The 115,343-nt window shown below is 50.1% G+C and carries 93 protein-coding genes, 2 tRNA genes, 1 other RNA gene and 1 pseudogene (1 of these 97 running past the window's edge); 52 read left to right on the forward strand and 45 right to left on the reverse strand.

The features are described 5' to 3' along the window. From AC07OI_RS27860 to AC07OI_RS27885, 6 genes are all read left to right on the forward strand, one after another. A partial coding sequence (locus AC07OI_RS27860) for a hypothetical protein (protein ID WP_495259416.1) occupies positions 1–282 on the forward strand: 282 nt, incomplete at its 5' end. Positions 283–1,021: 739 nt separating this feature from the next. Beyond that, a complete protein-coding gene (locus tag AC07OI_RS27865) occupies positions 1,022–3,757 on the forward strand; it encodes a TonB-dependent receptor (RefSeq protein WP_492708234.1) in 2,736 nt (911 codons plus the stop codon). A 191-nt stretch (positions 3,758–3,948) separates the two neighbouring features. Beyond that, the gene (locus tag AC07OI_RS27870) at positions 3,949–5,463 is read left to right on the forward strand and encodes a tryptophan halogenase family protein (protein ID WP_495259417.1); all 1,515 of its coding nucleotides are present in this window, start codon (positions 3,949–3,951) and stop codon (positions 5,461–5,463) included. A 139-nt stretch (positions 5,464–5,602) separates the two neighbouring features. Then, positions 5,603–6,340 (forward strand): YoaK family protein, encoded by a 738-nt coding sequence (locus AC07OI_RS27875; RefSeq protein ID WP_492708238.1) that lies wholly within the window; start codon positions 5,603–5,605, stop codon positions 6,338–6,340. A gap of 67 nt (positions 6,341–6,407) precedes the next feature. Further along, on the forward strand, positions 6,408–8,516 hold the full coding sequence (locus AC07OI_RS27880) for a hypothetical protein (protein ID WP_492708240.1): 2,109 nt from the start codon (positions 6,408–6,410) through the stop codon (positions 8,514–8,516). A 7-nt stretch (positions 8,517–8,523) separates the two neighbouring features. After that, positions 8,524–9,981 (forward strand): M48 family metallopeptidase, encoded by a 1,458-nt coding sequence (locus AC07OI_RS27885; protein WP_495259418.1) that lies wholly within the window; start codon positions 8,524–8,526, stop codon positions 9,979–9,981. Between the two features lie 12 nt (positions 9,982–9,993). On the opposite strand, the gene AC07OI_RS27890 is transcribed toward AC07OI_RS27885, so the two are convergent. The 4 genes from AC07OI_RS27890 to AC07OI_RS27905 all read right to left on the reverse strand — a co-directional run bounded on the left by AC07OI_RS27890 (position 9,994) and on the right by AC07OI_RS27905 (position 14,108). Continuing rightward, positions 9,994–10,653, reverse strand: a complete 660-nt coding sequence (locus AC07OI_RS27890) for an amino acid ABC transporter permease (RefSeq protein ID WP_492708244.1) — start codon at positions 10,651–10,653, stop codon at positions 9,994–9,996. Positions 10,654–10,783: 130 nt separating this feature from the next. After that, positions 10,784–11,590, reverse strand: a complete 807-nt coding sequence (locus tag AC07OI_RS27895) for a cystine ABC transporter substrate-binding protein (RefSeq protein WP_492708407.1) — start codon at positions 11,588–11,590, stop codon at positions 10,784–10,786. 233 nt (positions 11,591–11,823) lie between these two features. Further along, positions 11,824–12,138 carry a hypothetical protein gene (locus tag AC07OI_RS27900; RefSeq protein ID WP_492708245.1) on the reverse strand — a complete coding sequence of 105 codons (315 nt, stop codon included), beginning with the start codon at positions 12,136–12,138 and terminating at the stop codon, positions 11,824–11,826. Positions 12,139–12,431: 293 nt separating this feature from the next. Further along, positions 12,432–14,108 (reverse strand): peptide chain release factor 3, encoded by a 1,677-nt coding sequence (locus AC07OI_RS27905; RefSeq protein ID WP_495259419.1) that lies wholly within the window; start codon positions 14,106–14,108, stop codon positions 12,432–12,434. Positions 14,109–14,368: 260 nt separating this feature from the next. Here AC07OI_RS27905 and AC07OI_RS27910 point away from each other — a divergent pair, with 260 nt between their 5' ends. The 11 genes from AC07OI_RS27910 to AC07OI_RS27960 all read left to right on the forward strand — a co-directional run bounded on the left by AC07OI_RS27910 (position 14,369) and on the right by AC07OI_RS27960 (position 28,102). Beyond that, on the forward strand, positions 14,369–15,070 hold the full coding sequence (locus AC07OI_RS27910) for a hypothetical protein (RefSeq protein ID WP_495259420.1): 702 nt from the start codon (positions 14,369–14,371) through the stop codon (positions 15,068–15,070). 143 nt (positions 15,071–15,213) lie between these two features. Beyond that, positions 15,214–16,227, forward strand: coding sequence for a S1/P1 nuclease (locus AC07OI_RS27915; protein ID WP_495259421.1), 1,014 nt, complete (start codon positions 15,214–15,216; stop codon positions 16,225–16,227). A 33-nt stretch (positions 16,228–16,260) separates the two neighbouring features. After that, positions 16,261–18,117 (forward strand): signal peptide peptidase SppA, encoded by a 1,857-nt coding sequence (gene sppA, locus AC07OI_RS27920; RefSeq protein WP_495259422.1) that lies wholly within the window; start codon positions 16,261–16,263, stop codon positions 18,115–18,117. 186 nt (positions 18,118–18,303) lie between these two features. Further along, the gene (locus tag AC07OI_RS27925; protein ID WP_495259423.1) at positions 18,304–20,124 is read left to right on the forward strand and encodes a CIA30 family protein; all 1,821 of its coding nucleotides are present in this window, start codon (positions 18,304–18,306) and stop codon (positions 20,122–20,124) included. Positions 20,125–20,159: 35 nt separating this feature from the next. Next, the gene (locus AC07OI_RS27930) at positions 20,160–21,275 is read left to right on the forward strand and encodes a sensor histidine kinase (RefSeq protein ID WP_492708252.1); all 1,116 of its coding nucleotides are present in this window, start codon (positions 20,160–20,162) and stop codon (positions 21,273–21,275) included. Further along, on the forward strand, positions 21,272–21,877 hold the full coding sequence (locus AC07OI_RS27935; RefSeq protein ID WP_492708254.1) for a response regulator transcription factor: 606 nt from the start codon (positions 21,272–21,274) through the stop codon (positions 21,875–21,877). The genes AC07OI_RS27930 and AC07OI_RS27935 overlap by 4 nt, the downstream gene beginning before the upstream one ends. A 376-nt stretch (positions 21,878–22,253) precedes the next feature. Then, positions 22,254–24,770, forward strand: a complete 2,517-nt coding sequence (locus AC07OI_RS27940; protein WP_495259424.1) for a diguanylate cyclase domain-containing protein — start codon at positions 22,254–22,256, stop codon at positions 24,768–24,770. A 145-nt stretch (positions 24,771–24,915) separates the two neighbouring features. Then, positions 24,916–25,524: a hypothetical protein gene (locus tag AC07OI_RS27945; RefSeq protein ID WP_495259425.1), complete on the forward strand. Its 609-nt coding sequence runs from the start codon at positions 24,916–24,918 to the stop codon at positions 25,522–25,524. A gap of 75 nt (positions 25,525–25,599) precedes the next feature. Next, on the forward strand, positions 25,600–26,481 hold the full coding sequence (locus AC07OI_RS27950; RefSeq protein WP_492708260.1) for a helix-turn-helix domain-containing protein: 882 nt from the start codon (positions 25,600–25,602) through the stop codon (positions 26,479–26,481). 38 nt (positions 26,482–26,519) lie between these two features. Beyond that, positions 26,520–26,999: a NuoB/complex I 20 kDa subunit family protein gene (locus tag AC07OI_RS27955; protein ID WP_492708261.1), complete on the forward strand. Its 480-nt coding sequence runs from the start codon at positions 26,520–26,522 to the stop codon at positions 26,997–26,999. Between the two features lie 287 nt (positions 27,000–27,286). Next, positions 27,287–28,102 (forward strand): alpha/beta hydrolase, encoded by an 816-nt coding sequence (locus AC07OI_RS27960; protein WP_495259426.1) that lies wholly within the window; start codon positions 27,287–27,289, stop codon positions 28,100–28,102. Between the two features lie 89 nt (positions 28,103–28,191). Here the strand turns inward: AC07OI_RS27960 and AC07OI_RS27965 are convergent, their stop codons facing one another. Then, entirely contained in the window at positions 28,192–29,049 is an 858-nt protein-coding gene (locus AC07OI_RS27965; RefSeq protein WP_495259427.1) for an SDR family oxidoreductase, read from the reverse strand. A 49-nt stretch (positions 29,050–29,098) separates the two neighbouring features. After that, positions 29,099–29,644: a nuclear transport factor 2 family protein gene (locus tag AC07OI_RS27970; protein WP_495259428.1), complete on the reverse strand. Its 546-nt coding sequence runs from the start codon at positions 29,642–29,644 to the stop codon at positions 29,099–29,101. 140 nt (positions 29,645–29,784) lie between these two features. Between AC07OI_RS27970 and AC07OI_RS27975 the strand changes: the two genes are divergently transcribed. Next, positions 29,785–30,150: a winged helix-turn-helix transcriptional regulator gene (locus AC07OI_RS27975; RefSeq protein ID WP_495259429.1), complete on the forward strand. Its 366-nt coding sequence runs from the start codon at positions 29,785–29,787 to the stop codon at positions 30,148–30,150. Between the two features lie 60 nt (positions 30,151–30,210). Here AC07OI_RS27975 and AC07OI_RS27980 read toward each other — a convergent pair whose 3' ends face one another. From AC07OI_RS27980 to AC07OI_RS28000, 5 genes are all read right to left on the reverse strand, one after another. Continuing rightward, on the reverse strand, positions 30,211–30,552 hold the full coding sequence (locus AC07OI_RS27980; protein ID WP_492708271.1) for an NIPSNAP family protein: 342 nt from the start codon (positions 30,550–30,552) through the stop codon (positions 30,211–30,213). 100 nt (positions 30,553–30,652) lie between these two features. Beyond that, positions 30,653–31,489 carry a serine hydrolase gene (locus AC07OI_RS27985; RefSeq protein WP_492708273.1) on the reverse strand — a complete coding sequence of 279 codons (837 nt, stop codon included), beginning with the start codon at positions 31,487–31,489 and terminating at the stop codon, positions 30,653–30,655. A 178-nt stretch (positions 31,490–31,667) separates the two neighbouring features. Continuing rightward, entirely contained in the window at positions 31,668–32,195 is a 528-nt protein-coding gene (gene pal / locus AC07OI_RS27990; RefSeq protein WP_492708408.1) for a peptidoglycan-associated lipoprotein Pal, read from the reverse strand. A 178-nt stretch (positions 32,196–32,373) separates the two neighbouring features. Further along, the gene (locus AC07OI_RS27995) at positions 32,374–33,699 is read right to left on the reverse strand and encodes an ATP-binding protein (RefSeq protein ID WP_492708275.1); all 1,326 of its coding nucleotides are present in this window, start codon (positions 33,697–33,699) and stop codon (positions 32,374–32,376) included. Then, a complete protein-coding gene (locus AC07OI_RS28000; protein WP_492708276.1) occupies positions 33,696–34,358 on the reverse strand; it encodes a response regulator in 663 nt (220 codons plus the stop codon). Before AC07OI_RS28000 ends, AC07OI_RS27995 begins: the two co-directional genes overlap by 4 nt. Positions 34,359–34,509: 151 nt before the next feature. On the opposite strand from AC07OI_RS28000, the gene AC07OI_RS28005 reads away from it, so the two are divergent. The 4 genes from AC07OI_RS28005 to AC07OI_RS28020 all read left to right on the forward strand — a co-directional run bounded on the left by AC07OI_RS28005 (position 34,510) and on the right by AC07OI_RS28020 (position 37,808). Further along, on the forward strand, positions 34,510–34,974 hold the full coding sequence (locus AC07OI_RS28005) for a cell division protein (protein ID WP_495259430.1): 465 nt from the start codon (positions 34,510–34,512) through the stop codon (positions 34,972–34,974). After that, positions 34,971–35,618: a DUF4166 domain-containing protein gene (locus AC07OI_RS28010; protein WP_495259431.1), complete on the forward strand. Its 648-nt coding sequence runs from the start codon at positions 34,971–34,973 to the stop codon at positions 35,616–35,618. The genes AC07OI_RS28005 and AC07OI_RS28010 overlap by 4 nt, the downstream gene beginning before the upstream one ends. Next, positions 35,615–37,075 carry a TIGR01777 family oxidoreductase gene (locus AC07OI_RS28015; protein ID WP_495259432.1) on the forward strand — a complete coding sequence of 487 codons (1,461 nt, stop codon included), beginning with the start codon at positions 35,615–35,617 and terminating at the stop codon, positions 37,073–37,075. Before AC07OI_RS28010 ends, AC07OI_RS28015 begins: the two co-directional genes overlap by 4 nt. Before the next feature lie 556 nt (positions 37,076–37,631). Next, positions 37,632–37,808, forward strand: a complete 177-nt coding sequence (locus AC07OI_RS28020) for a hypothetical protein (RefSeq protein ID WP_495259433.1) — start codon at positions 37,632–37,634, stop codon at positions 37,806–37,808. 82 nt (positions 37,809–37,890) lie between these two features. Here AC07OI_RS28020 and AC07OI_RS28025 read toward each other — a convergent pair whose 3' ends face one another. The 5 genes from AC07OI_RS28025 to AC07OI_RS28045 form a co-directional block, all read right to left on the reverse strand. Next, positions 37,891–39,591 (reverse strand): long-chain-fatty-acid--CoA ligase, encoded by a 1,701-nt coding sequence (locus AC07OI_RS28025; RefSeq protein WP_495259434.1) that lies wholly within the window; start codon positions 39,589–39,591, stop codon positions 37,891–37,893. A gap of 154 nt (positions 39,592–39,745) precedes the next feature. Next, complete coding sequence (locus tag AC07OI_RS28030) at positions 39,746–40,972, reverse strand: acyl-CoA dehydrogenase (protein WP_492708410.1); 1,227 nt, start codon at positions 40,970–40,972, stop codon at positions 39,746–39,748. A gap of 49 nt (positions 40,973–41,021) precedes the next feature. Continuing rightward, positions 41,022–41,471 carry a PaaI family thioesterase gene (locus tag AC07OI_RS28035; RefSeq protein ID WP_492708288.1) on the reverse strand — a complete coding sequence of 150 codons (450 nt, stop codon included), beginning with the start codon at positions 41,469–41,471 and terminating at the stop codon, positions 41,022–41,024. Positions 41,472–41,501: 30 nt separating this feature from the next. After that, positions 41,502–42,266 carry an SDR family oxidoreductase gene (locus AC07OI_RS28040; RefSeq protein ID WP_495259435.1) on the reverse strand — a complete coding sequence of 255 codons (765 nt, stop codon included), beginning with the start codon at positions 42,264–42,266 and terminating at the stop codon, positions 41,502–41,504. Positions 42,267–42,295: 29 nt separating this feature from the next. Then, positions 42,296–43,027 (reverse strand): histidine phosphatase family protein, encoded by a 732-nt coding sequence (locus tag AC07OI_RS28045; RefSeq protein ID WP_495259436.1) that lies wholly within the window; start codon positions 43,025–43,027, stop codon positions 42,296–42,298. 102 nt (positions 43,028–43,129) lie between these two features. On the opposite strand from AC07OI_RS28045, the gene AC07OI_RS28050 reads away from it, so the two are divergent. Beyond that, complete coding sequence (locus AC07OI_RS28050; RefSeq protein ID WP_492708294.1) at positions 43,130–44,041, forward strand: LysR family transcriptional regulator; 912 nt, start codon at positions 43,130–43,132, stop codon at positions 44,039–44,041. A gap of 57 nt (positions 44,042–44,098) precedes the next feature. On the opposite strand, the gene AC07OI_RS28055 is transcribed toward AC07OI_RS28050, so the two are convergent. Then, on the reverse strand, positions 44,099–44,431 hold the full coding sequence (locus tag AC07OI_RS28055) for a DUF3579 domain-containing protein (RefSeq protein WP_492708296.1): 333 nt from the start codon (positions 44,429–44,431) through the stop codon (positions 44,099–44,101). Positions 44,432–44,857: 426 nt separating this feature from the next. On the opposite strand from AC07OI_RS28055, the gene lhpI reads away from it, so the two are divergent. Beyond that, positions 44,858–45,802: a bifunctional Delta(1)-pyrroline-2-carboxylate/Delta(1)-piperideine-2-carboxylate reductase gene (lhpI, locus tag AC07OI_RS28060; RefSeq protein WP_495259437.1), complete on the forward strand. Its 945-nt coding sequence runs from the start codon at positions 44,858–44,860 to the stop codon at positions 45,800–45,802. Between the two features lie 153 nt (positions 45,803–45,955). Here the strand turns inward: lhpI and AC07OI_RS28065 are convergent, their stop codons facing one another. From AC07OI_RS28065 to AC07OI_RS28100, 8 genes are all read right to left on the reverse strand, one after another. After that, positions 45,956–47,443, reverse strand: coding sequence for a DEAD/DEAH box helicase (locus tag AC07OI_RS28065; protein WP_492708300.1), 1,488 nt, complete (start codon positions 47,441–47,443; stop codon positions 45,956–45,958). A gap of 6 nt (positions 47,444–47,449) precedes the next feature. Then, a tRNA-Ile gene (locus AC07OI_RS28070) sits at positions 47,450–47,527 on the reverse strand. A 180-nt stretch (positions 47,528–47,707) separates the two neighbouring features. After that, complete coding sequence (gene rpoD, locus AC07OI_RS28075; RefSeq protein ID WP_492708302.1) at positions 47,708–50,467, reverse strand: RNA polymerase sigma factor RpoD; 2,760 nt, start codon at positions 50,465–50,467, stop codon at positions 47,708–47,710. Positions 50,468–51,018: 551 nt separating this feature from the next. After that, positions 51,019–52,812, reverse strand: coding sequence for a DNA primase (gene dnaG, locus AC07OI_RS28080; protein WP_492708304.1), 1,794 nt, complete (start codon positions 52,810–52,812; stop codon positions 51,019–51,021). Between the two features lie 43 nt (positions 52,813–52,855). Beyond that, positions 52,856–53,302: a GatB/YqeY domain-containing protein gene (locus AC07OI_RS28085; protein ID WP_110257242.1), complete on the reverse strand. Its 447-nt coding sequence runs from the start codon at positions 53,300–53,302 to the stop codon at positions 52,856–52,858. A gap of 216 nt (positions 53,303–53,518) precedes the next feature. Then, a complete protein-coding gene (gene rpsU / locus AC07OI_RS28090) occupies positions 53,519–53,731 on the reverse strand; it encodes a 30S ribosomal protein S21 (RefSeq protein ID WP_005877634.1) in 213 nt (70 codons plus the stop codon). Between the two features lie 271 nt (positions 53,732–54,002). After that, the gene (locus AC07OI_RS28095; RefSeq protein ID WP_495259438.1) at positions 54,003–55,202 is read right to left on the reverse strand and encodes a BaiN/RdsA family NAD(P)/FAD-dependent oxidoreductase; all 1,200 of its coding nucleotides are present in this window, start codon (positions 55,200–55,202) and stop codon (positions 54,003–54,005) included. Between the two features lie 78 nt (positions 55,203–55,280). Continuing rightward, positions 55,281–55,913, reverse strand: a complete 633-nt coding sequence (locus AC07OI_RS28100; protein ID WP_495259439.1) for a TetR/AcrR family transcriptional regulator — start codon at positions 55,911–55,913, stop codon at positions 55,281–55,283. Positions 55,914–56,326: 413 nt separating this feature from the next. Between AC07OI_RS28100 and AC07OI_RS28105 the strand changes: the two genes are divergently transcribed. From AC07OI_RS28105 to AC07OI_RS28120, 4 genes are all read left to right on the forward strand, one after another. Then, positions 56,327–56,986 (forward strand): O-methyltransferase, encoded by a 660-nt coding sequence (locus AC07OI_RS28105; RefSeq protein ID WP_495259440.1) that lies wholly within the window; start codon positions 56,327–56,329, stop codon positions 56,984–56,986. A gap of 37 nt (positions 56,987–57,023) precedes the next feature. Then, positions 57,024–57,890: an SDR family oxidoreductase gene (locus tag AC07OI_RS28110; protein ID WP_495259441.1), complete on the forward strand. Its 867-nt coding sequence runs from the start codon at positions 57,024–57,026 to the stop codon at positions 57,888–57,890. A gap of 518 nt (positions 57,891–58,408) precedes the next feature. After that, positions 58,409–60,679 (forward strand): TonB-dependent receptor, encoded by a 2,271-nt coding sequence (locus AC07OI_RS28115; RefSeq protein ID WP_495259442.1) that lies wholly within the window; start codon positions 58,409–58,411, stop codon positions 60,677–60,679. Positions 60,680–60,769: 90 nt separating this feature from the next. After that, positions 60,770–61,069, forward strand: coding sequence for a hypothetical protein (locus AC07OI_RS28120; RefSeq protein ID WP_495259443.1), 300 nt, complete (start codon positions 60,770–60,772; stop codon positions 61,067–61,069). 118 nt (positions 61,070–61,187) lie between these two features. Here AC07OI_RS28120 and AC07OI_RS28125 read toward each other — a convergent pair whose 3' ends face one another. From AC07OI_RS28125 to AC07OI_RS28160, 8 genes are all read right to left on the reverse strand, one after another. Beyond that, positions 61,188–61,724: a hypothetical protein gene (locus AC07OI_RS28125; protein ID WP_495259444.1), complete on the reverse strand. Its 537-nt coding sequence runs from the start codon at positions 61,722–61,724 to the stop codon at positions 61,188–61,190. A 10-nt stretch (positions 61,725–61,734) separates the two neighbouring features. After that, positions 61,735–62,736, reverse strand: a complete 1,002-nt coding sequence (gene ybiB, locus AC07OI_RS28130; protein WP_495259445.1) for a DNA-binding protein YbiB — start codon at positions 62,734–62,736, stop codon at positions 61,735–61,737. Next, a complete protein-coding gene (locus AC07OI_RS28135) occupies positions 62,733–63,194 on the reverse strand; it encodes an EVE domain-containing protein (protein WP_492708320.1) in 462 nt (153 codons plus the stop codon). The genes ybiB and AC07OI_RS28135 overlap by 4 nt, the downstream gene beginning before the upstream one ends. A 136-nt stretch (positions 63,195–63,330) precedes the next feature. Then, positions 63,331–63,511: non-coding RNA, 6S RNA (ssrS, locus tag AC07OI_RS28140), on the reverse strand. Between the two features lie 67 nt (positions 63,512–63,578). Continuing rightward, on the reverse strand, positions 63,579–63,905 hold the full coding sequence (locus AC07OI_RS28145; protein WP_423010778.1) for a cell division protein ZapA: 327 nt from the start codon (positions 63,903–63,905) through the stop codon (positions 63,579–63,581). After that, entirely contained in the window at positions 63,902–64,123 is a 222-nt protein-coding gene (locus tag AC07OI_RS28150) for a DUF904 domain-containing protein (RefSeq protein ID WP_492708322.1), read from the reverse strand. Before AC07OI_RS28150 ends, AC07OI_RS28145 begins: the two co-directional genes overlap by 4 nt. Before the next feature lie 114 nt (positions 64,124–64,237). After that, positions 64,238–67,555 carry a UvrD-helicase domain-containing protein gene (locus AC07OI_RS28155; protein ID WP_495259446.1) on the reverse strand — a complete coding sequence of 1,106 codons (3,318 nt, stop codon included), beginning with the start codon at positions 67,553–67,555 and terminating at the stop codon, positions 64,238–64,240. After that, positions 67,555–70,305 (reverse strand): PD-(D/E)XK nuclease family protein, encoded by a 2,751-nt coding sequence (locus AC07OI_RS28160; protein WP_495259447.1) that lies wholly within the window; start codon positions 70,303–70,305, stop codon positions 67,555–67,557. Before AC07OI_RS28160 ends, AC07OI_RS28155 begins: the two co-directional genes overlap by 1 nt. 275 nt (positions 70,306–70,580) lie before the next feature. On the opposite strand from AC07OI_RS28160, the gene trxA reads away from it, so the two are divergent. Next, the gene (gene trxA / locus AC07OI_RS28165) at positions 70,581–70,907 is read left to right on the forward strand and encodes a thioredoxin TrxA (RefSeq protein WP_423031160.1); all 327 of its coding nucleotides are present in this window, start codon (positions 70,581–70,583) and stop codon (positions 70,905–70,907) included. 241 nt (positions 70,908–71,148) lie between these two features. Then, complete coding sequence (gene rho / locus AC07OI_RS28170; protein WP_110257254.1) at positions 71,149–72,411, forward strand: transcription termination factor Rho; 1,263 nt, start codon at positions 71,149–71,151, stop codon at positions 72,409–72,411. An 80-nt stretch (positions 72,412–72,491) separates the two neighbouring features. On the opposite strand, the gene AC07OI_RS28175 is transcribed toward rho, so the two are convergent. From AC07OI_RS28175 to AC07OI_RS28185, 3 genes are all read right to left on the reverse strand, one after another. Beyond that, the gene (locus AC07OI_RS28175; RefSeq protein WP_495259448.1) at positions 72,492–72,830 is read right to left on the reverse strand and encodes a cupin domain-containing protein; all 339 of its coding nucleotides are present in this window, start codon (positions 72,828–72,830) and stop codon (positions 72,492–72,494) included. A gap of 51 nt (positions 72,831–72,881) precedes the next feature. Continuing rightward, positions 72,882–73,145, reverse strand: a complete 264-nt coding sequence (locus AC07OI_RS28180) for a DUF2249 domain-containing protein (RefSeq protein ID WP_492708329.1) — start codon at positions 73,143–73,145, stop codon at positions 72,882–72,884. A gap of 90 nt (positions 73,146–73,235) precedes the next feature. Further along, positions 73,236–75,524 carry a nitric-oxide reductase large subunit gene (locus tag AC07OI_RS28185; RefSeq protein WP_495259449.1) on the reverse strand — a complete coding sequence of 763 codons (2,289 nt, stop codon included), beginning with the start codon at positions 75,522–75,524 and terminating at the stop codon, positions 73,236–73,238. A 298-nt stretch (positions 75,525–75,822) separates the two neighbouring features. Between AC07OI_RS28185 and AC07OI_RS28190 the strand changes: the two genes are divergently transcribed. The 4 genes from AC07OI_RS28190 (at position 75,823) to AC07OI_RS28205 (ending at position 79,447) form a co-directional block, all read left to right on the forward strand. Continuing rightward, positions 75,823–76,290 carry an RrF2 family transcriptional regulator gene (locus AC07OI_RS28190; RefSeq protein ID WP_495259450.1) on the forward strand — a complete coding sequence of 156 codons (468 nt, stop codon included), beginning with the start codon at positions 75,823–75,825 and terminating at the stop codon, positions 76,288–76,290. Positions 76,291–76,458: 168 nt separating this feature from the next. Next, complete coding sequence (gene nirK / locus AC07OI_RS28195) at positions 76,459–77,958, forward strand: copper-containing nitrite reductase (RefSeq protein ID WP_495259451.1); 1,500 nt, start codon at positions 76,459–76,461, stop codon at positions 77,956–77,958. Positions 77,959–78,071: 113 nt separating this feature from the next. Then, positions 78,072–78,812: a formylglycine-generating enzyme family protein gene (locus tag AC07OI_RS28200; RefSeq protein WP_495259452.1), complete on the forward strand. Its 741-nt coding sequence runs from the start codon at positions 78,072–78,074 to the stop codon at positions 78,810–78,812. 2 nt (positions 78,813–78,814) lie between these two features. Then, positions 78,815–79,447, forward strand: coding sequence for an SCO family protein (locus AC07OI_RS28205; protein WP_495259453.1), 633 nt, complete (start codon positions 78,815–78,817; stop codon positions 79,445–79,447). Positions 79,448–79,511: 64 nt separating this feature from the next. On the opposite strand, the gene AC07OI_RS28210 is transcribed toward AC07OI_RS28205, so the two are convergent. From AC07OI_RS28210 to AC07OI_RS28220, 3 genes are all read right to left on the reverse strand, one after another. Beyond that, positions 79,512–80,957: an efflux transporter outer membrane subunit gene (locus AC07OI_RS28210; RefSeq protein ID WP_495259454.1), complete on the reverse strand. Its 1,446-nt coding sequence runs from the start codon at positions 80,955–80,957 to the stop codon at positions 79,512–79,514. Then, a complete protein-coding gene (locus tag AC07OI_RS28215) occupies positions 80,957–84,112 on the reverse strand; it encodes an efflux RND transporter permease subunit (protein WP_495259455.1) in 3,156 nt (1,051 codons plus the stop codon). Before AC07OI_RS28215 ends, AC07OI_RS28210 begins: the two co-directional genes overlap by 1 nt. 106 nt (positions 84,113–84,218) lie before the next feature. After that, positions 84,219–85,514: an efflux RND transporter periplasmic adaptor subunit gene (locus AC07OI_RS28220; protein WP_495259456.1), complete on the reverse strand. Its 1,296-nt coding sequence runs from the start codon at positions 85,512–85,514 to the stop codon at positions 84,219–84,221. Between the two features lie 719 nt (positions 85,515–86,233). On the opposite strand from AC07OI_RS28220, the gene AC07OI_RS28225 reads away from it, so the two are divergent. Then, positions 86,234–86,917, forward strand: a complete 684-nt coding sequence (locus AC07OI_RS28225) for a TetR family transcriptional regulator (RefSeq protein WP_492708346.1) — start codon at positions 86,234–86,236, stop codon at positions 86,915–86,917. Positions 86,918–86,938: 21 nt separating this feature from the next. Here AC07OI_RS28225 and AC07OI_RS28230 read toward each other — a convergent pair whose 3' ends face one another. Next, positions 86,939–87,568, reverse strand: coding sequence for a trimeric intracellular cation channel family protein (locus AC07OI_RS28230; protein ID WP_492708348.1), 630 nt, complete (start codon positions 87,566–87,568; stop codon positions 86,939–86,941). A gap of 599 nt (positions 87,569–88,167) precedes the next feature. On the opposite strand from AC07OI_RS28230, the gene AC07OI_RS28235 reads away from it, so the two are divergent. From AC07OI_RS28235 to AC07OI_RS28250, 4 genes are all read left to right on the forward strand, one after another. Beyond that, positions 88,168–88,434 (forward strand): type B 50S ribosomal protein L31, encoded by a 267-nt coding sequence (locus tag AC07OI_RS28235; protein WP_186955279.1) that lies wholly within the window; start codon positions 88,168–88,170, stop codon positions 88,432–88,434. A gap of 183 nt (positions 88,435–88,617) precedes the next feature. Beyond that, positions 88,618–90,342, forward strand: a complete 1,725-nt coding sequence (locus AC07OI_RS28240; RefSeq protein ID WP_495259457.1) for an ArnT family glycosyltransferase — start codon at positions 88,618–88,620, stop codon at positions 90,340–90,342. Next, positions 90,339–91,763 carry an MATE family efflux transporter gene (locus AC07OI_RS28245; protein WP_423010814.1) on the forward strand — a complete coding sequence of 475 codons (1,425 nt, stop codon included), beginning with the start codon at positions 90,339–90,341 and terminating at the stop codon, positions 91,761–91,763. The genes AC07OI_RS28240 and AC07OI_RS28245 overlap by 4 nt, the downstream gene beginning before the upstream one ends. 93 nt (positions 91,764–91,856) lie before the next feature. Continuing rightward, positions 91,857–91,941 (forward strand) — tRNA-Leu (locus AC07OI_RS28250). 24 nt (positions 91,942–91,965) lie between these two features. Here the strand turns inward: AC07OI_RS28250 and AC07OI_RS28255 are convergent. Then, positions 91,966–92,202: a hypothetical protein gene (locus AC07OI_RS28255; RefSeq protein WP_492708352.1), complete on the reverse strand. Its 237-nt coding sequence runs from the start codon at positions 92,200–92,202 to the stop codon at positions 91,966–91,968. Here AC07OI_RS28255 and AC07OI_RS28260 point away from each other — a divergent pair. The 4 genes from AC07OI_RS28260 to AC07OI_RS28275 all read left to right on the forward strand — a co-directional run bounded on the left by AC07OI_RS28260 (position 92,201) and on the right by AC07OI_RS28275 (position 100,183). After that, positions 92,201–94,534 carry a type I restriction-modification system subunit M gene (locus tag AC07OI_RS28260; RefSeq protein WP_495259458.1) on the forward strand — a complete coding sequence of 778 codons (2,334 nt, stop codon included), beginning with the start codon at positions 92,201–92,203 and terminating at the stop codon, positions 94,532–94,534. The genes AC07OI_RS28255 and AC07OI_RS28260 overlap by 2 nt on opposite strands. Beyond that, entirely contained in the window at positions 94,531–95,550 is a 1,020-nt protein-coding gene (locus AC07OI_RS28265) for a PDDEXK nuclease domain-containing protein (protein ID WP_495259459.1), read from the forward strand. Before AC07OI_RS28260 ends, AC07OI_RS28265 begins: the two co-directional genes overlap by 4 nt. Before the next feature lie 77 nt (positions 95,551–95,627). After that, positions 95,628–96,824, forward strand: a complete 1,197-nt coding sequence (locus tag AC07OI_RS28270) for a restriction endonuclease subunit S (protein ID WP_495259460.1) — start codon at positions 95,628–95,630, stop codon at positions 96,822–96,824. Between the two features lie 41 nt (positions 96,825–96,865). Beyond that, positions 96,866–100,183, forward strand: coding sequence for a type I restriction endonuclease subunit R (locus AC07OI_RS28275; protein WP_495259461.1), 3,318 nt, complete (start codon positions 96,866–96,868; stop codon positions 100,181–100,183). Between the two features lie 50 nt (positions 100,184–100,233). On the opposite strand, the gene AC07OI_RS28280 is transcribed toward AC07OI_RS28275, so the two are convergent. Together AC07OI_RS28280 and AC07OI_RS28285 are read right to left on the reverse strand one after the other, a co-directional pair. After that, entirely contained in the window at positions 100,234–101,172 is a 939-nt protein-coding gene (locus AC07OI_RS28280; RefSeq protein ID WP_495259462.1) for a DUF5655 domain-containing protein, read from the reverse strand. A 60-nt stretch (positions 101,173–101,232) separates the two neighbouring features. Next, complete coding sequence (locus AC07OI_RS28285) at positions 101,233–101,598, reverse strand: hypothetical protein (RefSeq protein ID WP_110257271.1); 366 nt, start codon at positions 101,596–101,598, stop codon at positions 101,233–101,235. A 273-nt stretch (positions 101,599–101,871) separates the two neighbouring features. Here AC07OI_RS28285 and AC07OI_RS28290 point away from each other — a divergent pair, with 273 nt between their 5' ends. The 7 genes and pseudogenes from AC07OI_RS28290 (at position 101,872) to AC07OI_RS28320 (ending at position 110,004) form a co-directional block, all read left to right on the forward strand. Further along, positions 101,872–103,578 (forward strand): VRR-NUC domain-containing protein, encoded by a 1,707-nt coding sequence (locus AC07OI_RS28290; RefSeq protein ID WP_495259463.1) that lies wholly within the window; start codon positions 101,872–101,874, stop codon positions 103,576–103,578. 5 nt (positions 103,579–103,583) lie between these two features. Then, positions 103,584–105,832, forward strand: a pseudogene (locus tag AC07OI_RS28295) (ATP-dependent DNA helicase). A 275-nt stretch (positions 105,833–106,107) separates the two neighbouring features. After that, the gene (locus tag AC07OI_RS28300; protein WP_495259464.1) at positions 106,108–106,851 is read left to right on the forward strand and encodes a TetR/AcrR family transcriptional regulator; all 744 of its coding nucleotides are present in this window, start codon (positions 106,108–106,110) and stop codon (positions 106,849–106,851) included. After that, a complete protein-coding gene (locus AC07OI_RS28305; RefSeq protein ID WP_495259465.1) occupies positions 106,848–108,200 on the forward strand; it encodes an ABC1 kinase family protein in 1,353 nt (450 codons plus the stop codon). The genes AC07OI_RS28300 and AC07OI_RS28305 overlap by 4 nt, the downstream gene beginning before the upstream one ends. Then, entirely contained in the window at positions 108,184–108,573 is a 390-nt protein-coding gene (locus AC07OI_RS28310; RefSeq protein ID WP_495259466.1) for a DUF6463 family protein, read from the forward strand. Before AC07OI_RS28305 ends, AC07OI_RS28310 begins: the two co-directional genes overlap by 17 nt. After that, positions 108,570–109,079: a DUF2867 domain-containing protein gene (locus AC07OI_RS28315; protein WP_492708373.1), complete on the forward strand. Its 510-nt coding sequence runs from the start codon at positions 108,570–108,572 to the stop codon at positions 109,077–109,079. Before AC07OI_RS28310 ends, AC07OI_RS28315 begins: the two co-directional genes overlap by 4 nt. Before the next feature lie 130 nt (positions 109,080–109,209). Beyond that, on the forward strand, positions 109,210–110,004 hold the full coding sequence (locus tag AC07OI_RS28320) for a UCP032817 domain-containing protein (protein ID WP_492708375.1): 795 nt from the start codon (positions 109,210–109,212) through the stop codon (positions 110,002–110,004). A gap of 23 nt (positions 110,005–110,027) precedes the next feature. Here the strand turns inward: AC07OI_RS28320 and AC07OI_RS28325 are convergent, their stop codons facing one another. After that, positions 110,028–110,783 carry an ATP-grasp domain-containing protein gene (locus tag AC07OI_RS28325; RefSeq protein ID WP_492708377.1) on the reverse strand — a complete coding sequence of 252 codons (756 nt, stop codon included), beginning with the start codon at positions 110,781–110,783 and terminating at the stop codon, positions 110,028–110,030. Positions 110,784–110,968: 185 nt separating this feature from the next. Between AC07OI_RS28325 and AC07OI_RS28330 the strand changes: the two genes are divergently transcribed. Both AC07OI_RS28330 and AC07OI_RS28335 read left to right on the forward strand, forming a co-directional pair. Continuing rightward, the gene (locus tag AC07OI_RS28330) at positions 110,969–111,373 is read left to right on the forward strand and encodes a hypothetical protein (protein WP_495259467.1); all 405 of its coding nucleotides are present in this window, start codon (positions 110,969–110,971) and stop codon (positions 111,371–111,373) included. 128 nt (positions 111,374–111,501) lie between these two features. Continuing rightward, entirely contained in the window at positions 111,502–114,363 is a 2,862-nt protein-coding gene (locus tag AC07OI_RS28335; RefSeq protein WP_495259468.1) for a M16 family metallopeptidase, read from the forward strand. Between the two features lie 98 nt (positions 114,364–114,461). Here AC07OI_RS28335 and AC07OI_RS28340 read toward each other — a convergent pair whose 3' ends face one another. Then, positions 114,462–115,343 carry the final stretch of a translocation/assembly module TamB domain-containing protein gene (locus AC07OI_RS28340; RefSeq protein WP_495259469.1) on the reverse strand. The gene runs 3,273 nt beyond the window's last position, so only the last 882 of its 4,155 coding nucleotides appear in the window; the start codon falls outside the window, past its right edge; its stop codon occupies positions 114,462–114,464.

Raw genomic sequence — 115,343 nt, forward strand, 5'->3', positions numbered from 1 at the left:
AATGCGATAACCAGCCCTAAGCCTATAAACTTCTTCCCCGGCTCTTGCTGGCGATTTGAAAAATCCATTACTGCTCCCTTTATTATAGTGAAGGTATTTTCACCATCCGTTTTTCACGCATTGAATTCCACAGTCGCACTCAGCAAAAACAGACAGGTCAGGCGGCCACATAATTTTGCCTCTGCCGGAAAATACGCAAATACCACTCAAGTACATCTTGCTCTTCCCGTTCATGCAGTGCGGCGAGAGAGACCATCTGTCTTTGAATTCGGCTCACTTTAGTGTCCTCATAACTGGTTGTCAAGAGGTATCTATGTGGAATTAGTTTTACTGAGACAGTTATCGAATATCGACAGCAAATCAGCAGGCTTTATAGCTCCGATTCAGCAAAGCATTTATATCAAATGACCGTCATATTTTTACAACTGGTCTTAATCCTCCAAAATATAAACAAGCCCGATTACTGCAACTTAAAGCGTGTGGATATCCTATTTCCCGGTAGCGGATGGAAAATTTCAGCGGTGTTTTGCGCGCATCTGACTTACCCGTCCATATCGGATTTCAGACATATATAAATTAATTTAAAAAACTTAGTTCAAAGCCACTTCAAATCCACTTTCCTGTCTAAAAAAAGAACAATTGAAGGCCACATGTGGGAATAAAACATCAGTCCACTTCCACTCTTCCCAATTTGAAAAGAATAATTTATCCAATAAAAACAATTAGATAGCAATCATATAGATATCAAAATGAAAACCAATTAAACATCGCATAGATACCACTTAGATACCGATTGACAACCTGTTTAGTCACCACTAAAGTGCTTCACATCCGGTGTTGTTGTTTCGAGTGGTAGCTAACTTTGAATGACTTTTTACTGCAGCGGGTTGTACCGAAAATACTCACTGTCAAAACATCAAGTGTGTAAGGTATGGGGGAGGAAGCAATTTTTTGTCACGGATCTAAAGCTTTTCACAGGTCTTAACCGAAGGAGAAATAAATGCAAAATAAAATGAGTCCAATGAGGAACAATTTAACGCCCGTGGCGTCCGCTGTTGCGGTACTGATCATGAGCGTCGCCATGCAAGCGCAAGCACAAGAAGCAGCAAAACCGGCCGCAGCTCAAGAAGTGGTCGTAACTGGTATTCGCGCATCCCTGCAACAGTCTTTGAATCAAAAGCGTAACGCCGACAATTTCGTTGAAGTGATTACTGCTGAAGACATCGGCAAGATGCCTGACAAGAACGTTGCTGACTCCTTGCAACGTGTACCAGGTGTCAGCGTTGCTGCAGCTGGTGGTGGTGAAGGCAGCTTTGGTGAGAACGATCGTGTTGCCTTGCGCGGCACACCATTCGGCCTGACACTGACAACACTCAATGGTCATTCCGTATCAAGTGGCGACTGGTTTGCAGACAATATCGTCGGCGGTGGCCGCAGCGTCAGTTTCTCTTTGTTTCCATCTGAATTGATTGGCCGCGTTACAGTACATAAAGGTTCACAGGCTAATCTGATTGAAGGCGGCGCAGAAGGCGTTGTGGATATCGAAACACGCAAGCCACTGGATTTCAAGAAACAATTCAATGCACAGGCAAGTATCGGCCTGGTGAATTCTGCCAACTCTGGCAAATCTGATCCTCAATTGAGCGGTCTGATTGCCTGGAAAAATGACGCGTCAACTATGGGTGTCCTGGTTCAGGCTTTCCATCAAAAACGTACTCTGAGCCGCGCTGGTCAGGAAAATCAGATCTGGTGGGATAAGGTCGATGTCGGCAGCCCTATCGATAGCGCCATCAAGGGTGCAGGCACAGCCAACACAGCAACATCACCAGCTTCTGGCGCTGTCACCAACTATCTGGGTGGCACTGCATGGTTTGAACAACAACGTACCCGTGACGGTGGCTTGATTGATTTCCAGTTCAAACCATCCAAAGATGTGAGTATAGACGTCACTGCATTCCAGTCTCATCTGGACGCACCTAACGTCAATCACAACTTCATGCAATCCCTGGGGCGTTTCGTTGGACCATCATGGGCAACAACTGGCTACCCGACAAGTGCTGTGACTGGTACCTTGAACCAGGGTGTTATCACGCAGTTGTCAGTGACTAATCCTGCTGGCTGCGTACCTTGCAGTGGCATGTCCAGTTCTGTTCAGGAAATCTTCTCTCGTCCTGTTGCAGAAAGCCAGTCTCAGTTCTTTAACATCGATGGCTCTTTCCGCGTCAATGATCAACTGACACTTGCTGGTAAAGTCGGTACGACCAAAGGCCTGGGCAACACAGTCAGTGGCGCTATGGGTATCTGGATGCCATGGACAGGCGGCAGCTATACTGTCCAGGGTTCTGACAAGCCTGTCATTTACGTCACACCTGGTGCTGACAAGTTCTCTATCGGCGGCTTTAATAATGGCGCACCTGGCACACCTGGCGCACCATATACATATGGATCTCATGTCACTGCCAACGATAAAGAAAATTACGCACAGATCGATGGCACATTTAAAACTGATCTCGCCAGCATCCCTACTTTGCGCTTCGGTTTCCGTGCTGCCGAACACAAACGTGATCTGACTTCTATCGGTAATAATGCCTTGCCAGGTTTGAGCAATGCAGCAAATCTGCCTATGTCCGGTTTGACAGCTTTCCCGAATATCTTTAATGATCTGGGTGCAAATGGTGCAGGTTACTGGACTTTCTCTCAAGCTTCTGTGAATGCATGGTTGGCGCAGTACACAAACTACACTGGCCATTTGCTGCAAAATGAGTTCTCCATTAAAGAACCAACGCAATCTGCGTATGTAATGGCTGATTTTGCAGGTGAAGGCATCAGCGGCAATTTCGGTTTGCGTGTTGCCCGTACCAGCGAACAAGTCACACGTAATGAAATTGGTGCTTCCGGTAATTTTGAACCAAGAACCTATAACAACAGCTATGTCGATTTCCTGCCAAGTGCAAACTTCCGCATGGATCTGAACAAAGACATGGTTGCCCGTTTTAGTGTTTCCCGCACGATGGCCCGTCCTGAACTGGGTCAAATGGCTGGTCTGGATCTGCGTGACGTACAAGGTACAGGTAACGGTGGTAACCCTAACCTGAAACCTATCCGTGCAAATACGGTAGATCTGGGCGTGGAATGGTATTTCGCACCAAAATCCATGGTTTCTGCTGATGTGTTCTACTCTGCTCTGGATGGTTATGTTACTTATGGCGCAAGCACAGGTACGTTCTACAACCAGATCCAAAAGAAAAACACCGTATATGCAATGAGTACGCCTATCAATACCCAGGCTGAAGTAAAAGGTCTGGAACTGGCATACATCCAGGCATTGCCAGCTGGCTTTGGTATCAATGCTAACTACACTTACACACTGGGTAAAGAAACAGGTGCAGCTCCTGGTTCCAAGTGCGGCGATTTGCTGGCTCCTGACTGTACTCTGATTGGCACTTCCAAGAACGCATACAACATCGGTGCTTTCTATGAAGATGGTAAATTCAGTGCACGTCTGACATACAGCTATCGTTCCGGTTTCTTGAATGGCACCAGCCGTAACAGTGCTGCTTACCAAAATGATATCGGCACTTTGTCTGCAACATTGGCTTATCAGATCAGCGACAGCTTCTCCATCTCTCTGGATGGCAAAGATCTCAATAATCCATTGGTCAGCTCTGTGTGGAAAACTCCAGGTGCAGCAGATTTGCCAGCATCCCTGTATAAAAATGGCCGTCAAATCTTCCTGACTTTGCACGCCAAAATGTAATTATTACGCTTGCGGGAGGGTTTATCTGTGACACTGGATACACCTTTCCCGTTCTTGAGAGTGGTGGGACTACCTGGTCCCATCACTTTTTTTGTTTGAACTTCAGAAAAATTTGTTAATGTGATACGTGTCATCATTTAAGCAAAGAACGACATCGTAATCCAATTTAATCCTGACACTGGCCCCTGACTATGACTACGCAAAAACCAATTAAGAAAATCATGATCGTTGGCGGCGGTTCCGCAGGCTGGATGGCGGCGCTGATTATCGCTCACTCTGTAAAAGAAAAAAATATAGAAGTCACCGTCATAGAATCGCCCACAGTAGGGGTGATAGGCGTTGGTGAAGGTTCTACACCAGTCTTGAAAAAGTTTTTTGATAACCTGGGCATACAAGAATCTGAATGGATGCCTGAGTGCAATGCCACCTATAAATCCGGTATCACATTTGATGGCTGGTCTACCAAACCTGGTCATGAAAGTTATTTTCATCCGTTTGTGACAATGATAGATAACCTAACCCTGCCAGTATTTATCAACAATGTGAAAGCGCGCCTGAATGGCGAAGATGTATGCGCATTGCCTGATAAATTTTTCCTGTCCTCCAAATTGGCAAAGAGCCATCTGGCACCTATCGCATCTCACAATTTCCCGTTTTTTACAACATATGGCTATCATTTTGATGCCATGCTACTGGGAAAATTTCTGCATAAGAAGGCATTGGAAATGGGTATCCGCCATATCAGTGCACATATCACCGATACCAGGCTGGACGCCACAGGTAATATTGCATCAGTAGCCATCGAAGGTGGCGACAATCTGGAGGCGGATTTCTTTGTCGACTGCTCAGGCTTTGCTGCCCTCCTCATAGGCAAGGCATTAAAAACACCGTTTGTCAGTTACGCCGATCATCTCTTGAATGATTCTGCCATTGCCATGCCAACCGACATAGGTGCGGCCATCCCTACCCAAACTATTTCTACTGCGATGAAATACGGCTGGTCATGGAAGATACCGCTGCAAAATCGCTATGGCAATGGCTATGTGTATAGCTCTGCCTTTACCACGGCCGACCAGGCAGAAAAAGAATTGCGTGAAAAACTGGGTTTGCTGGAATCTGATACCCAGGCGCGCCATTTGAAGATGAAACTGGGGCGTGTAGAAAAACACTGGAACAAGAATTGTCTGGCTGTTGGTTTGTCCCAAGGGTTTTTAGAGCCACTGGAAGCAACCGCACTCTACCTGACGCAGATGACTGCTGCGATCTTTTGCCTGTTCCTGGAAAAAGGTGATCTGAGCGAACAAGCGCAAAATGTCTATAACCAGCAAATCAATGATTACTTTGACGGGCACCGCAACTACATCATCGCTCACTACAAAACCAATACCCGCACAGACACCGACTATTGGAAGGCCAATGCAGCAAATCTGCATACCATACCTGATTCACTGAAACAGGTATTTGCCACCTGGCTGGAAGGCCGCGACCTTGGGGACGAAATTCGCCGTCAGAAAATCGACACTTATTATCCCGTGGCGTCATGGTATTCATTGCTGGCTGGCATGGGCATATTCCCACAAGCAGACAAAGCAGCAACGGATGCGGTGCAAAACCAGGGGGAACCTCTGGGTGATTTTATCCAACGCTGCGCCCTGAATTTCCAGGATCACCGCAGTTTCTTATCCACTCACAGGCCAACTATGTAAGCCCCTTCTCATTGAAGAACAGGAAGCACAGTGAGGTAAAACAACATGCATCAAAATAGTAAATGCGAGCAGGTATGCTTTTTTGTCAGTTTTTCGGCTAAACTCAAGTCAGACTGGCAAAAAATATACCTTTTCGTGCATGCCCATCAATTATCTCGCCAAGCTGACCTCGCCCAAGCGCACTCCCCGGTCTAATCTGCATCTGGGAGTATGCCTGGCATGTGTGGCCGGAGCCTTGAATGCGGGCGGTTTTTTAGCCGTCGGGCAATACACTTCGCACATGACCGGCATGCTCTCTTCTGCCGCTGATGACCTGGTCCTGGGTAAGTTATTACCCGCATTTGCCGCGTTATTCATGTTGATTGCCTTTGCCTGGGGTGCGGCCTGCACGGCCCTCATAGTCAACTATGCCAAGCGCAACCAGTTTCGCTACATCTATACACCGGTCTTGCTGCTGGAAGCCGTGTTGTTGTTGGTGTTTGGTCTGGTTGGTACTGAGTTACAGGAACATGCAGTAATCACGGTCTCTTTCACTACAGTCTTGCTCTGCTATGTGATGGGCTTGCAAAATGCCCTGATTACCAAAATCTCCCATGCTGAAATACGCACTACCCATGTCACTGGCCTGGTCACGGACATAGGTATAGAACTGGGTAAGATGATTTATTGGAATAGAAATAAAGACGAAGTTCATCATGAGAACGAAGTGGGTGCCAATTTGCAAAAATTGCGCTTGCATGCTCTATTGGTATTCTGGTTTTTTTCTGGCGCTTTAACCGGCGCCTATGGTTTCAAACATTTTGGTTTCATTTCAACACTACCGATCGCAACTGCATTGGTAGTCTTGTCGCTGGCACCCCGGTTCAGGAAAGCCTGATTATTTGCTTTCAACAATCAGCACATCCGCATTACTATTCTTTTGGCTATTTAATAATTAAACCAGCATGTCCATATCTGATCCAGCCAATTTATTTCAACGTGTGCCAGAGTTGCGCACCTTTAGCGATGATCCGCAAATCAGCCGGGCCATAGAGTCCGGTGACCCATTCAAAGTCTATCGTTCTTTGGTTTTGGCCCGCCTGTTCCGCCGTCTGCCACAACACAGGAGTTTGCTCAAAGAACTGACCAGTGAACGCCGTCTGTTTGCCAAACCATTGAAAGGTACGCCATCATTGGGGACAATCAATTCTGTCGGCTTCAGCTTTGTCGGTGAATCGGAACGGGATACTGATGGCAGCCATATAGCCCTGCATGCGTTTGTCATCTTGTTCGGCATACCTCTCGTCCCCATGGGGTCGTATGTGGTGCGCAGCACTGGTGACAGGCAATGGCAAATCTATGCGCGTGCGCCCCTGGGCATCATGGGCTGGCTATATACGCGCGGACTGGCGCTGGCTTTGGTCATCATGGTCTTGACAGGTGCTGCAGCGAGTTATCATGAAGCCAGTAACCAGGATTTGACGATACTGAATGGCTTTGAAGTACCAGTAAAAGTAAAGATTGGTGAGCAGGTACTGACTGTGGCAGCACAAGGCCGTGCCACGTTAACTTTACCAGTGGGGCATTTAAAGGGTGAAGCCAGTGCCGACAAAACCGGCGTCATCGATACTTATGACCAGACGCTGGAAAGCAGTGACCGCTACAGTGTATGGAATATCGCCGGTGCCGCACCATTGGTAGAAAATACCGTCATCTACAGGAAAGTCAAACCGGCTACTCCTGATCAGGCAGGTACTCAGACTGTGTATTGCGGCAAACGCCTGATGGAATTTGCCAACATCAAATACCTGTTCACAGAACCACCGCAATCCATGAGCATGAGCAAGCACGAAAGCTCAGTCAGCGTAAAGCAATTAACCGTCATCAACCAGACAGGTACGCCAGGCGTGATGTCATGCCTGAATTACGCATTCGAGCATGGTCAGGAAAAAGACATGCTGGCCGCACTGGAGGCGTATGCCGCCACAAAAAACTGGGATTCACGTTCAACTGAAATTGCCTTGTATGTTGCGCGTAGCATATCCAATGCCGAAGCACTGCGGATAAGCCGCAAAGTCTTGAAGATATATCCAGATAATGTGATGCTTGAGCGTGGTGCCCAGGATTTGCGCGATGACATCGGTGAGCATGAAATGATGCTCAAGGAATATGCTCAGCGCGCTGCTCAGCATGCCGATTCCTCATCTGAACAATATCTGTATGCCTCATTACTGAGTGGCAGTGAGGGCTTGCAAGCCATGAAGTCGTTGAGGCAAAAATTCCCACAAGATGCAAATATCTTGCGCAGCCTGACCTGGCGTAAATTTATCCATGGTGACAACCGGGGCGCAGCACAGGATTTACAGCAACTGTCCATACTCTCACCCGAAAATGCCAGCTATTTATTTGATACACAAATCAAGCTGCTGCTTACGCAACAACGTGCAGGTGACGCCCTGAAGATATTGGATGTTGCAATCAACAACAGCAAGGGCCTGGAAAGAGCCGCCCGTGCGCTTGAATTCAGCGAAATTGCGCGACAAGTGAATAACAGCGATCCTGAAAAATATTTGCGCAGCATGCCTGAGGATGACAATGACAAAGTGCTGGACATTTACCGTGCCAAAGCTGGTCTGTACCCAAACAATATGGCAAACCGCGACCTGCCTATGGTCAAGCTTTCGCAAAGCCTGTGCAATTCTCCAGAACAGACACTGGATCTGGTGAAGCAGATCAACACGATACAGGTACGCAAGTATCTGGCTGCAGATCAACTGGCACTCTTATATGGCGAAGCCAGCCGTATCAATAACAAAGCCGTAAAAGACAAACTGCAACACATGATGCCTATGCGCAAAGCTGATCTTGCTGTCTTTGAGCAGTTCGTGCGTGGTGAAAATGTCAGTCTGGATGAGATGGATTTTGAAACTGATGTGCTTGCCGCTGCTTATTTTATCCGTTCGCGCAATTCACAATTACCAGTCCAAGAACGGCAAACTCTAAGACAATTGGCGGCAAAAACAGATGTGCTGCAAGGTATAGTCAGCACTGCAATCAAGCAATGGCAAAGCTGAGTCCATTATGAAAACTGAACATCAACGCAAACCGCAAAAAACCAATCTGACCCGCCGTGCTGGCCTGGTCGTTGCTCTGTGGCTGGGCTTCTGGATACTCGCTCTTGGGCTGGTCGTCATGCTGGCATGGGTGCCGATTACCCAGATGAATCACCGCTCTTCACTGCAGTTTTCTGGTGTGATTGCAGGTATCGCCGCATTGACGCTGGCATATTCGCTGCGTCCACGCAGTAAAGAGAAAAAAAGTGGCGATACCATTAAACCTTTGTCACGCCAGACTGCCGCGCCCTTGTATGCCCTGGTCGAACGCATCGCCAAAGAACTCAAGGTAGATGCACCGGTCAACATCCATTTGATAGGTGCGGCATCTGCCTTTATCAGTGGCAAGAAAAACTGGCGCGGCAAGGTAAAAGAGCTTGAAGTTGGCCTGGGCTTGCCCTTGCTGGGCACATTGTCTGAAGCTGAACTGGGTTCAGTCATCGCCCATGAATTTGGTCACTTTGTGGCTGGTGACTTGTCGCTGGGACCCTGGGTATACCGTACCCGGACTTCCATCGCCTATACCGTGACGGATCTGGATGACTCCATGTTTTTTCTGGATGTTTTGTTCCGCTATTACGGCAAATGGTTTTTGAAATTATCTGCCGCTGTGTCACGTGAACAGGAGTTTGCTGCCGATGCCCTGGCAGCAAAAAAATTTGGCCCGGTAGCTACCCGTAGCGCATTGGAGAAAGTCCATTTGATTTCACCGATGTGGTCCAGCTATCTTGACTATGAACTAGGCCCTGCATTGAATCGTGGTGCCCGCATGCCCATCTTTGAAGGCTTTCGCCGCTTTTGCAAACCCGGTGTAAAACGGGCGGATATCCAGGCGGCAATTACTTACGCAGAGTCGCATACCACCTCTGAGTTTGATACCCATCCCAGTATGGAGGAACGGGTAGCAGCGGTTGTCCCTGGTGCCAAACCCGGCTTCCCGCCCTTGTCTCAATGCCTGCATTTACTGGGGGGAGAAGAAGAAACCGAGAATGCCTGGTACGCCCTGTTTGAAAAAGAAAAATTGCAAACCTGCGACTGGGACCGCTATGCCACCGAAGTATTACAAGAACAGAATAAACAAAGATTTGCCGGTAGCTGGATGGACCCGCAAGCCCTGCCCTTGAATGAACTGATGAAAATGGCGATGGATCCGAATGAGTTATGGGGCCGGCTCAGACCAGAAGGCGTCAGCTTTTTATCGCCCATGGGCAAGCGTTTTTATGTGCTGGAAATCATGGAATCCTGGATCACGGCCTGCCTGACCCACTATGGCTACAAAGCCAGCCTGGTGCCCGGTCAGGCATTGACCATGACGCGTGCTGATGTCAGGGTCATGCCATCCGAATTATTACAGGCTGCCTTGCAATCGAAACTGACTGCAAGCTATCTGAATGGATTGCAGGCAGAGAGTGCAACGCCAGCTTAATTGATCAGAAAATCAAACTTGATGGGCTTTTTGCAATCGTTTCTCAAGCCGCCGTTGCACGACTTCAAAGCACAGACTGAGTACCCAGTAGACGCAAGCGGCAGCAATATACAGGGGCAAAGGACGAAAGCTGGTGGCAATGACTTCTTTGGTCGCCAGCATCAGTTCTGTCACAGTGATGACGGATACCAGCGAGGTGTCCTTGATCAGGCTGATCAGGGTATTGCTCATTGATGGTACGGCCACACGCATGGCTTGCGGCACGACGATGTAACGCAGCGTCTGTCCATAATTCAAACCCAGGCTGGAACTGGCAGCCCACTGACCACGACTGACACCCACTATCGCGCCGCGTATACTTTCTGAGAGATAGGCACCAGCATTCAGGCTGAGTGCCAGTATGCCTGCCGATGTCGCCGAAAACTCTATACCTATACTGGGCAGGCCGTAATAGATCACGAATATCTGTACCAGCAAGGGTGTGCCACGTATCAGGCTGACATATATGGCCGCTGGGGTGCTGATCAATTTGCTTGGCAAGATACGCGCAACCGCCAGCAAAAATCCCAGAATCAAACCACCGATCATGGCACCAATGGCAAACAACAAGGTATAGGCAACCCCTTTCAACATGACCGGGGCGGCCATTTGCAGCAATTCGAAAATTTCCATGGCGACTTTAAAAAGAAATATCCCCGCAGGACGGGGATAATGGTGACATCAAGTAGAGTGCATCTACTTAATCATACAGCGTATCTTGCTGACATTGCACGCTGCAAGGCAATATCAGCAAGTTTGTGGCTTACTGTGCTGAAGGTGCTTTGCTGACGTCCTTGCCAAACCATTTATTGGATACTTTAGCAAAGCTACCATCCTTGATGATGTCGGCCAGGGCCACATTCAAAGCTGCGGCAAATTTAGGATTACCTTTCTGGAAGGGAATACCATTTTTTGCAATTTCACCGATGGGGGCGCCAGCCTTGACTGGCAGATTGCTGGTCTTCAACAAATAGGCGACCATCAGGCTGTCATTCAATGCGGCATCAACACGGCCTGCGGCCAGGTCTTGCAGGTATTCTGGTGCACCAGGGTAGCTCTTGACTTCGATACCAGCCACGGCCTTGGCACGCTCTTCATAATTGCTGCCCTGCCCTACGCCCAGTTTTTTGCCTTTCAGGTCTTCCAGACTTTTAAACTCGCGCTTGTCATCTTTCTTGACGATGAGCTGGGCGCTCGACACTGTATAAGGGTCAGAGAAATCAAAAGTTTCCTGACGCTTGGCGGTCACACCAACCTGATTGACGATGACATCAAACTTGCCAGCCGACAGACCAGCGAGTATGCCACTCCATTCAGAAGTCACAAATTCAGGCTTGACGCCAAGTTTGGCTGCCAGCAATTTGGCGACGTCAACGTCAAAACCGGCCAGTTCGTTGGTTTTGGTATCTTTGAAATTGAAGGGAGGATAAGTACCTTCGAGTGCAATTTTCAAGGTACCGCGTGACTTGACCGTATCCAGCAAATCAGCCGCTGTAGCAGTCAGGGATGCGCCAGCCAGCACCACAGTGGCCAATAAAGTGGAGATTGTTTTTTTTGTAGAAATTTTCATCATATTCCCTGGAGGTTTTCTGTCCTTCATCACGTGCGAATGAAGGCATATACATTGAAACATGCCGGATGGAAAGATTATCCGGCGACCTGTGTATGATATGGAGTCAGGCTGGTGAAGGACAACGAAGTATTTCTTATTTGCATATACCAAGGCTGGCTATATGCGCAAAACAAGGAAGTGAACCAGAGCAAACAGAAACGCCACCGCAAGGCGATGGCGTACAGATGAAATCAGAAAGAAGGAAGGTCACTCAAGTTATGACCTGGGGCATCATTGCTGGCCGTGCTCAAGCCATGTGCGCCATCTTCATACAAGATGCCTACAACTTTTGGCCCCAGTATGATGCCGTTTTCACTCTGGAACTTGGGCAAGACTTCATCGCCATTAGCGATGGTATCCAATACCGCCTGCACATCTGCTTCCTCAGGATCATCCACCATGGCTGGCGGCATCACTTGCCCCCCCTTGCTCTTGCCCCAGCGTACCTTGGCGATACGCTGTCCACTGTCATCAAAACGGACGGCTTCAATAAAAAATAATGCCATGATCACGCTCCTCATCAAAGTTGCAAAGAAAATCGGGAAGGAAATTGAATAACTTATACAAACGGCCAGCGCTAATTTCTGGCTTACGAATACTTCGCGTACTTGCCTGATACCTTATCTTGCACCTTCAGTATGACAGCTATATGTCATGATGTCGTGCAAAAAAAGCACCTTAAATCAACATGTTAGCAAATTAAAGTCCGCATTCAAGTGAAATTTATTAGCCCCAATGGCAAAGCGGCTGACAGAAGCTTTTCGCTCTGTCAGCCGCTAGATTGCTCAATTTGACCTGTTTAACCCAGTTTCGCCGCATGTTCCCGCGTGGCATGGAAAGTTACACCTGGCCAACGTTCTTGCGTCAACTTCAGGTTCACACCCGACGTCGCCAGATAAGCCATGTTACCTGCGGCATCATATGCGATGTTGCCACCGGCGCTGGAGCGCTCAAAGTCGGCCAGCATCTTCTTGTCATCACAACTGATCCAGCGCGCACTGCTGATACTGGTGCCTTCAAACACGGCATCGACGCCATATTCATTTTTAAGACGGCTGGCGACGACTTCAAACTGCAAGACACCAACCGCACCAAGTACCAGGTCACTGCTGACGACGGGTTTGAATACCTGCACTGCCCCCTCCTCACCCAACTGCTGCAAGCCTTTTTGCAATTGCTTGATTTTGAGCGGGTTCAAAATACGTGCCGTACGGAAAAAATCAGGCGCAAAATAAGGGATGCCAGTAAATTGCAGCAATTCGCCTTCAGAAAAACTGTCACCTATCTGCATATTGCCATGGTTGGGCAGGCCAATGATATCGCCAGCGTATGCCTCTTCCACTTGCTCACGCGAAGACGCCATGAAGGTGACGACGGAAGACACCTTGATCTCGCGGTTCAGGCGTAAATGCTTAAGCTTCATGCCGCGTTCAAAACGGCCTGAACACACACGCAGGAAGGCAATACGGTCGCGGTGGGCTGGGTCCATATTTGCCTGGATTTTGAAAATAAATCCAGAGAATGGGGTTTCTTTCGGTTCAACAGAACGCACGGTCGCATCACGTTCACGTGGTGCCGGTGCCCAGTCCAGCAAGGCATTCAAAATCTCACGCACACCGAAGTTATTGATGGCTGAACCAAAGAATACCGGCGTTTGCACACCAGCCAAAAAGTCTTCCAGGCTGAACGGGTGAGATGCGCCATGCACCAGTTCAACTTCCATCTTCAGTTGCTCGATTTCGAGCGGGAACATTTCTACCAGACGCGGGTTATCGATGCCCTTGATGACTTCAAATTCCTGGTCGGCACGCTCGCTACCTGGGGTGAACAGCAAAATCTCATCTTTGAGTATGTGGTACACACCACGGAAAGTCTTGCCCATGCCTATCGGCCAGGTCACTGGTGCGCATTGTATCTTCAATACCGATTCCAGCTCGTCGAGCAATTCCAGCGGGTCGCGGGTTTCACGGTCCATCTTGTTGACGAAAGTGATGATGGGCGTATTGCGCATACGGCAAACGTTAAGCAGCTTGATGGTCTGTTCTTCCACACCCTTGGCAGCATCGATCACCATCAGGGCCGAATCGACTGCCGTCAACACGCGGTAGGTATCTTCAGAAAAGTCCTGGTGACCCGGTGTGTCGAGCAGGTTGACCACGTGGTCGCGGTATTCAAACTGCATGACAGATGAGGCGACAGAGATGCCGCGCTGCTTTTCTATCTCCATCCAGTCGGACGTCGCATGGCGACCGCTCTTGCGCGCCTTGACCGTACCCGCCAGTTGAATCGCGCCCGAGAACATCAACAGCTTTTCAGTCAGCGTGGTTTTACCCGCATCCGGATGGGAAATAATGCCGAAGGTGCGACGGCGTGCCACTTCGCGGCTGATCAGGTCTTTCGATGCTGCGCTGGATGTAGTCGACTCTGAGGCTGACTCGTGGCCGGATTCCAGGCTATCGTCTGGGGATGTATTCATGGTGTTCATGCTGATGCCGCAAAATAGAAGAAAAACACGCAAGTTTAGCTGGTATTGGGGTTGAAGTCGAATGCAAGCATTGCCAAGTTCAGGGCAATTTGCGGCTCACCTCCGGGAAAATGAAGGAAATAACAATTCCTCAGAGATTTTCTTGCACTTTCCCATGGCAATGCCATGATATGGGAATGCCGATACCTACCATAGTTTAGTTCACCATGAAGAAATTTGCTCTTACAGCAACATTCTCTCTTTGCGCATTTATGGCCATACCTGCACAGGCGGGTTCTGGCTATTATCTGGTCAGTATCTATGAAAATGAGGGGGAAAAGACCATAGACTTCAAATCCTGGTCTTCTTTTCCTGAAAACCGGGCAACTTCAACCGTGCCTGAACTGGGCATCAGCTATATGCCCAACAAGACCTGGTATACCGAGGTCTATGTCAGTTGGGCAAAGCGTGGCGCAAGTTCGTTGGCAAATAGCGCCTGGACCTGGCAAAACGACTTCCTTCTTACTCATGGGCAATATCCTGTTGATCTGGCTCTACATACCAGTTTAAACAAGAATACAGACAGCAGCCGTGGTGTGGACTTTGAATTTGGCCCTGCCATGCAGACTGAGTTTGGCCGGATGCAGGTGAATGCCAATGTGTTTCTGGAAAGGACTTACCGCGTCACGCCAGCAAGCCGCATGCAAATGAAATACCAGTGGCAAGGCAAATACCGTCTGCGGCCCGAGCTTGAATTTGGTTTGCAGGGCTTTGGTGAACTAGGCGACTGGGATAACTGGTCGGTAAGGGCCCAGCAATCGCACCGTGCAGGCCCCATGATTTCTGGCAGTTTCAGGCTGGGAAATACCTCAGACAGTAAGCAAGCCATCAAGTATGAAGCTTCTTATGTCATGGGCAAGCTTAATACCCGGCATGCGGGCGTATTCAGCATGCGTCTGCAATATGCGTTCTGATCTTCACAATATCTGATCTACACACAATTTAGCTGGTTTGCTATATCCTCGTCATCTTTGCGGTTTACCATCGTAACCACCAGAATGACGACCATCTTTGGTATTGATTACTCCTTATTGATTATTCCTTATCTGACATTTCTATGAAAAAGCTACTGATATCCGCTTTCATGCTGGCAATAGCCAGCTTGCCGCAACTGAGTTTTGCCTGGGGTGCCGATGGCCACCAGACGGTAGGTGCCATTGCTGAAAACCTGTTGGTAGGCAGCAAAGCCGGTGTCCAGGTAAAAACCCTGCTGGGTGACAATACGCTGGAAAAAATAGCTGTATGGGGTGATTGCGTCAAAGGTATCGCACCGGACAAGGATTTTGCCTATACCTCTACTGGCCGCTACCCTGAATGTGCATCTTTCGAGACGGCAGCAGGCATCGCAGCCATGGCCGACTATGTAAAACGCAATAACACAAACTGTAACCCGGCCTCTGATGAAGAGAACTGCCACAAGCAATATCATTATGCAGACGTGGCCTTGCAGCATGATCAATACAAACTGGGCTATGTAGGCACCAGTGATCATGATGTCGTGTATGCCATACGCGCTGCTGTCCTGGTCTTGCAGGGCAAGCCTCAACCTGCCCCCTTCAATTTCAAAGACAAGCAAGAAGCCCTGATGCTATTGACCCACTATGTCGGCGACCTGCATCAGCCTCTGCATGTAGGCTCCATCTTCCTGAATGCTGACGGCAAGGTCGTTAATCCTGATGAAGGTCAGTATGACCGTGGCAGCAATACAGTAGGCGGCAATGCCCTGCAATGCCCCTGTGGCAATCTGCACTCCATGTGGGATGATCTGCCACAGCAATTCAAACGTGGCCGCATGAATGATGCGTTGACCAAAAAGGCAAAAGCGGTCGTGCCGACTAATGGCGCTATCGAAGAATTGCCCGTCTTGTGGGCGAATGATGCCATCCGTGATGCCAAAGTTTTGTTTGCCGGTACACAATTCAGCAAAAGCACACCGAACCAAAAGGGTAATAGCTGGTCTATTGCTTTACCACTCGAATATGAAAAAACCATGCTGAATATGAAAGAAGATGCGCTGGCTCGTGCAGGTGCTCATCTGGCCCAGTTATTAAAAACCATCTGGCCTGAATAATTCAGTTCTATTGTTACATTAGGAAAATTTGTTATGGCTTTTACTCCACTACGCTGGATAGGAAAAGGGTTCAAGTATCTCTGGAATGCGCTGGATTTCAGCCGCAGGGTATTTTTCAACTTGCTGATCCTGGCTATCCTGATCGCTATCATTGTCAATATTTTCAGTAGTGGGGTTAAAAAAATAGAAAACAAAACTGCCCTGATATTGAACCTCAAAGGCACGCTGGTCGAACAGCATGAAAGCAGCCCGCGCGAAGCATTGCTGGCAGAAGCCAGGGGCGACAGCAAAAAAACGACGCAATTGCGCGATGTTCTGGCTGTGCTTGATCAGGCTGCCAAAGACCCGCAAATCAGCAGTGCAGTATTGCTGCTGGATGAAATGGGTGGCGCTGGACTGGCTACCCTGCGTGAAGTGGCGACAGCAATCGACCGTTTCAAAGCCAGTGGCAAAACCGTGGTGGCCTGGGGTTCGAGCTTTGACCAGCGTCAATACTATCTGGCTTCCCATGCGAATGAAGTCTACCTGCACCCTATGGGCACAGTGATGATTACCGGCTTTGGCAAATACCGTAATTATTATCGCGATGCCCTCGACAAAGTTGGCGTCACAGTCAACGTACTCAAAGCCGGCAATTTCAAAAGCTTTGGCGAACCCTATGTTGCCAATGGCCCCTCAAAAGAAGCTGCTGAAGCAGAAAGCTATTTGTACAATGGTTTATGGAAAACCTATACCACCGACGTAGAAAAAGCCCGCAAACTGCCTGAAGGCGACATCATGCGCGGCATCAACGACCTGAGCAAACTGCTGGTTGCTGCTGGCGGTGACATCGCCAAACTGGCCGTCAATACCAAGCTGGTCGACGGTTTGAAAACCCGTGATGAATTGCGTGAAATCATGCTCAAGCGCGGCATCAAGGATGAGCAGATCAAAACCTTCCGTCAGATTTCTTTTGACGACTACCTGGCCAGAGTCAAAACCAAGGCCTTTGGCGATGCCGTCGGTGTTATCGTCGCAGCAGGCGAAATAAGCGAGGGCGTGGCACCTCCGGGTTCTATCGGTGGTTTGTCAACATCGCAAATGATACGCAAGGCACGCGAAGATGACAGCATCAAAGCCCTCGTCCTGCGCGTTGATTCGCCCGGTGGCAGTGCTTTTGGTTCTGAACTGATACGCAGGGAGCTGGAGCTGACCCGCAAGGCAGGCAAACCCGTCGTCGTCTCGATGGGCGATGTCGCGGCATCTGGTGGTTACTGGATTTCCATGGCTGCCGATGAAGTAATTGCAGATGAAGCCACGATTACCGGCTCCATCGGCGTCATCGCCATTTTGCCGTCCGCCGACAAGGCTGCCGACAAACTCGGCGTGCACACTGCTGGCTCACCAACCACATGGCTGGCAGATCCTTTCAATCCTTTGCGTCCTTTCAATGCACGTTTTGCCCAAGTCTTGCAAAGCAGCATAGACCACACTTATGCAGACTTCACTTCCAAGGCAGCGGCAGCACGCAAAACCACGCCTGAGAAAATCAATGAAGTTGCCCAGGGACGTGTCTGGACAGGCATACAAGCCAAAGAAAGAGGCCTGGTTGATACCATAGGTAATTTTGGCGATGCACTGAAATCAGCGTCTACCCGCGCCAAACTGGGCGATGATTATCGCATCAGCTATATAGAACGTGAACCATCGAAGATAGACCGCCTCCTGAGTATCTTTGATGCCACCGCCGCCAGGGTATTGCATGACAACTTCAAACTCGCCGTTGTACCAACTGGCTTGCCACCAGCGGCTGCAAGCGAGGTGCTGAAAGACCTGAGCTGGCTTGCAGAAGTTAATAAAGAAGGTAAAGGCTTTACAGCGCTGACACATTGTCTGTGTACTGCACCATAAACTGCTTGTGCTTGCCTCAGAAAATCCCGCACACGTTGCGGGATTTTTATTTGCGCGGCAGATTAATTAAGCACGCACATGTATGCACTTATATGACAAATGTCACATCAAACTGATGGCATTTGCTTCTGTGCCAGCCGGGCAGGACAAGGCAAGATGGCGACATACATCAACAAGGAATAATAAATGCACAAAACCACACTCGCCCTGACACTGGCTGTTTGCGCTGGCAGTGTCCATTTCCCGGCAACGGCAGCAAGTTTTCTGATTGAGCATGTGCGTGTATTTGACGGTCAAAAAATCCTGACAGATAAGAATGTCTTCATCGTCGATGGCAAAATCCAGGATAGTCATTTCACTGGCAAGCCAGCTTCAGATACCACCATCATCAGCGGCAAAGGCCGCACACTGCTGCCAGGTCTGATTGACGCCCATGTGCATGCATACCAGGACCAGGAGCTACCGCTGCTATACGGTGTGACCACGCAAATCGATATGTTCAGCAATGTCACGCTGGTAAAGGCCATCAATGAAAAAATGCGTAAGGGTGAAAACCGGGACCGTGCCGACATCATTTCTGCAGGCATACTGGCAACCGCTCCTGGTGGTCACGGTACCGAATATGGCATGACCATACCTACGCTGACCAAACCGGAAGAAGCTCAAGCCTGGGTAGATGCCCGCATTGCTGAAGGTTCTCACTTCATCAAGATTGTGATTGAGCATGGCAGTGACAAGCGTCCTTTCAATAGCCTGGATACAGCCACCGTCAAAGCCCTGGTCAAAGCTGCGCACTTGCGCAACAAGCTGGCGGTAGTGCACATAGGTACGCTGAAAGAAGCACAGGATGCGCTGGCTGCCGGCGCAGATGGTCTGGTGCACCTGTTTAACGACAGGCAGATCAGCGACCAGGACATGCGCGACCTGGTCAAGAGTGCGAAAAGCAGGCATGCTTTCGTCATCCCCACTTTTGCGGTACTGGAAAGCATGGCAGGCATGAAAGAACAGGATGTATTGTCAGACAAGCGCATGACCAGCTTGCTCAGCAGATCACAAATGCAAGCACTGAATACGCCTTATGGCCCCAAGCCAGATGTCGATTTACTTAAAGTACCCAAAATGATGACGGCAGCCATGCATGCTGCTGGCGTCCCCATACTGACTGGCACGGATGCAGGCAATTCCGGCACCCAATATGGTATCAGCCTGCATCATGAACTTGTTGCTTTGGTTGACGCTGGCATGAGCCCTACGGCAGCATTGGCAGCCGCGACGTCAGTCCCTGCAAATGCCTTCAGGTTGAAAGACCGGGGTCGCATCGCCAATGGCTACAAGGCAGATCTCTTGCTGGTCGAAGGCGAGCCAGACAAGGACATCAACAGTACACGCAATATCGTCGAGGTATGGAAGGACGGTGAACGGGTGACTGCCCAACGTGAGCAGAAACGACAGGAAGTCGCAAAACAAAATGCGCAAAAAAATCTGCTGGTGGAAATACCGGCAGATGGCAGAATCAGCCTGTTCAGCAAAGACAAACTGGCCAGTCCTTTTGGCTTTGGCTGGCATCCATCCACCGATGCACCCATGGGTGGCAAATCCAGCGTGACGATCAAACTGCTTGAACCGACGAAGGATGCGGATACTCCGGCAAACGCAGTATCGATCTCAGGCAGCATCAATGCTGGCTTCGCTTATCCTTGGGCAGGCCTGGCTTTCTTACCCGGTAATGCACCGATGGAAGCCGCCAATCTGAGTGCTGCTGACACACTTAAATTCCGCGTCAAAGGTGACGGCAAAGACTACAGCGTCGCGATCAGCGTACAGGGTAGTTACATCCCTGTGTCAGTCCGCTTCAAAACCACGGCAGAATGGCAGGAAGTCTCTATCCCTTTTTCCAGGTTCAAGGGCATGGACCCCAGCATCATCAGTATTCTCGCATTCAATGCCGGGCCACAAACCGGAGAATTTCAATTTGAAATTGCAGATATCCGCCTTTTAAAGGAATAATGCTGCATTCTTAAGCAAGCACTCAGGGCAAAGCCGTGACCACATCATTCTTATCAAGACTCTCTTTCCCCTGGGTGCCAGCGCGCTATGGCAAAGCGCCTTACTTTTGGCTGCTCTCTTTTGCCATTTTTGGCTGGAAGTATTTGTACGTAACACCCACCAGCAAAGAATTAGTTTATCTGGCATTGAGCTTGCTGGTGTTCCTGCCTTTTTACTTTTATAGCTTCTGGTATTCCGACTGGCGTATTTATGCCTGCATAGTGTTAATTTGCAGCTTTGGCATTATCTGGGCACCTTACAATTATGGTGGTTCCACTTTTTGCATATTTGCCGCCACCATGTGTTCGCGCCTGCCAGATACACGCAGGGCCTATGTGACATTAGGTGTTATCGGCATCGTGATTGTCGTCGCCAGTGCACTGATGCGACTGGAGTCTTATTTCTGGATACCGGCACTTATTTTCAGCATACCCAGCGGTGTCGGTGCCATCATCGGCGAACGCTTAGCACGCAGCAATGAAACCCTACTCAAGAAACAGGAAGAAGTTGAATATCTGGCGGCCCTGGCTGAACGCGAACGTATCGCCAGAGACTTGCACGACTTGCTTGGTCATACTCTGTCAGTGATTACTCTGAAAGCCGAATTGGCAGGCAAGCTGCTGGATAGAAATCCAGAGGCATGTAAAAAAGAAATCAATGATATAGAACACACGGCAAGGCAAGCGCTGGCAGAAGTGCGCGCAGCCGTCATTGGTTATCGTGCCACTGGCCTGGGGTATGAGTTGCAATCGGCGAAAAAAACATTGGATGCTGCACAAGTAACTTTAATCTGTGAGATTGAGCAATTCACTATCCCATCTGCGCATGAAAATGTTCTGGCGCTGGCAGTGCGTGAAGCCATCACGAATATCATACGGCATGCCCAGGCCAGCCAATGTCATATCATGCTTTACCGGCAAGATACTCATGTCGTACTAAAAATCAGCGACAATGGCGTCGCCGGGAAAACGGATGTTGTACGCAAAGGCAGCGGTTTGAAAGGCATGAGTGAACGGGTACAAGCCCTGGGAGGTAACTTGCAGGTCAATACGTCGTCAACTTCTACAGGATTACATCTGGAATTATCTTTGCCCATGAAAGAAGAAACATGATACGCATCATCATCGCCGAAGATCAGGCCCTGGTATCTGGTGCGCTGGCCGCCTTGCTGGGACTGGAGGACGATCTGCAAGTCATCGCCCTGGCAAAAAATGGTCAGGAAGCTTTGGCACTATGTGAAAAAGAACAGCCAGACATACTCGTTACCGATATAGAAATGCCCATCATGTCAGGGCTGGAACTGGCGGCAGCCATAGCAGAAAAAAAACTGGCCAGCAAAGTCATCGTCCTGACCACCTTTGCCCGCAGCGGCTACCTGCGCCGTGCCATGGCCAGTGGCGTACGTGGTTATATGCTCAAGGACGCGCCAGCCGACACGCTGGCGGCAGCCATACGCACAGTCCATGGCGGTGGCCGCGCCATTGCGCCAGAGCTGGCAATGGAAAGCTGGGGTGGCGAACAAGACCCGCTGAGCGAACGCGAACGTCAGGTACTGCGCCTTGCAGGCACAGGGTCCAGCAGTACAGAAATTGCCAAACTCATGCATCTGTCTGAAGGTACCGTGCGCAATTACCTGTCAGAAGCGATCAGCAAACTGCATGCAAAAAATCGCGTAGATGCATACCGTCTGGCGCGCGATCAGGGTTGGCTGTAAACGAAGGGGGTGAGCAAGGAGAATGCAGTTTTCACGTTGGCCCGAAGTCAATTTCGTAGCAATATGCAAACCTCTTGTCATTTACATTCGTATTCCATGTTAATTGCACGCGATATCCGCTAAGAGGCAGCACCAGCCTTGTGCTGCGATATTCAGGTTAACAACTCAGGTTAACAAAAATCCTAGTCAAAAAAACATTTGCATATGTTTTTCAACCCGGCTCCGTCTCTATTCACCTACATAGAAAAGGCTGTCAGGATCGCGCTGTTTTAACCATTGTGAACTCTGTTATTTTCATCAAAAAATGAGCTACCATGAATTAAAAGCAGATACCAAAAAAAATACGCTTTTAATGTAAGAACAGCAAAACAACCAAGTGAATAAAAATATACAAAAATCACGAGGCGATACTTTCAAGGCATTTCCTCCCATATTATCCCTGTCGACGTTTCTCGGACTCGCGCTGCTGGCACTTGGGCTGATCGTCATGAGTGGCTGGTTGTTGCAAGTCCGGCCCATGGTAGAAATACGTCTCGGTTTTGTGGCAATGGTATTCAATACCGCACTCTGCTTTGCGCTGGCTGGTCTGGCTTTGGCGCTCCCTGGATTATTACAAAAACAGCTCAAGCTCATACAGCCCTGTGTCGGCATCCTGCTTTTCAGTTTATGTGGACTGGTTTTAATCGAGCATCTTTTCGATATCAATCTGCACATAGACTGGGGTTTTTTGCACACCTGGCTACACGATGGAAATATTCGCCCTGGGCGAATGGCGCCAAATACAGCACTTGGCTTCATGTTCACTGGCATCGGTTTATGTTTACTAAATCGTATTGATAGCAAAGCAAAAGAGCTCTGTTTTCAGATTTTGATTTTTCTTGTACTGGCAATCGGCCTGACCGGATTAATTGGATACCTGCTATCCCCTGACCAATTGTTTGGCTGGGCACGTTCAGCCCGCATGGCAATCCATACTGCAATAGGCATGATAGCCACAGGGGTCGCACTATGGACCAACTGGCATCATGCCAATAGCCGTCATATGCAGCGCTTTTTTCAACTCGATGAAAAAATCAGTTTTATGAGTGCGGCGATTTTATGCGTTGCGACCCTGACAGCGGGCCTGACTGGTTTCGTGTTTCAGCAAGCAATACTGGAAGATTCTTTGCGCGAAAAACTCCAGTTCAAACTGGATAATCAACGCAATTTAATCCGCACGGAATTGACACAGGCATTGAGCAGCAATGACCGCATCGCCAACAATACGCATTTGCTGGCCCCGGCGTATAAGCTGGCTCTTGAACCGGAGAATAAAGCTGCCCTTGCAGAAATCCAGTCAGAATTACTCAGCATGAGAAATCTTGGCGTGCGCAGTGCATCCATCATCACTCTTGACGGCAAAGTACTCTTGCACCTGGGTGCGAAAAATACCTCTGCCAGTACCAGGCTACTCCTGGCGAATGCCGACGATCTGACTTCGGAACTGGAATGGGATACCGAACTGACGCTGCATACAAACACAGCTTTAAGAAAAGACAATATCTCCTTCGCACGCCTGCACCTCAATCAACGCCTGCCACTCATACAAGCCCAGCTATTTGACTTGAACGGGCTTGGTACTACTGGTGAAATAGCATTTTGCGCAGGTACTGGCAACACCCTTACCTGTCTGCCGACAGCACGGCAAAGCAAGAGCTATACAATCAGCAAAATCAATATTGCGGGCCAGCCCCTGCCCATGAGTTTCGCCATTGATGGCAAAGCGGGTCTGGTCGCTACCCTGGACTATAAGGGCCATAATGTCATGGCTGCCTTTGCCCCTCTACAAAAAAACCTGGGACTGGTGGTCAAGCAAGACACGACTGAGTTATATGCTGCCATACGTGCACAATTAAAATCCGTGGTGCCAGCATTGCTGTTCATACTGGCAATGGGTGTGCTATTAATGCGTTCACAGATCAAGCCATTGACCAAACGCCTGACAGATTCTGAGAATCATGCAAAAGAGCAGCAATTGGAAATGAGTACGGTTTTCAGCAGTGTTGGCGAAGGTATCATGACCATCAACGACAAAGGTAATATAGAATCATTCAACAACGCCGCTGCCATGATTTTCGGTTACCAGCCAGATGAAGTGATAGGGCAAAGCCTGCAGATCCTGATGCCAGTCGACATGCGGCAACGCCATCAACAAGGCATGCAACATTATCTGCAAACCGGAGAAAGCAAGGTTATAGGCCGCCCCAAAATTGAATTGCCCGGGCTGCGCAAGGATGGCACACAATTCACGCTGGAATTGACGGTCAGTGAAATCCAGTTTGATACGCGCAGGATTTTTGCTGGCGTAGTCAGGGACATTACCGAGCGCAAGCAATTCGAGGAAAAATTGATTTTCCTGGCACAGTATGACGTGTTGACCGGCCTGCCCAATCGCGCCCTGTTCATGGATAGATTATCAGGTGCAATGCTGCGTGCCAGCCGCACACGCAGTGCACTGGCAGTGATGTTTCTTGATCTGGATGGCTTCAAGAGCATCAACGACACGATGGGTCATCATGCAGGTGATGAGTTACTGAAAGAGTTTGGCAATCGTTTGTGTCTGGCAGTACGCAAAACCGACTCCGTCGCTCGTCTTGCCGGCGATGAATTCACCATCATCCTGGAAGGCTTGAACAATCCTGAACGCGACACGCGCGAAGTAGCAGAAAAAATCATCAAATCCATGCAAGACCGTTTTTCACTGGGTGAGCATCAAATCAGTATTACCACCAGCATAGGTCTTGCTATCCATGAAAATGGGAATGAAGAATCAGATCTGGACGACTTGCTGCGCCGTGCTGACGATGCCATGTACCGGGCCAAGCACAGTGGAAAAAATCGCTGGAGTATCTAAGCTTGTTCTAGCACCTCCTTAATCACGACTATAGACTGTTAATTACCATGCTTAGCCTCTGCACATTCAAGGGTCAAGGCTTGCTCTATGCCTGTGGGTTCAGGGTCTATAATACTGAAATACTGACCCTTAAAAGAATCTCGTTATGAGAAAATCCTTGCTCTTTCTTGCACTTTGTCTTCCCTTGTTTTGCCATGCATCACAGGTAGCGATTGAAACCAGGGCAGACAAACTGCGCGATGCTGCCATGAGTGCATTTGAAAAGAATCGCAATCAGAAGAAGGCATTGCAACTCAATGCAGCCGCACTCAAACTGACTCGTCATTTACCAGAAACCAGTTGGCGCACCATAGAAAATTATGATGATGCCGGTTTGTATTATTACGAGAGCAGCAAATGGAAGGCATCTGCCCGGCACCAGGCCATTGCAGTCTTGCTGGCTTGTGGCATGGAAGAAAGCAAGACCATGTTCCCCGTGTATGTAAAGCGTTTGGGTTTTGCTTTTTCCAGATATCGCCCTGGTGAAGACTTTGCACCCATCGCTGCCAATCCGCTGCTGCTCCTCAAAGATATCCCACTGAATCTGCGTGCCAATGCCGATTTGAGAAGACGCTATTTCAAGACTATAAAATTAAAACCAACTCCCCAGACTCCGGCTGCAGCTTATCTTTATAAAATAAAGCCCAATGCACTACCCGCTACCTGTTATATCCAGCCAGATCAAGCCGGGGAGCAAGCAGTCAAGAGTGAATAAGGCCACCTAGTAAACCCCAAAAAGCAAACAGGCTACAATAGCGATAATTTCTTTCGCAATAAGAGCTAGCGTCAATTGCAAGATTCTTCTTTACCACATGCCAGTCTTGCCCCACATCCCTTGTTGGCGGATGTCTGCATGCATTTTCTGGTCAAGGACGTGCCATCGTGCTGGTACACCGTGCCAGCCAGCCCACTACCGATGTTGATCGTCGTTTTGAGTGGTGCGATGGAAATGGAAGATGGGCAGGCCTTGTTCCGCTTCGCCATCGTCGGCCCCAACAGGCATCGTTCCCGGGGCAAGGCCCAGCCTGGCTCACGCTTCATGTCAACGACTTTTCGCCCTGGGAAACTCAGCAATATACTAGGTTACCCTGTAGACGAATTTAGCGACGCCGTTATCAATCTGGCCGATGTGTTGCCACTGTCCCACTACACGGAAGTGAATGAAAAACTGGATGCCGCCTGCGGCACTGCAGCCCAATTGGATGTAGTACAAAGCATGTTGTTACGCTTGCGCTTGCTTGAAAAACCTCGCATTGCTCCGCTGGTCATTCCCTATCACTGGATCAATAAACCAGCACAGGAATTGGCTGACAGCCTGGGTTTAGGTGCACGCCAATTTGAGAGGCGCTTTCTGGCCAGCTTTGGCCTCAGTTTGCGCAGTTACAAACAGCATTTACGCTACGGCGCATCCCTGATGCAAGTCATGCTGGGCAGACTACCAGCGAAGACCTGGGCAGAATGCGCTATGAGTTTTGGCTATGCCGACCAGGCACACATGAACCACGACTTTGTCCGGTTTACCGGCCATACACCAGCCCAGCTCATGCGTGGGATTGCAGCACAAGATCCTGCACTTTGGGCATTCAGCTTTAATGAAGCTGAATTGGGGAAATTGTTTATTCCCTCTGACGAAATCAATGTCGTTTCGGTACAAGACCATATCATCGCCTGAATGCATAATCGGGGCATCTCAAAGAAGGAGCCCAATCCATGGAAGAGCAAACAGGTTTGTTTCAGGATTCATACATCCTCACCAACGTCAATGATTTGATGAACAAGGTCCAGAGCAACAGCATGTGGTATCTGTCGTTTGGCCTTGCCTGTTGTGCAGTAGAAATGATGCAGGCCGCCAGTGCCCGTTATGACATGGACCGTTTCGGTTTCATGCCACGCGCCAGCCCCCGCCACGCTGATCTGATGATAGTTGCTGGCACACTCACCAATAAAATGGCACCGGCCTTGCGCAAAGTCTATGACCAGATGGCAGAGCCACGTTATGTGATATCCATGGGTTCTTGCGCCAATGGCGGTGGCTATTACCACTACTCTTATTCCGTCGTGCGTGGCTGCGACCGTATCGTACCGGTCGATATCTATATCCCAGGTTGCCCGCCGACTGCCGAAGCCCTGATTTATGGCCTGCTACAGTTACAGAACAAAATCAAGCGCAGCAACAGCTTTGCACGCTAGCAAAGCACTGCACATATCCATGCTTATTCATCAGGGTATGTGCTGCAACAAATGCCTTATCCCGTCTGCCAGAGGTGAAAGCCTGGCTGGCGAATTCCCGTTGACGCCATAAACCGCGGCCATAAACCAGCAAAACTAGCACTTGGCGACATTAGTGCAGCCAGCTATCTTATCTACATTAGCATGTGGTTTTTGCAGCAAGTAAATGATGCGCCTGCAAAATCCCACTTACCCATGCTCGTTTCGCGGGCCAGGCATCCTTATTGAAATGATAGATAGAAAGACGCATGATGAAAAAATTGATGTTGGCTACACTTACCTTGATCGCTGCACTCACCGTCCAGTCCACTGCATACGCGCAAGCTGATGAAAGGTTTTATTTCCCGTCCAAAGTGATGGCAAAAGTCGAGGGCCTGAACTACGATAATTTGAGCTTTAAAGCAGGCGATGATGAAGTCACCGGCGTCTGGATCAAACCGCAGCAGGCAGCCAAGGCTACCATCATTTATTTTCACGGTGCAGGCGGCAATGTCTCGCATTACGTTAAATTCATACGACCTCTGGTAGAAGATGGTTTTCAGGTAGCCATGATCGATTTTCGCGGCTATGGACTGTCGACAGGTAAGCCTACTCATCTGAATATCGCCGCCGATGGTCAACTGGTGTTCGATCAATTGCTGCAAAAACCTGAGCTGAAGGGTAAAAAATTGATAGTCATCGGTGCATCTATGGGCAGCCAGATTGCAACGCATCTGAGCAAAAAAAATGCGGGCAAAATTGATGCGCTGGTGCTGGATGGTGGCTTGAGTTCATTCACAGATATCGCCGTTGCCAATGTTCCGAAAGAGATGCGAGAAGCTGTACGTGCGAGCCTGATCTCGCCTTATTCGGCCAGAGAAGATATCAAGGAGATAGGCAAGGCCAAACTGTTAGTAGTGCATTCTGTTGGTGACACATCCATCCCCATCAGCCAGGGAAAACTGGTGTATGCCAATGCCACCGCAGCAAAAACTTTCTGGGAATATGAAGGCGAACATCTGGAAGCGCCAACTAAATATCCAACAGTGTGGGTAAGTAAAGTGAATGCCCTTTTGGCTGATTGAGAAAGGATGTATCGAAGATGAAGTCGCCGGTGAAATGCTGACAATTGCAGCTTCACCGGCGCACTTTATTCAGACCAATCGACACTGTACTAAATGGATGACAAATGCGCTTTCAATATCGATTGCAAAGTAGTCGTTGGTCTCCGTATAAGTTTGCTCAGCTGACCGCCTGCATCATACAAACCACCTTGCGCCGCGCCTGTATCTGACTGCGCCAGAATGTACGCAAAGCCTTCTGGCAAACCAAACGACACCAGCAGGTCTTTATATTCAGTCTCAGTGTGATTCACATAGTCAACTGGCTTACCCGACAGTTCTGACAAGGTAGCGGCTAATTCACTGAGGGTAAATGCCTGGTCACCAGCCAGCTCATAAACTTTACCGGCCTGCTCATTACCAGTCAGCACAGCCGCTGCTGCTGCCGCGAAATCAACGCGGGAAGCTGCCGAGAATTTACCATCACCAGCCGCACCAAATACCTTGCCGGTTTGCAGCGCTGTACCCACTGCAGAAAAATAGTTTTCTATATACCAGGCATTACGCAGGAAAACGAAAGGCAGGCCACTACCGCGTATCAATTGTTCTGTCTCTATATGTTCTTTGGCCAGCACCAGCGGTGAGCTATCTGCATGCAAGATGCTGGTGTAGGCAATTAATTCCACTCCCGCATTTTTTGCAGCCAGGATCACATTCTTGTGCTGCTCCAGCCTTTGCCCGACTTCGCTGGAAGACACCAGCAAAAGCTTTTTCACACCCTGCAAGGCAGCACCCCATGTCTCAGGCTTGCTATAATCACCCTGGCGAATTTGCACACCAACAGCGCGCAAATCTTCTGCTTTGCTGGTATTCCTTACGATGGCGACAACCTGATTGGCCGGAACTGCGTCCAACAAAGCCCGTATCACCAACCGTCCCAATTGCCCACTTGCACCTGTAACTGCGATCATTTTTACTTCTCCTGTTAGATCAAAATTCGTCAACATTCATCAATATCAATCAATTTTTAAGCGCAGAATCCCAGTGTTCATCTGCCTTGCCATCCACTATCCGCCAGGTATCAAACCAGGTGGTGGTGTATAAAAGCTGATCGGTGACCTTATCCCTGACTGGCAAGGGATACATGACCGTTACCAGGTCACCTTCGGCAATGACGGCAACTACAGGTTTTGTCATCTTTTCTGGTATAGGTCTGGCCTGGACCTTTCTTACCTCGACAAAATACCTGACCACGCCATTCAGGCCGGACGCCGCATTCGGGTTGTGCTGCAGGTAGCGCTTGGACAGGTACTTGTCTGCCAGTTCCCAGTGCCCGGCTTCCAGCAAGTCTTTCACGATGTGATAGACCACCTGCTTGTTGGCATGCAGCTTGGGATCGTTGCTACTGAACAGCGCATCAGGATTATTAACTGCGATGACCGGCTCCTGGGCGTAGCTGTTGGGCGACAAGGTAATCGACAATGTAGTTAGCGTAAATGCCACCATTGCTCCCAAAACCAGGCTTTTCTTGAAGCGATGTATCTGTTCTCGTATCTGCTTTCTCATGACAAAATATCTCCTTTATTTCGACATGCTCGCAACAGAGGCCGAATCAAGGTCTATAATAGAGACTATGTCTAAAAATTGTAAGGAGGCAGTTTTTCGTGCCAAGGTTACCCAAAGTGAACCCATCTAAAGCAGTGGGAATGGCATCGGATTTTGATACTGCGATGTGCCCGGTCAGGAATGTGCTCGACCATATCAGCACCAAATGGACGCCGCTGATCTTGCTGATGCTGCAAGATGGCCCTCTGCGCTTTAGTCAATTGCATAAACAGGTGCCTGACATATCCAAGCGTATGCTCACGCAGTCTTTGCGTGATCTGGAGAGGGATGGTTTATTGAGCCGTAAAGTGTTCCCGACCAAACCACCCAGCGTGGAATATGAACTGACACCGCTCGGTGCCTCGGTCATGATACCTATGGGCGCGCTGGTGAATTGGGCGGAAAAGAATTTTGAGAAAATTAAATTATCGAGGCAGACTTTTGACCAGGATAATAGCTCTGCTTAAAGCCTGCATTCAATCTGCAGGATTTGTGGTCTTGTTTTTGTCTTATCTTGTACTTGATATCTAAGCCTTGTTGAGCTCACGCATGCTGTCGACAGCTTCGTCCGACAACCAGATCAGGGTATTCATATAGGTTTCAATGCGGTCGACCAATTCTGCCCTGGGACCATTTTTCCATGCACTGGAACTGTAGAAGGCATCTTGCTCTGCTTCCAAAGCGGCACGGCTGGCATAAGAACGTATCATGTAATACGTCGCTTCTTCATGGTCGGAGTGTCCATACGCTACTACATCCATATTCCTGCTTTTCAGCATGGGCACCGCAATTGTATGAACGGCGTGATGAAAGGCATCGGCAACGCCGGGTTTGAGGCGATAAGTACGGATTTCGACTAAGCGGGACATGTTTTACCTGTCAGGGTTCATAGAAGAACAGGCATGCTAGCATGCCCGTTGAAATTTCACATGCCATCAAACCAGCACAATGTTATTTACTGAAAGCGCTTCAGCGATGGCGCCTGTGTCTTCTGACGACCTTGGCTTTAATTTCTTCTTTATAGCCCAGCAACTTTCCAATATTCAAGGCATCCGTCCAGCGTGCTGATCCTGCTCTGGCATTCAGTAAAATCATGGTAGCTTTTTTACCGGCCAGTTTGACACGCATGATGAGGCAAGCACCCGCTTCATTGGTAAACCCGGTTTTCGACAACAGGATGTCCCAGCCCTTTTTACCGATCAGGCGATTGGTGTTATGAAATTCACGGCTGAGGCCATTCTTCAGGGTGACGCTGTCTTCACTGTCGGTCGTGATGTCGGCAATTTCTGGATAGCGTGATGCTGCTTGCGCCATCTTAACCAGGTCAGCTGCTGTCGAGGTATTTTCTGGCGACAAGCCAGTCGCTTCACGAATGACGGTATGTCCCATACCCAAAGCAAGCAATTTGGATTTAACGGCCACCATGAATGCGCCCTGACCGCCAGGGTAAGTGCGGGACAATGCAGCGGCGGCACGGTTGTCGGAAGACATCAGTGCCAGTTGCAAAGCTTCCCTGCGCGTCAGGCTTGAGCCTATTGGGACATGCGAGCGGCTGTGCTTGAGCTGGTCTTTATCCTCTTCTTCTATGGAGATTTTCTCATCCATATTGGCTTTGCTGTCGAGCAGCACCATAGCTGTCATGAGCTTGGTCAGTGAGGCAATGGGTACGACCACATCGGCATTTTTTTCCAGCAAAACCTGACCATTACGCTCATCAACAACAATGACGTTCTGAGAACTCAATTGCATGGCAGACAGGCTGCCACAGTACAACATCAGGACAACTAACAGCTTGGGCTTCAACATCTGGACACATCGATTCTGTCGCGGAATTAAACAAATAAGGCTGACGCAAAATTGCTAGCGTTATGCAATAACAGCAGATCGTAACAATCTTGTGTCAGCATTATAGAGAAAAACCAGCTTGCATACAGGCGTCAAATTTTTGTAGCCGGATGCAAGCTGGTTTTAGCAATACTAAGAATTACTTACCGGAATATACTATGTCTGCACGGCGGTTTTCTGCCCAGGAAGCTTCATCGCTGCCTGTGGCTTTTGGCTTTTCTTTACCCAGAGAGACTGCTTCCATTTGTGTCTCAGGCACACCCAGCAGTGATAAGGATTTACGTACGGCTTCTGCACGTTTTTGTCCCAGTGCCAAATTGTATTCGCGGCCACCACGTTCGTCAGTATTACCCTGGATCAGGATTTTTTTGCCTTTGTTGGAACTCAGGTATTTAGAGTGAGCGTTAACCGTGCCACTATATTCAGTTTTGACGACATATTGGTCAAAGTCAAAGTAGACGCTGCGTTTTGCCAATGGGCTATTAGGATCATCCAGCTCATCTTTTACGACGACGGATTTTATATCACGATCATTTTTAGCGGCAGGCTCTTCCTTTTTGGCAGGCGGAGGTGGTGGTGTTTGCTCAGGTGCTTTGATTGGCGTACTGCAAGCTGCCAATAAAACTGCGACTGCTGCCAGACCGGCGGCGTTTTTGATTGTGTTGATTGCACGCATGTAAATACCCTCTGAATTTTAATTGGTCGATTCAAACCTGGTGCATAAGCGAGACGCTACCAGGTAGTATGAAGCAACGCCATCTTGCCTCAGGAAACTTAGGCGAATCTTAAAAAACTGCGCCGCCACCAATCAAACAAGGTATTTTGTCAAGAATGTGAGCATTTTTTCAGCCTGGCAGGTTATGTAAAGCAGGAAACAGGATAATCACCTCCAACCCGCCCAACTCCGCATCTGCCAGGCTGATACTGGCATGATGGCGGTCAGCAATCGCCTTGGCGATGGCCAGGCCCAGGCCACTGCCGCTTTTATTCGTCCCTGCAACGCGATAAAAACGGTCAAAAATACGCTCACGCTCTTCCGGCGCTATGCCATCGCCAGTGTCCTGAATGTCAAGCCGCAAACCGTCTTTGTCACGACTGAGACTGATTTTCACCCTGCCATCGTCCTGTATATAGCGCACGGCATTGTCAAGCAGGTTGCGTATCATGATGCGCAGGCTTTCGCTGTCGCCTTGCAGCTCAAACAGTTCATGCATTTCTGCGTTGATGGTAATTTTCCTGGATTGCGCAAAGGGCATGACATCGCTGACAGCCTGTTCTATACAGGTGTTCAGGGTAATGCTTTGAAAGCTCAGGCTGGCTTGTGAAGTCGGATCCTGTCTGGCCAGCGCCAGCAATTGCTCTACCAAGCGAGAGGCCCTGTCGACACCGCCGAGCAGGCGATTGATGGCTTGTTCATGACTGTTTTCATCCTTGACCCTGCCGAGATTTTGCACCTGCAGGCGCAAGGCAGTAATGGGTGACCTGAGCTCATGCGCGGCATCGGCAACAAAACGCTGCTGCGACTGTATCGCCAGCCCCATGCGGCTCAACAGAGAATTCAATTCCGTCACCAGTAGCGATACTTCTTTTGGCACGCCGTCTGACGATACCGGATCAGTGGAATTGGCATTGCGGTTGGCCAGCTCGCTACCTATGCGGTTCAAAGGAGCCAGCACAGAATTGATGCCCCACCAGACGGCACAAAACAGGAGCAGGGACACAGGTATCACTGGCCACAGGGTGCTTAGTGCAAAGGATATTGCGCGATCCCTGCGTGACCCCATTTTTTGGGCGACCTGGATGACGCGCTTGTTTTCTTCTGCGGCATACACGCGCCAGTCGCCGTTTTCCAGCGTCACTGTTGAATAGCCAAGAGCCGCCTGCTTGGGCAGGCTGCGGTGCTGGCGTGACTGATAAACCCTGGCACCATCTTCAGACCAGACCTGCACGACAAAATCAAAATCATCAATCTCCGTGCCAGGCAGATTATGCCAGTCAACCTGGTCAAAATCACCGTCCTGCAAGGCCAGTGCCATTTGCTGCATGTGGTAATCAAACAGCTTGTTCGCTTCACCGATAGCCGCATGCAGCGAACTGGCAAACTGCAAGGCTGCCGCAGCCAGAATGGCGATACCAAACAAGAGCATCATTTGCAGGCGCAAAGACTTCATGTGCTTTTCTCTACCATATAGCCAACGCCACGCACATTGACGATGAATTTTTGACCCAGTTTTTTCCGCAGGCCGTGGATATACACTTCAACCGCATTGCTTTCTATCTCTGAGGTGGCGCCAAACAACTGGTCTTCCAGGCGGCTGCGCGACAATATCGCCCCGGGGCGTGCTACCAGGGCATCAAGTATCGTCCATTCACGCGAAGAGAGTATGACCTGCTCTGCACCGCTAAATACTTGCCGCGTCGTAGTATTGACGACCACGTCGCCGCATACATAGGAAGTATCGGTACGCCCATGCGAGCGCCTTACCAGCGCATGCATGCGGGCGATCAACTCATCGAGATCAAAAGGCTTGACCAGGTAATCGTCTGCACCTGCATGCAGGCCGCGTACCCTGTCTGGCACCGCATCGCGTGCAGTCATGACCAGCACGGGCAAGGCATCGCCACGCTTGCGCAGGGCTTTCAAAATATCCATGCCATCGCGCTGAGGCAGGCTCAGATCCAGCAATAACACATCATAGCTATGGAATTGCAGCGCAGCCTCTGCTGCTTCACCATTGCTAAGCCAATCGACCAGATTGGCTTCGCTTTCCAGGGCGATCTGTATGTTTTCACCTATCATGGGATCGTCTTCGACGAGCAGGACTTTCATGTTTTATGCGCTTGGTATGTGGAAGATGAATGCTGCGTGGATTGTACGTCATGGGCAGGCCTGAAAGATATGCCGCAAATCACTTGACATGCACACTCATTTGATCTTTAATTTCTGTAACGACAGAAATTAAAGAAATAAAGGAAAATAAATGCCTTATGCACAACAAAATTCTCTCAGACCCTGGCTGATACGCTGGCTGTATGCTGCCGCTTTTGCCCACTTCACTATCGGACTCATGCTACCGTGGATCAGTAGCACCGGTCTGGTCGAGATTTATCACCAGCTCATAGAAAGCCATTTCTGGCCACAGGCCGCCCCTGATGCGGCACGCAATATGCAAATCTGGTGGATGAGCCTGTTTGGTGCCACCGTACAAACAGTAGGCCTGTGGATGGGTGCGTTGATTTACCTGGGCAATCAACACCGTAGCCGCTTTGCCTGGCTATGGCTGATGATAGGCATACTGGTATGGGCACCGCAGGACATGCTGATTTCCATGCAGGCAGACATGTTGATCAATGTCTGGATAGACGCATTTGCTGTATTGAGCATGATCCCTCCTCTGCTGCTCTTATGGAAAATGGATGCACCTGTAACTGAAAGAAAAGCATGAGCCAGAACATCAAACCTGCTCCATCCGAAGGCGAATTATTCAGGAAAATCCTGGGCAAGGAATGGTTGAAACTGCACCCGGATATCCAGGCCAGGTTTGCCAAAAATCCAGAGCCTGACAAACCACTGTATTACACAGGAATGCTCAGCGAATTAAGCTGTTCAAGAGTTGGCAAGCTCCTCGGCCACCTGACTAAACCCATGATAGCCGGGGCCTTGATCCCCTATACCGATCATGACTTTCCTGTCGATATCATGGTGTATTCCAAGCCGGATTGCCCTTCCATCTTCAAGCAGAGGATATACCGCCTGCACAACCGGCCACCGATACAGTTCACATCGTATATGCAGGAAAGTGAAAAAGGTGACGTGCTGGAATATGTAGGCATGGGTCTGGGCATGAAACTGATCTTGCACGTGCATGAAGGTAATCTCCACTTCACCAGCGATGGTTACTTCTGGGATGTACTGGGCTACCGCATTCCCATACCCGGTATTTTCACGCCGGGCAAAACTTACCTGTGCCATCGTAATGACAACCCTGAGCAATTCAATATCCGCATAGAAATCAAACATGCCCTGTTTGGCCGTACCTTTACCCAGATAGGCGTATTCAAGGAAATTCATACTGAGGTAGTATCATGAACACTCATTTAATCGCCCTGCAATTAATGGCAGCACAAGGCTTGCTCGGCGCTTTCGATACCCTCTACCACCATGAGCTGACCGAAGCCTTGCCACAGCGCGCAAGTGCCCGCACAGAACTGGGGATACATGCCACCCGCGCACTCATCTACAGTTTACTCTTCATAGGTTTGTCAGCATGGGCATGGCACGGTGCCTGGTCCATCGTCCTGCTATTGGTATTTGGTGTCGAGATCGTTCTGACCTTATGGGACTTCGTGATTGAAGACCAGACCCGCCTGCTGCCAGCCACAGAGCGTGTGACACATACCGTACTCGCGATTAATGGTGGAGCCTTTATCACCTTGTTGATCTTGAATACACCTGAGTGGTTAGCCGCCCCTACACAAATGCTGTGGCAGCCACAGGGCTGGCTCAGTATATTCCTGGCATTATGTGGTATAGGCGTAGGCCTCTCCGGCATACGTGATGGGCTGGCTGCCCTACGGCTGAGCAAGCTGGCTGACAAGGAAACGCAGGTATCCAAAATTCATTTCAGCGATCAATCAGAGCAGGTTTTGGTCACCGGGGCCACCGGCTTTATCGGCAGCTTGCTTGTCAAAGCCTTGCTGGTCGATGGACAGCAAGTAACGATACTCAGCCGCAACCCAAAACAGGCAAGCTGGAAGTTTGATGGCAGGGTAAGAGTGATTGCATCGATGCAGGAGTTACCTGCAAATCAGCGTGTAGATGTCATCATCAACCTGGCAGGTGCACGCATACTGGGCTGGCGCTGGTCAGAAAAACGCAAGGCAGAATTGCGCCACAGCCGCACTGGTTTGACAAAACAGATCATTGAATGGATTGCCCGTGCAGAAAGCAAACCCAGGCTATTGCTGGCAGCTTCAGCCATCGGCTATTACGGCATACAGGCATTGGGTGATGACAGGAAGCTGACTGAAAGCGCAGCCCCACAATCCATCTTCATGTCTGAACTGTGCCAGGACTGGGAGCAGGCCAACCAGCTTGCCAGCGCTTACGGCGTCAAGGTCGCCAGGATGCGTTTCGGCGTTGTCCTTGGCCAGCAAGGCGCACTGGGCATGATGCTCCTGCCCATCAAGCTGGGTCTGGGCGGTGCTCTTGGCAGTGGCAGGCAATGGCAATCTTGGATACATGTGCACGATGTGCTGCGTGGTATTGCCCACCTGTGGCAGCATGAAACCAGCCTTCCGCTGGACAGTGCTTATAATTTCACTGCGCCTGAAGTAGTCACGCAAAAACAGTTCAGTATTATTGCCGCCAGTGTCTTGCATCGCCCCAGCTTCTTCCCAACTCCAGGCTGGCCCATGCGCCTTGTGCTGGGTGAGCAAGCTGATTTATTACTGGAAGGCCAGCGCGTGATGCCAGCAAAACTATTGGAAGACGGTTTTGTTTTTGATTATCCAGATTTGCGTAACGCACTGATAAACCTGGTCTAAGCAGACTGACTAAGATGCAAAGATGCCTATGCCGCGCAGGAGACAACTCAAATCGATAGCAGCAGGAATTGCGGATAGCTTTAACAGCCGCAATAATGATCTTGCAGGCTATTGGGCCATAGGCAAGCTTTGCCACTTTGTACATGAACGTTCTATTACTTTGCTTACGCTGGATTTGCTGAATATCATCTGCACTCCGGCAAGCTCAGAGTTCAATGCTGTCATGCACGACTATAAAGTGAAGTTGCGTGCAATCATGAACAAGCAAGGTATTCCAGAAGACTGGCTAAAGGCAGCAACAATAGAGATTGATTTTCAGCCTGAGTGTGAAGCACATTTGCACTATTTTCGCTCTGTACTGGGCGACCATTACACTGTCACTGCCAAATTGATGACGGACCTGGGAAAAATATACAGTGTCAGAACTGGCGGCAATTGCAAACCTCATGATCCGCTTAGGGAAAGTCGGCGAAGCGTTCAGCTGTCATGCAAAGTGTCCTCACTTGAAATCTGAAATTAAGTCTCAATCTGGCTCTATAAATTCAAGGAGCAAGCCATGTTCTTCCTGCACCATCCCCAGCCTGTAAGGCCAAGAAAAGCCGTGCCAGAACTACAAGTCAGCAGCCAGACTCAGGTGACTGACACCAGGACTATTGTTGTTGAACATAGCACGAAAGATTTGCAGGCTTTGCAAACTCAGCTCAAGGCCAATGTAGCTGGCAAGGAGAAATGAAAAAACTGCGGCTTTCCTGGAGCGAACCAGAAAGCCGCAGAAACGCGCAAAAACTTATTTAATCAAGATAGATAAGAATTGATCAGGCAACTGCCCTCTTCTTCGCCTCTTCTTCATACAATTCTTTTTTCGATAATTTCCCTACCGGGGTTTTCGGTAACTCTGCACGGATATCCATGGCTTGCGGCATTTCATGCTTGCCCAGTCTGTCCTTGAGAAAGTCTTTCAAGTCATCAAAACTGAAGGCTACCTGCCCCGCCCTGAGTTTGATGAAGGCCTTGGCCGCCTGTCCGCGATATGCGTCGGGGATGCCGATAACGCTGACTTCGGCCACGGCAGGGTGTTCATAAATCGCTTCTTCTATATTGCGTGGATAAACGTTAAAACCACCAGATAAGATCATGTCCTTGGTACGATCGACGATGTACACAAATCCATCCGCATCCATATAACCAACATCGCCAGTACGGAAGTAGCCGTCGGCAGTGAAAGCTTCACGAGTAGCGTCTGGCTTGTTCCAGTAGCCTTTCATGATATTCGCGCCAGCCACGCAGATTTCTCCGCGCTCACCCAAAGCCACTTCCTGACGAGCATCATCAATGTTGGCAAATTTGAAGCTAATACCTGGTGTAGGCAAACCACAGGAACCAGCCTTGCGCACACCACCCAGTGGCGTAAATGTACCTGTAGGTGAAGTCTCGGTCATACCCCAGCCTTCAAGCAGGGTACAACCTGTCAAGGACTGGAATTGTTGCAGCACTTCTGTAGGCAAGGGTGCGCCACCGGAATTGCAGAACTTCAGTGCACTGAGATCATATTCCCTGATCTGCGGATGATTGATAATGGCGGTGTACATGGTGGGTACGCCGGGGAATACGGTGATTTTTTTATTCGCCAGATCCTTGACCACGGCATCGGCATCGAAGCGGGTATGCAAGATAATTTCTGCACCCATACGTATGCCAAACAACATATCCACCGTCAGTGCATAGATGTGGAATAGCGGCAGCACGGCCAGCAATTTTTCTTTTCCTTCTTCCAGCACACGCGGCTCGATATTGGTGGTTTCCATGATCTGGCTGCAAGCCGTGGTCAGGTTGCCATGCGTGAGCATTGCCCCCTTGGGCAAGCCTGTAGTACCACCTGTATATTGCAAGGTAGCGATGGCTTCTTTGGGGTCAATTGCCGGGACGGGGGTGTAGTCGCCATCATTGTCCAGCAATTTTGCGAACAGTAAATGCTGCGCATCATCGGGAATTGCGCTGAGCTGGCCTGCCTTGTCCAGGTTCGCCCTGACGGCATCCGGATAAGGCGTCATCTCCGGGATATTTCCTATGATGAGTTTTTGCAGCCGGGTATGTCCCAGCATCTTGGCCATTTGCGGATACAGCATGACCATATCCAGTGTCACCAGCATGTCGGTATGGCTATCGGCAATTTTATGCTCCAGCACTTTCTCGGCATCCAGCGGTGAGTAATTCACCACTGTGCCACCAGCCTGCAAAATCGCAAAGAAGCTGATGACGTAATGTGGTGTATTCGGCAGATACAGGCCCACATGCATGCCAGGCTTTACGCCCAGTTGCTGGAAACCTTTGGTGGCCTGGTTCACCAGTTTTTGTAATTCTGCGTAGCTGGTTTTCTTGCCCATGAATTCCAGGGCGGGCAAGTCTGGCCATTTGGCAACGGCATTATGCAGTAATTGTGGCACGCTGCTGATGGGCAGGTCGGCGTCCCAGTGTACGCCTGCGGGGTAAGACTTGATCCAGGGTGTGTCGCGCATTTTTGTCTCTCTATTTATAAGAATAATTTGAAAATGTCAGCCAACAGGTGGGAGTTAACGCAGGAAAAGCCCCGTCCTCAAAAAGGAAAGAGCCTGCCCTGCACTACTGCTCAATCAAACTCATGAAGCGATTAATAATTTATTTCTTCTCCAATTATTTCTTATCCGTGTATTTCTTCAACTCCATCTTGCCGATTTGATTTCTGTGCACTTCATCCGGGCCATCAGCCAGACGCAGGGTGCGCGCCTGTGCGTACGAATAAGCGAGGTTGAAGTCATCCGACACGCCACCACCGCCATGCGCCTGTATGGCCCAGTCGATGACCTGGCAAGCCATGGTCGGTGCAGCCACCTTGATCATGGCGATTTCTTTGGCTGCTGCCTTGTTGCCTACCGTGTCCATCATCTGCGCGGCATTCAAGACCAGGAAACGTGCCTGGTCGATGAGGATGCGGGCATTGGCAATACGCTCCAGTGTCACGCCCTGATCGGCTACCCGTTTGCCAAAGGCCACGCGTGTTAAAGAGCGCTTGCACATATCTTCCAGTGCGCGTTCTGCCAGACCGATGAGGCGCATGCAGTGATGGATGCGGCCAGGCCCGAGGCGCCCCTGGGCAATTTCAAAGCCGCGGCCCTCGCCCAGCAAGATATTGGATGCGGGAACGCGCACGTTTTCAAACAGCACTTCGCCGTGACCATGCGGTGCATCGTCATAACCGAATACCGGCAAGGCACGCAAAATAGTCACGCCTGGTGTATCACGCGGCACGATGATCATGGATTGCTGCTTGTGGCGGTCAGGATTGCTCGGGTCGCTCTTGCCCATGAAGATAAACACTTTACAGCGCGGATCATTGGCACCGGACGACCACCATTTACGGCCATTGATGACATACTCGTCACCATCACGCACTATCGATGATTCAATATTGGTGGCATCAGAAGAGGCGACTGCCGGTTCTGTCATGGCGAAGCAGGAGCGGATTTCACCGCGCAGCAAAGGCTTCAGCCATTGTTCCTGATGTTCAGGCGTGCCATAGCGGGCAAACACTTCCATATTGCCAGTGTCGGGTGCAGAGCAATTGAATACTTCTGGTGCCCAGACGGCACGGCCCATGATTTCGCAAAGCGGAGCGTATTCGAGATTGGTCAAACCCGCACCATGACCAGACTCTGGCAAAAAGAGATTCCACAAACCGGCATCGCGTGCCTTAGCCTTGAGTTGCTCAACGACCTTGGTCGGTATCCAGGCATTGCCCGCTTTGCGGTTAGCAGCTATCTCGCCAAAGAAAGTTTTTTCATTTGGATAGACGTGCTCATCCATGAAGGCGATCAGGCGTGCCTGCAAATCTTTGACTTTGGGGCTGTATTGAAAATCCATTTTGTTTCCTTTTTCCTTGTTAGTCCAGATGGACATGAATATGTCCGCTTTACTTTCTTTGTAGCTCAATATTGCGCGCCGTTAGCAATGCTGTTGCGCATAAAACTTCTTCGCCGTTGCGTACAGAGAAAACCTCTGCGGCGCTGACGGTCAACAACTTCCCGTTTGAAACCACGCGCCCACGTGCTCGCAGTTTTTCACCATCGGCAGGGGCGACTATCTTCAAATTGCAATCGATACTGGCATTGATCCAGCCTGCTGGCAGCAGTGTGCCAGCGGCAGAGACCCCGGCAAAATCTGCTGCTGCAAAGATGGCTGTGGCCTGCATTTTTCCGGGTACGAAACTAAGTTCTTCGCGGTAGGCAATATCCAGTTCCACTTCACCCGGCTCCACCTTCACAAACTCTATGCCCAGCCATTTCGCCATTGGCATGGCCAAGACCAGGCCCTTCAGTTGCGCTGCGTAATCTGGATTGCTTGCCACATATGCCGGTTTCATGATCGCGCCCTGTCTCTTGTCCTTTTTGTCTTAACTGACCAAGTAGCCACCATCAACATTGATGCATGCTCCCGTGGTGTAGCTGGAAGCATTCGATGCCAGGTACAAGATCGTGCCCGCCATTTCGTCAGGTTCGGCAATGCGCTTCATGGGTATGCGGGACAGTGCTTTTTCGAGGATCACGGGATTGTGGAACAGAGCTGAGGCAAACTTGGTATCGGTCGCGCCTGGCAGCAAGGCATTCACGCGTACGCCCATGGATGCACATTCCTGTGCGAAGGATTTGGTCATGGCGATGACAGCTGCCTTGGTGATGGAATAAATCCCTTGCATGGCACCTGGCACTACACCGTTGACAGAAGCCACATTGATGATGCTGCCACCGCCATGTTTTGCCATGAGTTTGGCACCGGCTGAAGACATGAAGAAATAGCCGCGTATATTGACATCGACTGTCTTCTGGAAGGCGCTGACATCGGTCTCGGTGATATGCCCGAAATGCGGGTTGGTGGCGGCATTATTGACCAGGACATCCAGCTTGCCGTGGGCCGCTATAATGTCAGCGAACAAGGCATCAATCTGCGCCATTTCACCAATATGGCAGGCACGTGCTTCTGCCTTGCCACCGGCAGCGATGATTGCTGCTACCACGGCCTCGCAGGCTTCAGCCTTGCGGCTGCTCACGATGACATAGGCACCATTGGCTGCCAGGGTTTTGGCGACGGCTTCACCTATGCCACGGCTGGCACCGGTGACCAGTGCGACCTTACCAGTCAAATCAAACATTGCTGTCATGTCTTGTCTCTCTCGTCTCTCTTGTTTTTTTAAACGTAGGTAATTGCTTTGGGGTTATTCAATACTTCAAGATGTGAAAAATTATTCAGGTAAGCCAGTGCCGGACGCAAAACACCTTCTGCTGTCGGCTGTAAATGAAAACGCGTGACTGCACTATTCACCAATGACCAGTTGAGTTCAGCAAAGCGTGGATCAGGGAAACCCAGTACATGCTGACATAAGGCCGAGATGGTGCCGCCAGAAGTGAACACGACGATGTTCTTGGCATCATCTGCTATCGCCAGTTGCTTGTGCATGGCAGTGATGCAGCGCTGGCGAAATGCATTCCAGCTTTCCACATACTCAGCATCATGCTCACCCGACATCCAGCGACTGATGGCCTGTGCAAAAATATCCTGGAAGGCTTGCTTGCCATTCGGCGTATTCATGAGGAAATGCTTGACCGCTGCAGGGTCATCAAAAGCCGGTACATGCCGTGCCAGGACTTCATGGTGATTGTATTCGTTGAACCCGGCATCGCAATGCCAGGCAGATGCATCCAGCGCATCAACATCTTGTTGCAGCATTGCGGACAGGCAGGCTTGTGCGGTTTGCTGGTGCCTTTTCAGCGCACCAGTGACAACCCGTGAAACCTGCATATCACGCTCTGCCCACCAGCTACCTAAGTGTCGCGCCTGTTGTTCGCCCAGTTCAGACAATTGGTCATAGTTCTGGTTACCAAATGAAGCCTGCCCATGCCTGACCAGATATAAAGCTGCCATTAGTTCCTCAATCAATAAACTTCAGTAAAAACAATAAACAAAGTGTATGCCCGCGCCTATAATTGATCAAATGAATAGTTATTATCTGAATTAATTAATCCTATGCATTTATCCCGAGTCGATTTAAACCTGTTCACCGTCTTTGTTGCCATCTATACCGAGGGCAGCGTGACCCGTGCCAGCCAGCAACTGAACCTGACCCAGCCTGCCATCAGCCATGCACTGAACCGCCTGCGGCAATTGTTCAATGACCCGTTGTTTGTACGTCAGGGACAGATGATGGTCTCGACCCCGCTGGCGCGCAGCATCATAGAACCGGTGCGGCAAGCCCTGCGCGGGCTGGAAGTGACGTTGACCGAAAATGACAAGTTTGACCCGGCGCTGGCTACCAAGCAGTTCAACCTGGCCTTGCGGGATGTATTGGAATCCACTGCCCTGCCACCGTTAATGAAAAGCATTACGAGGCAGGCACCGCAAATCAATCTGGCAGCGATACAAGTAGAAAGAAGAGAATTGGTCAGTGAACTGGCGGCGGGCAGCCTGGATCTGGCGATTGATATGCTGTTGCCGCTGCCAAATGAGATACACCGTCAGAAGGTAGTACAAGGCAACACTGTCGTACTCGCGAGACGCGATCACCCTGTCATACAGGGCAAGCTCAATCTGGACACGTATATGCAGGCTGAACATATACTGGCAAGCTCAAGACGCAAAGGCATGGGATTGGAAGATTTTGAACTGAGTCGCCTGGGCTTGCAAAGACGCATACGCTTGCGCTGCCAGCATTATTTTGCCGCTTGCCGGGTAGTCAGCCAGACTGATTTACTACTGACCATGCCAGAAGGTTACGCGCGCATTGCGAACGAACAATTCAATAATCAGATATTGCCGCTGCCAGCGGCCATGCCCTCATGGGACGTGTATTTGTACTGGCATCAGAATGTGGAGAATGATCCAGCTAATCGCTGGCTAAGGCAGCAAGTAATAGAGGCGTTTCAAAACCAGACTGTGTGATATCGCAAGGAGGAGAGAAAATACGACTGGCGTCGTCCAGCCTCAAACTCGCTGTTGTTACTTGTTGACTTTGGGTTCATCCGGCAATAAGCATGCATCGATAATTTGCAAATCGTTATCCTTGGCAAAGCTGAGGACAAAATGATACGCCAGCGGCTCGATTTCACGTATCGCTTCATTCACCACGACAGAACGCACGCCATTCAACAATATCGGGCGTACATAGGGTGAATATTGCAAATGTGAATTCCTGCCGCCGTCAGGACTGAAACATGACATGGCTCCGCACAGGCGCTCTGCCCAATCGCTGGGGCGAAATTGTTTTCCATCACTGGTAATACCCTGGATGAAAAATTCGCGGACTTGTTGCGTTTTTGTGGAATCGGCCATGTGCTCGGCTTGCTGAAGCAAGAGTGAATTAAGCTTAACATCATTATGTGACACCAAGCTTTCAATATACTTCCATATTATATCTTATAGAAGACTTGAATCAAAACTGGCGTCGCTGATATATCTGGTTTTGATGCATGGCATACAATCTTACTCAACCGCTTATTGGACCAATATAGTGCATTTTGTAAGGTAGTAAAGAAAAGTGAGGATCAGGCTTTGCTTGATTGACAAGCTTAATGCGTGTCCACATATTTCGAGCGAATGACGAAAGCTGGAGTTTCATCAAAAATGTTATATGCCGGTCATCTGCAGACATTACATAATTGAATGCAAAGTATAGGTATCGCTCTACAATCTCAAAACAAATAAAAATCATCTTCCTGATTAAAGCTCATCCATTAAAAAGCCTCAAACTGCACACCCATGATCCCCTACTTCACAAAAGAACAAGTCAGCACAACCCTGCCCTATGTAAAACTGATACCAGCGCTACAGCAGGCATTTACTGAAGAGATGATCGCTCCCAAGCGACATGCACATACCGTGTCAGAAGCTGACAGTTCCAGTCTGCTGCTGATGCCGGTCTGGCAACCGCAAGGGCACCTGGGTGTGAAACTGGTAACAGTAACACCCAGGAATACAGATGTGCCGACTGTGCATGCAATCTTTGTTTTATTTGACACCAGGACAGGCGCACCGCTGGCCTTGATGGACGGTGAAGAATTGACTTTGCGGCGCACTGCTGCAGCCTCTGCTCTTGCATCATCCTATGCTTCACGTAGCGATGCACAACATCTACTTTTAGTAGGGAATGGCTGCCTGGCGCCTCACATAGCGATTGCACATTGCCAGACCAGGGCGATTACTGACATCAGCATCTGGGGCAGATCGGCAGAGAAGTCGGAAGCGGCAGCGCAAGTGATACGTGAGCACGCAGAATTTCCAGCGCATGTCAGATTGCATGTTGTTGAAGATCTGGCCGTTGCTTGCCATGCAGCCGACATCATTTGCTGCGCGACGACCAGCAAGACGCCGGTAGTGTTGAGTGACTATGTCAGAGCAGGAACACATCTTGATCTGGTTGGTGGATTCAAACCGGATATGCGTGAAGTGGATGATGCACTGATGAGCAGGGCCACGGTATTTGTCGATACTTATGCGGGTGCGCTGGCGGAAGCTGGGGATATTACGCAGACGCTGGCGAATGGCAGTTTATTGAAGTCAGCGATTGTTGCTGAACTGGCTGAGCTGTGCGCTGGTCAACATGCTGGGCGCAAGAGTGATGCAGAGATCACTGTGTTTAAATCGGTGGGGACGGCAATTGAGGATTTGTGTGCGGCCAATTTGGTGTGGGGAAGCGATGACTAATAAGTAGGTTGGGCTACGCCTCATCAGCCCAACACTGGGCCTTAATATACGTACACGTCATTTAAACGCCCCGTGTTGGGCTGGTGAAGCGCAGCCCAACCTACGATATTTCATATGCACTCAGCAAAGCCATGGACCTTGCTATACCCGATTTTAGTTCTTAGGAAACCCACCCAACAAAGCCGCACGTTTCTGTGGCTTGGCTGCTGTACTGCTATTCGATGGCGATGCCATGGAAGCTGTCGTGTTGTTGCTGACTGAACTGGCACCAGAGCTAGGTTCGTAAGGCTTGAGGAACCAGGGATCAACTTTTTCTTTTGGTGGCTGATAGCTGCGTGCCGGGCGCTCACTTCTTTCACCACGGTCAGAACGGTCGCGGCCACCTGAACGATCACTGGATTCACCACGCTCACGCGGCGCACGGTGTTCTGATTGATGCACGGATGTTGCCACAAAACCGGCCAGATGCAGGCGCACGATTTTTTGCTTGATCATTTTTTCTATGTCGATCAGCAGACGCTCATCCTGGTCCGTATGCAGAGAGATAGCATCACCCTTGGCACCAGCACGGCCAGTACGGCCTATGCGGTGGACATAGTCTTCAGCGTTATATGGCAAATCAAAATTGATGACGCAAGGAAGTTCGGCAATATCAAGGCCACGTGCGGCCACATCAGTCGCCACCAGCACTTCAACTTCACCTTGCTTGAAGGCTTCGAGTGCAGCCATACGCTCTTGCTGTGACTTGTCACCATGGATGGCAGATGCTTTTACACCTTGCTTGACCAGATGCACAGCCAGGCGTGACGCACCTATCTTGGTATTGGAGAACACGATGACTTGCTTCAGGCCGCGCTCACGGATGATGAAGGACACAGCATCGCGTTTTTCTTCCGTCGATACCTTGTACAAAATCTGCGTAACATTATCAGCAGTAGCATTACTGCGCGCCACCTCTATGGTTTGCGGATTGGTCAGGAAACTGGCAGCGAGCTTTTTGATCTCTTGCGAGAAAGTCGCAGAGAACATCAGGTTCTGGCGTTTCTTGGGCAACAGGTTGATGATGCGCTGCAAGTCAGGCAAGAAGCCCATGTCCAGCATGCGGTCAGCCTCATCCATGACCAGGATCTGGACCTGTGACAGGTTGACGGTTTTTTGTTGTACGTGGTCAAGCAAACGGCCAGGCGTGGCGATCACGATCTCAACACCACTGCGCAAGATTGCCGTCTGCGGGGCCATGTCCATTCCACCAAATACGACTGTAGAACGCAAGGGCGTGTGACGGGAATAGGCTTTAACGTTTTCTGCAACCTGGTCAGCCAGTTCACGTGTCGGCGTCAGGATCAGCGCGCGTACAGGGTGCCGTGCCGGCGAAGCACTGGTGCTTGCATGGGCCAGCAACAACTGGATGATAGGCAAAGAAAAACCTGCCGTCTTGCCGGTGCCGGTCTGGGCAGCGCCCATGACATCACGACCTTGCAAGACAACCGGGATTGCCTGTTCCTGAATGGGAGTTGGATGCACATAACCCTGATCTGTCAGGGCACGCAAGATTTCCGGCGCCAGGCCGAAATCGGCAAACTTCACGTCTGGTGTAGTTTGCTCAGTGGTAGGTATAGCTGGGGACTTGATATCAGTCATGGTAATTGGTGGGCCTCCCGTGAGTCGAACACGGTACCAACGGATTATGAGTCCGCTGCTCTAACCAACATGAGCTAGAGGCCCAATTCTTTCTGCAAGCTCTGCCTGCTTTAATCTGAGGATAATCCAGGATTGGACAAATACTTCAGGTTTGCAGGAAAAGCCCGATGCTGCCACCTGCAAAATACTGTGCCGAAAACTAAAACAACTCAGCACAATATCAATTGAATGGGCACCGAAAAAACCGACGCCCATTGTACAACATTAATTACCTTCTAGGAAGCTCTTCAGCTTATCAGAACGTGAAGGATGACGTAATTTTCTCAAAGCCTTGGCTTCTATTTGACGAATACGCTCCCTGGTCACGTCGAATTGCTTGCCCACTTCCTCCAAAGTATGGTCGGTCGACATCTCTACACCAAAGCGCATGCGCAATACTTTTGCTTCACGTGGGGTCAGGGAATCAAGTACATCCTTGACCACATTGCGCATGGAGGCGTGCAGAGCAGCGTCAGCCGGTGCCAGTGTGTGATTGTCTTCAATGAAGTCGCCCAGATGGGAATCATCATCGTCGCCTATCGGTGTTTCCATGGAAATTGGCTCTTTCGCAATCTTCATGATCTTGCGAATTTTATCTTCCGGCATTTCCATCTTGATCGCCAGTGTTGCCGGATCAGGTTCTACACCCGTCTCTTGCAAAATCTGACGGGAGATACGATTCATTTTATTAATCGTTTCTATCATATGCACAGGAATACGGATCGTGCGTGCCTGATCAGCGATAGAACGGGTAATGGCCTGACGTATCCACCATGTTGCATAGGTCGAGAATTTATAACCGCGGCGATATTCAAACTTGTCCACGGCCTTCATCAAGCCGATGTTACCTTCCTGGATCAGATCCAGGAATTGCAGACCACGGTTGGTATATTTCTTGGCGATGGAAATCACCAAACGCAAGTTGGCCTCGGTCATTTCACGCTTGGCTTTACGTGCCTTCATTTCACCGGCAGACATCTTTTTATTGATGTTGCGCAGATCAGGTAAAGGCAGGACTACACGAGATTGCAGATCGATCAGTTTTTGCTGCAGTTGTTGCACTGAAGGGATGTTACGCCCCAACACTGCACTGTAGGAGTGGCCGGAATTCACTTCGCCCTCAACCCAGCTCAGATTGGTTTCATTGCCAGGGAAAACTTTAATGAAGTGAGAACGTGGCATACCGCAACGATTGACGACAACTTCCAGTATCTGCTTTTCTACATGGCGCACTTCATCAACCTGGCCACGCAGGGTGTCACACAACTTCTCAACCACTTTTGCTGTAAAACGTATTCCCAGCAACTCACTGGAAATCGCTTCTTGCGCCTTGACGTAGGTCTTGGAGTTGTAGCCCTCTTTTTCGTAGGACTTGCGCATTTTGTCAAAATTCGTCGAAATAATTTCGAATTTTGCCAAAGCATCGCGCTTCAATTGTTCGAGTTGCTCAGCAGAGATGGCAGCAGCACCAGCAGCACCGCCGTCATCGTCTTCTTCTTCCTCTTCTTCTTCCTCTTCTTCTTCGTCCTCTTCAGACGATTCCTCGGCAGCCACCACAACTACCGGTGCAGCCTGCTCGTCTGCATTCGGGTCAACCAGACCATCGACGATTTCATCAATCTTGATTTCATCGGCAGCGATACGGTCAGCCGCAGCCAGGATCTCTGCAATTGTGGTTGGACAGGCAGAGATAGCCTGTATCATGTCTTTCAGGCCTTCTTCGATTTTCTTCGCAATGACGATTTCGCCTTCGCGCGTCAGCAACTCAACCGACCCCATTTCACGCATATACATGCGCACAGGGTCAGTGGTACGACCAAAATCAGAGTCAACGGTAGACAGTGCAGCTTCAGCAGCGGCTTCAACTTCATCATCATCGGTCGTGACAGTGACGACATTATCCGACAACAGCAATGTTTCAGCGTCAGGTGCCTGCTCATAGACGGCCACACCCATGTCGTTGAAGGTACCGATGATGCCTTCAATGGCTTCAGGATCAACAACGTTTTCTGGCAAGTGATCGTTGATTTCTGCAAACGTCAGGTAGCCACGGTCCTTACCCAGCTTGATCAGGGTTTTCAGTTTCTGGCGACGACGTTCGAGTTCTTCTTCAGTAGCCTCAGGGTCAGAAGAGAAGGCATCTTTCAGCAAAGCCTTTTCTTTGGCCTTGCGGTCTTTTGCCTTGGCCTTGTCGATGGCTTTCATCTCGGCACGCTCTACTGCATTGAGCGCCGCGATTTCTTCATTCTCAGGCTGGTATTCTTTTGGCTTGCGACCACGGCGACCAGGCACCTTCACCCCAGGCAAAACATAGCCGGAGGTGTCGATTGCGGCAAGCACCGCAGCATCGGTCGTCTGGCTTACGGTAGGCGCAGAACCGGTTTTGATTTCCTGCACCTCTGGTGCAGCTTTCGCTGAATTCTTGGTTGGCTTAGTCACTGTCTTTGAATCGGTTTTGTTAATTGTCACAGAAGCTTTCGATGATACGGATACTGGTTCTGGCCGGGCTGCAGATGCACTCCTGGTTTTTCCACTGAGCTGGGATTCGGCCACTTCTGCTGGCTGAGTCCCTTTTTTTGCCGGTGGTGTCGCATTCTTGCCGCTCACTTCCTTACCAGCCGTTTTTGTCGCAGACGCGGATACTGCATCCGTGTCTTTGGCTTTTGTTGCCGCCTTCAATACTGCTTTACTTGTTGCCTGTTTCGCCTGAACTGTCTCGGCTGCCAGTGAGGTCTTTATCACTTTAGGCGCTTTAACATCTTTCGCAACCCCTTTTTGCTCCGCTGTTTTGTCGGTTTTACTGACGTTCACAGTCTTACTACTCGTACTCCGTGCAACAGCCTGCACAGCTGTTTTTGCCTTGGTACCGGCACTTGCAGCAGCTTTTACCGTCTTGCTCGTCGCAGTGGCTGGCGCTTTCTTGGGCGCGGCTGCCACGGCTTTTGTTACCGTAGTGGACTTCAGGGTTTTCGCGGGTTTCTTCATTGCGCTAGCCATTGAATCAAACCATCCGGAACTGAGGAAGTCGCCTGTGGGTACTTCACAAAAAAGAAAATGCGCTGCCAGCAGATCTGTTGATCGGCATCGCAGAGCAAAATCTGGTTTGTTGCAGACTTCCCGAGTCTCAGCGCCAGTGTTTTGGGTTACTCGGAGGAGCATTACGCTCACCTAAACAACACATTCTGTGCAAATGCAAAAAGCTTCGCCCAGAATGAAACAACCTAAGACCTTGAATCGAAAGCCTTTAATTATACCATGCGAACGTACTTTACTCCAGCCTAAGACTGTGCATATATCAACTTAACGACAATTTAGTGAATAATTTTTAGGCAAATACTGAAGAAAAAACAGGCAAAAAACTCACGTCACGCCACACTGGCCTGTCAAATTACTTGGTAAATAATTAAATAATTTGATGCCCGCCTGAATCTCCATAGCAGAAATGACGCCAAAACTGAAAATAACAAGACCCCGATACAAACTGCCATGACAGCCATGTACGAGAAAAAGTTCCAAAATTGGAGATTGTCTTTATTTCAACGCAAAGCAGCTTCAGCCGCCGCCTGCTTCTTGAGCTGATCTTGCAACTGGGTAATTTCACGGTAGCGCGCCATGTCTTCCGGGGTACGCAATCCGCGCAGCGCAAGGTTTTCTGCCTCGGCACGCAAGACTTGATGACGCATCTGACGCAAGGCACCGGCCAATTCCAATCTGACAATATCAATATCCGTTTCGGCCTGCTCAGCCATCTCGGCGATCAATGCATCAAAGTCAGAGCCAAGGGATCGTAATTGCTCGGCAAGCGCAGCAAACTGAGCACCCTCCCCCATGCTTTGCGCGGTAAATACCAGGCTGCGCAGCATGTTGGCACCATCAGGAGCCAGCGCGGCTGCATCCGCCAGCACGCTTTCATCAAGCATCATTGCCAATGAAGGGTGAGCAACCAGGATGCGCATGATCTGCAGCTCCAGGCCAACAGGTGCATTACGCTTGCTTTTAGGCGGCGCCTGCTTGATGCGCGCCACCGGCTGACTGAGTTCAAACATGGCTTCAATTTCAGCCGGGCTGGTTTGCGTGACCTGTGCCAGATTACGCACCAGTTGCAAACGCATGCCGGATGATTGCATTGCCTGCAACAAGGGCTTGGCATCAAACTGAGTGCGGGCACGCCCTTCTGCCGTCGTCAAATCGTTGTCACCTATCATTTCGCGCATGAAGAATTGCGACAAGGGCATGGCGTCGCGCACTTCTTGCTCAAAGGCATCCGTGCCAAATTCGCGGATATAACTATCGGGGTCATGCTCTTTGGGCAAGAACAGGAACTTGATGACCTTGTCATCATTCGCATGGGGCAGGCAAGCATCGAGCGCACGCCTGGCCGCACGGCGACCGGCACTGTCGCCATCAAAACTGAAAATCACGTGATCCGTCTGGCGCAAGAGTTTTTGCACATGGGTAGGCGTACAAGCCGTTCCCAGGGTTGCCACAGCTTGTGGGAACCCCATTTGCGCCAGCGCCACCACGTCCATATAACCCTCAGTGACGAGCACATAGCCAGCTTCACGAATAGCCTGACGCGCTTCAAACAGACCATATAACTCCAGGCCTTTTTGAAACAAGGGGGTTTCTGGCGAATTCAGGTATTTGGGCTCACCCTGCTCCATGATGCGGCCACCAAAACCAATGATCTGGCCTTTGGTATTACGTATCGGGAACATAACGCGGTCACGGAAACGGTCATAACGCTTGCGGCCACCACCTTCTTCTTCACTTTTATCAATGACCAGACCGGCTTCGACCAGAGCTGGCACATTGTAATCAGTGAAAACACTGCGCAAACCATCCCAGGCATCCGGCGAAAAACCAAGACCAAAGCGCGCCGCTATTTCACCAGTCAAACCACGCTTCTTAAGATAAGCGATGGCTTGCGGTGCGGTACGCAATTGCTGTTTATAGTATTCACCGGCCTTGGTCATGACTTCAGACAAAGCCAGGCTTTTTGCCGTGACTTCTGCCCGTTGCGCGGGCAAGAGCCTGTCTTCTTCCGGCACGATCATGCCATTGTTTTGCGCCAGATCGCGGATGGCATCAACATAGCTGAGACCAGAATATTCCATCAAAAAACCAATGGAACTTCCATGTGCGCCGCAGCCAAAACAGTGATAAAACTGCTTGGTCGGGCTGACGGTAAAGCTGGGGGATTTTTCGTTATGAAAGGGGCACAAACCCATGTAGTTTGCGCCACCTTTTTTGAGCTGCACGTATTTACCCACCACGTCGACAATATCAACGCGGGCCAGTAAATCCTGTATAAAACTTTGTGGTATCAAAGCAGGACGCCAGCTAAAGGATAAAACAAAAGTCTAAGACGAATTACTTGGACAATGCCGCCTTGACCAGACCAGAGACCTTGCCCATATCGGCGCGGCCAGCCAGTTTTGCCTTCAATACATCAATCACTTTACGCATGTCTTGCGGGCCTGCAGCACCAGTTTCTGCCACGGCAGCAGCCACGGCCGCCTGTACTTCTTCATCCGACATTGCAGCTGGCATGTAGACAGACAAGACTGCAAGCTCAGCTTTTTCTATATCAGCCAGATCCTGGCGGCCACCCGCTTCAAACTGGGTGATGGAATCTTTACGCTGCTTGAGCATTTTTTCTATGATGGCCAATACCATGCCATCATCCAGCTCTACGCGCTCATCCACTTCTTTTTGCTTCATGGCAGCCGTCAGCAAGCGGATAGTACCCAGCTTGACTGTTTCTTTGGCACGCATGGCAGCCTTCATGTCATCGGTGATCTGTTCTTTCAAACTCATAAGCTGCTCCTGAAATTATTTAAATGAATTCCGCGCAAATTTGCACTGGAATCGCATATCGGTCCGGGCGCATAGAATCTGGCAAATGCAATGCCCGCACAATGCTCGAAACAAAGACAACAAAGCCCGCTGCGGCTGACCGGAGCGGGCATGCAAACCTAAGTTTAATGCGCTAACCGCGATGCACCCGACAAATTGCCGGACACAACAGCTGGATTAGTACATCTTCTTAGGCAATTGCTGACTACGAATACGTTTGTAGTGACGCTTAACAGCAGCCGCCAACTTGCGTTTGCGTTCTGCTGTTGGCTTCTCGTAGAACTCGCGAGCGCGCAATTCGGTCAACAGACCGGTCTTTTCGATAGTGCGCTTGAAGCGGCGCATGGCAACTTCGAACGGCTCGTTTTCTTTAAGGCGAATTGTGGTCATGTAAGTTCAAACCATGGAAAGATTTATAGGAAGACCGAGATATTAACAGGAAAATTAAATTAATGGAAGGAAGATGATTAAATCTTGCGCAAAAACCTGTACAAGGCGCAACAAGATCATCAAATTCGCATCCACTTTTAGCTGGAAATTTCGATATTTACAGGGGTATGCATCTGAATATCACTTACTAAAGAGTAAAAAATGAAATGCAATTCAACATACTGCTACCGTGTATTATAACAGGCAAAAATACAACGCCCTTACAACACACTTATATGGCCAGTCCAGCCGCTGTACCTGAGGCCCAGGCCCACTGAAAATTATAGCCACCCAGCCAGCCCGTCACATCAACTGCCTCGCCAATAAAATACAGGCCAGCTACTTTATTTGACATCATGCTTTGCTGGGACAATTCACGCGTATCCACACCACCACGGGTTACTTCAGCCTTGCGGTAACCTTCAGAACCATTGGGTATCAGCTCCCAGCGATTCAATTTTTCGCCCAGCAGACGCAAGCGCTTGTCTTGCATGTCCGCCACCCTGGCATCGCCGGCAAAACCATGGGCAGTCAACAAGCCATCAACCAGGCGCGCTGGCAGGTATTGCGATAAATGATTGGCAAGATTCTTTTTGATGGTCGATTTATTGCCAACCAGGTCTTCTGCCACATCCACTTCTGGCAAAAGATTGATGCGTATAACCTTGCCTGGCTCCCAAAAGCTGGAAATCTGCAATACCGCCGGACCAGACAAGCCACGGTGAGTGAACAGCAAGTCTTCACGGAATACCGTGCGTGATTTTTTCTCACCTGTTTCTATATCAACTTCCAGCGAAATACCAGACAAGGGCACGAAAGGCTCCCAGGCTTTAGCATCAAATGTCAAAGGTACCAGGGCAGGTCGTGGCTCTATGATTTTCAGGCCAAACTGGCGCGCTACTTTATGGGCAAAATCCGTCGCCCCAATTTTAGGAATCGACAAACCACCACAGGCTATCACCACTTGCGCCGTGCGGATGACACCTGCGCTGGTTTGCAGCAAGAAACCACCCTGCTCCTGTTTTTGCACCTCATCGACTTTACAGCCCATGCGCCAGTCCACCTTGCCAGCATCACATTCGGCTTTCAACATTTGGATGATATCTTCCGCACTATCGTCGCAAAACAATTGGCCTTTATGCTTCTCATGCCAGGCAATCTGATAGCGCTTCATCAGAGACAAGAAATCTTGCGGTGTATAGCGCGACAAGGCGCTTTTACAAAAGTGCGGGTTTTCAGAAAGAAAATTGTTCGGACCCGCATGCAGGTTGGTGAAATTGCATCGCCCACCGCCGGAGATACGGATTTTTTCTGCCAAACGGGTGGCATGATCGATCAATACCACGCGCTTGCCACGCTGGCTTGCAACAGCAGCACACATCATTCCGGCTGCGCCAGCGCCTATCACGGCAAGATCAAATTGATTACTCATGGCATTTACTTTCGGTACTTTCAAAAATTCAGGCGAGATTGTAGCTTATGGCACGCACAATGAATCTGCCAACCCAGCTCAATCTTGCTGAATACCCTTGAGATAAGCACAAAACATATCTGCCATGGCATCAGCATAGGTTTTGATCTCTGCCTGCTTACGGCGTGTGCCAGAAAAACTGCTGCCTACTGAACTCAAGGTAGTGGTGACCAGATCACCAGCAAGCGTGCGCGCAGCAGCAGATGCCGCGGGCAGCACTTCCACCATAAATAGCTCAATAGTCCGGTCTGCCGAAGCCCGTATCTCCTGCGCCTCAGGCGCGTCGCGATAAAGCGGTGCGGCGTCACTGAGCGCCAGACGCGTTTCGGCCTCCTCGCATTCTGAGCGTATGAAAGCGTGAACCAGTGTGCGCAGGCGCTCAAGTGGAGGCTTGCTGCCATCTTCAAGAATGCGACGCAACATCTCAGTGGTATGTTGCCACTCGTCGGTTTGCAGCCGGAACAGGATGGCTGCCTTGTTAGGGAAATATTGATAAACCGAACCTATGCTGACCCCTGCCCTCTCTGCCACTCTCGCCGTAGTAAAACGCGTCACGCCTTCTTGCGCCAATACCTGAACAGCAGCCTGCAGGATTGCAGTTACCAGCCCGGTCGAACGGACCTGTTGTGGTTGCTTGCGAGTGGAAACCTGGGGTCGACGGCGAGTGGTCATAGAGGAATAAACAGTCGGAAACGAACAAAGAAATGGCAAACCCATCCTGTCGTAATGCGATGAATTCGTCACATCTTAACCCAAGCTGTGTCATCCCTCAATCAGCTTGCAATCTACCTGAATCATTACAATGAAAATAATTTCACGCCAAAGCAAAACCTGAGCTTTGATCTGATGAAATGCCATTCAAGACCTCGGTGGCGGCGACACGACACGCAAATTCTCGTAGCGAATCAAAGACTTATCCAATAGCGCAAGCCTGGGCAAAAACGCGAGGCCCAATGCGATTAGTCAACGCAAATCATTGCCCGTATCATTTTTCACCAATGCGACGAATTAATCGCGTTTCATTTGTAGCCACCTGCACGGCAGTGGCACTCACATTTGCACACAATTCAGAACCGGATACATTGATGATCAATACACTCACTTCCCCCACACTGGCGCCCTTGCTTGAGCGTCTGTTCAGAGAAGCCGCAGCGGCGACAAGCCCAGCCATCGCCAGCATTTCGCGTGAAGAGCGCGAACGCCTGATGCACAGCAAAACAGAATATCTGGATTTCTATAGCTTGCTGAAAGACCTCTGGCTGCCCGTGTCACGCGAGACTGGCGTACTGCTCTACATGCTGGCGCGCAGCGGCAATGCACGCAACATCGTTGAATTTGGCACTTCCTTCGGCATCTCCACCCTGCACCTGGCTGCAGCACTGCGCGATAACGGCGGTGGTCACCTGATCAGCAGCGAGTTTGAACCATCGAAAGTAGCACAGGCTCGCAAACATCTGGACGAAGGTGGCCTGGCCAACCTGGTCGAGATACGCGAAGGCGATGCCTTGCAAACGCTGGCAACAGATCTTCCCGGCTCTATCGACCTGCTATTGCTTGATGGTGCCAAGGCACTCTATAGCGATGTCCTGATGCTCATCGAAAAGCACTTGCGCCCTGGCGCACTGATCATCGCTGACAACGCGGATTACAGCCCGGATTACCTGGCGCAGATACGTGCACCAGGTAGCGGTTATCTGTCCCTGCCGTTTGGTGGAGATGTAGAAGTATCGATGTGGCTGGACTGAACTCTCACAAACTATTATTAATTTCAAGGAAAATAACATGCATGTATTTGTCACTGGCGCCACGGGTTGGGTAGGCTCTGCAGTAGTTCAAGAATTGACAGACGCAGGTCACCTGGTGACCGGGCTTGCCCGCTCTGTCGAAAAGACGGCAGCACTTGCTGCAACGGGGGCGAAGGTCTTGCTCGCCAGACTGGAAGATCTTGATGCACTGCGAACAGCTGCAGACAAGGCAGACGCTGTCATTCATACCGCGTTCAATCATGATTTTTCCAAATTCATTGAGAATTGCGAACAAGACCGTCTTGTCATTGAGGCACTGGGAAGTGCCCTGGAGGGATCCGACCGTCCGTTGATCGTTACCTCGGGCCTGTTGGGAATGACGCGTGGAGCAAGCGAACTGGATCTGCCCAATCCAGGTTCACCGCGCAAATCCGAACCGACTGCCCGGGCACTGGCTCAACGCGGTATACGTGCGGCGACAGTCCGGCTGGCGCCGTCAGTTCATGGCCTTGGTGATTATGGTTTTGTACCATTGCTGATACGCCTGGCAAAGGAAAAAGCTGTCTCGGCGTATCTTGGCGAGGGCCAGAATTGCTGGTCTGGGGTACACCGGCAAGACGCTGCACGTGTCTACCGCCTGGCATTAGAACAAGGGGTGACCGAATCGGTCTATCATGCAATCGCTGACGAGAGCATCTCCTTCAAAACAATCGCCGAAATGATAGGCCGCCACCTGGGCTTGCCAGTCGAATCGCGGGACGCTGAGCACTTTGGCTGGTTTGCAAAAATGGCAGGCGCTGACATGGCTGCCTCCAGTTTGCGGACGAGAGAACTGCTAGCATGGGAACCTCAAGGTCCATCTCTGCTTACCGATCTGAATCAAGCTGCTTACTACGCTGCCTGATCAGTCATGTAACTCAACAACAAATTCAATATTTTCTTGATGTGCTGACATGTGCGGCCACCAAGTTTTTTTGAGTTGATTTTATTTCTCGACGACACAGCGATTGATGCTTGACAGTGTCGTCGAGCAGACCAGTTTTTTTCAAATACCTGATATGTCATGAAAATTTTCATGGCAATTCCTGCTTGCATCAAGTCCACTTGGCGAACCACACTTTTTCAATGCCCCATTTTCAAGCATGAAAAATCAGCAAACCGAGAATTCTGTTCAGCAACATTACTGTTTGAAATTAGCAACATTCTTGCAGCAAAAACCGCATTTCCTTATTTGATTTTAAGTAATTCTTGACTTGTTTGCTGGCTAGAGAGATAACAGTTTCGCCGCCACGCAAACGATTACGCAAACGTTTGCGGTGGTGCTCGTAGCGAAATCCCCGATTTCACCACGCCCCATTTCAGGGATGGTGCAAGTGCACCATTTCAGAACACCATCGATTAACATCAACTTGGGAATTTAACATGCGCAAAACTATTTCTCAGCAATTGCATAAGGGAGTCAGCCTGAGCGTGATCGCCCTGGCGGTCGCTGCAGCCTTCCCCATGCAGGCTGCCTGGGCTCAGGATGCCAAGCCTGCCGCCAAAAATGACGGTACACAATTGGAAACCGTTATCGTTACTGCTAACCGCCGCGCAGAAAACATCAAGGAAGTACCGATGTCTATTTCTGCTATCAAGGGTGAAGCTCTCGATACTTACAATGCCAGCGGCCAGGATATTCGCTTCCTCGCAGCCCGCGTTCCCAGCCTGAACGTCGAATCTGACTTTGGCCGTTCTTTCCCACGTTTCTATATTCGCGGCCTGGGCAATACCGATTTCGATCTGAATGCATCCCAGCCAGTTGGTCTGGTATATGACGAGGTGGTACAAGAAAGCCCGATGTTGAAGGGTTTCCCGGTATTTGACGTTGACCAGGTTGAAATTCTGCGTGGCCCGCAAGGTACGCTGTTTGGCCGCAACTCGCCTGCTGGTGTATTGAAGTTTGACTCTGCCAAACCTACCCGTCGCCTTGAAGGTTACGGCAATATCGGCTTTGGTAACTACAAAGCTATCAACCTGGAAGGTGCGATCAATGTCCCGTTGAATCAAGACTGGGCAATGCGCTTCTCGGCACAATCACAAACACGTGATGACCGTGTCACCAATCCACGTTCTACCGGCGAGAAAAACCTCGAAGGTTACCGCGACAATGCAGCACGCCTGCAATTCTCGTATAAAAACGGCGACTTCAGCGCCCTGGTGAATTTGCATGGCCGCGACATGACTGGCAATGCCACCCTGTTCCGCGCAAATATCATACAAAAAGGCACGAATGAACTGGTACCAGGCTTTGACTATGGCAGCTATCCTACTGATGGCCTGAACAGCCAAAAATTGCAATCGTCCGGCGGCAGCCTGCGTTTGCGCTGGGATATGCCAGGCATGAGTCTGCATTCCATCACCGCGTATGACAAGGCAAAATTCTATAGCCGCGCAGACGTGGACGGTGGCTATGGTGCATCCTTCATGCCGACCATGGGCCCTGGCTTCATTCCCTTCCCTGCTGAAACCGCAGATGGTCTGCCTAGCCTGAAACAGATCACACAAGAGTTCCGCGTCGAGTCCAATACCAAAGACCCGTTGCAATGGATTGCCGGTCTGTACTACTTCAGTGAAGACCTGCAAGTTGACAGCTTTGACTACAATTCCTTCGCGCCAGGTAATCCACAAGATGGCTATGCTGTTCAACATCAGAATGCCAAGTCCTGGGCCGCTTTCGGTACGTTGAACTATGCAGTCAATGACCAGTTCAAGCTGCGTGGTGGCATCCGTTACACCAGCGACAAGAAAGATTTTGATGCACAGCGTACCTGGACACCAGGCACGGCATTCGGCACACCTGGTACGCCAGTATTGCGCGCCAATCCATCAGCAACCAATATCAGTTGGGATCTGGGTGCCAATTACACACTGGATAAAGCAACATCCGTGTTTGCCCGTATAGCAACTGGTTATCGTGCACCAAGCATTCAGGGTCGCGTCCTGTTCGGCGACAGCATCTCTGTAGCCAACTCTGAAAAAACCCTGTCTTTCGAAGCCGGTATCAAGAAAGACATCCTGGATAATACTGCACGTATCAGCGCCACCGTATTCCAATACACGGCCAAAGACTTGCAACTGACCGCAGGCAGTGGTGCAGTGAACCAGAACAAACTGGTCAATGCGGACAAGGCTGTTGGCCAGGGCTTTGAAATGGATTTGCAAGCCAACCTGAGCCGCAACTGGAAAACCACAGTAGGTATCAGCTATAACGATACTGAAATCAGGGATGGCAAACTGTTCGTCGCTCCTTGCGGTAATGGCTGTACAGTCACCAACCCAGCTGGCCCGGTAGCCGGCACGGTCCTGATTGGTGGCAACCCACTGCCACGCGCACCTAAATGGGTAGGCAACTTCTCGCTGCGTTATTCCACACAAATCGGCGAAGGCACGCTGTATGCCAATACCGACTGGTCTTACAAAGATACTTACAATATGTTCTTGTATGAAGCCAAGGAATACAAAGCCAAGTCTCTGCTCGAAGGCGGTTTGCGTGTAGGCTACATGTGGGCTGACGGCAAATATGAACTGGCTGCTTATGGTCGCAACATCACCAACAAGCAACAAGTCATTGCCGCCATCGACTTCAACAACCTGACAGGCATCCTGAACGAACCACGCAACTTCGGTGTGCAGTTCAAGGCTAACTTCTGATTGTTTGTTAAGCTGATTAAAAACGCCGGAGTGATCCGGCGTTTTTTTATGGGTGATGAATTTGAAGAATGATCAAGAGTGCGTTGAAATATGGTCGATGGTTGTACTAGGCTTGGTTTTGAAGTTGCCGTTGGTTTTGACTTTGACTTTGGCAGTTCCCATGTGTCGACGCCGTTTGTACTGTACAGAAAATGGAAACTTTTTGGCGAAGCAAAAAGGTGTGTAGCTGCTGGTTTACCATCGGCCTGCGATCTCAAATGGCGTATGCACGTATTTGAAAAAATAGGGCCGAAAAATAATACGAATCTGAAATTAATTCACGCAATAGTCGCCGAAAACGCATCTGAAGCGCCAGCCCGGTGGATTCCAGCCAAAGACACGTTGGAATGAGGTTAATAGGGTTGTCCCGAATTTATTAGCCATCTAATTCTGGTAAGTACCTAAAAACGCAAGATCATGGCGTACATCTTCGAAGCTCAACTTCACCGGGCAACATAATAACCCCGAGCTATTCCCGTATCCATCTCAACATCTTGGGAAACGCTGGCTTACACTCTTTCTCCGCCCGTACCGGCCCCAAACTCAAACCCGCCCATTCCAAGAATGGCAAGCCAATAAAATTACCTGATTCAAAAGTCTCTATCAACCAGCTTGAATCATCCTTGTAGCCGTTAGGATGAAAAACAAAATCCAGTGGCAAATCAAGTTCCCTGGCCACCGCCAGTGACCATAAAATAGCCGCGATTTCTTCACCTTGCGGTGGCCAGTCTTTGTCTTGCTGATCGGTACCAATGAGTGCACGATTAGCAGGTGGCGTTACTGCAAGGTGTCCCGCTTCATGCACCATATCACCTGGATATTTGAGTTTGTCGTAATCCACGTAAATGCATCCAGGCCCCAGGTCAAGGCCAGGCAAAAACGTCGCATGTCGCAGTTCGCGCTCTATGATGGTGATACCTATCCTGCTCAGGAAGTCGAGCACTTTTTCCAGGCGCGGATCGTCACGCACATCAGGACTGATTTCTGCAAAACTGGTTTCCATCATGGATATAACCTTAGCTTTGTTGTCGCAAACGCTGAGCAATGCTGACGCAATGCTCAACTTGTGCAGCAATATTTTCAGGCACGGCAATATCACAAGCCAGCACTGAGCTGATCCAGCTCGCTGTTGTAGCAGCATCTATGCTGTCAGGAACCACGGGTACTTCTGCCAAAGGCTCTTGCTGCGCAGGCACCAGGGTAGTGCCCTGTCCTGCATGGAACCAGTCTATCTGCTGAGCCCGGCCGGTACTGGCAACTGTCTCGCCTTCGGTACCGCGCATGAGGAACACATCCCCTGCTTCAGATGGTGCGCAACGTGAAAAATAGGCTTGCAGCATCAACAGATACTCAGGGTGAGTATAAGAGCTCAGGCGTAAGGCGGGTACGACAAAAGGTTGCAAGAGTTTGACCAGTGTATGAGTGGAATTGCGCACGCCAAGAATACGACGCAGGCTCAGCAAATGCGCCATCGCGGGTGATAATGCGTCTATGGGCATAAAGGCTGGCTGCTTTTGCTGCATCTGCTCCAGGACCTGCTCAGGGCTTGTTACCAAAGGCAAACCCAGGGCCTGGAATATCTCAGCGGTAGCTACACGCCCGGCATCTGTGCGCACGCCATGTACCAGTACAGGTACGCCCCGTCGTGCCAGCAGCAAAGCCAGCAAAGGCGTCAGATTGGCTTTCTTGCGTGCGCCGTTATATGTGGGTATCACTACCGGAGCATAAGAACTATCTGCAGGTGCCTGCAGCGGCAAAATATAGGGTTGAGCCGCCTGCAGGAAGCCCGAAATTTCTTCTATGGACTCACCCTTGATACGCATGGACAGCAAGATGCCGCCGAGCTCCAGATCAGAGACCCGTCCGGCCAGCATGGCGGTATAGAGCATTGCGGCATCAGCTTGCGTCATACTGCGCGCTCCATCTTTGCCGCGTCCTATTTCTTTGATGAATTTGGCAGCGGCAAGAGGCTCGACCGATTCTGTTGCAGAATTTGTAGTGAATGGGGAGAATTTCAAGTGTCGCCCTTCAACAATTTTTGTATGAAGCGCCACTCATCTGGCTTGACTGGCGTAATAGAGAGGCGGCTGCCTTTTTGCAGCACTGTCATGTCAGCCAGTTCAGGGTAAGTCCTGAGTTCCGCCAGACTCAGCAGGCGAGTCTTACGTTTGGCCTTGACATCCACCATCATCCAGCGTGGCGTTTCTTGCGTCGCTTTGGGGTCAAAGTATTTGCTGTCCTTTTCAAACTGCGTGTGATCAGGATAGGCTGTGCTGGCTACCTCTGCCAGACCAGCGATGCCAGGCTCGGCACAACTGGAATGGTAAAACAGCACGCCATCGCCGACCTTCATGCCATCGCGCATGAAATTACGCGCCTGGTAATTACGCACACCAAACCAGGGGATGCTCGGCAATGCCAGAACATCGTCAATACTGATCTCATCCGGCTCAGACTTCATCAACCAATATGCCATGTTGAACACCTGCAAAGTCAAAAGGAAATTGTCGCACATTTATGTAGCGACGACACAAACACATGAGAACGATAAACATAGTGGATTGATCAGACATAAAAAAACGGCTGTCATATAAAATGACAGCCGTTCAGAATAAGTCCCCACCGATGCCGCTATGCCGGCATCCTGAACCTAAGCGGTTCAAGTTGGCCACGGTCAATTCAATTTCGGGTTCATCGGACTAGCGACGCTCACACCCATCGAATAATTTTCCACAGCCTATGCACATAAATGGTTCAAGGAATATATGGCACTGGCGAACACGGCAGGGAACTAAAGTGTACCCTGAAACGCCTATGCGTCGCCAGCTATTTTGATTAAATTAAATAATAAGATGGCTGATCAAAATAGTTTTTCTTGTGGAGTCAAAGCCTGATCCATCGTTTCATGCATTTCCTGGATCTTTTGCTTTACCTCCGCCAGAGACAAACCAGATAACGGACCTTCAGGTGATTTGGTAGCCAATAACTCGGTTGTCATGCTCAACGCAGCCATGACAGCTATCCTGTCAGTACCTTTGACTTTGGCGGCATCACGTATGGCCGACATTTTGCCATCAAGGTAAGCTGCGGCTTCGCGTAGCGCCCGGTCTTCACCTTCACGGCAACTGAGCTTGTAGCTCTGGCCCATGATATTGACATCGACTTGTATTACTTTTACTTCGCTCATGCCGCTTCCTTGTCATTCAATACTTCTGCCGGCAACTGTGCCAGCAAGGCAGAGACACGGTCATGGGCCTGGTGCATGCGTTGTTGCAAGTCTGTATTTTGTGTCGCCAGCGACACCACGTCATTACGTAGCCTGGCGTTTTCACTACGCAGGGTATGTGCCAGCACGGCAAGCTGCTTCACTTTTTCAGAAAGCAATTCAAATTCGGAAATCATCATGTCTCAGTTTAAGGGGTATGCAACGCATTCATTAATATGGTCAATAAGGTAGCCAATAAGGCAGTCAACAATGCGATGTTAATGCGATCTTTAATTATACGAGTAAATTTTCTCTCAGAGCAGGTCTATCAGGCTACCATCGCTTAAAATAAGTGCAGCATGGACTGTTTTATCAGAAAATACCTGCTTTAAGGCGTCTACATAACCCAGCAATTGCTGACGATAGCCTGCCTCTTGCCCGGGCAGAAGCTGACGCTTGTAGTCCAGCACCCAGACTTCATGCGAAAAAACCACAACCCTGTCCAGACGCAATAATTTTTGCTCAACCAGCACATCCATTTCATTACGTGCATATATATATGCGGCAGTATCATAGAACTTCTGCAATGCAGAATTACTGAATATACACTCAGCCTGTTTACGTATTGCCGCTGCCACTGTGCCGGAACAGGGCAGCCAGGCTGCGATAGCTTCAGCATCTGGTACTGCTACTGGCCAGGTATTTGCGTTATTGCTCAAACGCTCCATCAAGGTGTGCAGGGCTATGCCTTCCAACTGTTCGTCACTGCTTACCTCCAGCATGACTTCTTCAGCGGGCATGGCAAGAGGCTCAAATACCGCCATGCTGAATGACTGATACTGCTCTACTTCATTCTCAACATTAGCAGCATCCGGCAATTTTTCTTCTACATGATCCAGATAATTGTACCAGCTAGGGACAGGCTGCTTTTTTCCATTCTGCACTCCACTAAGTATCAATACCTGCTTGGCACGTGTAATGGCGACATATAAAAGATTCCAGTTTTCTTGTGTGGCCTGGGCTTCTTCCTGCGCAAAAAAACGGTCGCGTGCAGCGCCGCGCTGGTCCTTTTTACCAAACACAGAAAAATGCCTTTCCTCACCAGCCTGCAAAGGCCATTGACACAAGACACCTATCCTGTCTTTCATGGATTCACTGTGATTGGCATCGAGCATGACGACGATCTTTGCTTCCAGCCCCTTGGCACTATGAATAGTCAAAATACGTACAGCATCGGCAGCACTATCAACTGCAGATTCGTCTGGCGCATCACTGTCGCCACCACGACGCAAGGCACCCAGTGCAGCGATAAATTTTGGCAGGCTTGGATAACGCCCGGCATCCAGGTTCAGGGCAAGTTCGGTAAAGCTATGGATATTGCCCATGACCTGGCTACGCTGTGCGACAGAAGATGCTTGCGCGTAGCGTTGCAAGATCTCACCCTGATGCAGGATGCGGTCAAGCAAATCATGCACTGGTAAATAATAAGATGCTTCCATCCATTGCTGTAACAGTTTTGCAGCGCGTTGCAGAACTGGATAAGACTCATCCTGTTTCGAAGCTAAGGCCAAAGCCTGTAAACGCTTCCACCATGTAGCTTCATCTCGCATGGCCAGCGCAATCAGATCGTCATCACTGGCTGCCATGATGGGCGACTTTAACACATGCGCCAATGCACGGTTGTCACCTGGCGTCATCAGGAAATTTAATAGTGCGATCAAATCCAGCACTTCCAGCGCATCCAGCAAGCCGCCCCGACGGCTGGACACAAAAGGGATGCCTGCTTCGCGCAAGGCTTTTTCATAGGCGGACAAATGTGTGCGGCGCTTGACCAGCAGCATCACGTCACTCCAGTGCCAGCTATCTGCACTCTGCGCGGCACGTATGCCCAGCAAGGCTTGTGCGACTTGCTTGCCCTCTTCATAGCGCTGCTGGTTTTCTGCTTCTTCCAGTGGGGTTGTCAGCGGATTGCGCAGCGGGAACCGTGCAGGCGCAACCTCTTCTTCACCTACCTCGTCTATATCACTTGACGCGGCCATGCCTATCAATGGCAAACGCCAGACTGCACCATCGGCATCTGAAGCAGTAGTCTGCGCATGAAACAGCGGATTGCCATGCATGCTGACATTAAGTACATCAACAATCGCCGGTGCATTCCTACGTGTCTGGTTGGTGCGCAAAACCCGTGCCCCCTGAGCTGCCAGCATATTTTGTGCAGCGGTAAACACTCTCGGTTCGGCACGACGAAAACGATAGATGGATTGCTTGGGGTCACCCACCACGAACACACTGGGCTTGGCACCATCGTCGCCGTAAGCTTCCAGCCAGGCCTGCACTATGCCCCATTGCAGGGGATTGGTATCCTGAAATTCGTCCAGCAAGATATGTTTGTAACGTGCATCAAGACGGCTATGCAGATAGGCGGCATATTCTTCATTACTCAGCAGTCTATATGCCTGCCATTCCAGGTCAGCAAAATCAAATACCCGCTGGTCTGACTTCAGGCTTTGATAGCATTCAAGATAAGCTGTGCCGACAGCAAACAGGGCCTCATTGACTTGCATCACCAATTTCTCTGCACTGCGTTTTTGCAGCTGATTCAGCGCCTGTACTATCGCTTCGCATTCGTCTTCAAAAGCATTGATCTGGTCCATGCCCAGATGTTTTTCTATGGACGCAATCAGCGCCTTGACCTTGACATTATGCGAGCGGATATTGCCTTGTCCATTGATGAAACCTTCGCAAATAATGGCAAAGGCTTCGAGACTGGGGCCATCCGTCAGACCCTGCTCTATCTTGCTGGCATTGGTCTGGTTATTTTTTGAACCCTGCCCCAATACCAGGGCTATGTGAGCAATGCGCTGATATAGCTGGGCATCTTCCCAGATGTTGAGCCGTGCATCCTGATACAGGTCTGCGCCGCATAAATCACGCAACCAGTCCAGCGGGCCGCCCAGTTCAATTTGCTGGTTGCTGGCCCACCACTCTGCCCGCTTGTCGAGAAAGGCTTCCAGCATTTCGCGGGCATTGAAGTCACCGATTTCCTGATACAGGAATAGCAGTGCTTCCTTGATGTCGGTATGCTCTTCCTGCGCCAGCATCTGCATGAGCTGGCCATAGGCTTCGCGCTGTATGTCGCCACTGGCTTCCACCAGGCTAAAGCCATGTGGCACCCCTGATGCCAGCGGTGCCAGTTGTATCAGTCGGCCAAACCAGCTGTGGAACGTGTCCAGTGATAAGGATTGCGGACTGGATAATACTTTTTCATACAGGCCACGTGCCAGTGGTATGACATTCTGCAAGTCAGCCTCGGCAATGCCGCGCTCAGTCAACAATTGCCGCACGTGAGCGATATCCGCCAGTGCCAGTTCATGCAACAAATCCATGAGGCGCTCGCGCATCTCCTGCGCAGCCTTGCGGGTAAAGGTAATCGCCAATAATTCTGCCGGTTCCGCCCCAGCCAGCAATAGGCGCAGCATGCGCGACACCAGCAGCCAAGTCTTGCCGCTGCCAGCACAGGCCTCGACGACCACGCTATGGCGCGGGTCACAGGCAGTTGCCGTAAAGTGTGCGTGACTTACAGCCTGGCCATTGACTTCATAAGCCTGAGAGTATTGCAGGGGTTCGGTCATCACCAAGCACCCTTGCGACAGAGGCCACGCATTTCACAATACTGGCAATTTGCTTCCACACCATGAGCTGGCAAGCTAGCACCTTTCTGTATAGCAGACATGCTGATTTTAATCGCCAGTGCCAGCTCTGAAACCCAGCGCTCAAAATCGTCGGCAGCTACGTCACCAGCCTTGCCCTGACTCAGTTCCAGCGCCACATAGCTGCCTGCGCTAACCGGCAAATCCGTCAGCAAGCCATAAAACGGCAGTTGATGATCTTCACCTTCCTTGAGTCTCCTGCGCAGGTCATTCAGGTTTTTAGTCTTGTAATCAAGTACCGCCACTTCACCATTCATATTTCTGTCTATGCGGTCTATACGACCTTTCAGCATGATCTGGCCGCCCTGCCATTCCAGCGCCTTTTCATTCTTGATTTCACCCATGTCAAACTGCCAGCCAGCTTCTTCATGCGCCTGCAGCCAGGCGACATAGGCGGGGATGACTTTATCCCAGCGTACGCTATAAGCTAGTGCCGCCGGGCTTTTTTGCAAGACATCGGCAAAAAAATCAGCGGATATGTTACGCAGCAACGCTTCTTTATCCATACCGGGTTGTATCGCCTGAACCACCTTCAACTCTTCATGGTAACGCTTGAGGATGGCATGCAACCAGTCACCATAGTCACGCTTTTCTGGCATATCAGACAGTTCATCCAGCGCACTCAAACCCAGCATGCGCCCAGCAAAAAACTGGTAAGGGCACACCACCAGGCTGGTGTAGGCGCTGGCAGATAAAGTTGCTGGCAACAGCGCAGCCGCAGAGGGTGTGGGCATATGCTGAGTGCTGACTTGCATGGTCCTGACCGGTAAATCCAGAGGGTGACTGTCCAGCACGCCTTGCTGGGTACGTTCCAGTGTCAAACCCAGTTGCTCCAGCCAGGGGCTGACGGGATTATGTTCGCCATTCAAACTCCCCTGCCAGGATAAAACGATGTCAGTGTTACTTAGCAAGAGTTCGGCAAAATCACGCAATTGCTGTTGCTGGCGCGACTCGCGGGTTTCCAGCCCACATTCACGCCTGACTGCATTCGCAAAAAACAAAATCTCACTGGCTTGCGATGGCAGGTGAGAAGCATCGGCACCGACCAACAAGACCGCATCGAAGGGACGCAGGCGAGCACCATTCAGTGGCAACATGACGACGCGCTTGTCGGCATGTGCAAACACAAATGCTGTGCTCTCCAGTTGCAGATTCATCAAAGCACGCCATTCAGCAAAGGTGAATGGCGTTTTCAAGTCCTGGCAGGCGAGCTGCAATTTCTGTAGCAACTGTATGATTTGCGCGCCAGCCGGGTCTGCCTGGAAGGCATTGAACATGGAAAGGTCGAAGAACACCTGCAGGCTCAACGCACTCCACTCAGACAAGCTGCGCCTGCCCGTGAAATTGCCCGCCTGCCGGGACATGGACCTGATCCAGCGGCTGGCTGGCGCTGTATCCTTGCCCGCATCCAGCGCCGCCAATACCGATTCCCAGCCACCCAGCACATTGGCGCGGCGCAAGACCAGCTCTATGCGCATGACCAAGTCAGCCTTGGCGGCAATGGCATCTTGCTCAGGCTCAGTATTGTCCGGGTCTTTCCAGTGCAAATAAGGTGATTTCAAAAAATCCAGCAAAGCTATGGTATCGGCCCTTGTCGTCACCACTTCCAGCCAGGCGGCGATGGCGGCCGCAGCGCGGGTGGTAGAGAGTTTCCAGCCGGTTTCATCCGCAACCATGATTTGCGCACGCTCCAGCAAGGCGCGTATGCGGCGGGACACAACGCGGTCTTGCGCGACCACGGCCACGCTTTGCTTGCCTGCCTGCAGCCAATTGATGATGGTTTGCGCCCCCTGCACTGCCTCATCTTCCAGCGATGTGGCGCGGCACAGGCGGATATGGGAGGTGTCTACATATTCGGTCAGCGCTTGCTGGTGCTGACTACCTACATCCTGTAAACCCGGCCAGGCATGGTAATACGGCTGCGGCAAGGTATGCGCGCGCCAGTCCAGGCTGATTTGCAATACGCTTTGCTTTTTAGCCCAAGCTTGCAGAAATGCGTTTTCCATGGGGTTAGGCAGGGTAGGCGCTATCCATAGCAAAGGCTCGTTGGCCTGGGCGGCAATTTGCAGCAATTGCGCATAACGCTTTACCTGTGGGTCATTGCCATCAAGCTGGCTCTGCCAGACTGACCACACCAGTTGCGTTTCTTCTGATAACAGGGCCTGCGCAGGCGCGGGCAATTGCGCCAGTGCCGCTTGCCAGTCTTTTTCCAGTTTACTCTTGTCTTTGCCAACTGCAGGCAATAAGACGGCAGTCAACTCATCAGATAGCGTCAACAGGGTCTGTGCCAGCGGCAATAAGTCAGTATTGCGGCGTGCGCCGAATAATTTCTTTAACCAGGGATGTTGCCGTAGTTCAGCATACAAGCCCATGAGCCTTTCACTGGCATCCCCGCCCGCATTACCTTGCAGTGCAGCATCCGGCGACTGCATTTCCAGCAAGGCAAACAGGGTTTGTATGCGTGGCGGGATGAAATTACCCTGCAATACCGTCCCCAATGCTCTTAATAAGAGATGGGCATGCTGATAGGTAGGTACGATAACCCGTACCGCAGAAAAATCCCTCTCTTGCTGGCGACCCCAGCCTTGCTCCCTGGCTGCGCGCAAAAACGCCTGGGCAGCCTGTTGCCAGAATAAAGGGCCAGCGGGTATCAATAGGGGATTATGTAGCATCAAGAATAGTTGGTTTTGCCGGTAGAGCAAGTATACTATGCGGTAGCCTTGGCATTTTAGGCTCAAGCATGACACTTTTCTAAAAAATAGGTTATTATCTACCGCATAGCTAACCACGCCTGACTCATTTTGCTTTAGTCATGGTGCAGCACTATTCAACACCATTGAATTCGTGACTATCACCCCCAGATTCAAATCAGAATGCGGCGCTGTCCAAAATACCGACATTCAGTGGCGCTGTTACCCCTTAATTTTTCCCTCTCGTTGAGGATTCCATGAGCGAAAACATCAAATATGTAAGCGATGCTTCATTCGAAGCAGACGTATTAAAATCTAACGTACCTGTATTGGTCGATTTCTGGGCTGAATGGTGTGGTCCTTGCAAAATGATCGCCCCTATACTGGAAGAAGTTGCCAAAGAATATAATGGCAAAATCGTCGTAGCCAAGATGGATGTAGATGCAAACCAGGCAATTCCTGCCAAGTTTGGTATCCGTGGCATCCCTACCCTGATCTTGTTCAAAGACGGTGCTGCAGCAGCACAAAAAGTAGGTGCATTGGCAAAAGGCCAATTAACCTCTTTCATTGACAGTAATATTTAAGGTATTATTGCGGTCTGAAACTTAAGGCTGCCAACAACAAGATTGTTAGCAGCCTTAAAGTAGAGAAAATGAAGAGACAGCTGCCCCGGTTGATAACCCTCAACTGCTGCATGCAAATTCAGGCCCGAGTTAAGTAATATTAAATAAAACGAAACCAAGACAGAAATTCTTTCTATCCTGTTTAATCCGTAGTACCTCTGCTCACTCCCCCACCCCATAATCCCATCCCGGGACACTCACCATGCATCTATCTGAACTAAAGGCCTTACACGTATCCGCTTTATTGGAAATGGCCATAGGACTCGATATCGATAACGCTGCGCGTATGCGCAAGCAGGAATTGATGTTCGCGATCCTCAAAAAACGTGCAAAATCAGGCGAACAAATTTTTGGCGATGGCGCCCTTGAAGTATTGCCTGACGGCTTTGGCTTCCTGCGCTCGCCAGATGCCAGTTACATGGCCTCGACTGATGACATCTATATCTCTCCTTCGCAAATCCGCCGTTTCAATCTGCATACTGGCGACTCTATCGAAGGTGAAGTCCGCACACCAAAAGATGGTGAACGCTATTTTGCATTGGTGAAGGTGGACAAGGTCAATGGCGAATCACCAGAAGCCTCCAAGCACCGCATCCTGTTTGAAAACCTGACGCCGCTGCACCCGAACAAGGTATTGACACTCGAGCGCGAAATGCGCGGCGAAGAAAATACCACAGGCCGCATCATCGACATGATCGCCCCTATCGGCCGTGGCCAACGTGGTTTGCTGGTAGCATCCCCAAAATCCGGTAAATCCGTCATGCTGCAACACGTGGCACACGCGATTACCACCAATCACCCTGACGTTACCCTCATCGTTTTGCTGATCGATGAACGTCCGGAAGAAGTAACAGAAATGCAGCGCTCGGTACGCGGTGAAGTGGTAGCATCGACTTTCGATGAACCAGCCACCCGTCACGTACAAGTTGCTGAAATGGTGCTGGAAAAAGCCAAGCGCCTGGTAGAAATGAAAAAAGACGTGGTCATCCTGCTGGACTCCATCACCCGTCTGGCACGTGCCTACAATACCGTCATCCCTGCTTCTGGCAAGGTATTGACTGGTGGTGTGGATGCAAATGCCCTGCAACGGCCAAAACGCTTCTTCGGCGCAGCACGTAATGTAGAAGAAGGCGGCTCACTGACCATCATCGCGACAGCCCTGATCGAAACCGGCAGCCGTATGGATGACGTGATCTATGAAGAATTCAAAGGCACGGGCAATATGGAAGTTCATCTGGAACGCCGCCTTGCTGAAAAACGCGTTTACCCAGCCATCAACCTCAACAAATCCGGTACCCGTCGTGAAGAATTGCTGATCAAGCCGGATCAATTGCAAAAGATCTGGATCTTGCGCAAATTGCTGTATAGCATGGACGAAATCGAAGCGATGGAGTTCATCCTCGACAAGATGAAAGCCACAAAAAACAACGCAGAGTTTTTTGAAATGATGCGCAGAGGCGGGTAATTTCCCTCTTGTTTTCAGGCTTAAAAGCCGTCACTTTTGTGACGGCTTTTTTTATGTTTACTCCCCGGCTGAATGGTTTACTACGTTACAGTTTGCAATAAAACTATCGTCACCAGAAAAGAAGTATTGCTCATCGCCACAACTGCATGCGGCAAACCGGCAGCCAGATACAGCAAATCACCTGCATGCATGGTCTTGGTACCCTCCGCCAGTTCAACTTGTACATCACCAGACAGGCACTGTATGGTGATGGGACCATTGACGTGATGCGTAGGCAGGCTCTTTCCCTGTACCAGGTTCATGAGTATGACTTCAAGATACTCGTCTTTAAACAAGGCGTGCGCCGGTACTGTCAGTAATTGCCCCTCGGACAACAACAAATTAGTCATTTCTCCTGAGCGCAAGTGTGGCATGGCCATTTTATTTCTCCTCGTATTGCAATCAGGCACAGTGACATGAGCAGCAATGGATTAAGTTGCCACATGAAAATCAATAATGATTTCGCCTGGCTCTTGTGAAACATAGGCCACCTTCACACCAGTGCCAAAGTGTTGTCCGATTTGTGCCAGCAAGGGCAAGGGATTATGGTCATTGCAAAAACGCATGGTCTCCCCTGGTTTCAATGCCGACAAGGCACCAAAAATCGCTGCATGACGAAAACGCTTGGCGACACCACGCGCATCAAATTCATAAACGCCTTCCGCCAATACGGGAATGGAACAATCGTGAGCCATGATAAAACTCCTTTTAATATAGATGAAAATAAGAAAAAATTACAGGGAGAGCTTTTTCTGCCCTCCCTTAAATAAATAACTAAGAAATAACTACAGCTTGTTGGAAACCTTGGCGTAGCCAATATCAGTCGCGCTCATTTGCACGCGCTTTTTGCCAATGAGCAAACGCAAGGCAAATACAGCCAGACAAACAACACCAATCGAGAACACGATGTCACCGGGTACCCGCATCCACACCAGGGTTTCCATGAAATGAGAATGGATGACATCTGGTGAGCGTGCAAACCACATGCCCTTGGTAACGCTGGCTACGGCCTGATAAATACCCGCTGGCACCAGCGACATGAACACCATCATTGCCAAGCCTATATTGAGCAGCCAGAACATCGCTTGCAATAATTTATCGGACCAGAGGGCACGATCAGACAAGCCTCTCAGGCAGAACAACAGCAAGCCTATACCCAGCATGCCGTAGACACCAAACAACGCAGCATGACCGTGTGCCGCAGTCATATTCAAGCCCTGCATGTAGTACAGCGCAATCGGTGTATTGATGGAAAATCCAAGCAAGCCTGCACCAACGGTATTCCAGAACCCAACGGCAATAAAGCAAAGTATCGGCCACTTATATGCCTGCACCCAAGGTGCAGCTTTCGAACGCTGATAATTGCGGAAAGCCTCTACACCTATCATGGCCAGTGGCACTACCTCCAATGCAGAGAACATGGCACCGATGGCAATGACAAAAGTCGGTGTCCCGGTGAAATATAGGTGATGCAAGGTTCCCAAAATGCCGCCGAACAGGAAAACGATGGTTTCCAGGATAATCGCGCTATTGGCAGTCGCTGCATGTATCAAGCCCAGGCGGGTGAACAACAGGGCGATGACTGCCGTAGCAAACACTTCAAAAAAGCCTTCTACCCACAGATGGACCAGCCACCAGCGCCAGTACTCAATCATGGAGTAATGAGTGTGCGGGCCCCAGGTCAGTGAGGTGGCATAGAAACCACCTATGCACATCGCTGCCAGGAACACCATCGCAATCAGGCCACGGCTCTCGGATGGTTTTCGCAGTGCGGGCAATAAACCACGCCCCAGCAAAATCACCCAGAACAGTAAACCAATAAATAAAAGTATTTGCCAGACCCGGCCCATGCTGGTGAATTCCAGCCCTTGATTACCTATCCAGAAACTGAATTCATTGCCTTTGTGTTGCAGGCTACCCAGCCAGCCAGATGCAGTAGAACCGACCACGATGAAGAGCAAGGCATAGAACAGGACATTGACCCCTAGTTTTTGAAACCTCGGTTCATGACCCGAAATGGCAGGCGCTATGTACAGACCCGTCGCCAACCAGGCAGTAGCAATCCACAATACGGCAAATTGCGTATGTATCGTGCGACTGACTGTAAATGGAAGAATATCTGCTAAAGGAAAACCAAAGAAACTATGCCCTTCGACAGCATAGTGGGCAGTAATCACCCCCATGCCGACTTGCGCAAGTATCAGGCCTATCACGACATAAAAATACTTCCTGGTTGCCTGCATCGAAGGTGTGGGCTTCAGATCAAACAGGGGATCGGTTTTGGGTGGTACCGGGTCGCCCTCCTCCTTGCTGATGGAATGATAAAAAATCATACCGGCAATGGCAGCGATCATCAGTATGATGCTGGCGATGGACCAGATACCAGCTCCGGCAGTTGGTGTATTGTCCACCAGTGGTTCATGCGGCCAGTTACTGGTATAGCTGAGATCCTTTGCGCCTGGCCTGTCTGTTGCAGCAGACCAGGCCGACCAAAAGAAGAATGCAGGCAAGGCTTGCAAATCCTTGATTTCTGGCAAAGTACCCCGGTTCATCGCATATTGTTCACGCAATTTTTCCAGCGAAGGATCATTACCAAACAGGGCAATATAATGTTGCGCAACTTGCTGGACTGCCTTGGCCCGGTCTGCGCTGAGCGTGATCACATTGGTAGATGCGTCGTAAGTATTGCTCCGCATTTCCAGCTTCACGCGCGCTTTCAATTCTGCCTGATGCCCAGGTTTCAGTTGCTCAAACGATGTCCGCGCTTCCTTTTGTGCCCAGATTTCCAGCAAAGCCAAAGATTCACGGTGCAGCCAATCGGCAGACCAGTCTGGTGCGACATAACTGCCATGCCCCCATACCGAACCTAATTGCTGCCCACCTGCAGATAACCAGGCCTCCTGGCCGAGTGGCACCTGCCCTTCTGAAAATATGACGGTGCCGTCGTTACTGACGACTTGTTTGGGAATGGGCGGTGCCGTCAGATAAATTTCTGTGCCTACCCAACCCAGGACGGCAAAAGACAAGACACAGATGACGGCGAGCCAAGTCCAGAGTTTACGCGTGGCATGCATGGCGTGTTTCCTTATTGGTGAAGTGAAAAATTAGCTGACCCAAGGCTATGTTTCATCTGACTGAATTTGTCGGCGAAACAAGCTTGATTCATTAAAGATTCATTTTATATACATGTATTTAAAGATACAAATAGAATGAATGTTTAATGCAAAACCCTTGATGAAAATCAAATCTTTGCCAGAAGCCAGGCGACATTCATAAACATCTATACTATATGTATCTTAATTAGTTATTGAATTGTGTCAAAACACTCAGACCAGACGCGCTCAATGACATAGCTATGTTTTTGGAATCAATATGAGATTAACCGCATTCACCGACTACACATTGCGCACCCTGATTTATCTGGCACAACATGACGACAGGCTGGTTACCATCCAGGAAATTGCTGAGCTGCATAGCATTTCAAAAAGCCATCTGACCAAGGTTGTCCATCAACTGGGGATGTCAAACAAAGTGGAAACCATACGTGGTCGTCATGGTGGTTTGAAACTGAATCTGCCACCTGAAAAAATCAATATAGGTGATGTAGTACGCGATGCCGAATCTGACTTTTATATGGCAGAGTGTTTTGACCGCAGCAGCAACACTTGCACCTATGCAGGTGCATGCACTTTAAAAGGAGTGCTAAGCCAGGCAACCGTTTCATATCTGTCAGTACTTGATGCAGTGACGCTTGCAGATTTGGTCGCACAAAAAAATAACACAAAAAAAATACAGATTTTCCCAGTCAGTAAAATAAAACGAAAAACAAGCACCACATAGGACACCATTTGCGCCTGTCCGTCATCAGACGTCAAAAAAATGATCACTTCCAGGGAAAACTTCTAACTTCTTATTTCATATCAATGATCTTTGAGAAATACCCCAGTATTGTGAATAGCGATGAGATTTCCTTCAGGCTTCCGACCTTCACATACAAAAGGTGTACTTATGAAAGACATGTTCAGAGGTTTCTCCGCATCCCTGGTTTCACGGATATTAATCGTCTCCCTGTTCCTGACTTTGTCAGCACAAGCAGCAGAGACTAAAAGCAGCAAAGGCACGGGCGATTTTGGGCCACCCAAGGGCCCGGTTATCCACGCTGTATTGACAAGCCCACCATTTGTGCCGCCGCCGATACGCCGCAATCATCCAGCGAAAGTTATTGTCGAACTTGAAGTCATTGAAAAGGAAATGGCAATCTCAGAAGGCGTAAAATATATGTTCTGGACCTTCGGTGGTACCGTGCCTGGTAGCTTCATTCGCGTGCGCCAGGGTGACACAGTTGAATTCCATCTCAAGAACCATCCAAGCAGCAAGATGCCACATAACATCGACCTGCATGGAGTGACCGGCCCTGGTGGCGGCGCATCATCCAGTTTCACAGCACCCGGCCATGAATCACAATTTACCTTCAAGGCACTTAATGAAGGCATTTACGTCTATCACTGTGCGACAGCACCTGTCGGCATGCACGTTGCCAACGGCATGTATGGCCTGATTCTGGTTGAACCACCACAAGGTTTGCCACCTGTAGACCGCGAATACTATGTCATGCAAGGTGATTTTTATACAACGGGAAAATACCGTGAAAAAGGTTACCAGCCTTTCGACATGGAAAAAGCCATAGACGAAAAACCGACATATGTCCTGTTCAATGGTGCCGAAGGCTCTATGACAGGTGATAAAGCCTTGACTGCCAAGACGGATGAAAAAATTCGTCTGTTCGTCGGCAATGGCGGTCCTAACCTGGTGTCGAGCTTCCATGTGATTGGTGCCATTTTCGATAAAGTACGTTTTGAAGGCGGCAGCAACGTCCAGAAAAATGTACAAACTACACTCATCCCGGCTGGTGGCGCAGCGGTTGTTGAATACCAGACCAAGGTACCGGGTAGTTATGTACTGGTCGATCATTCTATATTCCGCGCATTCAATAAAGGTGCACTGGCCATCATGAAAGTCGATGGCCCGGAGAAGAAAGATATCTATTCAGGCAAGGAACTGGATTCAGTCTATCTGGGTGACCGTGCGCAAGCCAATTTGTCTGCAGTCAGCACAGCAGCAAGGGCAGCAGAGAGCGGCACGCTGACGGTGCAGGATCAGGTCAACGCAGGCGGGCAATTGTTTGCAGGTACCTGCTCAGTCTGTCACCAGGCAAATGGCGCGGGACTGCCTGGTGTATTCCCTCCCTTGGCACAATCTGATTATCTGAATGCAGACCCACAAAGATCCATCGGTGTGCTGCTGCGGGGTCTCAGTGGCAAGGTCACCGTCAATGGAAAAGAATTTGATTCCGTCATGCCTGCCATGAATCAATTGAATGACGATGAAGTCGCAAATATCCTGACTTATACCTTGAATAGTTGGGGTAATAAGGGTGGGCGCGTACTGGCCAGTGATGTCAAGGCTGAACGTGCCAGGGCCGTACCTGCGAAAGCAGCGGCACATTAATCACATCATCCCATACGATAGACTGATCAGTGTTGCTTATGAAGACTATGGCGAATCGCTACAGGTACAATTGCAAATCAACTTACCGACAGGTTTTGTTGAGCACAGCTTTTTTGCTCTTTTCATCTGCAACCGATGCAGCTGATTACTTCGTTATTCCAGGCAATCAGCTCGCCAGCGTCTTGTCAGGGCCAGATATCAAAGACAAGGCAAAGGTCAAGGCCTTTGCCATGCGCGCCAGTCCGGTAACGAATGGTGATTATCTTCAGTTCCTGCAGGCCCATCCTGAATGGCAAAGAAATCAGGTACCTGCTATTTTTGCAGACGCCAGTTACCTGCATTCATGGGCATCGCCAAGCGAAACCGGTGATGCACAAAAATTACCACTGGCAGTCACCAGTGTCAGCTGGCACGCAGCACAGGCCTATTGCGAATCCGAAAATGCGCGATTGCCTAACTGGTATGAATGGGAACTGGTCGCCGCAGCAGATGAGCAACATGCAGATGCCCGCAGTGATCCAGCCTGGCGTGCACGCATACTTTCCTGGTATTCAGTATCGTCGACTTTATCGTCAACCAATATCAGTCAGGCTCCCAATTACTACGGCATCAACGATATGCACGGCACCATATGGGAATGGGTCAGCGACTTCAATGCCTTGCTGATCAGCGCTGACAGTCGCACTCAGGGTGATCCGGATAAGTTGCAATTTTGTGGAGCCGGAGCTATCAGTCTGCAAAATAAAGAGAACTATGCAATCTTGATGAGGGTAGCCCTGTTGTCATCGCTGACGGGGGCAAGTACCACTGACAATCTTGGATTCCGCTGTGCCCGTGACTTGAAGGAAGAATGAAAATGAAATTAACATTGAACGCATGCAAGGCAATTGCCGCCGCCCTCTTCCTGTTTGCGTTAAATGCACATGCAGGTTCTGTCGAGACCGTAAAAGCCACACAGCAAGCACAAACTTTTCCGGGTGATTCCGTCTACCAATTAGCAATCACACTAGAAGATCAGCATGCCAACAAGTTCAAGCTGGAGAGCCAGGCTGGACATATAGTGATCGCCAGCATGTTTTATAACTCATGTGAATATGTTTGCCCCATGCTGATAGACACCATAAGAATGCTGGAGAAAAAACTGAATGCACATGAAAAAGCAAATTTATCCGTCTTGCTGGTCACACTCGATCCAGCCAGGGACGATATCACGACTTTGCACTCCATTTTCAAAGCCAGAGATTTGGACAAGCAGCACTGGGTACTGGCACGCACCAGTGAAAAATCCGTACGCCAACTAGCTGCAGTATTGAATATTCAATACAGGCAAATGGAGAGCGGCGTATTCAACCATACCAGTGCCCTGATTTTACTGGATAAAAATGGCCGCATTCTCGCCCGCAGTGGCACACTGGGAACAGTGGATGATGCTTTTCTACAGAAAGTAAGATCATCGCTCAAAAGCTTTGATGGCAATTCTAAGCAATAGGGCCTCGGCCCACAAAAAACGGCCCTGTCAAAGGGCCGTTTTTTTATCACATCATAAATCAGTTTTACTTGCCAGCCAAAATCTCAGGCTTGCTCCAGCCACCACCGACGGCCTTGTAAATACTGACGACAGACGACAATTGTGCGCGCTTGCTGTCAATCAGGCTGGCTTGTGCCTGAAACAGGTCGCGTTGCGCATTCAAGACTTCCAGATAACTGCTATAGCCATTCTTGTAGCGCAAATCCGCCAGGCGCAATGAATCTTTCAAGGCAGTGACCCTGCGCTCGGAAGCTGCATTGACCTGTTCATTGGCAGCCGTATTGTTCAGTGCATCGTGCACATCACGGAAGGCACCCTGCACTGCCTGCACATATTGCGCCAGTGCCTGGTTCTTGCGGGCCTCAGCACCTTGCACTACCGCAGCAATTGCACCTGCACGGAATACAGGCTGCGCCAGGCTGGCGCCCAGGCTCCATAACAACGACGCAGGATTAATCAAGTCCTCGAATACCTTGGATTCATAACCAGCCGTGGTTGTCAGTTTCAGGCTGGGGAAATATTGTGCCTTGGCCTGGCCAATGTCTGCATTGGCAGCCACCAGCGCCTGCTCTGCCGACAAGATGTCCGGACGACGGTTCAGCAGATCGGATGGCAAGTCAGCCGGCATGATCAATTGCTGATGCAAGCTGCCGATTTCGTTACCACGGGCAATCACAGGTTGTGCGATCGCGCTGGCAGAACGGCCCAGCAAGACCGCCAGTGTCGACTCTATATTCGACAAAGACTGCTTGGCCTGAGCATAACTGATTTCAGCTGCTGCGGCTTCAGATTCAGCCACATGAAAATCAAGTTCACTGGTCGCACCCGCTGTAAAACGGCGCTGTTGCAAACGCAGGTTTTCCTGGCGGGTTTTCAAGGTCGAATCAGCCAGAGCCAGTTGCGCATCGGCGGCACGCATGGCGAAATAGCTTTGCGCAACATTCGCATACAGACTGCTTTGCACCAGGCCACGGTTGGCTTCCTGCGCCAGCAAACGCGCACGAGCGGCTTCATCTGCACGTGCCAGCTTGCCCCAGAAATCAACTTCATACGAAGCTGTCAGGCTGAGTTGAAAGTCTTTACCATAAGGGCTGGCACCCGTGCCCAGCTTGCCGGCATTTTCACTGGTGCGGGTACGTGTGCCACCCAGATTGGCATCTACGCTGGGGAAGCGATTTGAATTGGCGCCTACCGCAACAGCACGCGCCTCTTCTATACGGGCAGCCGCCAGGGCCAAATCCTGGTTATTTTTGCTGGCTTCATCCAGCAAGCTATCCAGGACCGGGTCTTGAAAACTTTTCCACCAGGCGGCGTAGTCCACTGCGACCTGTTTGTTTTGTGTTGTCATTACACCCAGGCTGGCTGGTGTTTCCAGCGCAGGACGCTGGTAATTTGGCCCTACCGAGGCACAGCCTGCCAGCACCATGCTGGCGACCAGCGTTATTAATATAAATTTTGTTCCAGACATCATTATTCCTTCACATCTGCTTGAGGCGCATTGTGCAAAATATGGACAGGATGTTCAAAATCCTGCTCAGTTGTTTTCAAGCGCCTGTCATTGATCAGCTTGAAGAACAAAGGCACGAAGAAGATCGCCAGGAAAGTCGCTGCCAGCATACCGCCCAATACACCAGTACCCAGAGATTGACGCGCGGCAGCACCTGCGCCGTGCGAGAAAGCCAGTGGTACCACACCCAAAATAAAGGCCAGCGAAGTCATCAGGATAGGACGGAAACGCAAGCGAGCTGCTTCCAGTGCCGCTGCCACCGGCGCATAACCTTCATGCACTTTCATGACCGCGAATTCCACAATCAGAATCGCATTCTTCGCCGACAAACCCAATAGCGTCACCAGACCAATCTGGAAGTACACGTCATTATTGAAGTGACGCAGGTACACCGCCAGCAAGGCACCGAAAATACCGAAAGGCATGGCCAGCAAGACCGAGAATGGCAAAGACCATTTTTCATACTGAGCAGCCAGGATCAGGAAAATCATCAGTACACCAGCACCCAGTGCCAAACCTGCGGCATTGCTGCTGCGTTTTTCCTGGAAGGAGGCGCCGCCCCAGTCGTAGACTACGTCAGCCGGCAGAACATTTTTCGCCGCTCTTTCCATCGCTGCAATCGCCTGACCAGAACTGAAACCTGGTTTGGCATCACCCAGCAATTTAATCGCAGGCAAGGCATTGAAACGCTGTACAGAATCAGGACCAGTAATGAACTTGATGGTCGTGAATGCACGCACAGGTATCATCTGCCCGGTATTGGAGCGCACATACATGCTGCCTATATCGTCCGGCTTGGCACGGTACTGGCCTTCTGCCTGCAACTGCACGGTATAGATACGGCCGTTCTTGTTGAAGTCATTGACGTAGTAACTACCCATGGTTGCAGCCAGAGTGTTATACACATCAGACAGGGCTACGCCCATGGAGCGCGCTTTTTCATTGTCCACATCAACAAACAATTGTGGTGAATTAGCTTGCCACAAGGTTTTCACACCAGCCAGTTCTGGCTGCTTGTTGGCTTCCGCAATCAGCAAAGGCAAGATCTGAGCCAAACGCTTGACGCCACCTTCACCGGCGTTCTGCAGGTAGAACTCAAAACCACCTGTCTGACCCAGGCCCTGAATGGCAGGCGGGGCAAAGAACAGTGGTAAACCTTCCTTGATACGACCAGTTTTCATATAGCTTTCACCCACCAGTTGTTGCGCAGACTGGTGACGCTCTTCCCAAGGTTTAAGAGGGAAAAACATGGTTGCAGCAGACGATTTCAAACCACCACCGCCGAGGAAATCCAGACCGACAAGGGCAAAGGTCGTATCGATATTCTTGTTGGTTTTCATGATGGATTCAACATCACGCACCATTGCATCAGTACGGTCCAGCGAAGCACCATCAGGCATGATGGCGGCACCGATGAAATAACCCTGATCTTCATCCGGTACCAGACCACCTGGTACATTTTTCCACAACAGACCAGTCATGGCCACCATGCCCAGCACCAGTGCAATACCCAGCACAGCACGCTTCATGAAGAAGGTAACGCCATCGGTATAGCGTTTGGTCAGACGCAGGAAGGCTGCATTAAACCAGGTGAAGAAACGGTTGTGATTTTCTGAACCAGGCTTGAGCAAGATCGCGCACAGTGCCGGTGTCAATGTCAACGCAACGATACCGGACAAGACCACAGCGATAGAGATGGTGACCGAGAACTGACGATACAATTCACCCGCCAGACCACCGAGGAAAGCGATAGGACCAAACGCAGCTACCAGCACCAGCACAATCGCGATAACCGGGCCAGTCACTTCGTGCATGGCTTCAATCGCTGCATCTTTTGGTGTCATGCCTTCTTCATTGATCAGGCGTTCGACGTTTTCCAGCACCACGATCGCGTCATCCACCACAATACCAATCGCCAGCACCATGCCGAACAGAGTCAGGGTATTGATACTGTAACCCAGCAAATGCAGGCCAGCCATGGTACCAATCAGTGATACCGGCACCGCCAGTGTAGGGATGATGGTAGCGCGCCAGCTTTGCAGGAACAGATATACCACGATGAACACCAGCACCATCGCTTCACCCAGGGTTTTCAAGACCTCGGCAATCGACTCTGTCACGAAAGGTGTCGTATCATACGGTGTGGTGTATTCCATGCCTTCCGGGAACTTGGCTTTCAAGTCCTGCAGGGTTTTTTCTACTGCTTTACGGGTTTCAAGTGCGTTCGCGCCGGTTTGCAAGAACACACCAATGTTGGCAGATGGGTGACCATTGACGCGACCATACAGATTGTAATCCTTGGAACCCAGTTCAACACGTGCCACGTCACTGACACGGATGGCAGAACCACCCTTGGCTGACTTGACGATGATATTGGCAAATTCAGACGGCTCCAGCAAACGGCCCTTGGCCGTTACTGTCATCGTCAGTTCTTCCGTGTTGTTTGGTGGTGCGCCTACCTTACCAGCAGCATACTGTGCATTTTGCTCGGTAATCGCATTCGAGATGTCGCCTACCGTCACGCCCAGTTGCGCCATGCGGTCAGGACGCATCCAGATACGCATCGCATAATCCTTGGCACCAAAAATCTGCACGTTGGTGGTACCTGGGACACGCTTCAATGCATCCAGCACATTCTGGGTCGCATAGTTGGACAGGAACAAGGCATCATAACGATTATCTGGCGAGAACAACGCAGCCACTACCAGGAAGTTCGATGAGCTCTTGGAAACCGTCACACCCTGGCGACGGACTTCCTGTGGCAACTTGGCATCTGCCTGGCGTACCCGGTTATTGACGTTAACTGCGGCAATATCCAGATCGGTACCCACTTCAAATGTCACGCTGATGGACACACGGCCATCGGCAGACGAGACCGAATCCATATACAGCATATGTTCAACACCATTGATTTGTTCTTCAATAGGTGCTGCCACTGTGCGCTCTATCACCTCGGCAGAAGCGCCAGGATAAAAAGCAGTCACGTTCACTACCGGCGGAGAAATCTCCGGATAGCGCGAAATCGGCAGGACGCGCAAGGCGGCCAGACCGGCCAGCACGATGATCAGCGACAAGACAGTCGCGAAGATCGGCCGGTTAATAAAGAATTTTGAGAACATGAATTATTCCTTGTAGCCTTAGCTTTGTTATGCAGCGGATTTTCAGCTTAATTTTCAGCTTATTAGGGGCTTAATACTTTGGCTTAATACCGGGCGCAATTACGGCTTAATGTTTTGCCTCGGCACTGGCGGCTGCCGGTGCTGAAGCAGATGCACTGGAAGCTGGCTTGGCATCGGCTTTAGCCGCTGGAGCACCGGCAGGTGCGCCCGCTGGCGCTGCCGGCGTAGACGCGGCCTTCGCCGTAATCGCAATTGGTGTTACCGTCATGCCTGGATCATGTGCCTTGATGAAACCATCCACCAATACGCGGTCACCGCCTTGCAAACCCTTGGTCACTATCCATTCACCGTGAGACCAGCCGTCCAGCTCAACCGGTTTTGGCACCAGCTTGTTGTCAGGTGAAACCGTGAACACGATCTTGCCCATAGGGCTATCGATTACCGCGCGTTGTGGTATCGCAATGGCAGCGCTACGGGTTGCACCGCTGAGTATCACGCGCACAAACTGGCCTGGGCGCAACGTACCTTCAGGATTAGGCACCTGGGCACGCGCATCAAAACCACCGGTTGCAGGATTCACTTTTTCACTGACAAAATTCATCTTGCCTGTGAGTGGAGACATGCTGCCATCAGCCAGCTTCAACTGCACATCAAAAGCCAGGCTGCCGTTATTGGTTTTCTTGCCAGGCAAGGCAATCTTGCCTGCACCAACATCTTTGCCCAGTTTCAGGTAATCCGCTTCCGGTACGCTGAAGTTGACATACACAGGATCAGTTTGCACGATGGTCGTCAGCAAACTGTCTGCCGCAGTTACCAGGCTGCCGTTGGACTTGGCAGCAACGCCGGTAACACCGTCGATAGGTGCTACAACGCGTGTATAACCCACATTGAGTTTGGCTTCATTGACCTGTGCCTGCACTTGCTTGTAGCTGGCTTCTGCTGTTTCCAGCGCAGACTTGGCATCGTCAAATTCTTTCTGGCTGATGGCTTTTTCTGCTGCCAACGGCGTCAGGCGGGCAAATTCGCGCTTGGTCTGGTTCAGCTTGGCTTCTGCCACACCAGCCGCTGCTTCTGCAGATGCCAGTTGTGTGCGGTAGGCACCTGGGTCGATCTGGAACAGGACAGTGCCTGCCTTGACGCGCGAACCCTCTTCATACAGACGGTTTTCCAAAATACCGGCAACACGAGCACGCACTTCTGTCTCGCGTGAACCTGCTGTTTGCGCTGCATATTCAAAATCCAGACCCAGGTTACGTGGCTGCACAGTAACCACATTCACTTCCGGAGGCGGCATCTTGCCTGGGCCTGCAGCATTTGCTGCACCTTTATCACCACAAGCAGCCAGTACCAGCAAAGGCAGGCTGATGGCAGCAATACGCAAAGCAGGCAAAGCCTGAGTCATATGACTGGTTATCGAAGATAGCTTTAATACATTTGTTATTGGTTTTGCAGGGGAGCGCATAGGAGATTCTTTCTTCTAAAAGGAAAGGCGGTGTGCTATTATATACATTCACGAATGTTTGTAAATAAAGTTTTTAAACAGCCCTACGGTAAAACAGGGATTTTGGTGAGATCTGAATTTACTCTGGTCTATGAAAAACCACCGCAAGCGGGTGAAGTTTTTCGCTGGCCATATTTATATGACTCTTCGTGAGTCGTTTTCAAATTAACAAGAATCGACCATGCATAAGCATAACAAGCGCTGAATTCAGGTATCTCCAGCTATTTATAGTCCTGCCTGATTAAAGCCTGATGACAACCTGATCTCGTAGATTGATGAAGGCTAGTTACTTAAGCAAGAAAACAAGTATAAAGCAGACAAGAATTTTCTGCTTTGAAGCAATAAATTTGATCTGAATCAGCTCAATTTTTTTAAAAAAGAACCAGTATCAATGCGTAACAATGCAGGCTCACAAAGTAGTAACGCTGTATAAGGTCTGCTGAAAACGCAGATAAATAACGAGATGCCTGCTCAATGCTTTTACTCAGCAGCGGCGAATAGTAGAAAGCTTCCAGCTTTCTGCAATTTTCGTTCTGCAGTGATCACATACAATAACGAAGAGACAGCAAAAAAATTGTACGTAGCAATAAAGAATTTGCAGCGTACGCAAAGGAAACAAAATGGTCAGAAAGACGAAAGAAGAAGCACAAGAAACTTATAATACTCTGCTCGACGCAGCAGAAAAAGTATTCGCCGAAAAAGGTGTCACCAGTACCACACTCAATGATGTTGCCACGGCAGCAGGCATGACGCGCGGCGCGATTTACTGGCACTTCAAGGATAAGAACGCCCTCTTTCAAGCCATGTGCGACCGCGCCTTCCTCCCTATGGAAGCTCTGCTTAATGAAATTGTTTCCACACCGCACAAAGACCCGTTGGCCGGCATCAAACAATTGAACGTCCACTTCCTTAATCTGGTCACTGGCAATGCACGCCAGCAAAATGTTTTTGACATCATTTTTCATCGCTGTGAAAAAAACAGTGACCTGATCTTCTTCAGTGCCGAAAGCGAAAAACGGGTTGAATGCCTGGCCAAAGTACAAGTCATGATTCAGCAGGCTGTTGACCAGGGGCAATTACATCCCGATACCGACACCTGGATCGCCATGCAAGCCATCCACGCCTATGTCATAGGCATAGTCCATGAATGGCTGGAAGACTCGTCGGCCTATTGCCTGATGCTGCATGCTGAGGACATGATAGACATGTTCCTGGCAGGCCTGGTTGCCCGCCCGCCCCTGAAAAAAGCCAGACCATCAGAAAAAGAATGCGGCCTGCAACTGGTCGTAAATAACCAGGACTAAGCAAAGTCAGGCAAATGCCGGCTAAACCGGCAATTTCCAGTCAAAGCGTACTGCCATCATGCGCAGTACGAAACATATGCCAACCCCAAAACCCAGGGCGACACCTTCATTGACCTGCAGCCAGTTCAACAGCAAGTAAGCCCAGCACCCGGCAAAGGCGCAAGTCGCATACAAATGGCTGCGCCTGAACACCAGCGGTATTTCATTACAAATAATATCGCGCAAGACACCACCAAAAATCCCGGTGATGACCCCCATCATGACGCAGACAAACATAGGCATCTGTGCTTCTTGCGCCAAAGATGCCCCGGTTACGCTGAACAAACCCAACCCCAGCGCATCAGCCAGCACGATGGCATTTTCGGTCACCGCATTACGCAAATGCCGCAAAAACGGGATGGCGATGATAGACATGACAAAGATGAGGATAGGGTATTCCTGATTCTCCACCCAAAACAGCGGCCTGCGGTCAAGCAGCAGATCACGCAGCGTGCCGCCACCAAAAGCCGTGATAAAGGCCACCGTAAACACCCCCACCACATCCATACGCTTGCGCCGCGCCTCAATAAATCCTGAACTGGCAAAAGCCAGTATCCCGGCGACTTCAATGGTATGCAGCATCGAACTCATACCCAGATAGTTCGTCGTCATGCTTCTCCTTCAGGATTTGGGGCAAAAATGAGGATTTTATCAAGTTAAGGGTGGTTATGGGCCTGATAGTCTATGGTTCTTTAAATTCAAGACCCTTCAACACAGAGGCGCAGAGAGAGGAATAATCTTTTGCAAAAGATCATCGCTCCGTAAGCAAGCAATATGTTGCTTGAATTCCTTACTACACCATAGAGAAGAACAAAGAAAAATTGAAGAAGGCCAGGAGTTCACGCAAAGAAAACGCCTTCAAATTCGTCGTTCCTGCGCAGGCAGGAACCCACCGGGCTGGCGCTCCAGCGGCGTTCGTAGCAAACTAGAATAAGTCGCAACAAAAAGAGCAGAGAACATATGTAATAAACAACACCATCTCACTCAAGCTCACCTTATTCACCTCAAATTTATCTGCGATAAGCCCCCATCCCCTACAACATCCCATCGCAAAAACCCCAATTTTCATTGTATAATCATCGGCTTGGCATTTTGGACATCCAAAATCCAGGTAATTATTTAACCTTTGGCAAGTGATAATGCAATCGGGTCAAGAAGCAAGACGACCGACGAAGTGCTTATTGGCTACCTACACTATTTTCGAGGCAAGCATGAGAGATGGCATCCACCCAAATTATCGCGAAGTTCTGTTCCACGACGTTTCTTGCGATTTCAAATTCATCACACGTTCAACTATCAACACCAAAGACAAAGGTGAGTTTGAAGGTAAAGAATACCCACTGGTAAAGATCGAGGTTTCTGCAGAATCTCATCCTTTCTACACTGGCAAACACAAAATCGTGGATACAGCCGGTCGCGTTGAAAAATTCCGCCAAAAGTTCGGCAAAGTCGGTTCCAAGACTTCTGTCGCCAACTAATCGGCCAGGGAAGCACAGATCAGTGTCATGTATTAGCGGGGCAATCCTTGCTAATACAAAATCGCGGAGTACGCAAGACCGTCTGTGGTTCCCAAGAATTTTTAGTAAAAAAGGCAGCTCAGGCTGCCTTTTTTACTAAAGCTTTACCCTACAATAAGCATCCTTTCCCTCCACCACCCAGATATGAAGCCAGTACGACTTCCTGCCGCCGCAACAGTTGCGCTACCGCGCTGGGGAATCATCGCCCTCTGTCTCCTGTATATCCTGCCCGGCCTGATAGGCCGTGACCCGTGGAAAGGTGATGACGCCGCCGGTTTCGGCATCATGTGGACGATGGCACACGGCAACCTCGCTGACTGGCTGTGGCCGCACATCGTCGGCCTGCCCATGCCAGAAGAAGGCCCGCTGGCGTTCTGGCTCGGTGCCATATGCATTAAATTATTTGGCTGGCTGGTGGGTGAACCCATGGCCGCCCGCCTGAGTACCGGAATATTCTTCCTGCTCGGCTCACTCTCGGTCTGGTATGCCACTTATCTGCTGGGCCGCAGGCCAGAAGCGCAACCCCTGAAGCTGGCCTTTGGCGGCCAGCCCGAAGCGCGGGATTTTGGCCGCACCCTGGCCGACGGTGCCTTGCTGATTTATCTTGGCTGTCTGGGCCTGCTGTTACGCAGTCACGAAACCAGCGCAGAAGCCCTGCAAATATCCCTGATCGCCTGCACCCTGTACTTATGTGTGCGCCTGCTGGATGAACCGGGCAGGCTGACCGCAGCCAAAATCGGCGGCATACTTGGCTTGCTGGTATTGACCCGTGGCTGGGTATTACCGACAGGCTTATGGATCAGCCTGCTGGCTGTCTGTGCTTATCGCCAGCAACGCGAACCCCTTAAATACCTGATCAACACTACCCTGCCGCTGGCGATCGTTATTGCAAGCATCTGGCTGCTCACCATCAACCTGGCACATCCTTACGACAGCTCGCCTTATCAGGCATGGATGCTGTGGAACTATCGTCAGTTCAATTTCCCAAAATTCGACAGTATCAGCTACCTGTTCCGCTACGGTATCTGGTTTAGCTGGCCCGCCTGGCCTTTTGCTGCCTGGGCCATCTTTGCATGGCGCAAACAAGAAAAGGCCATGCACATCTCTCTGCCTGTCAGTTTTTTGATTTGCTTTGGCGTACTCGCCATACTCAATCACCAGTCTGAAGAAGCATTACTCTTACCGATACTGCCACCACTGGCGATACTCGCAGCCTTTGGCTTGCCGACCATGAAGCGCAGTGCCATCAACGCCGTTGACTGGTTCTCTGTCATTGTATTCACGGCAGCTGCCGCTTTTATCTGGCTGTATTGGCTGGCAGATCAGACAGGCTGGCCAGCTGGCATGGCAAAAAAACCCGGCAACATGGTGCCAGGCTACCAATCTAGTTTCAATATCTTTGTCTTCATCATCGCCCTGGTGACGACGGTCGCCTGGTTCCGACTCATATACTGGCGCATATCCAGGCAGCCTGCCGTATTGTGGCGCGCAGTAGTGCTATCCAGTGGTGGAGTAATTTTATGCTGGCTGCTGATGCAAACCCTGTGGTTGCCATGGTTTGACCAGAGAATCAGCTATGCACCACTGGCCAAAGAACTCGCGCAAAAAGTACCACCCAATATGGGCTGCATACAAGCCCACATAGGCTCATCACAACGCGCTTCATTCGCTTATTTTGGCAAACTGCAATTCGCTGGATTTTCTGACCATGAATGCCAGCTTTTACTGGTACAAAACAGTAAAAAATCCCTGCATGAAAGCGTGCTGCCGCCAGAATACAAGCAAGAAAACTGGACTGTTCTCTGGTCTGGCCACCGTGCTGCCGACAATGATGAATTGTTTACCCTGTACCAGCGCAAGCAGCAATGAAGACCGAGCACCCCAGCACACTGCGCGGCAACATCAAGCGCATCGCCTCACTATCATGGCCCATGATGGTGGGCCAGATGGCCGTGGTGGGAAATGGGGTGATAGACACCGCCATGACTTCGCGTTTTTCGGCGACTGACCTGGCAGCACTCTCCATCGGCATCTCGATTTACGTCAGCATCTTCGTTGGCCTCAACGGCATCTTGCAAGCCATCTCCCCCGTTGTCGGCCAATTATTTGGCGCACGCAAATTCAAAAAAATAGGCGCAGAGATTAAACAAGGCGTATGGCTGGGCGGTTTCCTCGCCTGCATAGGCTGTTTGATCTTGCTGTTCCCAAATAGTTTGCTCTCCATCGCACAAGCTTCACCGACCTTGAATGACAAGGCCGCACAATATCTGCAAATACTGGCCATCGCCCTGCCCGCCACGCTGGGCTTCAGGATTTACGGCGCACTCAATAATGCCGTTGGCCGCCCCAAGATGGTCATGGCCATACAACTCGCCGCACTGGCAATAAAAATCCCGCTCAATACCCTGTTCATATTCGGTGGCCTCGGCATACCCGCCATGGGCGGCCCCGGCTGCGCGGCTGCTACTGCCGTCAATGCCTGGCTCATGCTTATCACCGGCTGGCTCATGCTTAAGCACGTCAAATATTATGAATTGTTTGCATTATTTGGCACCGGCTTCGTCAAACCCAACTGGAAAGCCCTGCGCAGCCTGCTGCACCTCGGCATACCCATGGGCCTGAGCTACCTCATCGAAGTCACCGCCTTTGCCTTTATGGCCCTGTTCATCGCCCGTCTTGGTGAAGTGGCAGTATCCGGCCACCAGCTCACCGCCAATTTTGGCACCATCCTGTATATGCTGCCGCTGTCGATTGCAAGCGCCACCGGCACCCTGGTCGCGCAAGCCATAGGTGCCAAACAAATGCAGGCCGCCCGCGTCACCGGCAATGCCGGCATCATCCTCGCTGCCATGCTGGCTGTACCCATAGGCATCACCATCTGGTTCGCCCGCGACCTGATTTTGCATGCCTACACATCCAACCCCATCATCATCGCAGCTGCCTTCCCGCTGTTCACCTTCATTTCGGTGTACCAGATTTTTGATGCGATACAAGTCACCACCGCCTTCATCCTGCGCGCCTACAAAATCGCCATCGTCCCCACCATCCTCTACGCCTTCGCGCTATGGGGCTGCGGCCTCGGCGGCGGCGTCATGCTGGGCCTGGACCCCTACAACATCAGCCCCGCCTTTTTGCACGGCGCAGCAGGCTTCTGGATGGCCAACAGCACCAGCCTCGCCATCGTCGCCTTCAGCCTGTGGTATTACCTGCGCATAGTCCAAAAACGCTTCCCCACCCCCGCCATGTGGCGCAGGAACGTGAATTTCGACCAGCCAGGCAGAAACCCATGATGAATAACAAAAATAAGAAACCCAGCAAACCCGGCAAAAGCAGCAGGTCGCTTGCAAAATTTTGACGGCTCTGTCATAATTTCGTTCTGCGTTGCCGAGATGGCGGAATAGGTAGACGCACGGGACTCAAAATCCCGCGCCGCAAGGCGTGCCGGTTCGATTCCGGCTCTCGGCACCAAATACTGATTAAGCTCTTGATTATTCAAGGGCTTTTTTGGTTTTTGGCCAGGAATTCTTCTTTATCCCTTCCCCCTTCTTCAGTAGCTTTTTTTGAGCTACGCCAAGCGCATTCCCATAGGCAGCCCCTTGCCAGTCGGGTAAGATACAAATCAAACAAATGCATGCAAGCGAAAACATCTCGCCTGTCTGCACCGCACATTCGCAAGCAGAGATTTAACTGCTTCAGCTCAACGATTTTAAAGAACCAAGTATCATCCATGACACAAACATCCAATAATCTCGCTGCCGAATCCTGGGCAATTGCCGACCTGCTCCGTGGTGACTTTAGACAAAGCCAGTATGGCCGCATCATCTTGCCGTTTTGCTTGCTGCGCCGCCTGGAATGCGTGTTAGAAGCTGGCAAAGAAGCGGTGCTGGCTAAGTATCAAAAAGTACTGGCAATGAATTTACCAGAAGAAGCACAAGAGAAAATGATTTTGCATGCTTTCCAGGATCTATCATTCTTCAATACGTCCAAAATGGATTTGTCCAAATTAGGTGAGAGCGGCATCAAGGCTAATCTGGAAAGTTATATCCAAAGCTTCTCCAAAGACGCACGCGAGATATTTGAATATTTTAATTTTTCAGAATTCATCGGCCAATTGAATGATGCCAACCTGCTTTACAAAGTCGTACAAAAGGTGCGTACGATAGACCTTAGTCTTGAAGCCGTCTCAAATCACGATATGGGCCTGGTATTTGAAGAGCTGATACGCCGCTTTGCTGAAAGCTCAAACGATACCGCTGGAGAACACTTTACCCCACGTGACATCGTGCGCCTGACTACTTCGCTGGCATTTATGGAGGACGACGAGGCACTAACCATGCCTGGTATTATCCGTACCATCTATGACCCTACAGCAGGTACTGGCGGCTTCTTGTCGGCAGGCATGGAGTATGTGCATGAATTAAACCCCAAGGCAGTCATGCGCGCCTTTGGCCAAGAGCTGAACCCTGAAAGCTATGCCATCTGCAAAGCAGACATGCTCATCAAAGGGCAAAAGGTGGACAATATCAAGCTTGGCAATACACTGTCGAATGATCAGCTCTACTCCACCAAGTTTGACTACATGCTATCCAATCCTCCCTTTGGTGTTGACTGGAAAAAGATAGAGCAAGAAATCAGCGATGAACATACGCAAAAAGGCTACGATGGCCGCTTTGGCGCAGGCTTGCCCAGAGTCTCTGATGGCTCTTTGCTGTTCCTGTTGCACCTCATCAGTAAATTGCGTGATGCCAAAGAAGGCGGTGGCCGCATAGGCATTATCTTGAATGGCTCCCCCCTGTTCACGGGCGGTGCAGGTTCGGGTGAGTCAGAAATACGCCGCTACATTCTGGAAGCAGATTTACTGGAAGCTATCGTCGCCCTGCCGACCGATATGTTCTATAACACCGGCATTGCCACCTATGTCTGGGTACTGTCCAACAAAAAGCCAGACGAAAAAAAGGGCCTGGTACAACTGATCAACGGCAGCAACCTCTACAGCAAAATGCGCAAGTCATTAGGCAGCAAGCGCAATGAAATGAGTGCCGACGACATCGCCACCATCATCCGCTGCTTCGGCGATTTTGAAGCCGTTGATGCGCGTGAACTGGACAAACCCGCCGAACAAAAAAGTAATCGCGGCAGACAATCGGCAAACACTAAGACTGAGACTGCCAAAACCTTTGCTGCCAAGATTTTCAAGACCCATGAATTTGGCTACCGCCGCATTACGATAGAGCGCCCATTAAGACAATCTTACCAGTTCTCTGACGAGCGCATTGCCACGCTGCGCTTTGACTCAGGCGCATTGAACAGCATCATGCAATGGGCATATGCAGAGTTCGCCACTCTGCCAGGCGCTATCTGGAGCGATGCACCAGATTGCCCGCATTATGGCGAACTCGGCCTGCATGAAGATGCCATACGCCGTTATATCAAAACCCATTTTGCCGACCTCAAAGAAAAGCAAATCAAAGACCTGCTCAACCGTGATACCTGGTTAAGCGCCAAAGCCAGCATGCTCAAAGCCCAGGCTCTGCAAGCGCAGATAGGCAAGTCACAGTTTGATGACATGAACGGCTACGACGACGCCATTGCCAAAGCCGCCAAGCTGGCCAACATCAGCCTGGACGCCAAAGACAAAAAAGTCATCGAAGCAGCAGTAAGCTGGAAAAACCCAGCCGCCCTGCCCGTCATCAAAAAAATCCACAAAACCAAAGCCGCCCCTATCTATGGCCTGTTTAACGTGGATGGCAAAACCATAGAATACAAAGCCGATGGCGACCTGCGTGATTTTGAAAACGTCGCACTCGATCCATCCAAAACAGTCAACGAGATCAACGAAGCCTACTTCAAAAAAGAAGTCCAGCCGCACGTGCCAGACGCCTGGATCGATGCCAGCAAAAAAGATGACAAAGACCAACAAATCGGCATCGTCGGCTATGAAATCCCCTTCAACCGCCATTTCTACCAATACCAGCCACCGCGTGACCTGGCTGAGATAGATGCGGATCTGGATGCAGTCAGTGCAGAGATCATGAAGCTGCTGCAAGAGGTGCATTCATGAGCAAATCAAACCTGAGCAATGGCGCGCAGCCCGATTTTGCTGAAGTCGTACATCTGATCACTGCAGCACGCCAGCACGCCTATCAAGCCGTCAACACCACCCTGATAGAACTGTATTGGCAAGTTGGTGCCTATATCAGCAATAAAATCAAGGCCGCAGAATGGGGTGATGGTGTAGTCGATGCGCTGGCAAAACATTTAGCCATCACGCAGCCTAATCTGAAGGGCTTTACACGTCGCAATCTGTTCCGCATGCGCCAGTTTTATGAAGCTTATCAAGATGATAAAATTGTCGCACCACTGGTGAGACAATTGCCGTGGACACATAACCTGACGATTCTCAGTCGCAGCAAAGTGAGCGAAGAGCGTGAATTTTATTTAAGGATGTCTGTACAAGAGGGATGGTCTAGTCGTGATCTTGAACGACAGTTCAATGCCGCGCTTTTTGAGCGTACGGTATTGCAACCGCCAAAAGTGTCAGCAGTGCTGACACAATTACACCCCGAAGCCTTAAACGTCTTCAAAGACAGTTACATCGTCGATTTCTTAAGCCTGCCAGAGCAACACAGCGAGGCTGATTTGCACGAGGGCCTGCTCGCCAAATTAAAGCATTTCTTGCTCGAATTGGGGCGTGATTTTTGTTTTGTCGGTAGCGAATATCCTGTGCAAGTCGGCAAACAAGACTTTGCACTCGATCTCTTATTCTTCCATCGCGGTTTAAACGCGCTGGTAGCGATAGAACTCAAAGTGGACAAATTCCAGCCAGAGCACTTGGGCAAACTCAATTTCTACCTGGAAGCCCTGGACCGCGACCACAAAAAACCGCACGAAAACCCCGCCATAGGTGTGTTGCTATGCGCCAGCAAAGATGATGAAGTGGTTGAGTATGCACTGAGCCGTAGCCTTTCTCCCGCCATGATTGCTGAATACCAAACACAACTGCCCGATAAAAAACTGCTGCAAGCGAAGCTGCATGAGTTTTATCTGTTGAATCTGACGCAGGGGGAGGGGCTATGAGTCGGTATAAGGCTTATCCTGGGTATAAGGACTCCGAGGGGGACTGGCTAGGGAAAGCTCCAGACAATTGGACATTAATGCAAGCTAAATTCTCATTCGTACTTCAGCGAGGACATGATTTATCAAGCGATGAAATGATTCAAGGTGATTATTTGGTTTATGGCTCAAATGGACCAATTGGAACTCATAACTCATTCACTACCGAAGGTCCGTCGATAACGGTCGGTCGAAGCGGAAGTGTTGGGGAAATTAATTTTATTGATCAGAATTTTTGGGCTCACAATACGTCACTTTATGTAAAAGACTTTAAAGGTTCACCACCAAAATTTGTCTATTATCTTTTGACGGCAATAAATCCAAAAAGGTTAAGCGCTGGGTCGGCAGTCGGAACCTTAGATCGCAATAATATTCACTCACAAATAGTTGCGACCCCTAGCTTTGAAGAACAACTAAAAATCGCCAATTTTCTCGACCACGAAACCGCCAAGATCGATACCCTGATCGCGAAGCAGCAAGAGTTGATCAAGCTGCTGAAAGAAAAACGGCAGGCGGTGATTAGTCATGCCGTCACCAAAGGCCTCAACCCCAACGCCCCCATGCGCGAATCTGGTGTGGAGTGGTTAGGTGAAGTGCCTACACATTGGGAAGTAAAGCGAATTGGCTCGCTTTTTTCTGAATCAAATTCACGCGCAAATACAGAACATGAGTTGCGATATCCAATATTGAGCGTCTCTATCCATCACGGTATCTCGGATAAAGAATTAAACGAAGAAGAACTGGATCGAAAAGTCACCCGAAGTGACGACAAGTCGCTGTATAAGATTGTTCATCAAAATGACCTTGCCTACAATATGATGCGTGCGTGGCAAGGTGGATTTGGTGCATCTACTCTTTCAGGGCTAGTTAGCCCAGCCTATGTTGTGTGTAATCCCAAGACTAAAATAAATTCACTCTATTTCGAATTGGTTTTGAGAACTTCAAATGCGGTGACCGAATTAAAAAGATATTCTCGCGGAATTACAGATTTCCGTTTGCGACTCTACTGGGATGAATTCAAGGGAATCGAAGTACCTGTTCCTCCCGTGAGTGAAGTTAATCAAATATTGGAGACTATTATTAAAGTCAACACGACTTACGATAATTTGATTATCGTCGCAGAGAAGCAAATTGAATTTTTACAAGAACGTCGCTCGGCCCTAATCTCAGCAGCCGTCACAGGCAAGATCGACGTGCGCGACTGGCAAGCGCCCAGCGAAATAGCCATAGCCGCTTGATAGCGTGTAACTAAACCAAGCCTCCACCAGAGAACCTCTTTATGAGCAAAGCCAACGAACTGACCTTCCAAAACGACATGATACGCCAGCTCGTGGCCAATGGCTGGCTGCTCGGCAAGGCGGAGCATTACAACCGCGAACTGGCTTTGTATCCTGATGACGTGCTGGGTTTTGTCAAGGACACGCAAGATGAGCAATGGCAAAAGTTTTGTACCTTGTACACAGTGCAGCCTGAGCAAAAATTCCTGGAACGACTGGCGCAGCAGCTCAACAAGGCTGACCCCAATGCGGCGAATAAAGAGATGCGTACCTTTGGCACGCTGGGTGTCTTGCGGCATGAGCTTAAAGACCGTGGTACACGCTTTTCGCTTTGTCAGTTTGCGCCTGAACATGACTTGAACCCCGATACTTTGGCGCGTTATAAGCAGAATCGTTTGCGTGTGGTGCCGGAGTTGGTTTACAGCCCTTGGGTGAAGGACGTTGATGGTGCGCCACTGGATTCCCGCATGCGCGGGAATGACGGCGCTACGGGTACGGATGAGGCAAGCAGTGTAAAAGCCAAGGCCTGGCGCATTGATCTGGTCTTGTTCGTCAATGGCATACCGGTTGCGACTTTGGAATTGAAGTCTGAATTTAAGCAGGCGGTACACAATGCCATGCGCCAGTATCGCACAACGCGCTTGCCCATTGACCCTGTCACCAAAAAGCCTGAACCACTGCTGACTTTCAAGCGTGGTGCGCTGGTGCACTTTGCGGTGAGCCAGTACGAAGTCTACATGACGACCCGGCTGGAAGGTGAAGATACTTTCTTCTTACCTTTTAACAAGGGTACGCATGATGGTGGCGCTGGTAATGATGTGCCTGAAGATGTCACGCAGTATGCCACCGACTATTTATGGAATGAAGTTTTATTGCCAGACAATCTGCTGAAGATTTTGGGCGGCTATGTGCATTTGCAGATAGAAGAAAAAGAAGACTGGGAAGGCCGCAAGTATAAAAAAGAAAGCCTGATCTTCCCGCGATATCACCAGTGGGATGTGGTGAATAAATTATTGGATGCAGCTCGTACTGAGGGGCCGGGGCATAAATACCTGATACAGCACAGCGCGGGGTCTGGCAAATCCAATTCCATCGCCTGGGTGGCGCACCAGTTATCGTCTTTGTATGATGAGCGGGGCAACAAGCAATTTCATTCTGTGATTGTAGTGACAGACCGTACTGTTCTGGATGCGCAATTACAAGACACGATTGCCCAATTTGAACACACCGACGGCGTAGTTGGTCGCATCAATAACCAGGAGGGTGATGGTTCCAAATCAGAAAAATTGGCCAAGGCTTTAGAAAGCTCACAGCCGATTATTATCGTGACGATACAGACCTTCCCTTTTGTTTTGCAGGCGATAGAAAACAGTGTGAGCCTGAAAGAGCGTAATTATGTAGTCATTGCTGATGAGGCGCATTCCTCACAAACTGGCTCAACAGCGCGGAAGTTAAAAGAAGTCTTGATGGTGGATGGCAGCGCCAGTGATGAAGATGAAATCACTTCTGACGATATTATCGACGCTGCGGTTGCCTCACGCCGCGCCTCCAAGAACCTGAGCTATCTGGCGTTTACTGCGACACCAAAAACCAAGACACTGGAATTATTTGGCCGCCGCCCTCGCCCTGAAGAACAGGCTTCAAAAACCAATAAGCCAGCGGCCTTTCATGTGTACAGCATGCGCCAGGCGATAGAAGAGGGTTTCATCCTGGATGTATTGCAGAACTACACCAATTACAAGGTGGCCTACAACCTGGCAATGCGTATCAACGATGCTGATCAACAGGTGGAAAGCAAGAAAGCCACAGTCAGGCTCAACCAGTGGGTGCGCCTGCATGATCACAATATCAGCCAAAAGGTCATGATCATCGTTGAACATTTCAAAACGCATATCATGGGCTTATTGGGTGGGCAGGCCAAGGCCATGGTGGTGACCAGCTCACGCAAAGAAGCCGTGCGCTATAAAAAATCTTTTGACGCTTATATTGCAAAGAAAAGTGAGAGCGAACCTGCCTATCAAAAGATAAGGGCGATGGTGGCATTTTCTGGCGAGGTAGAATTTAACGACAAAGACCCGAATGTTGAAGCCTTGTTGGACCAAAAATTCACAGAATCAAATATGAACCCGGCCCTAAAAGGCCGCGATATGCGCAAGGCTTTTGATACGGATGATTATCAGCTCATGATCGTCGCCAACAAGTTTCAAACAGGTTTTGACCAACCCAAGCTGTGCGCCATGTATGTGGATAAAAAGCTGGGCGGCGTGGAATGTGTGCAAACCCTGTCGCGCCTGAACCGCACTTACCCCGGCAAAAAAGAGACGGGCACGTTTGTACTGGATTTTTTTAATGAGCCTGAAGATATTCTGTCCTCTTTCCAGCCTTATTTTCAGACGGCAGAACTGGCAGACGTATCCAACCCCAACCTGATTTTTGACCTGTTTGATAAATTGCGCACTGCGGATATTTTCTACTGGGCAGAGGTAGAACAATTCTGCAAAGCCTTCTTTGTGCAAAGCAAGAGCAATGCCGCCATTGCCAACATCTGCAAACCCGCCGTAGAGCGCTGGCAAAAGCGCTATAAGCATGCGGTAGAGGCTTACAAGCAAGCCAAGGACATGTTTGAACGCACAAAGAAATTCAACGACGCGGTACTGATTGCCAATGCGGAGAACAGTCTCAAAGACTGCAAAAAAGCCAGGGATGCGCTGGAGATTTTCAAAAAAGACCTGGGTACTTTCGTGCGCTTTTATGAATTCATGTCGCAAATCGTTGATTATGACGACAAGGATTTGGAAAAACTCAGCCTGTACGCCCGCAACCTGCGCCCCATGCTGCGAGAAACCATCATCGACGAAGACGATATCGATTTATCGACTATCTCTTTGAGCCACTATCGCGTATCCAAAATCCGCCAGCAGCATTTGATGCTGAAAGAGGATCAGGAAGAATATCAACTGTTGCCGGGTGAAGGCGCAGGCACCGCCAAGGCCAAGGACAAGAAAACCGAATTCTTGTCGCAGATAGTGCATAGACTCAATGAGCTGTTCATCACTGACCAGTTGAGTGACCAGGATATGGTCAATTACGCCTATACCATCAGCGACAAGGTCAGGGAAAATGCTATCGTCATGCAACAAATCGCCAACAACAGCGCAGAACAAGCCATGCTGGGTGATTTTTCCAAGGCAGTAGATGACGCAATTTTGGACAGCAGCGAAGTGCATCAAAATCAAATGATGCAGCTACTGTCTGACCCTAAACGCAATGCTGGTTTTGCGAAAGTGATTTTTGATTTATTGACGCGACCAGCGCCGTGAGTTCCCAATTCTCTCCACATCGCGGAGAGAAATTGCGCTGATGAACTGAATCAAAAAGGTTTAGTCACCCTACCCTCATACGCCTGCAATATAAGCTGCTTAGCATTTTCAAAGTCATCGCTATTTGCAACCGACACTTCCAAATCGCCAGTTCCCCAGTGGCCGCTATTACTCACATTCCTGCAATTAGCAGGTATGACAGCAAACTGCGCTGGGTCGATATGCAAATACAGCACGATGCGATTCTTTTGCAGAACGACAGTGGCAAAATTTTTCAAGCGCTTGAACGCTGCATATAGCTTGAGTTCTTTTCGCTCTACGTCATCACCGAGTGATGCAATGAAGTCTTCGACTGTCGTCAATAATTCCCGTAAATGTGGTGACAATTCATGCAGCCATTCTGCGTATGATTTATCGCCACTTCTGGATCGATTGGCAGGACTAAGCTCGCTGATAGACTTGTTGATCGTTTTAGGAGTGGGATTGCTGCCACCGTTGGCTTGTTCCAATAACAGTAAATCTTCACCAAATAGGCGATAGCGTATTAGCTCAATATTGCGATCTATCTGTTGTACTGCATGTGCATCAAACTTGGTAAAGTCAGCGGCTATGCACACCAGGCGTGGGGCGCTCCAGTCTATGCCGGCAGCGGCAGTATCACCCAATTTTTTGGCGACCAATAGCTGGAACTCTGCCTGGTGATCCATCAACCAATCAAGATAATACAGGCCTTGATTGATGACGTTCTCGGACACAGAACGCTTGTATTCCAAAATCACTGGGCAGGCGTTTTCATCCAGACCTAGCGTGTCTATACGTCCGCCATGTGTTTTACCGGTGCTGTATTCAGATGCCAGAAAACGTATGCGCAGCAGGTTGCTCAGGTTATTTTCTATCAGGGTCTGCAGGGGTCGTTCAAGGCCAGATGCATCACCTTGCAACATGGTGGCTTTGCCATCGCTCAGGCGAAATAAGCTGATTTCACTCATTTTATTTTGTTGTTATTTAAAGTAGTAATTGACGCATTATCAGAGCGAAGCGCCAATAACTCAATACCTATGCTCATCCACCAAATGTTTATTAAAGCTGTACTTGCTGCCGCCTTGCAGCACATCAGTCAGGCGTTTGGGGTTGGCGGATGAGATGAAGATGTCGGCGATGCCGTCCTTGACGCGGAACTTGGTGGCGGGGCTTAAGATGTTGTTGGCTTTGATCATCAGGTGGCGGATGATTTTGGCTTTTTCGCTGCAGATGAGGAAGTGGTTTTCTTTTCTGAAATTGGTCAGGGGGATGTTGAGCCACCAGCCTTCGTCGTTGCCGTAGCGGACGACTTGGGAGAATTGGGTGTTGCCTTCGTTGAGGACGTTGGCTTGCAGGGAATCGTTGGCGATTTGGATGGCTTCGGCTTTGTTCATTTTTGTCTTCTTTGCGGGTTTTGGGTGGGGTAGTTAGCAAAATTGCTGCTTGGGTGCTCGACTGAAACCCATCCCCATCCCCATCCCTGTCTTCCACTGCGCTGCAAGTATGCAGCTTAGATATTTGTGGCGCAAAACATGTTTTGCGAATTCCCACAAATATCCCCTTGAAGTGGAGGGTGTTATAGCGGTATTTTAACCGTTGCAGCTTCAATACAGACGGAATTGGACGCAGTTCTCGTTTACCCTTCAAGCTACATTGCGTTAAACTGTATGCATATACAGTTATTTAAACGCCCCCCCTACCCCATGCTTGCCAATCTGGATAATCCTTTTTACTACCTTGAAAACTTCCAGGCTGTGCTGGACTGGGTGGGTGGGCGTTATGCGGATTTGTTGGCTGATGACGAGCAGGCGTTTATAGCTCAGTTTGGCAGGCTGCCGCAGGCGTCGCGGGCTTTGTTTGTGCGGATGGTGATGCGCAAGGGTTGCGTGTTCAGGGCCAGCAAGCTGGTGTATGCGGAGATTGGTGAGACTTGTGCGGCCATGCAGGCGTTGGTGGATGTAGGCTGGGTGCAGGCTGATCCTGTTGTCGATATTGCTGGCTTGTTTGATTTGTTGCAAAAGCCTGAGCTGGCGCTGGTGCTGGCGATGATGCCTGCTGAAAAGAAATTGTCCAAGGCTGAGCAACTGGGTTTGTTTAGCTTGCGGCATACGGGTAGCCAGGCTTTTTCTGCCTGGTGTGCGGGCGCTATGGGTGCAGTGGATGATATGGCTTATCAGGTTGTGAACAAGGATGTGTGTGACCGTTTGCGCTTGCTGTTTTTTGGCAATCTGTATCAGGACTGGTCTGAGTTTGTGTTGTCTGACCTGGGTATTTTCCAGTATGAGAAGGTGGAGTTTTCTGCTGCCTCGCGTGGCTTTGGCAAGCGGGCGGATATCGACGCTTATCTGGCTTTGCATGCCTGCCGCGAGGCTTTTCATGCGGAGCAGCCTGTGCCTGAGGTGTTGGCACAACTGGCAGCCACTTGTTTGCATAAGTTGGACAATGCCTGGCTGGCCAGCCGCCGTAACCGCTTGCTGTACCAGATTGGTGAGCACCTGGAAAAGCAAAAGGACTGGGCGCTGGCGCAGGAGGTGTATGCGGGCTGCACTTACCCTGGTGCTCGCTTGCGGGCCATACGTGTGCTGGAGAAAAGTGAGCAGACGCAGGCTGCGTATGATTTGTTGACGCTGGCGCAGCAAGCGCCTGAGAGTGAGGCTGAACATCAGCAGATGTTGCGTATTGCACCGCGTCTTGCCCGCAAGCTTGGGCTGGCTAAAGCCGCCAAGGCGACCAGCAAGCCACCGACAGAGCTAGCCTTGCGCCTGCCCTTTCCGCAAGAAGATTACGTGGCCGAGTATGTGGTGCGCGATCATTTGCATACAGATGATGCGCCAGTGTTTTATGTGGAGAATGCGCTTATCAATTCCCTGTTTGGTTTGTTGTGCTGGCCTGTGATTTTCAAGGCGATACCGGGGGCGTTTTTTCACCCTTTCCAGCGTGGGCCTGCGGATTTATTGAGTGTTGATTTTCAGGCGCGGCGGGCGGATGATTTTGCGGCCTGTTTTGCGCAGCTTGATACGGGCGCTTATCGCCAGACCATGCGACAAAATTATGCGGCCAAGTCTGGCTTGCAATCGCCTTTTGTGTTTTGGAGTACTTTGTCTGAAGACTTGCTGGAGATGGCGCTGGCATGCATACCGGCGCAGCATCTAAAGCATAGTTTTGAGCGTATCTTGCTCGACATCAGGGCCAACCGTAATGGCTTTCCTGACCTGATACAGTTTTGGCCGCAAGAGCAGCGCTACCAGATGATAGAGGTTAAAGGACCTGGCGATAAACTGCAGGATAACCAGAAGCGCTGGCTGGATTTTTGTGCCATGCATGATATGCCGGTGGCGGTTTGTTACCTGGAGTGGCGAGAGGCTGAGCAGTGAGTGCAATAAGCTCAGCCAGCTATACCGTCGCCGTGCGTACCTTGTGCGAGTTCACGGCCAAGCAAGGTGACCTGGATTTGCGCTTTACCCCTTCGCCCACTGCCGAGCAAGGCATGGCCGGGCATGCAACAGTAGCCTTGCGCAGAAGCAGCAACTACCAGCGTGAAGTGAAGCTGGAAGGCCAGCATGGCGGCTTGCATGTGCGTGGCCGTGCTGATGGCTATGACCCCGACTTGCAGCAGATAGAAGAGATCAAGACCTATCTGGGTGACTTGCATGCCATGCCAGATAACCACCGTCATCTGCATTGGGCACAGGCCAAAGTGTATGGGCATTTGCTATGCCAGAAGCTGGGCTTGCAAAAGATCAGTGTGGCGCTGGTGTACTTCAATATACAAAGCCAGAAAGAGACTGTGCTGCAGCAGGACTTAGCTGCAGGTGAATTGGCAGATTTTTTTGCTTTGCTGTGTGGCCGCTTTATTGCCTGGGCGGAGCAGGAAGTGGCGCACCGTACAGCGCGGAATCTGGCTATTACAGACATGGCGTTTCCGCATGCGACATTCAGGCCAGGGCAAAGACAATTGGCTGAAGCGATGTACAAGGCCAGCACGCGCGGCTGTTGCCTTCTGGCGCAAGCACCGACTGGCATAGGCAAGACCATAGGCAGTTTGTTCCCCCTGTTGAAGGCGACAGCAGAGCATAAGCTGGACAAGATTTTTATCTGGCAGCAAAAACATCGGGGCGACAACTGGCTTTGCATGCGCTGGGCAATATCCAGAACAGTACGCCTGGCCTGGGCTTGCGCACGCTGGAACTGGTTGCCAAGACCAAGGCATGTGAATACCCTGAAGCGGCTTGTCATGGTGATGCCTGTCCACTGGCCAAGGGTTTTTATGATCGCCTGCCTGCTGCGCGTGCTGCCGCTGCTGAACAGCAATTGCTGGACAAAGAAGGCTTGCGCAGTATCGCTCTCGCACATCAGGTTTGCCCTTATTATCTGGGTATAGAGATGGCGCGCTGGGCCGATGTCATCATTGGTGACTATAACTATTATTTTGATCTCTATGCTTTGCTGCATGGCTTAACGATAGTGAATAACTGGCGTGCCGCCGTGCTGGTCGATGAGGCGCACAATATGGTGACGCGGGCGCGGCAGATGTATAGTGCGGAGTTGCAGCGCGATAGCCTGAAGCGCTTGCGCAAGACACCACCGCCAGCGCTCAAGAAAACTTTGAACAGCTTGTATCGCGCATGGTTGCAACTGGAAAAAGAGCAGGAGGCTGATTACCAGGCTTATGCAGAGATACCAGAAAAACTGCTGGCAGCGTTGACGCGATTATGCACAGAAATTGGTCTTTACTTTGCTGATAACCCCAGCCAGCTCGCACCGGATTTGCAGCAGTTTTATCTTGATGCTCTGCTGTTCAACCGGTTGGCAGAAAGTTTTGCTGATCATTCTCTGTTTGATATCAGCAAAGCGCATGGCACATCGACGCTATGCATACGCAATATCGTGCCTGCGGCTTTTCTGACACCGCGTTTTGCGGCCAGCCATACGACAGCGCTGTTCTCGGCCACGCTCAGCCCCTGGAATTATTATTGCGACACGCTGGGCATGCCTGAGGGCACTGCCTGGGTGGATGTTGAATCGCCCTTCTCTGCGGATCAGTTGCAGGTGCATGTGGTGGACAGCGTCTCTACCCGCTATGCCGACCGCGCCCGTTCTGTTGCGCCTATCGTCGCCCTGATGGCACTGCAGTATCATGCACAGCCCGGCAATTATCTGGCGTTCTTCAGCAGCTTTGATTATCTTGAGCAGGTCAGCAGCAGCTTTATCAATGCGCATCCTGATATCCCTGTGCGTTTGCAAACCCGGCGTATGAATGAAGCCGATCGTGAAGAGTTCCTGGCGCAGTTTACTGAGGATAGCCAGGGTATTGCTTTTGCTGTGCTGGGTGGGTCATTTGGTGAAGGTATAGATTTGCCTGGTGCGCGGCTGATTGGTGCTTTCATTGCTACCTTAGGTCTGCCGCAACTTAATCCCGTCAATGAGCAGATCAAACTGCGCATGGACAAGATTTTTGGGTCGGGGTATGACTATGCTTATCTTTACCCTGGTTTGCAAAAGGTGGTGCAGGCAGCCGGGCGGGTGATACGGCAGACGGATGACAGGGGTGTGGTGTATTTGATTGATGACCGGTTCGGGCGAAGCGATGTGCGGGCTTTGTTGCCGGGGTGGTGGGTGGTGGATTGAAACAGTTGTGTCTTTGCGCCTTCGTAGGTTGGGGCGGGCCTCGCTAGGCTACGGGGTATCAGCCCAACACTCGGCGTTTAAATAACGTCTACGTTTGCAAAGGCCCAGTGTTGGGCTGGTGAAACGTAGCCTAGCGAGGCCCGGCCCAACCTACGCCCCGCTCACCCCACAATCAATACAAACCCTCCATTAAACAAGTAAACCTTGTTATTTAACGAAACAATGTATATATTAATGGAACTCAATCACCATTTTTATAGAAGTTCGTCTCGATTATGAAAACTTCCAAATCCCAGCAAGAGCAAACCCGGCGCAATCTGATACGTACTGCCGTTGATCTGATTACTGAAAAAGGCTATGACGCCGCCACCATGAAGCAGATTGCCCGTGAAGCGGGTATAGGTGATGCGACGATCTACAAATACTTTCCCAGCAAGGAGAAAATCCTGCTGGCTTACTATGAGTTGTGTATAGAAATCACGCTGGAAGTGGCGCAGGAAACACCGGGGTGGGGAGAGTTTACACTGCAAGAAAAGCTGCAAAGGCTGGTGGATGCCTTGTTGGAACTCTTGCTGGGTGACCGTGAATTTGTCGAAATCACGCGAGATATCTTTGGCAAATCGCCACTGCTGATGATGCGTGACAATATGCCAGGTCAGCAAACCCTGAAGCAGGAAATTATCAGCCTGCTGGAAGAGGCAGAACAACGTGGCGATATCTCCCCTTGCGATTTCAAGAACCTCATCGGTGGTTTGTTTGGCGATTATCTGTTCGCTGTCATCGCTTATTGGCTCAAGGATGATTCGGAAGAATTCTCGAATACTACGCAACTGGTGGACATGACACTGGCGATACTGGTGATGGCCTTGAAGAGCGGCATCGTCAATAAAGTAACAGAACTTGCCAGCTTCATGCTGCGCAACCAGTTGTCGCGCATCATGCAAAATGGTTCTGGTTTGCTGGAGATGGTCAAGCTCGTGCAGAATGGATTAGGACGTGGCCTGGGGGATGCACGATGAACAAGGCACCGCCCGCCAGCAAGCTGGGCAGAACTGCCATCACTGGCCTGGCACTGGCGCAGGCTGGTGCCAGCAAGCTGGGGCACAAGGCGCGGCAAATGCTGCGCAGCGATGATGACAAGCAGGCTGCGCAAGAACGGCATGAAGTTGAGCTGGGGCGCATACTCTTCAAGGCGCTGAACCAGCTAAAAGGCAGCGCACTCAAGGTGTCGCAATTGCTGAGCATGGAAGCCGATTTTTTACCGGAAGGCATACGCCGCGAACTGGCGAAAGGCTGCCACCAGGTCACGCCCTTGAATCGCGCCCTGATCCATAAAGTCTTTCAACGTGAATTTGGCAAGGCACCAGAGCATCTGTATGCGCAGTTTGATGCACATGCCTTTGCCGCAGCCAGCCTGGGCCAGGTGCATCACGCTCAGTTGGCCGATGGCCAGCAACTTGCGGTAAAGGTGCAGTACCCTGGCATCGCATCTGCCATAGGCAGTGATTTGCGCATGCTGCGCGGTATTTTTCAAACCCTGGCCATGGGCACCACCATCTTGCCGCGCAAGGAAGTCATAGACCGCTTCATGAGCGAGCTTGAAGTCAAGATGGGGGAAGAGCTTGATTATGAGCATGAGGCCATGCAGCTCAACTGGTTTCATGAGCATGTAAATTTGCCGGGCATCGTCATTCCCAAATGCCTGGACGAGATGTCGAGCAAGCGGGTCTTGACGATGGAGAGACTTGATGGCCTGCACCTGGATGCATGGCTGGCGACAGCGCCTGACCAGGCACAGCGCAATCACTACGGGCAATTATTGTTTGACTGGTTCTGGTTCAGCGTTTGCGAGCTGGGCCGCGTGCATGCAGACCCGCATCCTGGCAATTTCTTATTCATGTCGGGCGGTCGTTTGGCGGTACTGGATTTTGGTTGCACCAATAAAATCTCGCTCAGCTTTTGTGATGCCATGGCACGTAGCTGGCGCGCCCTGTTGATGAGGAATGAAGTGGAGCGCAATCGACTTCTGCGACTGGCATATATAGATCTGGGCCTGTTTTCCGATGCAGTCACGCAAGATGAATTTGACCATAGTGTCATGACTGCACTCGCCGACTTGCATGCCTGGAAGATGGAAGCATTTCAAAGTAAGCAGTTTGACTTCCGCAATAAATCGCCCTACCCCAAGACCATCAACGCAGAACATAGCAAGCTGCTGTCGGGCATCCTGGCGGGCTGGCATGAAGACGTACCTTATTTTGACCGCGCTTATCTGGGGCTAATGAATATGCTCAAGAAAATGGGTGCTGTCGTCAACACTGAAATAGCCTGGACCAGGCAAGGAGCAATTCATGTCAGCACAAACTAAACCCCGGAAAATCTGGATAGGTCGTTATCTGATCGCCGTTGCAGCTCTGCACACGATAGCAGCCTTTCTACTCTTTGGGCCAGTCTTGATGGGCATGCTGGAGCGAGGAGTATTCAATACCGTCAATCGTGACCCTTTACGGTCGGCGGCGACATGGTTCTTGCTGTTTGGTGGTCCGTTCCTGCTATTGGGTATGGCCATCAACAGCCTGGAACGCAAACCTGATTTTACTGAAGCCCCAATGTTGGGTTTGGGTCTCCTGCTCTGCTGCATCTTTGCGGTGATACTGATGCCCACGTCCGGTTTTTGGCTGGCCATGCCTGCAGCAATTGCATTGATGAACATACGTGCAAACCAAGGGCAGGTAGCATGAAAAACAAGATCATGGAAACAGCAATTCCAACATCCAGCAAGATCGCTGAAGATCTACCCGGCGCTTATTTTTATGACTGCTTTCAAACACCCTTCCCTCATGCGGATTTGAGCGCCATGCAAATCTATATGGATACCTTTGCCAAAACACCAGACTGGGTCAATGCCATGATGGGCATACGTAATCGCGTGGTGGTTTTATTTGGTTTAAAAAACGTAGGTGGGATGAAGGCACTGAACAAGAGCAAACCTGCAGAAGCCTATCAGGTTGGTGACAAAGCCGGGATATTTTCTCTGGTGTACAAGTCCGATGAAGAAGTCATACTCTGCGATTCTGACAAGCATCTGGATGTCAAGGTATCGGTCTCCAAGCAAACCAGGGATGGTCAGCCATTTATCGCTCTCAGCACCGTGGTGCATGTACACAATAATCTGGGGCGGGCGTATATGCTGTTCGTCGGGCCGGCGCATAAAATCATTGCACCCGCCGTTTTAGCCAGAGCGTAAGATAGAATTTTCTGTTAAGTCGGAGATAAACCATATACGTATTTTCCCTCATCATTTTTGTCATGCATTTGTCATAAATCTCTTCTAAGATGAAATCACTAAAACAAAAGAGAAAAGGAGATTAAAGACGATGTTAAATAAATTAAAACAAAAATACCAAATGATGCGGGCGAGAAATATCACTGAATTTTCCGACTACAAGCGTCAGTTAGTTGATATTCCAAATGGCGTATTCTTGCATTGGCAGGCAAAAGCAAAATATGAATTCCCCGGCATCCCTTGTGATGCCATTTTTTTTGCCCGCGCGACTGAAGGCTTGATGATGTTCTTCGATTATGTCAGCCGTAGCAAACAAGCCTGCGCCCTGCCCTCGAAGGCGGCAGATTCTATCTGGCATGCATGGAACAGCTGGTCTTCCATCAACCTGGATAACTTCTGCCTCAAACATTTCAAACGCACGATACCGCATGTGGAAGCAGAACAGATGACCAGCGAAATGGATGCTGCATTGGCAAACTGCCTGATCACGGCACAACTGGCAGAAGGCAGCGTGCCAGGCAGCTCGTCAGTACCCCGCCTGTTTGCCCTGGACCGCAAACTGCATATGCCGCTTGGTTATTCTTACTTTGGCACTACTGCCCGCATCGGTTTCCAGAACATGAGTACACGCGGTGTAGGGGTGGGCAAATCCATCTACCCGGAAAGTTTTGATGCAGCCCAGTTGCTGGCTGCTGGCCTGATTTCTACCCTGGCGTATGACGAAATAATGAAGAAACAAGCCCAGGCTGCCAATAACGGCTCGTCTTGCGGTAGCACTGGTAGTAGCTGCGGCAGCAGTAGTTGCGACTCTGGCAGTGCCAGCTGCGACGGCGGAGGGTCAAGCTGCGGCGGTGGTGGCTGTGGCGGAGGTTGCGGTGGCAGTTAATACTCCCATAGCTTGTCAGCCATCTAAGCAAAGGCATGCTGTATCGCATCAACATACTTCAACACATCGCAGGCATAAAATCCCGAGCTATTGATGTTATTAAATTCAATCATTTTCAAGCCATCTTCAGACAAGCAAACATCCATGACAAAAGCCGGTGCTGGTACCCAATTGCGGATGATGGTTTGTGCATAAGCGAGTACCTCATCATCAAGATCGGCAGATACGTGCGGTCGGCCTGCCATTTTGTAGAGCGAACCAGTGATGACTTGTCCATTCACAATAAACAGGCGGTATTCACGGTAAATATCTTTGACTGGTGACACCATGACATCCAGTTGCAACAAATTACTTTTCGCCGGATCGCTGCGCCAGTCTGCCAGCATTTCATTATCGATGACGGCACCATCAAAGGCTTTGTTGTCTTCCAGCGGGCGTATAAAGAATTTTTTGTAGCACGTAGTATCAATATCAGCCAGCTTGCCTGTACTCACTGCGTGGTTAAGCAGATCTGTACCCAAATGCTGTTGCCAGACATCAAAGTTGAAATTTTGATTTAAAAAACTGCCAGGCAACCAGCCACGATCATTTGCTATTTTAGCGAGCTTGATAGCACCGCAGATATAGACTTTCCCGGTCAGACTGACATCGGGTTCCATATCATATGTTCCAGGCTTGAGCGCCACACTGGTATGTTCGACATTCAAGATGTCCAGCGCTTGCACTAGCAAATCATAATTGCCTGGTTTAAAAATACTGCGCTGTATAACCCAATGCATATCACACCTGAAATATAAAATTTTTTGCAAATTTAAAAAAGAGAACTGGAGCAGTAAACCTCGCAATGCTACCATTATCACAAACTGGGCCAAGCTTACGAATGGATGTACAGCTTGAGGCTGTGAGCCAATGATAGACCAAATAGAAAATCGCGATAAAGAGTAAAGAAATGAATTTATTGAATATGAAAGTAATTTTAACTACCCTGCTGGCAATAACTGTCAGCGGCTGTGCGGTAGGTAACCGGTATTACCTTGGCGTCGCCGAAACTGACCCACCACAAAAAATGGCGAGCATCAAGTTTTCTCATGCACTTAAAGTCACTGAGATTGATAACAAGGTATTTTTGCCAAATTCAGGCGCAGCTAATTCCACCTTGCATCAGGTGTTTTTGCCTGCAGGCATACACAAATTTACGTTCAGGTATAACAGTGGCGTTTCTTATAGCTATGCAGATACGGTGTTGACACGTTATCTGGAGGCCGGAAAAAGCTACGCCATCATGATGTCAGCCCCGATAGAAAACAAAACCGGATCTGGCTCAGAGCGCAGTATTTCATTCAAGATTGAAGAAGTGGACAAGCCCTGACTATGCACAAGGTGGAAAGCCGCGTGCTAAAAACTGGGAAACTGTAGCAAATCGATACAAAGCCTCCCTCACCTGCATCCCGCCAACAGGGTACACTGGCATTTTTTGTCCAGCCTGCTCAGCTATTTATGCCGAATACCCTTGATACTTCAGTAGCAAAATCATCCACTCCAGCAAAAAGGCTGGTAGCCAGCCTGCTCTTGCTGGCCATAAGCTTACCCGCATTGGCAGAAATAAGCCTGAGTGATCCTCTGCCCATCAACCCCGATTTGAAACGGGGCAAGCTGGAAAATGGCCTGACTTACTACATCCAGAAAAATGATAATCCACAAAAGAAAGTGGAATTACGCCTGGTGGTGAAAGCCGGTTCGGTGCTGGAAGATGATGATCAGCAAGGCCTGGCGCATTTTACTGAGCACATGGCCTTCAATGGCTCCAAACATTTCAAAAAACATCAGTTGATTTCTTACCTGCAGTCGATAGGCGTGAAATTTGGTGCCGACCTGAATGCCTACACCAGCTTTGATGAGACGGTATATATCCTGCCTATTCCTACCGACAAACCTGCTTATCTGAAGACCGGCTTTCAGGTATTGGCAGACTGGGCGCAAGGCGTGGAGATGAAGGCTGCTGATATCGACAAGGAGCGTGGCATTATCCTGGAAGAAGCGCGGCTGGGCAAAGGTGCCAATGACCGCATGATGCGCCAGTTTTTGCCTGAGGTATTCAATGGTTCAAAATACGCAGAACGCCTGCCTATAGGTAAAGAAGACATCATCAAGCAATTCAAGCATGATGCCCTGCGCCGCTTTTACAAGGATTGGTACAGGCCAGACCTGATGGCAGTCGTCGTCATTGGTGACGTGCAGCCCGCAGAGGCTGAAAGGATGATACACAAATATTTTTCCGGCTTGAAAAACCCTGTGCCTGCCCGCGCCAGACCAGAAATCAGTATCCCCAAAAACACCGTTTCCAAAGCGATGGTGATTACGGATAAAGAAGCCACCAATAATTTGCTGATGCTGCGCTACCCGCTGGCAAAACAGCCTGCACATGATGTTATCGCCGACTATAGGCAAGATATCATTGCCGGTTTTTACAAGTCCATGCTGAACCGTCGCCTGGCAGCATTGACTGAGCAAGCCAGTCCGCCTTTCCTGGGTGCATCTGCCGGTAGTGAGCAAGTAGTGCCGGGCTATGATTCCTTCATCTCAACGGCGATGTTGTCACAGGCTGGCATACAGCCAGCGCTGGATGCCTTGATGCAGGAGAAAAACAGTATACGTCAATTTGGTTTTACAGCAGCTGAGTTTGACCGTGCCAAGAAGATCGAAGCCCGTGAATATGAAAGCATGTTCAATGAGCGCAGCAAGTCCAATTCTGCGACGTTCGCAGCTGAATACATACGTAATTTCCTGACCAATGAACCTATCCCTGGCATCAAGAATGAATACTTGTATTTCAAGGAATTTGCTGAAGGTATCTCGCTGGAAGAAATGAACCAGTTCGCAAAAAAAGCAACGCCGGATGACAGTATCAGACTGGCGTTTTACGTAGGTTCAAACAAGACTGGCGAGACCATACCAAGCGAAACAGATTTACTGAACATGACTGCACTGGCAGAGCAAAAACCATTGCAGGCCCGCACAGAAAAAGCGGCCAGTGCCAGCCTGATGACAACACTTCCTAAACCCGGACAGATCGTTTCTGAAAAAGAAAACAAACTGCTGGGTCTGGTGGAAATGACTTTGTCGAATGGTGTGAAAGTGACCTTAAAAAAGACCGACTTCAAGAACGACCAGGTGTTGATGAGTGCACGCCGTGCGGGCGGCATGTCCTTGTTCTCTGATGCGGATTATTTTAATGTCTACTATAGTAATCCTGTGGTCTGGGGCATGGGTATGGCTAATTTTAGCCAGAAAGACTTGCAGGAAACCCTGGCTGGCAAGTCGGCCAATGTCAGAACCAGCATGGATAACTATTCTGAGAGCATAGGTGCAGCATCCAGCAGCAACGATGTGGAAACCATGCTGCAATTGCTGTATCTGCGCATGACCAGCCCACGCAGGGATGAAGCCCTGTTCCAGTCACTGATCAGTTCGCAAAAGGAATTGGCAAGAAATACCTGGGCGCGTCCCGAAGCGATTTTCTCAGAAGCGATTACGACGACTATTTATAAAGACCATCCACGTGTTGCCCACTTGGCCAAGGTCGAGGATTTTGACAAAATTTCGCTGGACCGCAGTATAGAAATTTATCAATCCCGCTTTGGCAGCGCCAAGGACTTGCACTTTATTTTCGTTGGCAGTTTTGAACTGGACAAGATCAGGCCACTGATCGCAACTTATCTTGCCAGCCTGCCTAATACTGACATCAAGACCGAGTATCAGGACTTGCATATCAATCCTGTACAAGGCATCGTCAAGAAAGAAGTTCGTGCTGGTAATGAAGAAAAGAGTACCGTGGTACTGAGTTTCACCGGGCCATCAACCTACACACGTGAGGAAAATGCCCGCTTCCATGCCATGGTGGACATTCTGAACCTGAAGATCATTGATGTGCTGCGCGAAAAGCAGGGCTTGATTTACAGTGGTGGTCTGAATGGTTCTTTTGAACGTATTCCACAAAGCAGGTACAGCATAGATGCTGAATTGCCTTGCAGCCCTGAGAATGTGGACAAGGTCATTGCAGGCTTATTTGCAGAGATCAAAAAAATCCAACAATCTGGCCCGCAGCTGGAAGATTTGAACAAGGTCAAGCAATCCTGGCTGAAAGATCACCAGCAAGAATTGCGCAGCAATGAAAACTGGCTGAACCATTTGCAAAATGCCGTCTATTACAAAACCGAAGCTGAAGCGATATTGACGGTGGAAAAACGCATACGTGCGATTACACCAGCGCAGATCAAAGAGGCAGCTCAACGCTATTTTAACTTCCAGAATTATGCGCAGATCGTGATGTATCCAGAGCAGAAAAAAGAGGCCAAGTAAAATCGGAAGCAAGGTCGATAATTTCGGTAGCATAGGTAACATAAAACACGGGGAGGCAATCCATCGAGATTGCCTCCCCGCTTCTTTTTCAGCTTGCTTTAATTGAAGGAGAAGGTGTAATTCACATCCACCGCAGACTCAGTGCCAGTGCGGCCTGTGATACTGATACGTCTGGTCAGTTGCCAGCTTAGCTTGATACCGCCACTGGCATCAGACAAACCTCGCTCTACTGACAATACCAGCCCCGGCATGATGCGTTTGCCGACGCTGACTACCTGATCAGTGCTGGCATTACTCGTGCCTGTGGAACCCGCAATGGTCTGCACTGGCAGGCGGCTGGTAGAACCGTTCGAGGATGAGCCTATGGAGAACTCGTCAAAACCCAGACCTTGCACAATATCGCGCGGCACATTGCGGCTGCCGTCACCACCGAATATCGCGGTAGCTGCCGACATCAGCAGCGATGCATCACCGCTGGCGAGTTGATCTGAACCGCGTCCCAATACCAGCCACGACAATTTTTCTGCATCCGGCACGTCCGGTTCAGACACCAGCCTGACTTGCGGTGTAGTGACCGTACCGAACACTTCCACACCAGCTTCAACTGGCAAACCTTTGCGCAGGGCACGGATGTTCAGGCCGGGATTAGCAGGTGGCCCCTGAAAATTCAATATACCGCGCTCTATCGCCAATTGCTGGCCATAGCCTTCATAAACGCCCTTCACAGTGCGTATGGAGCCATTTGCCTGCAAAGGGCTGCCATCACTGGAGCGCAGGCGCAGGCTGCCTTCCAGCCCGGTATCGAGACCACGGCCAACGAAAACAAAACGTGGCCCCATGTCGAAGCTGACATCAACACGGGTCTTCAAGCCTTTTCGATTACTGTCAGCCTCCACGGCTTTAGCCACAGCCTTGTCAGTCTTACGTATGACCACTACGTCACTGGACAAACTTGGCGGTGGCAATTTTGGCAGCCTGAA

This window comes from Undibacterium sp. GW821-FHT07F11 (assembly GCF_059418665.1).

What these genes read in the sequence shown, in the direction of transcription:
- AC07OI_RS27965 (WP_495259427.1), bottom strand. Translation starts at nt 29,049, where the DNA reads ATGATCGCAGTTACAGGTGCAAGTGGGCAATTGGGACGGTTGGTGATA.
- AC07OI_RS28270 (WP_495259460.1), top strand. Translation starts at nt 95,628, where the DNA reads ATGCAAGCTAAATTCTCATTCGTACTTCAGCGAGGACATGATTTATCA.
- AC07OI_RS28335 (WP_495259468.1), top strand. Translation starts at nt 111,502, where the DNA reads ATGCCGAATACCCTTGATACTTCAGTAGCAAAATCATCCACTCCAGCA.
- AC07OI_RS28120 (WP_495259443.1), top strand. Translation starts at nt 60,770, where the DNA reads ATGGTCGATGGTTGTACTAGGCTTGGTTTTGAAGTTGCCGTTGGTTTT.
- AC07OI_RS27960 (WP_495259426.1), top strand. Translation starts at nt 27,287, where the DNA reads ATGATGAAAAAATTGATGTTGGCTACACTTACCTTGATCGCTGCACTC.
- AC07OI_RS28265 (WP_495259459.1), top strand. Translation starts at nt 94,531, where the DNA reads ATGAGCAAATCAAACCTGAGCAATGGCGCGCAGCCCGATTTTGCTGAA.
- AC07OI_RS28190 (WP_495259450.1), top strand. Translation starts at nt 75,823, where the DNA reads ATGAGATTAACCGCATTCACCGACTACACATTGCGCACCCTGATTTAT.
- AC07OI_RS27925 (WP_495259423.1), top strand. Translation starts at nt 18,304, where the DNA reads ATGCACAAAACCACACTCGCCCTGACACTGGCTGTTTGCGCTGGCAGT.
- AC07OI_RS28260 (WP_495259458.1), top strand. Translation starts at nt 92,201, where the DNA reads ATGACACAAACATCCAATAATCTCGCTGCCGAATCCTGGGCAATTGCC.
- AC07OI_RS28100 (WP_495259439.1), bottom strand. Translation starts at nt 55,913, where the DNA reads ATGACCACTCGCCGTCGACCCCAGGTTTCCACTCGCAAGCAACCACAA.
- AC07OI_RS27875 (WP_492708238.1), top strand. Translation starts at nt 5,603, where the DNA reads ATGCCCATCAATTATCTCGCCAAGCTGACCTCGCCCAAGCGCACTCCC.
- AC07OI_RS28215 (WP_495259455.1), bottom strand. Translation starts at nt 84,112, where the DNA reads ATGTTCTCAAAATTCTTTATTAACCGGCCGATCTTCGCGACTGTCTTG.
- AC07OI_RS28055 (WP_492708296.1), bottom strand. Translation starts at nt 44,431, where the DNA reads ATGGCCGATTCCACAAAAACGCAACAAGTCCGCGAATTTTTCATCCAG.
- AC07OI_RS28135 (WP_492708320.1), bottom strand. Translation starts at nt 63,194, where the DNA reads ATGGCATATTGGTTGATGAAGTCTGAGCCGGATGAGATCAGTATTGAC.
- AC07OI_RS28065 (WP_492708300.1), bottom strand. Translation starts at nt 47,443, where the DNA reads ATGACTGATATCAAGTCCCCAGCTATACCTACCACTGAGCAAACTACA.
- AC07OI_RS28030 (WP_492708410.1), bottom strand. Translation starts at nt 40,972, where the DNA reads ATGGATTTTCAATACAGCCCCAAAGTCAAAGATTTGCAGGCACGCCTG.
- AC07OI_RS27880 (WP_492708240.1), top strand. Translation starts at nt 6,408, where the DNA reads ATGTCCATATCTGATCCAGCCAATTTATTTCAACGTGTGCCAGAGTTG.
- AC07OI_RS28220 (WP_495259456.1), bottom strand. Translation starts at nt 85,514, where the DNA reads ATGACTCAGGCTTTGCCTGCTTTGCGTATTGCTGCCATCAGCCTGCCT.
- AC07OI_RS28145 (WP_423010778.1), bottom strand. Translation starts at nt 63,905, where the DNA reads ATGAGCGAAGTAAAAGTAATACAAGTCGATGTCAATATCATGGGCCAG.
- AC07OI_RS28095 (WP_495259438.1), bottom strand. Translation starts at nt 55,202, where the DNA reads ATGAGTAATCAATTTGATCTTGCCGTGATAGGCGCTGGCGCAGCCGGA.
- AC07OI_RS28300 (WP_495259464.1), top strand. Translation starts at nt 106,108, where the DNA reads ATGAAAACTTCCAAATCCCAGCAAGAGCAAACCCGGCGCAATCTGATA.
- trxA (WP_423031160.1), top strand. Translation starts at nt 70,581, where the DNA reads ATGAGCGAAAACATCAAATATGTAAGCGATGCTTCATTCGAAGCAGAC.
- AC07OI_RS28175 (WP_495259448.1), bottom strand. Translation starts at nt 72,830, where the DNA reads ATGGCCATGCCACACTTGCGCTCAGGAGAAATGACTAATTTGTTGTTG.
- AC07OI_RS28280 (WP_495259462.1), bottom strand. Translation starts at nt 101,172, where the DNA reads ATGAGTGAAATCAGCTTATTTCGCCTGAGCGATGGCAAAGCCACCATG.
- AC07OI_RS28125 (WP_495259444.1), bottom strand. Translation starts at nt 61,724, where the DNA reads ATGATGGAAACCAGTTTTGCAGAAATCAGTCCTGATGTGCGTGACGAT.
- AC07OI_RS28285 (WP_110257271.1), bottom strand. Translation starts at nt 101,598, where the DNA reads ATGAACAAAGCCGAAGCCATCCAAATCGCCAACGATTCCCTGCAAGCC.
- AC07OI_RS28015 (WP_495259432.1), top strand. Translation starts at nt 35,615, where the DNA reads ATGAACACTCATTTAATCGCCCTGCAATTAATGGCAGCACAAGGCTTG.
- AC07OI_RS28210 (WP_495259454.1), bottom strand. Translation starts at nt 80,957, where the DNA reads ATGATGTCTGGAACAAAATTTATATTAATAACGCTGGTCGCCAGCATG.
- sppA (WP_495259422.1), top strand. Translation starts at nt 16,261, where the DNA reads ATGGCTTTTACTCCACTACGCTGGATAGGAAAAGGGTTCAAGTATCTC.
- AC07OI_RS28310 (WP_495259466.1), top strand. Translation starts at nt 108,184, where the DNA reads ATGTCAGCACAAACTAAACCCCGGAAAATCTGGATAGGTCGTTATCTG.
- AC07OI_RS27865 (WP_492708234.1), top strand. Translation starts at nt 1,022, where the DNA reads ATGAGGAACAATTTAACGCCCGTGGCGTCCGCTGTTGCGGTACTGATC.
- AC07OI_RS28160 (WP_495259447.1), bottom strand. Translation starts at nt 70,305, where the DNA reads ATGCTACATAATCCCCTATTGATACCCGCTGGCCCTTTATTCTGGCAA.
- AC07OI_RS28000 (WP_492708276.1), bottom strand. Translation starts at nt 34,358, where the DNA reads ATGAAAGTCCTGCTCGTCGAAGACGATCCCATGATAGGTGAAAACATA.
- AC07OI_RS28320 (WP_492708375.1), top strand. Translation starts at nt 109,210, where the DNA reads ATGTTAAATAAATTAAAACAAAAATACCAAATGATGCGGGCGAGAAAT.
- nirK (WP_495259451.1), top strand. Translation starts at nt 76,459, where the DNA reads ATGAAAGACATGTTCAGAGGTTTCTCCGCATCCCTGGTTTCACGGATA.
- AC07OI_RS28025 (WP_495259434.1), bottom strand. Translation starts at nt 39,591, where the DNA reads ATGCGCGACACACCCTGGATCAAGTCTTACCCCGCAGGCGTACACTGG.
- AC07OI_RS28155 (WP_495259446.1), bottom strand. Translation starts at nt 67,555, where the DNA reads ATGACCGAACCCCTGCAATACTCTCAGGCTTATGAAGTCAATGGCCAG.
- AC07OI_RS27980 (WP_492708271.1), bottom strand. Translation starts at nt 30,552, where the DNA reads ATGTCCCGCTTAGTCGAAATCCGTACTTATCGCCTCAAACCCGGCGTT.
- AC07OI_RS28225 (WP_492708346.1), top strand. Translation starts at nt 86,234, where the DNA reads ATGGTCAGAAAGACGAAAGAAGAAGCACAAGAAACTTATAATACTCTG.
- AC07OI_RS28235 (WP_186955279.1), top strand. Translation starts at nt 88,168, where the DNA reads ATGAGAGATGGCATCCACCCAAATTATCGCGAAGTTCTGTTCCACGAC.
- AC07OI_RS27955 (WP_492708261.1), top strand. Translation starts at nt 26,520, where the DNA reads ATGGAAGAGCAAACAGGTTTGTTTCAGGATTCATACATCCTCACCAAC.
- lhpI (WP_495259437.1), top strand. Translation starts at nt 44,858, where the DNA reads ATGATCCCCTACTTCACAAAAGAACAAGTCAGCACAACCCTGCCCTAT.
- rho (WP_110257254.1), top strand. Translation starts at nt 71,149, where the DNA reads ATGCATCTATCTGAACTAAAGGCCTTACACGTATCCGCTTTATTGGAA.
- AC07OI_RS28110 (WP_495259441.1), top strand. Translation starts at nt 57,024, where the DNA reads ATGCATGTATTTGTCACTGGCGCCACGGGTTGGGTAGGCTCTGCAGTA.
- AC07OI_RS27995 (WP_492708275.1), bottom strand. Translation starts at nt 33,699, where the DNA reads ATGAAGTCTTTGCGCCTGCAAATGATGCTCTTGTTTGGTATCGCCATT.
- AC07OI_RS28085 (WP_110257242.1), bottom strand. Translation starts at nt 53,302, where the DNA reads ATGAGTTTGAAAGAACAGATCACCGATGACATGAAGGCTGCCATGCGT.
- AC07OI_RS27895 (WP_492708407.1), bottom strand. Translation starts at nt 11,590, where the DNA reads ATGAAAATTTCTACAAAAAAAACAATCTCCACTTTATTGGCCACTGTG.
- AC07OI_RS28005 (WP_495259430.1), top strand. Translation starts at nt 34,510, where the DNA reads ATGCCTTATGCACAACAAAATTCTCTCAGACCCTGGCTGATACGCTGG.
- AC07OI_RS28205 (WP_495259453.1), top strand. Translation starts at nt 78,815, where the DNA reads ATGAAATTAACATTGAACGCATGCAAGGCAATTGCCGCCGCCCTCTTC.
- AC07OI_RS28050 (WP_492708294.1), top strand. Translation starts at nt 43,130, where the DNA reads ATGCATTTATCCCGAGTCGATTTAAACCTGTTCACCGTCTTTGTTGCC.
- AC07OI_RS28045 (WP_495259436.1), bottom strand. Translation starts at nt 43,027, where the DNA reads ATGGCAGCTTTATATCTGGTCAGGCATGGGCAGGCTTCATTTGGTAAC.
- AC07OI_RS27900 (WP_492708245.1), bottom strand. Translation starts at nt 12,138, where the DNA reads ATGGCATTATTTTTTATTGAAGCCGTCCGTTTTGATGACAGTGGACAG.
- AC07OI_RS28230 (WP_492708348.1), bottom strand. Translation starts at nt 87,568, where the DNA reads ATGACGACGAACTATCTGGGTATGAGTTCGATGCTGCATACCATTGAA.
- AC07OI_RS27985 (WP_492708273.1), bottom strand. Translation starts at nt 31,489, where the DNA reads ATGTTGAAGCCCAAGCTGTTAGTTGTCCTGATGTTGTACTGTGGCAGC.
- AC07OI_RS28240 (WP_495259457.1), top strand. Translation starts at nt 88,618, where the DNA reads ATGAAGCCAGTACGACTTCCTGCCGCCGCAACAGTTGCGCTACCGCGC.
- AC07OI_RS27890 (WP_492708244.1), bottom strand. Translation starts at nt 10,653, where the DNA reads ATGGAAATTTTCGAATTGCTGCAAATGGCCGCCCCGGTCATGTTGAAA.
- AC07OI_RS27915 (WP_495259421.1), top strand. Translation starts at nt 15,214, where the DNA reads ATGAAAAAGCTACTGATATCCGCTTTCATGCTGGCAATAGCCAGCTTG.
- AC07OI_RS28275 (WP_495259461.1), top strand. Translation starts at nt 96,866, where the DNA reads ATGAGCAAAGCCAACGAACTGACCTTCCAAAACGACATGATACGCCAG.
- AC07OI_RS28115 (WP_495259442.1), top strand. Translation starts at nt 58,409, where the DNA reads ATGCGCAAAACTATTTCTCAGCAATTGCATAAGGGAGTCAGCCTGAGC.
- AC07OI_RS27945 (WP_495259425.1), top strand. Translation starts at nt 24,916, where the DNA reads ATGAGAAAATCCTTGCTCTTTCTTGCACTTTGTCTTCCCTTGTTTTGC.
- AC07OI_RS28105 (WP_495259440.1), top strand. Translation starts at nt 56,327, where the DNA reads ATGATCAATACACTCACTTCCCCCACACTGGCGCCCTTGCTTGAGCGT.
- AC07OI_RS28185 (WP_495259449.1), bottom strand. Translation starts at nt 75,524, where the DNA reads ATGCATGCCACGCGTAAACTCTGGACTTGGCTCGCCGTCATCTGTGTC.
- AC07OI_RS28325 (WP_492708377.1), bottom strand. Translation starts at nt 110,783, where the DNA reads ATGCATTGGGTTATACAGCGCAGTATTTTTAAACCAGGCAATTATGAT.
- rpsU (WP_005877634.1), bottom strand. Translation starts at nt 53,731, where the DNA reads ATGACCACAATTCGCCTTAAAGAAAACGAGCCGTTCGAAGTTGCCATG.
- AC07OI_RS28020 (WP_495259433.1), top strand. Translation starts at nt 37,632, where the DNA reads ATGTTCTTCCTGCACCATCCCCAGCCTGTAAGGCCAAGAAAAGCCGTG.
- AC07OI_RS27910 (WP_495259420.1), top strand. Translation starts at nt 14,369, where the DNA reads ATGGCCATACCTGCACAGGCGGGTTCTGGCTATTATCTGGTCAGTATC.
- AC07OI_RS28245 (WP_423010814.1), top strand. Translation starts at nt 90,339, where the DNA reads ATGAAGACCGAGCACCCCAGCACACTGCGCGGCAACATCAAGCGCATC.
- rpoD (WP_492708302.1), bottom strand. Translation starts at nt 50,467, where the DNA reads ATGAAGAAACCCGCGAAAACCCTGAAGTCCACTACGGTAACAAAAGCC.
- AC07OI_RS28040 (WP_495259435.1), bottom strand. Translation starts at nt 42,266, where the DNA reads ATGACAGCAATGTTTGATTTGACTGGTAAGGTCGCACTGGTCACCGGT.
- AC07OI_RS28255 (WP_492708352.1), bottom strand. Translation starts at nt 92,202, where the DNA reads ATGGATGATACTTGGTTCTTTAAAATCGTTGAGCTGAAGCAGTTAAAT.
- AC07OI_RS28180 (WP_492708329.1), bottom strand. Translation starts at nt 73,145, where the DNA reads ATGGCTCACGATTGTTCCATTCCCGTATTGGCGGAAGGCGTTTATGAA.
- AC07OI_RS28330 (WP_495259467.1), top strand. Translation starts at nt 110,969, where the DNA reads ATGAAAGTAATTTTAACTACCCTGCTGGCAATAACTGTCAGCGGCTGT.
- AC07OI_RS27935 (WP_492708254.1), top strand. Translation starts at nt 21,272, where the DNA reads ATGATACGCATCATCATCGCCGAAGATCAGGCCCTGGTATCTGGTGCG.
- AC07OI_RS28035 (WP_492708288.1), bottom strand. Translation starts at nt 41,471, where the DNA reads ATGAAACCGGCATATGTGGCAAGCAATCCAGATTACGCAGCGCAACTG.
- AC07OI_RS28150 (WP_492708322.1), bottom strand. Translation starts at nt 64,123, where the DNA reads ATGATGATTTCCGAATTTGAATTGCTTTCTGAAAAAGTGAAGCAGCTT.
- AC07OI_RS27970 (WP_495259428.1), bottom strand. Translation starts at nt 29,644, where the DNA reads ATGAGAAAGCAGATACGAGAACAGATACATCGCTTCAAGAAAAGCCTG.
- AC07OI_RS28290 (WP_495259463.1), top strand. Translation starts at nt 101,872, where the DNA reads ATGCATATACAGTTATTTAAACGCCCCCCCTACCCCATGCTTGCCAAT.
- AC07OI_RS28315 (WP_492708373.1), top strand. Translation starts at nt 108,570, where the DNA reads ATGAAAAACAAGATCATGGAAACAGCAATTCCAACATCCAGCAAGATC.
- AC07OI_RS27870 (WP_495259417.1), top strand. Translation starts at nt 3,949, where the DNA reads ATGACTACGCAAAAACCAATTAAGAAAATCATGATCGTTGGCGGCGGT.
- AC07OI_RS27885 (WP_495259418.1), top strand. Translation starts at nt 8,524, where the DNA reads ATGAAAACTGAACATCAACGCAAACCGCAAAAAACCAATCTGACCCGC.
- AC07OI_RS28010 (WP_495259431.1), top strand. Translation starts at nt 34,971, where the DNA reads ATGAGCCAGAACATCAAACCTGCTCCATCCGAAGGCGAATTATTCAGG.
- AC07OI_RS28305 (WP_495259465.1), top strand. Translation starts at nt 106,848, where the DNA reads ATGAACAAGGCACCGCCCGCCAGCAAGCTGGGCAGAACTGCCATCACT.
- AC07OI_RS27975 (WP_495259429.1), top strand. Translation starts at nt 29,785, where the DNA reads ATGGCATCGGATTTTGATACTGCGATGTGCCCGGTCAGGAATGTGCTC.
- AC07OI_RS27905 (WP_495259419.1), bottom strand. Translation starts at nt 14,108, where the DNA reads ATGAATACATCCCCAGACGATAGCCTGGAATCCGGCCACGAGTCAGCC.